This window comes from Hallella absiana (assembly GCF_025457485.1).
GTDB lineage: Bacteria > Bacteroidota > Bacteroidia > Bacteroidales > Bacteroidaceae > Prevotella > Prevotella absiana.
This window is the reverse complement of sequence record NZ_JAMXSP010000006.1, coordinates 1-115,343: the sequence shown is the minus strand read 5'-3', so window position 1 is coordinate 115,343 and position 115,343 is coordinate 1. Positions and strand designations below refer to the sequence as shown.

Genomic DNA, 115,343 nt, shown 5'->3' with positions numbered 1-115,343 from the left:
CTTTGTCCGCGGACTTCTTCTTTGTGATGGAGTCGTTGTGGACGGTAGAGTCCTTGCGCGTCACGCTGATGTGGCTGGCTTCGAAGCCGCCGCCGCTGTTATGAGCGCAGACCGGCAGGCCGAAGGCAAGCGCCAGGGCAGTGCTGAGCGTCAGTTGTCTGAAGTTGATGTTCATATTGTTGTGCTAATAAATCTATGAAAGGAAAATGGTAGTGTTGGAATTATATTGGTAGAATCTCAACTTTAGAAAGTTGAGATTGTTATGATGTGGTAGTATGATGCAGTCATCATCTTTCACCTAAGGCTCGCAAAGGTAAGCATAAAATCCGAGAAAACTGACATGAGAAAAGACTTTTTGCGTATCGGAATCGCGATAAGGGTCGACGGAAAAGGGTTATAGGACGCCATACGATGACAACCGCGATGGCTCATGAATTATTGAAGAGGGATTGCTTCCCTTGGGTTCATGGACGTTCTTGCTCGCCTAAACAAATACACATTAACCTTCAAGCCATCGTTGAAACAAACAAAAACCACAGCTATATCTTTGTGATGTCGATTATTTATCCTAAATTTGCAAGTAACTAAATACGCGGCAACATGAAGTATCCTATCGGTATTCAAACTTTTGAGCAGATCATAGAGGGCGGCTTTGTTTATGTGGACAAAACCGACTTGGTCTATAAACTGGCCAATGAGGGAAAGATCTATTTTCTCAGCCGTCCCCGCCGCTTTGGCAAGTCTCTGCTTCTGTCAACCTTGAAATGCTATTTCGAGGGCAGGAAAGAACTGTTCAAAGGATTGAAAATTGACACCAAGGAGAAAGACTGGAAGAAGTATCCGGTGTTTCATATAGACTTTAATGGCTATGACTTTCTCAACAGAGACAATCTTTATAAAGTCATTGAAGGATATATCACAGAATACGAACGTGTTTGGGGACGATATCCTTACAGTGAAACTATAGGAGACCGCTTTGCTTATGTGCTCAGCCAAGCCCACCGGCAAACAGGATTGCCATGCGTAGTTCTTGTGGACGAATATGACAAGCCTTTGTTAGACGTGCTTGACACGGGTGCGAAAGTGAAGGACAATACCCAAGAGATCCTCGTAGAAGATTTCAACCGTGACACATTGAAGGCTTTCTATTCTGTTTTCAAAAAGGCGGATGCCGATCTTCGATTCGTCATGCTTACCGGCGTGACCAAGTTCTCGCAAGTAAGCGTGTTCAGTGGATTCAACCAGCCCAATGATATCAGCATGTCTCGTGAATACGAGGCACTATGCGGTATCACGGAAAAGGAATTGTCTGAGGTCTTTGCATCTTCCATTCAGGATATGGCAGAGACATTGGAATATTCCTATGAGAAAACGTTGCAACTGTTGAAAGTGCACTATGACGGTTATCATTTTGGACCGAAACTCACGGACATCTATAATCCTTTTAGTATCTTGAATGCGCTCGCAAAACAGAATCTGGGCGATTATTGGTTTCAGAGTGGAACGCCGACCTATCTCATCCGATTGCTCAATCATTCCCATGAGAATCTCAATGAGATGGTAGGAAAGTACTATTTTCCAGCGCAGTTCATAGACTATAAGGCCGATGTGGAAATGCCATTACCAATGATCTACCAAAGTGGGTATCTTACTATTAAGGCAATACGCAAGAGCATCATCGGTAATGAGACCTACAAACTCGACTTTCCCAATGTAGAGGTTGCACAAGGTTTTCTCACGCTGGTGACCAACAGCTATTTACAATCCAAGGAGGACAGTTTCTCTTGGCTCTCTGAGACTACCGACGCTTTGGGACGTGGTGATTTGGAAACCTTTGAGCGGGCACTTACTGCTTTCCTTGCCAGCATCCCTTATTCAGCACGGCGTCACGAGAATGAGCGTGAGAAAGAACGCTATTTCCAGTACACCGTCTATCTGCTCATGCGCATGGTGGGCTGCTACACCGTTTATCACGAGAAGGAAACGTCGGAAGGACGTGCTGACTGCGTGGTGGAAACACCTGACTTTGTCTATATCTTTGAGTATAAACTCGACCGTCCCGCTGACGAGGCGCTTGCTCAGATCGATGCTATGGGATATGCCCGTGAGTATGCCAACGACCAAAGAAAAGTATACAAGATTGCTTGTTGCTTCTCGTCCAAGACAGGGACTGTCAGTGATTTCAAGGTTGTCGCAGATTGACACCAACTTCTTAAAACACAATCAAGGCCCCCCGTAATCACTACGGAGAGCCTCAGGAATCATTAAAATCATCTGTCTTACTGAAAAAAAGTAAGTACAGCGAACCTACATAACATCTTGTAACCTAACTTTACACTTTAAAAAAACCTAAACTTATAGCATTATTATGAAGCTATGCTAATCACATGTTAATCATAACAAAGTCATTTCGTTGTAATGCCTAAATCACATATATATCACTAATAAATCACATCTTGATCACATTGACCGACAGCGGCGCGAGCACCACCTTGAAGGTCTTGCCGGTCTTCTGTTTGGCGGTCACCGGCACGACATGCTTGGGGTTGTCGATGGAGTTGGTGTCCTCGGGCTTGGCAGCCTTGAGCGTGGTGATGGTACCCTTGCCGGCTACCTTGCCCCCGCTGACGGTGACGGTGAGCGTCTGTGCTGTCTTTCCGCCGTTGACAACCTTCAGGTATGTATGTCCCGACTGTGTGTCGGTCGTTGCCGAGTAGTACAGCTGCGGCAGCTTCTTACCCTCGTATTCCATTGTTGGCATGTCCTTGTCGGTCATCGGCACAATGCGGTTGCCCACATTCTGGGCGAACATACACTGAGCGTAGTAGGAAGGCGAGCCGTAGGCGTTGAGCGCGTCGTATCCGATGAGGTCGCTCTCCCATTGCATGCCGCCTTTGCTGACGTTGACGAAAAGCGGTGCGTAGCAGTGACCGATCAGCAGGTCAGCGTTGCGCTCCATGCCCGTCATCCAGGCAGCATCGCCAAGCGCCGCATTCATGTTTGTCGTCGGCTTGCCCTCGCGTGCAGCCCACTCACCGCAGAAGATCTTCGGTCCCTTGCGGTCGTATTTGTCGTATTGGTTGGCAGCCGCATACATGTCACCCGTACTGCGATAGTAGTGCTCATCGATGACATCGAACTTCAGTCCGGTCACACCTGTCTCCTGTGCCCAGCGCTCCACCATCTTCTGATCAGCGGTAGAGATAAGCTGCAGCTGAGGATACTTGGCTTTGATGGCCTCGTAGAACTTTTTATAGCGTCCGGCATAAGAGCCGCTCTCGTCGAAGAAGTCCTCATTGCCGATCTCCACATAGTGCAGAGGGAACGGCTCGGGATGACCGTCGCGCACACGCTGTGCGCCCCACTTGGTCTCAGGACCGCCCGTGACATACTCGATCTCGTCAAGGGCATCCTGAACGAAGCCGTCGATGTAGTCGGCAGTGAGGTGGTCGCCGCTGAGCGTGTAACCGGCGAAGACAGCGAGAATAGGCTCAGCGCCACAGTCCTCAGCCCACTCCAGAAACTCCAGCAAGCCGAGACCGTCGGTAGAGCGATAGCCCCAAGGACTCATGTGACCCGGTCGCTCATCGGGATCGCCGATGGTGCGCTTCCAGTCGAAGCGGTTGCGGAAGTCATTGCCCTCGACATAGTTGCCGCCGGGGAAGCGCAGGAACTTTGGCTTCATCTGGCACATCATCTCCATGAGATCCTTGCGGAGTCCGTTAGGCCGGTTGTTGAACGTCTCAGGGAAGAGCACCGTTTTGCTCAAGTCATACGTTCCCTCATTATCAGCGGTGATGACAAAGCGTGCGTCCTTCGTGGCCTTGACCTTCTCTGGAACCGTCAGCTCGAAGCTCTTCTTCTGCCAGTTCTCCCCGAGTCCGTCGATCTTTGTGGAGGCAAAGACCGTCTTGCCGTCGTTGCTGACGAGGCTCAGCGTGAGCGAAGCGCCGCTGCCTTTCTCAGCTTTGGCGATGACATATCCTTTATAATGTTCTTTCGCGCGGACGGGTACGCCCCAAAATCCGCCGTTGGCAATGCTTGCTCCAGCCTTCGCTTTCCATTTCAGCACCGCGGGGTTGGCACGGTTGTATCCGCCCTTCTGCGTGAGCGTGAGCTGTGAGGCCAGCGTGTCTGTTGCCAGCCAGTATTTCGGACCGCCCGAATGCCAGGGCGTCCATGGGTTGCGACGTTGTCCATTGGCATCCTCACGGAAAGAGGGGTCGCGCAGGATCTGAGCGTAGAGACCGCCTTCATAGGAGAAGTTGATCTCCTCGGTCATGATACCATATAGTGTCGGGCTTACCGCCTTCTGGGCTTTGTCGAGTTGCAAGGTCAGCTGCTGGGCGTTGGCACCGAGCGCTGCCATGAACATGAGAGTAGTTAAAGCAGTTTTTGTCGTTTTCATATTTGGGAGATTTGATTTCTGCTGCAAAATTACGACATTCATCTTAATACTACTTTGTTATTAGTCTCATAGAGTTTTGAAAATCGTTTCACAGTGTAACATTTACTTTGTGATACGTTTTTTCAGGCACTTTTTCGTGATAAAGCTATAGGGACTCACCATTTTTTACTATCTTTGTAACTATAAAACGAGGGGACGCGGCAGTTCCTACGTACATCCCGTACTCCGGCGTGTCGTACCTCTCAGAACCTGAATAACAAACAACTTGTTATCGACACAGATTAAAATCATCATGCGGAACCTTAAACAGACTCTTCTTTTCCTTATCCTATTACTGACTTCCGCCGTCGCGGAGGCTCAGACCGGAAAGCTCTACAACACCGAGAACGGCTTGTCGAGCAGTTTTGCCAATCAGGTGTTCCAAGACAGTCGTGGCTTCATCTGGATTGCTACGCGCAATGGCTTGAATCTTTTCGACGGCTATCACTTTGTTGTGATCAACCGCGACAATGCCGGAGCACGTGGTTTCGACAGTAACTATATTAATAAGGTGGAGCAGGACCGTCAGGGCAACATCCTTTTGGGCTCGAACAAAGGACTGTTGAGCTTCGACGGACAGCAGTTTCACGCATACAAAATCTACAACGATCAGCATAAGATCATCAAGACCTACGTCAACGACATCGTCGTGCGGCACAATGGTCAGGTGCTCATCGGTACGTCGGGCTACGGCATCCTTCAGCCCACGGGTAAGGCAGGGGACTATGTTTGCCGTCCGGTGAAAGGTGCTGTCAGCAAGTTGAAATACATCCGTCGGATGGCAGAGGACCGGCTGGGGCGTCTGTGGATCAACACCGAGGACGGGCACCTGTTGTGTCAGGATGCTCAGGGCCGGCTGACACAGCGGTTTCCGATGGGCGGCAATCAGTCTGTGTCGTCCATTGCCTGCGACGCTCAGGGCAACGTCTATGCCGGTACTACGGACGACGGTGTCTATTTCTCGCGCGGCGGTGTGGCTCCGTTCACGCAGATCAGCGCGTTGGGCAAGCTCTCGGTGTCGTGTGTCTTTGTCGCACCCTCGGGCAAAGTGTATGTAGGTTGCGACGGTTATGGCCTGTATTCCTATCAGCCTTCCATCGGCCTCGTGGTCAACAACCCGTTCTATTCCAACCGTATCGACCTCACCACGGGCAAAGTCAACTCCATCATCCAGGACCGGCAGGGTAACGTGTGGATGACAATGCTACAGAAAGGACTCTACATGCAGCCCTCGCTCGCCTTTGACTTTGGCTATGTCGGCTACCGGGCTGGCAACACCAACCCCATCGGCGGCAACTGTGTCACGCGTGTGCTCTTCGGCGAGGGCGGCACGATGTGGGTGGGAACTGACCGCGACGGCCTCTATCTTCTCGATGCCATGGGCAAGCAACTCCGGCACTATGCCTTCCCCAATACTGTTGAGGCGCTTTGTCTCGACAATCGCCACAGAGTCTGGATCGGCAGTTATCTCGAAGGCTGTGGCTATCTCGAAGGTGGCAACTACCATCCCGTGGACCTCGGACAAGGGGTGAGTGTCTTCGACATCAAATGCGACGCAAAGGGAAACATCTGGCTGGCAACACTTGGCAACGGCCTCGTGATGATCCGGCCTGACGGTACCCGGCGTCACTGTACGATGGCAAAAGGTGCCGACAACAACCTGAAAGTAAATAGCCTGCCCAACAACTTTCTCTTCAAGCTGGCTTTCTCACGCGACGGCAGCCGCCTCTTCGTGGCCAACTCGGTGGGCTTGGCCTGCCTCGACCTCAAGCGCGACAGTTGGGTGAGTACCTTCGGCGTGAACAGTGTCGACCAGGGATCGTTTGCCCACAGCCTCTATGTCGACAGCCGCGACCGCGTGTGGGTGGGCAGCAACGACGTGCTCTACTGCCACGACAAGGATCACTGGCGCAAGCCGCTCGTCTATACCGTACGGCAGGGACTGCCCGACAACAGCGTGGCCTTCATGCAGGAGGACCGTCAGGGACGGCTGTGGCTCGGTACGCTCCACGGCCTCTGCTGCATGGACATGCGCACGGGAAAGACCCAAAGCTTCTTTGTCGGCAATGGCCTGCAAAGCAATGAGTTCAGCGACGGTGCTGTCTCGCTCTCGACCGACGGACGTATGCTCGTCGGCGGACCGGGCGGCATCAACGTCTTCGACCCTTCGCGCATCGGCCGCACACCGTGGAAAGGCGTAGTGCAAATCTCACGCTTCATCGTAGGCAATGAGCCTGTGGCACCGGGAATGAAGTCGGGATGGTTTACCATCACCGAGAAGCCCTGCTACGATTCCCATCTCTTCTCCCTGGCACAGGACGACAACAGCTTCTCATTGGAGCTGACGACACTCACATATAATAATGTGGAGCAGGTGACCTACGCCTACAGCATCAACGACGAGGGATGGAAGACGTTGGCACAGGGACAGAATGTACTGTCCTTCGCCCATCTGCCTGCCGGTAAATATCAGTTCCGCATCAAAGCACTCTACAACGGGCAGTCGTCGTCCGTAGAGGAATTCACAGTCGAGATCCGTCCGGCGTGGTACGCTTCCTGGCCTGCCAAGTTCGTCTATCTGGTCTTGCTGGTCTGGGCCTTCTATGCTTATCTTGCCTATCGCAAGCGTAAGGAGCAGGAGCACCTCACCCTCCAGGAGCATATTCATGCCGAGGAGATGGGCGAGGCCAAGCTGCGCTTCTTCGTCAACATCAGCCACGACATCCGCACCCCGCTCACGCTGATCATCACACCGCTGCTCTCGCTCATCAAGACCGACCGCGACCCGCAGCGACAAAACACCTACTCGCTCATGCGCCGCAATGCAGAGCGTATCCTTCACCTCGTCAACCAAATGATGGACCTCCGCAAGATCGACAAGGGAAAGATGGTCATGCACATGCAGAAAACCAATATGGTCAGCTTTATCGACGACGAAGTCCAGCTCTTCCAGCAGCAGGCCAACATCAAGAAGATACACTTCGCCTTCCACCACGACAGCGATATGCTCCCCGTGTGGGTGGACCGCGACAACTTCGACAAGGTGATCATGAACCTGCTCTCCAACGCCTTTAAGTTTACGCCGACGGGTGGCGATGTAAATATCAGCCTGACACATACCGAGGCCGAGGCCATTATCACCGTGCGCGACACGGGCTGCGGTATTCCGAAAGATAAACTCGAGACGATCTTCCAGCGCTTCTATCAGAGTCCTACCAGCATGGGAGAGCGCAACACGGGTACGGGTATTGGTCTCGACCTCACCCGTTCGCTCGTGGAACTCCACTATGGCACGATCACCGCGCGCAACAACAGCGACGGGCCGGGCTCCTGTTTCATCGTCACCCTGCCCTTGGGCAACAGCCATCTCAAGCCCGAGGAGATGCTCGCCGACGACGGCAGCATGGCTGCAACGCAGCACGATAACAGTGAGGCCGACAAGCAGCTGGCTCAGGAACTCAAGGACATGGAGGCTGACCCACTCGTGCACCCGATAGCCTCACGCGACGACAATAGCAAGCCTACGATAGCCATCGTGGAGGACGACGACGAGATCGCCAGCTATCTGCAGACCGAGCTGAGCAATGAATACAACGTCCGCTACTATCCCAACGGCAAGGTGGCGCTCGCTGAAATCCTTAAGGACATGCCGAACCTGGTCATCAGCGACGTGATGATGCCTGAGATGGACGGCATCACGCTCTGCACAAAGCTCAAGTCAAACATCAACACCAACCACCTGCCCGTCATCCTGCTCACCGCCAAGAGCCGTGACGAGGACCGCATGGAGGGCTTGGAGACCGGTGCCGACGCTTATGTGGTGAAGCCGTTCAACATGGATATCCTGCGCCGCACCATCGCCAACCTCCTCGCCGTGCGCCGTACGCTGAAGAACAAGTTCACCGGCCAGGAGGACCAGGCTGACAGGGTCACCAAGGTAGACGTGCAGACACCCGACGACAAGTTCATGCAGCGCATCATGGATGTCATCAACGACAATCTCAGCAACTCTGACCTTGGCGTCGACGACATCGCGGATCGTGTGGGCATCAGCCGTGTGCACCTCTATAGAAAGATGAAGGAGCTCACCAACCAGACACCGCACAACTTCATCAAGAATCTGCGACTGAAGCAAGCTGCCCGCCTGCTCGAGGATCCGAAGCAGAGCATCACCGAGGTGATGTACGCCTGCGGCTTCTCCAACTCGGCCAGCTTCTCCACGATGTTCAAGAATATGTACGGCATGTCGCCGCGGGATTATCAGCGCTCGAGAATATAATCTCGTTTACTATATCCCAAAACATATATACATGATTATGCAAAGTCAACGGGAAGAAAGAGAAATACAAAACAAAGCAGCAACATTTATGTCGTCTGTTGCTTGCTTTTAGCCCTAAAAGATTCGCTTCTTATAACTTTATGTCACTGCCCACATCTTACCTTAATACAGATTGCTGTTTGTTGATGAAAAATGCATATTAGTTGAAAAATAGAATAATTCTGCACAAAACATTTGGGCAAATGAGATAAAATCTATACCTTTGCATGTGTAAAGAAATATATATCGTTCGTTAGTTACAACAGCTTTTTTATTCAACTATCCAGACCATCCTTTTCGTGAGAAAGGGATGGTTTTTTCTATGTATGTAGGCCAGCCTGCTCCTTCTCCTTTTCATATAACATATCAGCGAACACAATGTCATTGATATACCTATGATTTTCTTAACATAGGATATGTGCGAGCCTACCCTCTGAGTCTCTCTCTCAGCGCATTACTTCTTCTGAGATAAGCCATGAGAAGGAAGACGCTCAGGAAGGCGATGACCAGAGAGACGAGATAGAAGTTGCCGGCAAACAGGTCGTAGAGGCCGTGGAGCGTAGCGGGTATGGCCAGCGCCAGCACATAGAGCGATTTGCGATACTGTGGATAGAGTCCGGCCATGCCCACGAAGTAACCGCAGATACCTGCCCACACGGCATGGAGAAAAGGCAGAGACGTCAGTCGGGCGATGTTCAGCACAAAAGCCGTGGTGTAGTCGGCACGGATGTTGATCGACGTCTGATACTGCACGCCCTCGAAAACGCCGAAGGCTATACCCGCCATAAGACCATAGAACACCATCGTCTGCGGTAGCTGCGGCTCGCGAGCCCGTCGCTCCAAGACGAGCAGAGGGATCATCTTGGCGAACTCCTCGGTCAGTCCGATGCCGAGGATATAGCCTAAGATGCTCAGCGGGAAGGGCGCCGAGGTGAAGGCGTAGAAGAAATTCAACTCGTTGAGTCCCGAGAAGATGACGAATACGCCGAGCTGTGTGAGGAAGAATGTGGAGACGGCCTTGCTCTTGCTGATCTGTCGCGTGCGGAAGAAATAGGCGAAGAACAGTCCCCAAACGGTGGCGAAATAGAGGCTCACGGCATAGAAGACGAGATAACCGCCGATGGGCAACAACATGATAATGGACAGCGACAGCCCAACGATGGCAAGGATGAGCAACCGCTTGTCCTCCATGATATGGTGCCGCTCCATGTCGTCCTTGGGAAAGATAAACGCGTGCCCGATATATCTGAGCTGCTCCATGAGTGAGCCGCGGTTGCGCACACGCGGGCGGATGCCGCGCACGGCGAGCAGCTCCTCTACCGTGCCCTCGACCCCAGACTCCGCGTCGCGTGCCCGGTCGTTGAGCAGCAACCGTCCCTCTTCTACGTATCTTGCAATATCAGGCGCCTCGTAGGGTCCGTATTCATGTTGGTTCCTAATGATATAAATCATAACGCTCCCGTTCTAAAGATCTGCTAAATCTTATAGCTAACTTCAATCTTACTGATTGCGTATCGCCGCAATATGTCTCAGAGACTTATTTTCCGACACCAATCTGGTCCAGAGCCTGCTTGATGTCGTCGAGGATGTCGTCCACATCCTCGATTCCCACAGACAGACGGATGAGATCCGGGGCGATGCCGGCGGCCTTGAGTTGCTCGTCGGTCAGCTGGCGGTGGGTGTGACTGGCTGGATGCAGCACACAGCTGCGGGCGTCGGCCACGTGCGTGACAATGTTGATCATCTGCAGCGAGTCCATGAACTTCACGGCAGTGTCGCGGTCTCCCTTCAAGCCGAAGGCGATCACACCGCAACTGCCTTTAGGCATGTATTTCATGGCACGCTCGTGATAGCGGTCGTCTTTCAGTCCGGAGTAGTGCACCCAAGCCACGCGCGGGTCGTCATGCAGGAACTCTGCCACGGCCTGCGCGTTTTTGCAGTGCTGGGCCATGCGCAGGTGCAGCGTCTGTAGGCCGAGGTTCAAAATGAAAGAGTTCATCGGCGCCGGTATGCTGCCCAGGTCGCGCATGAGTTGAGCCACAAGCTTGGTGGTATATCCCATCTTGCCGAAGGCCTTGACATAGGTGAGCCCGTGGTAGCTCTCATCGGGTGTGCAGAGTCCCGGGAACTTCTCGGCATGTGCCATCCAGTCGAAGTTGCCGCTGTCCACCACAGCGCCACCGACCTGCGAAGCCGTTCCATCCATATATTTCGTGGTGGAGTGCGTCACGATGTCTGCGCCCCACTCAAAGGGACGGCAGTTGACCGGTGTGGCGAAAGTGTTGTCGACAATCAGAGGCACGCCGTTGCGGTGGGCCACACGAGCGAACTTCTCGATGTCGAGCACGGCGCAGTCAGGGTTGGAAATCGTTTCGCCGAAAAGTAACTTAGTGTTGGGACGGAAGGCAGCCTGCAGTTCTTCCTCCGAGGCATCGGGATTGACAAAGGTGCACTCGATGCCGAGTTTCTTCATCGTCACGCCAAAGAGGTTGAACGTGCCGCCATAGATCTCGTTGGAGGCCACAATGTGATCGCCGGCCTCACAGATGTTGAACACGGCATAGAAGTTTGCCGCCTGTCCGCTCGAAGTGAGCACGCAGCCCACGCCGCCTTCGAGCTGTGCGATTTTCTGCGCCACCGCGTCGTTGGTGGGGTTCTGCAGTCGTGTATAGAAGTATCCCTCTTTCTTCAAGTCAAACAACTGTGCCATCTCATTGGAGTCGTCGTACTTGAAGGTAGTGCTTTGGATGATAGGCACCTCAATAGGTTCACCGTTTTTGGGTTGGTAGCCACCTTGCACGCAGAGGGTTGCCGTCTTTAAGTTCTTTTTCATCGTGTCGTTTCTTTATGTCGATTAGAAGATAATTTGTTCCAATTCTTTTAATTTCAACCACAAAAGTACAAAAAAACTTAGAAATCAAAGCTCTTGCAAGCATAAATTACTGTCTTAGGGCGACAAAAAGAGCATAAGAAGCAAAGAGGCGACGAAGAATCACTCCCCGTCGCCCCCTGAATAGCCTTTCTATTCAAACAAGTTTGTATAACAGTATAACATTGCGTCTCAATAGCCGCGTTTTCAAAAGTTATTTATTGGCCGGATGGTCATAGCTGCTCTTGCGCACGTCCCAATACATCTTCGTGTAGTAGTTGTTCGTGCCGTCGGAGAGCTTGGCGACTGCCTCCTTGAAGTTCGTACCGTTGAGCGTACTCTCGTTGGTGGGGTACTTCACGCGTTCGATGATGTCGCCCTTGGTGTCGGACAGCGGTGTGAACTTCACAGGCTGATCCTTATAGATGCAAGCGATCTCGCCCGGACGCATGAGCTGTTCAGGATAGCCGGTGCGACGAATCTCCGTCCATGCCTCCGTGCCATTGGTGAAGAGGTCGAGGTATTTCTGGATAGCGCAGCTCTCGGCATCAACCTTCTTCGACACGGCGGCGACATAAGCATCCTCGTCGGCGGCGCTCAGCGTCTTGCCCGCCAGAGCGTACCAGTATGCGAGGCTGGCGCGCACGCCGTCCTCATAGTCCTGACGGTCATAACCGTTGTACTCACAGAGGATGAACTTCAGCTCAGCGTAGGTCATCAGTGGCACGCTGTAGGTTGGAGTCAGTGCCAGCGGCTGGCCGCTTTTCCAGTCGGGTGAGGAAGCGCGGAACTTGTCCTGGATGCCGGTGGGCGTGACAAACGGCATGCCCGTGTACTCGCCGTCGCCGTTAGGACAGGTGTAGATGCTCAGGCGCGGATCGACCGTTCCCGGCCACGGATGCGTCTTGTGGTTGAGCTCGTCGGCCTCGCCCTTGAGCAGGTAGAGCAGCGGACGGGCGATGGAGAAGTCGTTGCGGCCCTCGACATAGAAGCCCTCGTAGAACTGGCAGTAGTCCGACCCGGAAGCGGAATAGGTGAACTTTGCCGCGTCGTCGTTGCTCTGCATCACGCCGCTCTCCACGGCCTCCCGGATATAAGTCTTCCAGTTGGGATCCACCTTGGACAGATGGATGGCGAGGCGGCACTTGAGCGAGTTGCCGAAACGCTTCCATTTCTCTGCTTTGCCGCCGAAGATGACATCACCGGAGGAGAAGGCTGGCTGGCTGACGTCGATGGTGTTGACGGCGTCGGTGAGCTCCTTGATCATCTCGGTATAGATGTCCTTCTGCGAGTCATAGACCGCGTAGAGCATGCCCTCGCTCTCAAGTTTACCGGCCTGAGAGTACGGCACGTTGCCCCATGTGTCGGTGATGACATCCATGAGCCACACCTTCATGATCTTGGCAGCGGCAATCTGGTTGGCATTGGCGCCGTAGGCCGAGTTGGTGGCTTTGTACTTCTCGTCGGTGTTGAGGGTGATGACCTTGTCGAAGTTGGCCAGTCCCATGTAGAGATAGTTGAAATAGCTGTTGTTCACCGTCTCACGTATCTGGTAGCGGTCCTCCTCGGTGTAGTTGCGCTGCACCCACTGCTGACTGTAGGTCAGGCACTGGCGTCCGCTGAACCAGAGGTCGTAGATGTTGTCCATAGCCCACTTCTCGGCACCCTCCATGACCATGTTCGAGGGCACGTCAGCGGGCGAGTTGGGATTCTCGTTGACGCTGTCGATGTCGCTGCACGAAAAGGTTGTCAGGGCTACAGCCCCGATCGTCATATATCTGAGTATTTTGTTCATAGATTCATCCTCCGTAATTAGAATTTGACATTTACCGTAAAGCCATAGCTGGCCACCATCGGCGTGGCACCACCTTCGATACCTTGCACGTTGCCACTGCTGGTGACGATCATCTCCGGGTCGAAGTGCTTGCAGTCGGGTCCCCAAACGGCGAGGTTACGGCCGTAGGCACTCAGGCGCAGCCCCTTGACAAACCAGTTGGGGCGCATCTTGAAGGTATAGCCAATCGACACTTCACGCAGTTTGATATAGTCGCTGCGGAGCACGTTCTGTGCAGCCGGTCCCGTGTAGTAGTTCTCGTAGTAGTCGCGGGCACTGACCACCTTGGTGTTTTTCACCGGTTGGCCGTTGGCGTCGGTAGCCACTTTGTAAGATCCGTCGGCGTTCTTGATATAGTTGCCGTTGGCGTCTGTGGCAGCCACATAGCCGTCGGTGATCATACCCTTCTCACGCACGCCGTTGGCAGCGGTCTCCTCAAACATACCGGTGTAGCAGCCCCACAGACGGGTCGTGGAGAAATAGTGACCGCCATGCGAGAAGTCGAACTGAACGCTGGCGTCGAAGTTTTTCCAGCGGAAACTGTTGACCAGACCACCCGTGAAGTCAGGATAGATGCTGCCGATGTTGCGGTTGTCAGCCGTAGCCTTATAGAGTCCGGTCTCGGGATCTACGAGTTTGTGTCCGTACTCGTCATAGAGGTAGTCGGTGCCCTTGATGATGCCGTAGCCCTCACCTACCGAGGCTCCTACTTCCACCATGAAGGGGGCAGTGCCCAAGCGCAGGTAGTCGACACCGTCGGTGAGGCTCTTCACCTTGTTCTTATTGGAGGCGAGTGTCAGCGAGGCGTTCCATTCAAAGTCGTGTGTCTTGACCGGTGTGCCGTGGATAGCGAACTCGATACCGTGGTTCTGAATCTCACCGCTGTTGACAACTTTGTAGATATAGCCTGTCGTACCCGAGACAGACAGCGGAAGAATCTCGTCTTTTGTCGTCGTGGTGTAGTAGGTCAAATCGAAGCCGAGGCGCTCGTCGAGCATGCTGGCCTCCAGACCGAACTCCCATGAGTGGGTGCGCTCAGGCTTCAGGTCTTTGTTGTTGAGCGTGTTCTGCATACGGTAGCCCGGTGTGGAGGGGTCGATGTTGGTGTACTGCAAGAAGGTCTGCTCCACCTGATAGGGGTCGGTGTCGTTGCCCACCTCGGCATATCCGGCGCGCAGCTTACCATAGTTGAGCCAGGGCAGGTGCTTCTTGAGCAGTTCGGAGAACAGCCAGCTGGCGGTCACCGAAGGATAGGTATAGGTGTTGTTGCCGCTGGGCAGTGCCGAGCTCTTGTCGGTTCTGACGGTGCCCTCGAGGTAGAGCATGTTTTTCCAGCCGAGGGTGACATCGGCAAATACCGAGTTGATGGCCTTCTCCTGCTTGTAGTTGTAGGCATGAGGCGTGGAGATGGAGTTGGCAAGGTTGTAGAAGTCGGGAATAGCAAGTCCGCCGACGGTCTCGCCGTAGATGTACTCATAGTGGCGTTTCATGATGTTGGCACCGAGGTTGGCCGACACGCTGTAGTCGTCGTGGAAAGTCTGGTTGTACATCAGCATGAACTCATGGTTGATCTCGTACTGAGTGCGCGCCACCTCTCTGTATTTCGACAGCTCCTGGGAGTGCACGGCGTTGCGCTCATACTGCTTCATGGAGTAGTAGTCGAGGTTGGCCTTGTACTGTGCCTTGAGCTGTGGGAGGATCTGATAGCTGAAGCCTGCATTGCCGTAGACACGGTCGCGGGAGTCGTTCTCATAGTTTTTGTAGCGACTCCAGTAGGGGTTGTTATGGAACTGAATAGTAGGATCGTCAAAGCCACCCATGTTCCACGAGCCCTGTGTGCCGTCGGGTTGGATATAGAGTTCCTTGAGCTCGTTCATATTGAGCTGCCGCTGGCCCCACTGCGTGAACTTCACCATGATGTTGTTGTCGCCGTAACCAGTTTCCTGGCGTCCCTTGGTGCGGTTGTTGAAATAGTTGACCGTGGTGAAGACATTCAGTCGCTTGTCCTTGCTGGTGATGTTTCCGCTGACGTTGAAGATGTTTTTATACTGACTGCTGTTGGGCTCGTAGCCCTTGAGCGAGGAGTTGGTATAGGAGATGCGGTAGGCGCTGTTGTCGTAGACGTGCGAGATTGCCACATTATTCGTATAGCTGACACCGGTATTAAAGAAGTCGCGGACATCGCTTGTCGCCGGGCTCCATGCCGATGTGGTCGGGTCGCCCTGCTCGCCGCCGATGCGCCATTTGAGCAAGTCGTACCATGAAAGCACCTGACGCCCGTCGAGTTTCGGACCCCAGCTCTCGTCCATGCCGTAGTCAGGGATGGTGTAAGTCTTGCCGTTGATGGTCTGTGTGGAGAAGTCGTCGCCTTCGTCGCCGTGGGCATACTCGCCTGCGTAGCCATAGCCGCCACCATACTGGCTCTGGAGCTTTGGCAGTTTGGTGACACTCTCAAAGCCGATGGTAGAGGAGTATTCCACGCCGTAGCCAGCGTGCTGACGGGCGTGTTTGGTAGTGATCATCACCACGCCGTTGGAGGCGCGGCTGCCGTAGAGTGCCGAGGCGGCAGCTCCCTTCAATACAGAAACGCTCTCAATGTCGTCGGGGTTGATGTCCTGCACGAGGTTGCCGTAGTCGTAGCCCTCGGCACCTCGGGCTGTTTCCGAGCTGTTGTAGTCACGACCCTCGATGGGCACACCGTCGACGACGAAGAGCGGCTGGTTGTTGCCCGTGAGAGAGTTGGCGCCACGGATAAGCACCTTGGCACTACCGCCCATGCTACCTGCACCGGAGGAGATCTGTAGTCCGGCGATCTTTCCCTGCAAGGCGTTGACAGGGTTGCTCAGTCCGCCGCGGCTGAGGTTCAGGTCTTCGCCTTTCACCTCTGTGACGGCATAGCCGAGGGCTTTCTTCTGTCGCGACACGCCGAGGGCGGTGACCACCACGTCGTTGAGCGTAGTGTTGTCGGCTTCGAGATAGACGGTCTGGTTTTCCTTAGCCTTGACGGTCTTGGTTTTCAAGCCAAGGTAAGAGATGCGCAGCGTACTCCCCGCCGGGATGCTCATCTGGTAGTGTCCGTCGACATCGGTGACGGTTCCTGTCTTGGTTCCTACGACCAGTACCGAGGCGCCCACAACGGGATCGCCCTCAGCGGTGAGGATGGTGCCGCTGACTTTCGTCTGCGCCATCGCCATCGCTGTACTGAGTGCCATAGAGGCTAAAAGCATCGTGACTCTTTTTTCCATAAGCTCTCTCTAATTAATTAAGTTAACAATAATACGATTTGTTTTCTTTTTCTCTCTATTCCAGACAACAAGAGATTTTTAATTTTTTGCAAAGATAAGTAATTTTATCAAAACCGACAAGCAAAAACGACATAAATTTTCTTTTTCATGAGTTTTACTTATGTTTTTGACAGGCATTCGTTCGCTTGAACGACATTCCTCTATATATAATAGGTTATCCACGGCTTTCTGATATTAACATATCAACGATCTCAGAAACAAAAACGGGAGCAAGTCCACTCCCCGCGGCAGCGCTTTCACCACCCATCCACGCCGTCGGGCGCTGTCAGCGACGGACTTGCACGCACGTCCGACTCGCCGGAAGCCACAAGGACTTTTGCGACACATCTTGCCCGCAACACAATATTCCTTGACAAAAAGACGCCAAAATTCGCCGAATTCAGCGCCAAGGAGGACTTGACGCGAAAAAACGCAGCCACAAGGGCGGAAAATTGTCAGATTATCCAACAACGGATCGCCCACCGCCCTAAGCGCGCACGATCCACCGGGCCACAAACCTCGTCATTTAGTGACCGCACATCAGCAACCCACGGATAACGGATATACTATATATAATAGGTGTAATCCACTCCCCTTCCTGCCATGCCATGACTCCAAAATGTATGAATTATGGCTTATGCAGCTATACTTTGTTTTACATATCTCCACTTTTTAAGCAATAAGCGCCATTTTACTTACAATCTCGATTTTACACGCTCTTGTTTATAAGCAATCGTAACTTCACACACATATAGAAGAAATTCTTTATCCCCTTTTGTAGGTATATTCTTACATTTAGAAGTCTTTTTAGTAATTTTGTAGTCAATTTGATAGAGAAATAACCAAATACGTTAGCAAATGCAAAGAAATGGATTGTACAACAGCGCCTACGAGCACGATGCGTGCGGTGTAGGTATGGTGGTGAATATCCACGGCGGTAAGTCGCACCAGCTCGTCGACAACGCCCTGAAAGTGCTCGAGAACCTGCGCCATCGTGGCGCTGAGGGCGCTGACGGAAAGACAGGCGACGGTGCAGGCATCCTGCTGCAGATTCCCCACGAGTTTATATTGCTTCAGGGTATACCAGTTCCGGAGAAGGGCAAGTACGGTACAGGATTGATTTTCTTGCCCAAAGATGAGAAACGTCAGCAATCCATTCTTTCCATCATGATCGAGGAAATCGAGCGCGAGGGATTGCAGCTCATGCATCTGCGCTCGGTGCCTACGAACCCCGACTGCTTAGGCGAGGCCGCTCTGGAGTCGGAGCCTGACGTCAAGCAGGTGTTCATCACCGGCGTCAGCGACGACAAGGTGCCTGTCTTCGAGCGCATACTGTATATCATCAGAAAGAAGATCGAGCGCCGCGTCCACGACAAGGACTTCTATATCTGCTCGCTCTCGAGCAAGACCATCGTCTACAAGGGTATGCTCTCCAGCTTGCAACTGCGCCAGTACTATCCCGACCTGACGAACAACTATTTCACCAGCGGTCTGGCACTCGTCCACTCCCGCTTCTCTACCAATACCTTCCCCACATGGGCACTGGCACAGCCGTTCCGTCTGCTCTGCCACAATGGTGAGATCAACACCATCCGCGGCAACCGCTCGTGGATGAAAGCACGTGAGAGTGTGCTCTCTTCCGAAGCACTCGGCGACATCCGCGACATCTCACCGATCGTTCAGCCCGACATGAGTGACTCGGCTTCACTGGACAACGTCTTTGAGTTCTTTGTCATGAATGGCATGAGTCTGCCACATGCTCTGTCGGTGATGATTCCGGAGAGTTTCAACGACAAAAACCCGATCAGCGAGGATCTGAAAGCCTTCTATGAGTATCATTCCATCCTGATGGAGCCGTGGGACGGACCTGCCGCACTGATGTTCAGCGACGGCCGCTACGCCGGAGGTATGCTCGACCGCAACGGTCTGCGTCCGGCCCGCTACACGATCACCAAGAACGGCACAATGGTGGTGGCCTCTGAGGTCGGCGTGATGGACTTCGACCCCACCGAGATCGCCGAGAAAGGACGCCTGCAGCCAGGTAAGATCCTGCTCGTCGACACCGAAGAGGGCAAGATCTACTACGACGGAGAAATCAAGGAGCGTCTCGCTTCTCAGCATCCTTATCGCCAGTGGCTCAACACCAACCGCATCCAGCTCGAAAACATCCGCTCGGGCCGTAAGGTCAGCAACAGCGTAGAGCATCTCCATGCCAAAGAGGTGGAATTTGGTTTCGGCGAGGAAGACATCAAGGACACGCTCATCCCCATGTCCACCAAGGGACAGGAGCCTACGGCTTCCATGGGCAACGACACGCCGCTGGCTGTGCTCTCTCCCAAGCCGCAGATCTTCTTCAACTACTTCCGCCAGCAGTTCGCCCAGGTCACCAATCCTGCCATCGACTCCATCCGTGAGAACCTCGTGATGAGTCTGGCTGAGTATATCGGACGCGTCGGCACAGGCATTCTCAACCCCGACGAGACCAACTGCAAGATGGTGCGTCTGCCCCACCCTATTCTGACCAACGCACAACTCGACATTCTTTGCAACATCCGCTATAAAGGCTTCAACACCCGCAAGCTCAGCATGACCTTCGAGGCTCCCGCTGATCCGGCCATGGGCGGCGAACGTCTCCATGAGGCCATCGACCGCCTCTGCCACGACGCCGAGCAGAGTGTTGACGACGGATACAACTATATCATCCTCTCGGACCGCGACATCGACGACAAGCACATCGCCATCCCGTCACTGCTCGCCGTGAGTGCCGTACACCACTACCTGATCAATGTGGGCAAGCGTGTGCAGACCGCGCTGATCGTCGAAAGCGGTGAGATCCGCGAGGTAATGCACGCTGCCCTGCTCTTGGGCTACGGTGCTTCCGCACTCTGTCCTTACATGACCTACGCCGTCCTCGACGACTTGGTGAAGAAGGGCAAGATCCAGGAGAACTACCCGACTGCCGAGGCCAACTATATCAAGGCCGTGAAGAAAGGCTTGTTCAAGATCATGGCCAAGATGGGTATCTCTACGATCCGTTCTTACCGTGGTGCCCAGATCTTCGAGGCCATCGGTCTGTCACAGGGTTTGCTGAAGGCTTACTTCGGCACCGACACGAGCAGCATCGGCGGCATCGGACTCGACACCATCGCCCGCGACCAGCTCCGCTTCCACAGAGCTGCCGTGAACACTGAGAAAGAGGAGGAGACGCTCCACATCGAACTGCCACTGAAGAACCTCGGACAGTTCCACTGGCGCAAGGACGGTATCGACCACGCATGGAACCCAGAGACCATCGCTACCCTGCAGCTCGCTACGCGCACGGGCAACTATGAGCTCTTCAAGAAATTCTCCAATCTCGTCGACCACAAGAAGGAGCCGATCTTCGTCCGCGACTTCCTCGACTTCAAGCGCAACCCGATAGATATCAATAAGGTGGAGCCCGTCGAGAGCATCGTCAAGCACTTCGTCACCGGTGCCATGAGCTTCGGTGCACTGAGCAAAGAGGCTCACGAGGCGCTGGCTCTGGCCATGAACGCCCTCGGCGCACGCAGCAACACCGGTGAGGGCGGTGAGGACCGCGACCGCTATTCCGGCACTGTCGACGGCATCAGCCTGAGCAGTAAGACCAAGCAGGTGGCTTCCGGACGCTTCGGTGTCACCACAGAATACCTCGTCAACGCTGAGGAGATCCAGATCAAGGTAGCGCAGGGTGCCAAGCCTGGTGAGGGCGGACAGCTGCCCGGCTACAAGGTCAACGAGATCATCGCCAAGACACGCCACTCCATTCCGGGCATCTCACTCATCTCTCCACCGCCTCATCACGACATCTACTCCATCGAGGACCTCAAGCAGCTCATCTTCGACTTGAAGAATGTCAACCCGAAGGCTGCCATCTCCGTGAAGCTTGTCGCCGAGAGCGGCGTGGGCACCATCGCAGCCGGCGTAGTGAAAGCTAAAGCCGACCTCGTCGTCATCTCCGGTGCTGAAGGCGGTACAGGTGCCAGCCCTGCCAGCAGTATGCGCTTCGCCGGCATCTCGCCCGAGATCGGCATCGCCGAGACACAGCAGACGCTCGTACGCAACGGTCTGCGCTCACTGGCCCGTCTGCAAGTCGACGGTCAGCTGAAGACTGGTCTTGACGTCATCCTCATGGCACTGCTCGGTGCTGAGGAGTTCGGATTCGGTACTTCCGCACTGATCACCTTGGGCTGTGTGATGATGCGTAAGTGCTCGCAGAACACCTGCCCCATGGGTGTGGCCACACAGGACCCGAAACTGCGCGCACACTTCCGAGGCAGCTACCACAACGTGGTCAACTATATGAAGTTCATCGCTCAGGAGGTGCGTGAATACCTCGCCGAGATGGGCTATACCTCACTCAACGAGATTGTCGGTCACACCGAGCTCATCGTGCCGCGTGACATCAAGGCCGAGGAGGCCAATGTCAACGAGGAGACGGTGGCTAAATGGAAGAGCCTCGACTTCTCCAACCTGCTCCACCGCGAGACCGGCGACACCTCGCTCTACTGCACCAAGCTGCAGGATCACGAGATCCACGATCTTCTGGATCAGCAGATCATCGCCAGCGCACAAAACGCCATCGAGAAGAAAGAGGAGATCAACCTCGACTACGCCATCCGCAACACCAACCGTGCTGTAGGCACCATGCTCAGCGGCCTCATCGCTACGAAATACGGCGAGGAAGGCCTGCCCGACGACACAATCAACATCAAATTCAAAGGTTCTGCAGGTCAGAGCTTCGGCGCGTTCCTCGTTCACGGCGTGAGCTTCAAACTCGAGGGCGAGACCAACGACTACTTCGGCAAGGGGCTCTCCGGCGGCCGCATCTCTATCCTGCCACCGATCCGCAGTAACTTCGAAGCCGAGGACAACATCATCGCCGGCAACACCGGATTGTATGGTGCCACCTCAGGTGAGCTGTATATCAACGGTCAGGTCGGTGAGCGCTTCGCCGTGCGCAACTCGGGAGCCATCGCCGTCGTGGAGGGTGCCGGTGACCACTGCTGTGAGTACATGACAGGCGGACGCGTCGTCGTCCTCGGTCCTACAGGCCGCAACTTCGCCGCTGGTATGAGTGGTGGCGTGGCTTACGTCTGGGACAAGAACCACAACTTCGACTACTTCTGCAACATGGACATGGTGGAAATCAACCTCGTGGAGGAGACCACTTACCGCAAGGAGCTCCATGAGCTCATCCGCCAGCACTATCTCTACACTGGCTCGAAGCTCGCCCGCACGATGCTCGACGAATGGAACCACTACGTCGAGGAGTTCATTCAGGTTGTGCCTATCGAGTACAAGCGTGTGCTGCAGGAAGAGCAGGTCAAGAAGCTCCAGCAGAAGATCGCTGACATGCAGAGAGACTACTAAGAATGATGAGTGATGAATGATGAATGTTGACTTATTACAACATTCATCATTCAACATTCAACATTGAAAACAACTCAACATTCAACATTGAACATTCAACATTAAGCATATGGGTAATCCAAGAGGATTTTTAGAGGTGGAGCGCAAGGAAGCCGGCTACCGCCCTATACATGACCGCATCCACGATTTCGGCGAAGTGGAGCAGACACTCAACAGTAATGACCGCCGACTGCAGGCAAGCCGCTGCATGGACTGCGGCGTACCTTTCTGCCATTGGGCTTGCCCCCTTGGCAACAAACCGCCAGAGTGGAACGATGCCCTCTACCGTGGTGACTGGCAGCTGGCCTACGAGTTGCTCACCGAAACCAACGACTTCCCGGAGTTCACCGGACGCATCTGTCCGGCACTCTGCGAGAAAGCCTGTGTGCTCAACCTCATGGAGCACGAGCCGACCACCAACCGCGAGGACGAGGCCGCCATCATCGAGCACGCCTTCGGCGAGGATTATGTCAAGCCGCACGTGCCCGAGCGCAATGGCAAGAAGGTCGCTGTCGTCGGTGCAGGACCTGCCGGTCTGACTGCCGCCACACGCCTCAACCAGAAGGGCTACACAGTGACCGTCTACGACGCACGCGAGGATGCAGGCGGACTGCTCCGCTACGGCATTCCTAACTTCAAGCTCATCAAGTCGATCATCGACCGACGTCTCAACCTGCTGCGCGAAGAGGGCATCATCTTTGAGTTTGGCGTGAAGCTCGTGGACTCTAAGAAGAAGAGTGCTGACGACAAAGGCGAGATCGCTGCCAACATTCAGAACGACCCGACACTCGGCAAGGACAAGACGGTGACCATCGACAAGCTCAGCGCAGACTACGACGCTGTGGTCGTCGCCACCGGCACGCCGACAGCCCGCGACCTGAAGATTCCCGGACGCGACCTCAAGGGCGTGTACTTCGCACTGGAGATGCTCTCACAGCAAAACCGTAAGCTCGCCGGACAGGAGTTCAGCCGCGATGAACTCGTCAATGCCAAAGGTAAGAACGTTCTCGTCATCGGTGGTGGTGACACCGGTTCTGACTGCATCGGCACAGCTCACCGTCAGGGGGCCAAGAGCGTGACACAGATCGAGATCATGCCAAAGCCGCCGGTGGGTCCCGACGATCCTAAGAACCCGTGGCCCAACTGGCCACGTACGCTGAAGACGACATCTTCGCACGAAGAGGGTTGCGTGCGCCGTTGGAACATCAACTCATTGGAGTTCCTCGGCAAGAACGGCAAGCTCACCGGCGTGAAGGTGCAGGAGATCACATGGGTGCCCAATCCCGAAGGCGGCCGTCCGCTGATGAAGCCTGCCAAGGATCCGGAGATCATCCCCGCCGAGATGGTGCTCCTCGCCATGGGCTTCCTCCGTCCACAACAGCCACAGTTCCCTGCCAACGTCTTCGTGGCCGGTGACGCTGCCTCAGGTGCGAGCCTCGTGGTGCGTGCCATGGCCAGCGGTAAGGACGTGGCAGAGAAAGTCGACAAATTGCTGAAATAGTCTTAGCCTCACACAGAGGTCAAACCTATTCATTAGACTTATCGCTTTTAGCGAAGCCAAGCAGGGGATCAACTCGGAACAGCTATCAGTGTCCGAGTGGATCCCTTTTTCCTTTCATCCCACCATACGCTCTACCCGACCGTGCTCATAGGCTTAGACCTCGCGGAAACGTTTCTTCAGCAGCGTATATTCCTTTCTTACGTACATAACCTTCTTCTATTTTGACGTTACTCATCCAAACAACGTTGTTTCTAATAGACTGTTTAACAACATATTACTATTGCCTCTCAGATTTTACTCAATGCACTGAGTAATTTCCTGCCACTAAGAGAAAGATAGCCAGACGTTTCTCTTTGTAACCATAACATGGTGGACAAACCGACAGAAATGAGAGGACAAAATGATAGATGAAGAAAAATAGTATGGCCTGTCCCTTGCATGATTAACTCGATCCCATTAATTTTGCAACCAGCAGAAACTCCTGAGAAGGGAGAGCTAAAAGCCTACAAGCGATCAGCAAATTACTTAGCAACAATCCGTTTTACTAATCCATACAATCAAAAATGAACAAGCTATTACTTACAAACGTGATTTGGATGGGAGTCCTCGCCCTGTCCAGTTGCAGCAACCAAATGATCACAGACGATCCGTCGGAAGAAGCCTCACCCGTGTGCGACTCCACTTCACTGACCACCCGTGCGGGCAAGCTCTCTACCTATTCGGCTCCTACCTATGCCGATGACTACTCCCCCATCGCCGACTGGAGCCAACGGGACAATTGGAACCTTGCCAATGTGCACGATCCGTCAGTGATGAAGGCCGATGACGGATACTACTATATGTATCAGACCGACGCCTCTTACGGCAACGCTTTGGACGGGCAAGGACACTTCTTCTGTCGCCGGTCCAAAGACTTGGTACACTGGTCGTGGGTAGGATCCACCATGCACAGACAGCCGTCGTGGGTGGCTACAAAAACCAACGAATACCGCGCTGCCATGGGGCTGCCTCCCATCAAGAAGTTCCGCTACTGCTTCTGGGCGCCTTGCGCCCGCAAGGTGAGAAACGGACTCTACAGAATGTACTACTCCATAGTGGTGGACAACTACATCGGAAACGGGAAATACAACGATGCCGCCAACTGGTGTAACTCATGGACAGAGCGTGCCTTCATCGGCGTGATGGAGACATCTGACCCGGCATCGAACAACTGGACAGACAAAGGCATGGTCACCACATCGTCCACAGACAAGGGATTTAACTATTACCGTCCGTCAGGCAGTGACTGGAATGCTTACTTCAAATACAACGCCATCGATCCTACCTACATCATCTGTCCCGATGGCAAGCACTATCTGCTATACGGATCTTGGCATTCCGGTATCGTAGCCTTGCGCATCAACCCCAACACGGGTAAAGCTTATAGCCAACAAGGCAATCCTTGGGGAGACATCTCCAGCTATGGCCAGCTCGTCTACTCGCGCAACCTCAACAGCCGTTGGCAGGCCTCTGAGGGTCCGGAAGTGGTATACCATGATGGTTACTACTATCTGTTCCTGGCCTACGACGAACTCTCTGTGGCCTACAACACCCGTGTGCTGAGATCGAAGAACATCCTTGGCCCTTATTATGGAAAAGACGGCCGCAACTGTACAGCAAAAGGTGGAGAGGCCTATCCTATCGTCACGCATCCTTATCGATTCAACGGCCACAGCGGATGGGTCGGCGTGTCGCACTGCTGCGTATTCGACGATGGCAAGGGCAACTGGTTCTTTGCCTCTCAGGGACGTCTGCCGGCCAACACAAACGGCAACCCATACTCCAACGCCATCATGATGGGACAAGTGAGATCTCTGAGATGGACACAAGACGGATGGCCTGTCGTCATGCCGGAAAGATATGGCAACGTACCACAACTCACCATCCTTGAGAGTGAGCTCAAAGGCAAATGGGAACTGATACCTTTGTCGTACAAAGCAGGCCAGCAATGCACTTCTGTCTCTATGACATTGGGCTCCGGCCACAAGATCACGGCTGGCTTCAAGGCTGGATCAACATGGAAATACGACAAGGCTGCCGGTATACTTTATATTGCTGGCATACCAATGTATCTCAGTCGCGAGGTTGACTGGGAGTCGAGACCCAGAAAGGCAACGATCGTCTTCTCCGGACTCAGCAACTACAACAGCAAAAGCAATCTGTTTACCTATTGGGGTAAAAAGGTAAACTAATTCCCGTCTGACATGACGATATTAGCTCGTATGGCTGATGTCACGAAACTATCAACGCTTCAGGAATACGCAAACAAAGCACTGCCAAGTTTGCGTATTCCGCTCGTTTTCACTATCTTTGAATAAGATAGGATGCACTGGGAATAGAAAAATATATTCTCGATATTCGCTGATATTCTTAATGGCATCGAAGATGGCACGTTAAAAGAAAAAACAATGGCTGGGTGTACACTGCCCTTTGCGTTCTTGGCGGCTTCGCGAGATTAAACTTATCATGTTGTCTTTTTGGTAAACGCTCCGCTACGCGGAATATCGAATATCCACGAAAATAAAGCTCGGGCTTTATTTTCTTATTCCGCTCGTTTTCACTATCTTTGCAAGTAGAAACAAAAGATTGTCACTATGAGCGCAGATTACAAACTTGTTCCTTACGGCATCTCTGACTTTGAGCAGCTAAGGAAGGAAAATAAATACTTGGTCGACAAGACCATGTTCTTTGAAAAGATGGAGAGGGCGGGCAACTTCCTTTTCCTGGTGCGCCCGCGCCGCTTCGGCAAGAGTCTCTTCTTGGACATGCTGGAGTCGTATTACGACATCAACCAAAAAAACAACTTCCAAGAGTTGTTCAAGGGGCTGTATGTCGCTGAACATCCGACAAAAGAGCAGGGAGAGTTTCTTGTGTTGCACCTCGATTTCTCTATAGTGGGCAGTGACTTGGAGAATCTATACGAGAACTTCAACAAATATCTGAGTCAACGTTGTATGTTGTTTGCCCAGAAATACGCAGCATACTATCCCGACGACTTTATGAAATATATGCAGCGGGAGGATACAGGAATGGGTATGCTCAACTTGATTCATGGATATTCGCATGAATTGAGACTCAAGCTCTACCTCATCGTCGACGAATACGACAACTTCACCAACAACGTGCTCAACGTGAAGGGACAGCGGGCTTACCACGAGCTCACGCACGGCACCGGCTTCTACCGCGACATCTTCAAGCTCTTCAAGCCGATGTTCCACCGCATCATCATGCTTGGCGTCTCGCCCATTACGCTCGACGACCTCACCAGTGGCTACAACATCGCACTGAACATGAGTCTCGATGCCCGCTTCAATCAGATGCTCGGCTTCTCGGAGGAAGAGGTGCGCCAGATGATCCGCTACTATAAGGAGGTGGGAGCCATCAGCGAGGACAAGACCGAGGACGACATCATCGCCGACATGAAACCGTGGTACGACAACTACTGTTTCGCAAGAAGAAGTTTCGCAACAGATCCTAAGATGTTCAACTGCGACATGGTGTGCTATTATATGAGTACGCTCGTTGATACCGGAGATCGTCCCGAAGACCTTGTGGATCCCAACACGATGACGGACTATGGCAAGCTGAAGCGGCTCATCGAGATCGACAACATGGAGGAGAACCGTCTCCGCATCATCCACGAGATCATAGAGAAAGGTTATATCCAAGGCATTCTTGTCAGCCATTTTCCTGCCGAGCGCATCATGGACTATGACAATTTCGTCAGCCTGCTCTACTACTATGGCATGCTGACCATCGGCGGCGTAGAAGGTGAGTTGCTCACGCTGATCATTCCTAACAACAATGTCAGACTGCAATACTATCGCTACCTCCGTGACGAATATCGGGAGATTGCACCGATTAGTACCACACAACTGAGCATTTGTTATGTTCGTGCGGCTATCCACGGCGACTGGCGCCCGTTGATAGAGTTCATCTGCAAGGCTTATCACGACACCACTGCCATCCGCCAGCTCATCGAGGGCGAGCGCAACCTGCAGGGCTTCATGAATGCCTACCTCACGCTGACCAACTACTATCAGGTGGCGCCCGAGATGGAGTTCTCCCACGGCTATTGCGATTTCTTCCTCTTGCCCAACTATCTCACCTATCCGATGGTGGCTCACAGCTACATCCTGGAACTGAAATACTTGAAGTCCGACGCTACCGAGGCGGAGGCCGAAAAACAATGGTCCGAGGCCGTGGAGCAGATCAAGACCTACGCGGCCGACAAGAAGTTGCAGAGCATGCTCCACGGCACCACGCTCCACCCGATCGTGATACAGATCAAAGGCTACGACCTCGTGAAGTACGAGGAAATCACTCTTCCGTCATGCTGAAAGCTCGGGCTTTATTTTCATAAAAACTCGTTTTCACTATCTTTGAATAAGATAGGATGCACTGGGAATAGAAAAATATATTCTCGATATTCGCTGATATTCTTAATGGCATCGAAGATGGCACGTTAAAAGAAAAAACAATGGCTGGGTGTACACTGCCCTTTGCGTTCTTGGCGGCTTCGCGAGATTAAACTTATCATGTTGTCTTTTTGGTAAACGCTCCGCTACGCGGAATATCGAATATCCACGAAAATAAAGCTCGGGCTTTATTTTCTTATTCCACTCGTTTTCACTATCTTTGCAAGTAGAAACAAAAGACTGTCTCTATGAGCGCAAATTACAAACTTGTTCCTTACGGTATCTCTGACTTTGAGCAGTTAAGGAAGGAAAATAAATACTTGGTCGACAAGACCATGTTCTTTGAGAAAATGGAAAGGGCAGGCAACTTCCTTTTCCTGGTGCGCCCGCGACGCTTCGGCAAGAGTCTCTTCTTGGACATGCTGGAGTCGTATTACGACATCAACCAGAAGGACAACTTCCAAGAGCTGTTCAAGGGGCTGTATGTCGCTGACCATCCGACAAAAGAGCAGGGAGAGTTTCAGGTGTTGCATCTCGACTTCTCTATGGTGGGCAGCGACTTGGAGAATCTATACGAGAACTTCAACCGTTACTGCTGCAATGTGATGGATTCTTTCATCGACGACTACAAGAACTACTATAGCCCCCGTGTCGTGGAGTGGGTACATAGTGCAGAAACGGCTGCAAGCAAGCTCAACATTGTCAGAATGGAGGCAAAGAAAGCAAAAAATAAGCTCTACCTCATCGTCGACGAATACGACAACTTCACCAACAACGTGCTCAACGTGAAGGGACAGCGGGCTTACCACGAGCTTACCCACGGCACCGGCTTCTACCGCGACATCTTCAAGCTCTTCAAGCCGATGTTCCACCGCATCATCATGCTTGGCGTCTCGCCCATTACGCTCGACGACCTCACCAGTGGCTACAACATCGCACTGAACATGAGTCTCGATGCCCGCTTCAATCAGATGCTCGGCTTCTCGGAGGAAGAGGTGCGGCAGATGATCCGCTACTATAAGGAGGTGGGAGCCATCAGCGAGGACAAGACCGAGGACGACATCATCGCCGACATGAAGCCGTGGTACGACAACTACTGTTTCGCCAGAAAGAGTTTTGCCACTGATCCAAAGATGTTCAACTGCGACATGGTGTGCTATTATATGAGTACGCTCGTTGATACCGGAGATCGTCCCGAAGACCTTGTGGATCCCAACACGATGACGGACTATGGCAAGTTGAAGCGACTCATAGAGATAGACAGAATGGAAGAGACCCGCCTCAGCACCATTCATGAGATTGCAGAGAAGGGATATATCTTAGGCACTGTCGTCAGCCATTTCCCTGCCGAACGGATCATGGACTATGACAATTTCGTCAGCCTGCTCTACTACTATGGCATGCTGACCATAGGTGGCGTGCGCGGTGAGACGCTGAAACTGATCATCCCCAACAACAATGTGCGCATCCAGTACTATCAATACATGTTTGATGAATATCAGAATATCAACGCGCTTCCCACTGCCGCATTGCGAAGTGTCTATGACAGCGCAGCGCTTGACGGCGACTGGCGCCCGTTGATAGAGTTCATCTGCAAGGCTTATCACGACACCACTGCCATCCGCCAGCTCATCGAGGGCGAGCGCAACCTGCAGGGCTTCATGAATGCCTACCTCACGCTGACCAACTACTATCAGGTGGCGCCCGAGATGGAGTTCTCCCACGGCTATTGCGATTTCTTCCTGCTGCCCAACTACCTCACCTATCCGATGGTGGCTCACAGCTACATTCTGGAACTGAAATACTTGAAGTCCGACGCTACCGAGGCGGAGGCCGAGAAGCAATGGTCCGAGGCCGTGGAGCAGATCAAGACCTACGCGGCCGACAAGAAGTTGCAGAGCATGCTCCACGGCTCCACGCTCCACCCGATCGTGATACAGATCAAAGGCTACGACCTCGTGAAGTACGAGGAAATCCCTCTTCCGTCATGCTGAAAGCTCGGGCTTTATTTTCATAAAAACTCGTTTTCACTATCTTTGCAAATAGAAACAAAAGGCTGTCACTATGAGCGCAAATTACAAACTTGTTCCTTACGGCATCTCTGACTTTGAGCAGCTAAGGAAGGAAAATAAATACTTGGTCGACAAGACCATGTTCTTTGAGAAGATGGAGAGGGCGGGCAACTTCCTTTTCCTGGTGCGCCCGCGACGCTTCGGCAAGAGTCTCTTCTTGGACATGCTGGAGTCGTATTACGACATCAATCAAAAGGACAACTTCCAAGAGTTGTTCAAGGGGCTGTATGTCGCTGACCATCCGACAAAAGAGCAGGGAGAGTTTCAGGTGTTGCATCTCGACTTCTCTATGGTGGGCAGCGACTTGGAGAATCTATACGAGAACTTCAACCGTTACTGCTGCAATGTGATGGATTCTTTCATCGACGACTACAAGAACTACTATAGCCCCCGTGTCGTGGAGTGGGTACATAGTGCAGAAACGGCTGCAAGCAAGCTCAACATTGTCAGAATGGAGGCAAAGAAAGCAAAAAATAAGCTCTACCTCATCGTCGACGAATACGACAACTTCACCAACAACGTGCTCAACGTGAAGGGACAGCAGGCTTACCACGAGCTCACGCACGGCACCGGCTTCTACCGCGACATCTTCAAGCTTTTCAAGCCGATGTTCCACCGCATCATCATGCTTGGCGTCTCGCCCATTACGCTCGACGACCTCACCAGTGGCTACAACATTGCTTTGAACATGAGTCTCGATGCCCGCTTCAATCAGATGCTCGGCTTCTCGGAGGAAGAGGTGCGGCAGATGATCCGCTACTATAAGGAGGTGGGAGCCATCGGCGAGGACAAGACCGAGGACGACATCATCGCCGACATGAAACCGTGGTACGACAACTACTGCTTCGCCGACGACAGCTACGGTGTTGAGCCCAGCATGTTCAACTGCGACATGGTGTGCTATTACATGAGTCAACTCGTTGATACAGGCAAACGTCCGAAGGTGATGGTTGATCCCAACACGATGACGGACTATGGCAAGCTGAAGCGACTCATAGAGATCGACAACATGGAGGAGAACCGTCTCCGCATCATCCACGAGATCATAGAGAAAGGTTATATCCAAGGCATTCTTGTCAGCCATTTTCCTGCCGAGCGCATCATGGACTATGACAATTTCGTCAGTCTGCTCTACTACTATGGCATGCTGACCATCGGCGGCGTAGAAGGTGAGTTGCTCACGCTGATCATTCCTAACAACAATGTCAGACTGCAATACTATCGCTACCTCCGTGACGAATATCGGGAGATTGCACCGATTAGTACCACGCAACTGAGCATTTGTTATGTTCGTGCGGCTATCCACGGCGACTGGCGCCCGTTGATAGAGTTCATCTGCAAGGCTTATCACGACACCACAGCCATCCGCCAGCTCATCGAGGGCGAGCGCAACCTGCAGGGCTTCATGAATGCCTACCTCACGCTGACCAACTACTATCAGGTGGCACCGGAGATGGAGTTCTCCCACGGCTACTGCGATTTCTTCCTGCTGCCCAACTACCTCACCTATCCGATGGTGGCTCACAGCTACATCCTGGAACTGAAATACTTGAAGTCCGACGCTACCGAGGCGGAGGCCGAAAAGCAATGGTCCGAGGCCGTGGAGCAGATCAAGACCTACGCGGCCGACAAGAAGTTGCAGAGCATGCTCCACGGCTCCACGCTCCACCCGATCGTGATACAGATCAAAGGCTACGACCTCGTGAAGTACGAGGAAGTCAAGCTTTGAAGCATCATGGATTAACCACTATATTGCTTCAAGGATATTGGTTCATATTATTATATGTTGAATAAACTGACACTTTTCCGCCCTCGTGGCTGCGATTTTCTGAGCCGCCCCCTATGTTGCCCTCAATTTTGCGAATTTCGAGGGCTTTTTTATAATCGGTTGACACAGAAGCGATTACAAGTCCAGTATGTTTTCATCTCCAACGGCAACGGCTTTTTACGATGAAATCTCGCTGATTTTGCTGATCAAAGCGTCCTTTTGATGCTGTCATCTCGGTTGTTTGATCCGGTCATCTCGGTTGTTTGATCCGGTCATCTCGGTTGTTTGACAACATCAAACCAGTGTTTTGACTTCAAGAGGCTGCAGAAATGGACGGTTTCTCTCTGTCTTTTCTCATTTTCGAGTCCCCTTGCTCTCTATATTGTGGCTCCGCGGTGATGCACTTTTGTAAAGATAACACAGCCTCACCCCCTACCCCCCTCTCCGAAGGAGAGGGGAGTAGAATGTTTTGCGGGTGTTTGACACAGCGGAGACTGCTGTGGAGGCGGATCCTGCGAATTCTTCTATATGCTCAAAGGATTGTTTAACCAGCATTTCACTCCCCTCTCCTTCGGAGAGGGGTTGGGGGTGAGGCTGTGTATTCTTCTATATGCTCAAAGGATTGTTTAACCAGCATTTCACTCCCCTCTCCTTCGGAGAGGGGTTGGGGGGTGAGGCTAGAAGAACAGCATCATGCGGCTTGCCTTGTGCTTCTGTCCAAGGTCGTCTTCCATCTGCTTGACCGCCTTTTCAAAGAAGAAGGAGACGAGAAACTCGTCCGTATTCTCAGTTCTGATCTGCCTTAATGCCCCAATATATTGCTGTCGGTCCTCCTTGCGGATGATGAGTTCGGGAAGCCCGGACTGCAGCAGGATGAAGTTTGAAAGCAACCGGCCCGTGCGCCCGTTGCCGTCGCGGAAGGGATGCAGATACTCGTAGAAACCGTGGAAGCGAGCGGCAAGTATCATCGGATGAACCTTTTGTGCTTCCATGGCCCGGGCTGTTGAGTCCATGAGTCTCGGCACTTGCGCGATAAGTTTTTCGTGCTCCCCAAAGACGGTATCTCCAGCTGCCATGTCAACGGTGGTGAACTCGCCGGGAACGGCATCGGGAACTTTATAAGGAAGCGTACGCAGGGTAACAAGACGGTTGACGGCTTTCAGCAGTTCCACATCAAACGCATGGTCAAGGTGCTCATGCATCCACTCGTAAGCAGCGAAGTGGTCAGCCATCTCCTGGCATTCCAGCAACGTCTTGCCAACGGGATAATAGCCCAGTCCCTGCTCGAAGAGGTCGCGCGTGTCGTCAACGGTAAACGAGCTGCCCTCGATACCGCAACTATGGCATGAGAACAACACCTCATTGCGCTCCCGGTATTGTTCCTTACCCATTGGCTCGACGATCAGTTTCTGATATTCGGCTACGGTCTCGTCATAACGTCTTATCTCGTTCTCATACATATATGTGGGATATGAAGGTCTTTGTGCAAAGATAATAAATGTTTCTGTATTGCGCAACAAATATAGAGTAGAATGTTTTGCGGATGCTTCTATATGCTCAATAGATTGTTTAACCAGCATTTCACTCCCCTCTTCCTTCGGAGAGGGGCTTAGGGGGTGAGGCTGAAACATGGCGGCCGCCATTCTCGCGAATAGCGGCCGCCCTCATTAATCTGTAAAATTAAACATGTGGGGAGGCGCCGGAATCACTTCCATCCATTCCCCTGATTTGCGATTATAATAAAAGTTGAATGTATAATACTCTGACACAAACTACCAAAACTAAGTTCCTTGCCGCCCGCACGAGTCAAAGTACCTGCCCACCTCGTACAGCCACTGGCTCTTCAGGCAGATATACTTCCGGTACTCCTTGTCGAAATAGCCATAGCGGGCGAACACGCTGTCGGCGAAAAGGGCACGTCTGATATGCCAGCAACTGTAATGGCCCAGCACTCCGAGAAACGAGTTGATGGAGTCCTCCGCCTTTCTGGGGCTCACCTCACCACGCTCAAGCCTCTTGCCCAAGACACATAGTTTACGCTTCATGCGCAGCAGTGTCTCGTTGGAGACATACTGGCGGTGAGGCTTCAGGTAAGCGCCAAGGAACAGCACGCCCCGGCGCGCCTCCACGATACCGGTCTTGCCCTCATGCAAACTCAGATGCAGATTGGTCCCCAGATACTCTGCCGCACGGTCCTTGACCCACAACAGGAACTCACGGTCACGGCTGACCACATAGCTGTCGTCGACATACCGGCCATAGTGCCGGCAGTGAAGGACACGCTTCATGTAGTCGTCATAGCCGCTCAGATACACGTTGCTGAACAGCTGTGACGTGAGATTGCCTATCGGCAGCCCACGTCCCTCACCGCTGTAGAAGAGACTCTTGTCATGGGGCAGCACCGACCAGTCGTCCCAGCTGCCACGCATGCGGCAAAACAGCGTAGGGTCGAGCAAGACGATCTCGCGCGTAAGATACAGCACGAAGTCCATGTCGACCACTTCGCGCCAGCGACGGACGTCGCCCATGCCTAGGCGGTGAGAGGACATCTCCCTTAGCCGACGCTCCGTGATGTCGAGCAGTACCTTTCGGTCTATGTGCGTAAAATATCCCCTGATGTCAAGTTTGAGGACGAAGCATCGCTGCGTCCACTCCCTGCTCTCCTGTCTGATGTGCTTCTCCAGCCGCTGTATGCCATAATGTGTGCCGCGCCCACGGATGCAGCTATAGCTATCGGCGATGAAGGTGCGCTCCAGCATCTCGTGGACATAGTTGAAATAGAGATGATGCACGATGCGGTCACGAAACTGGGCCGCGAACACCTCACGGCATTTCGGGTCGGTGACCATGAAGCAGGTAGAGGGCTGAGCCACATACTGCCGCGTCCACAGGTCATCGGCCAGCCGCCGCAGGTTCTCGTCGAGATGGCGCGAGAAAGCCACCACATAGGGCTTCTTGCCTTTATGCCGTCGCGCGTCATCGAAGGCGACATGCAGGTCGGCCAGCAGCTCGCTGTATGTCAGACGCTTTTCCCCTCTTTTTTCCATCTTGTCGTAATAATCATCATTTCCGACCGAAACCGAATGCTCGGCAGACCGGCCTGACGGAGAACCCGTTGTAACGGTTGTTGTTGTTGTCGGGATTGCGGTTGCCCGAATTGAAGTTCATGTTCCACGCGTTGTTGACGTTGCTCGAGTTGACCTGGCTCGACCAGTAGTTGCCGTTGGAGCCAACGTTGTTGGAACTCGTACCGTTCCTGTAGCCGGCCGCCGGCAGGAAAATCGGTCCACAATGCTTCAGTCGCCACTTGATACTCGCGCCGCACGGAATCCGCAAACACGACTGCCGGGGAAGCCGCGGGGCGCATACGCGTTTATCCACAATGGGAGGACGACCTATGAATTCACTTTCTGTTGTCGGGATGATATAAGTTGTCGGGATGATACTATGATGATTTCAAAGCACTCAATAGAGAAAGCTGAGCTCCTCCTTTAGTTTGACGAGGAAAAACATGCAGTCCAGTGGCGTGTGGCTCTCCACCTGAAACCTCAGGATGTCGTGCATGATGACCGACACCGGGCGCACGCTCTTGGCACCATGATTGTCGCTGCTCACTGTCGCGAGAGCCTGACTGCCCGAGGAGTCTTTATTTTCTTCCTTTTTTGTTTTCTCCTTTAGCTTCTCCACGGGCACCGACTCCTTCCATTGCGCGTATACCTTGGCAAGGTATTCCGGTGTGGCACCCTCGCCGAGTTTCTCCACGGGCACCATCACGTCGAAAGCATTCTCGGTCAACGTCTCCGTGCGGGCATCCGCCGGCAGGAATTTCTCACGGCTGCTCTCCGGGAAGCCCACCATCAGCAGCGTGCCGTCGAGATTCTTTATCTCTTTGTGCGTCACCTTCAGGTCCATCTTCTCCACGATGACGAGCAGCCAGGCACTCCACTCATACAGATGGAAGAAGTTTCCCTCCCGGAACACGTGCATCTTCACGCACTCCTCCATCGTGCTGCGCTTTCCTTCTATTTCATACACCTCTTTCAGTTTTGCCATGATATCTCTTTTTTTGCTTCCGCCGTCTCCGCTTTTCTCTTTGGCGCGTGCCCTGTTTCCGCCTTTCAGGCGGGGCACGACCGCAGAGAAAAGCGGTGACGGCTCAGCGATGTAACATCGTTTCTTTGCTTTGTTCTTTTTGTTGTTTTTGTTCTTGTCTGTGAAAGTGAATTCAACGGCAGACCGGCCTGACGGAGAACCCGCCGTAACGGTAGGAGTTGTTGCCGGGATTGCGGTAGCCCGAATAGAAGTACATGTACCACGCGTTGCTGACGTAGCTCGAGTTGACCTGGCTCGACCAGTAGAGGCCGAAGGAGCCAACGCCGCCGGAACTCGTACCGTACCTGTAGCCGGCCGCCGGCAGGAAAATCCAATTGCCGTTCGAGGCGGAAACCTTATAACCGTTTATTCCATTCTGCGAAGTCCATGTCCATGTGCACTTAGACGACAACTCCTGCCACTCGGCATGGGTCGGCATGCGCCAAGAACCGCCAAGGTTGACTGTGGCAGCATCATCAGTGGACTCAAGCTTTGCATCACCGGAATTATATTTGCTCCAACTACGACCATTACTACTATCATTGCAATACGGTGTATTCGCCCACGAGAAGTCATGCGACTCAGAACTCGCATATCCTGTCGTGCCCGCCCACGCATAGTACTTGCCATACTCCTCGGGCTTTGACGCTCCGAGGTTGCAGCTTGCCCACTTCACGCTCAGTCCGAGGTCTACCGCACCGGGCACTGGCTCCTTGGCGTCGCTTTGGCTGACGCGTGTGCCATTGGCATTATAACCAAACGTGCGGGAGCCATCGCTCTGCTTGGTACCGAAGACAAGATTGACGGTTGTCGCCCTGCCGGCTGTAAGCGCCTGCGAAAGCGGGTAGTAGACGGTGCCATCGGCGGAGGCCGAGCCCACCACATAGGAGCCGTTGGCATTTACCTTGCAACTCACGGCAAGGTAGCTGCCCGACGATGAGGTGAAGGCACCGCTTGTCCATGGTGACGTGGCCTGCGGGGCAACCATCATCAGCCCGGAGGTGCCGAGGTCGGAGGAGATGTTGCTGCCGCCAGCCGTCATGCCGCTGCCGAACGACAGGGTTCCGGTCCGCTTCACATTGCATACCTTCACGTTGCTCACGCTCACCGTGGTGGTCGACGGCAGGTCGCTGGCTCTGGACCACGACACCGACAAGGCGGCGGTGGCGTGCTTGAAGGCCAGCGCAACCTTGCCATCGGTGGGCCGGGACTTCGTGGCCGTGGCATAGATGACATCCTGTTGCGAGCCTTGCGCAGCAGGTGCCGTGTAGGTCAGCGTCTTGCTCGACGTGTTGAACACCACGCTGCCGTTACTGGCCGGGGCAAAAGCATAGAAGGTCACGTTGCCGGTCTTCGGCCAATAATAGGCTGTTCCGTCCTTGCTCATGCCGTTGGCCGTGAAGACCTTACCATTGATGACGGCCGTTCCCGAGGCATTGTAGGCATAGACCTTGAAGTCGGGCAAGGACGTCAGCTTCGAGGCACGGGTGAAGGCGCCCCGTAAGCCCTCTGCGGTATCAGGACACGCTACATCAAAACGGATGATGTCGCTGTCGCCACCGCCGTCGGACACCAGGTTCTCCATGCCGCAGGACGACAGCAGCAAGAGGGACATGAAGATGAAGAGAGAGATATAGTGTTTCATGATGCTAATTACATATTGATATTTGCACTACCGCTTGTCCACCCCTGCAGCGTATTCCCCGTCATCAGCACGCGTGCGTCGTAGTCCACACGATAGCCATCCTCCGCCGATCCGCCGCCGCTGAGCGTCACCGTGACCTTGTAGTCGGTGTTGCGGTAGATGGTATAGTCGGTGTAGTCGTAGGACGTGTTTGTGGCGGACGAGAGCGTCTTGCCGCCGAGATAGACATAATAGGTGGACTTCCACGATGCGGTATGCGCCGTGATGACAAGATAGGTGGCGTTGGCAGGGGCCTTGGCCTTATAGCGGCCTTTCCAACCGTCACTATTGGTATTTTTGCCTTTTCCCACAAGCGACTCATAGAGATAGTACGTAGCATTCACGGTAGTTGCCGTCGCTGAGGGAGACTCCACAGGAAAATCGCCATAGCCTTTTGGCGAGGCAGTGCCGGTGGGCTTGTCGTCGACATAGTATGCCGAGAGCGGGGCGTGGCAGAGCTGATAGCTGTCGAGGGTGATGCCGGAGCCGACCACGATGCTGAGCTCGGTCTTGGCGGACAGGCGGTTGAGGGTCACAGTGCCCGACTTCGACGTGTCGTAACCGCTCCGCGACCCAAACATCAGCAGGGAACTGCCATTGCCCAAGTCGGCAGGCGACGAGAGCTGGGCATAGAGGGCGTCGAAGTCTGACTTGGTGCGCACGGACGCGAAATTGCCCATGCCCGACGTGGTTCCGGCGTTGGCCACCACATAGACCGTGCACCCCGTGGCCTTGCGTGTGTTCACATTCACCGACACCTTGCCGTCACTGCCCAGCGAGTAGCTGCCGTAGGTGTACCCGATGATCTCGTCCTTGTCGTTGAAGATAAGGACCAGCAAGTCCTGTATCTTACCCTCGTCGGCGGCAGTGATGGCGCGCGTGAGTGCTCCTGACTTAGCCGCCGAGACGGTAGGAGAGGCGGCAGAGGGAGGCGCGGCCACGGTGATCGTCACCATGGTGTCGCCGCCGGCCTCATCGGCAGAGCACGACAACAGCGCGACGACGGCAGCCATCACGAGCAGGCCGCTCACAGCGGTCTTGCGGATGTCATGGACGGCGCGCCGAAAGGCGTGGAATATATAGTGAATGTGTTGTGTCATGATTCTTATTGGAAAGAAGAGCTTTGGAATACTTCGTCATAGGGCAGCACCTTTACGGTGAACGTGCCGGTCATGCTGGCAATGACGACAAAGACATCGTTGCCGCCCTCGCGCGCCACCAGGGGATTGCCGTCCTCGTCGGCGTCGCGGTGGAAGAGCTGTGTGCCGTCCTGCTTGTAGACGCGCACGCTGACCCCGCTGCCCACGGTAGGCAAGACGGTTATGGGCTCGGTGAGCCAGTCGCCGGTTCCGGACATGAAGGCTCCGGGCAGCTCAAAACTTGTGGTGGCAGACGTGGCGGAACCGCCGTCAAAGTCGAGCTGGCTGTGCAGGCCCTCGACGACGACACGATAGCTGCCGTCGCCGAAACGGTCGAGCAAGCCCTTGACAAGGACGCGCACATGGCCCCGCACATCGTGCAGCGTGATGGGCACCTCGGAGCCGGCTTTGGCAAAGTCGGCTCCCGTGCCCTTCCACGAGCCGTAGTACACGGCGGAGGGCTGCGGCGACATGTTGCCCGAGCCCGTGCCGTTGAGGCTGAGCCACACATTGTGGATGGACTCGCCCTCGCGGGGCTCGGCAAGGCTGTACTCCGAGGGCGCGCTGCCGGCCAGCGAGACCAGGCATACACTGTCCTCGCTGTTGAAGACATAGCGGTAGGTGCCGTCGGCCTCGGGCGTGAGCATGCGGCTGTAGAGCCCGTTGACGAAACAATAGAGCGGCGCCAGCGTCACCTCGGACGAGGGCACCCCCGCCCCCGTGCTGTCCACAACGTTGAGCCGGAATGTGGCCTGCGTGCGCCCCTCGTAGCCGTCGTAGACCGAACAGCCGACGAGCGACAGCAGCGCCCATGTCACGAAGACAACGAAGATACCTCGTCTTTGATTAAACATGATAGAGAATATTACTCGAAGGTTGTGGTCTGAGTGACAGGAGTCCAGTTTTCCACACTAACGGTGATGGTGGCCTGCTGCGGCTTCAACTCATCATTGCCATTAGTGCCGTCGGGCTGAGTCTTACCACCTTCACCGATACCGGGCAGACCCTTGGTCTTGATGACGATCGAGCAGGTGTAGTTCCTGTTAGGATAGACCTTGTACTCATCTGTGCCTGTCTCAACAGCAGAAGGAGCGCCGGCAGCATCGTACTTCACATTCAGCAGGACAGGGTAGAACACCGTCGTGGCACCAGTATTGCCTTTTGGTCCATCAGGATCAAACTCACCCTTGATCCAGACACGGACAGCATTGGCGTTTGTGCCGCTCGGAGTGATGTTGCTGCTCGGAGTGACATAGAAATAATAATGATGATCATTAGGCATCTTTGCGGTAGTAGCATCCTTAGCACCGGAGAGCGTAACACCGGAGATGGTGCCGGTCGTGAGATAGCTCTTGGCACCCGCCACACCGGTAGCACCAGTAAGCAGAGGTGTCTTGGAAAGATCAGCAGGGGTAAACCAATGGCCTGCCTCGGGGTTGAAGTTCAAGCTATCGACCACATGCTCGATATAGATCTCTGTAGGAGAGAACGTGGCATTCTGGTAAGAACCATTCGGGTCGAAAGCCACCTCGATGTCTGTAAGAGAGATCTTGGCGGTAAGGTGAGAAACGTTCACGCTTGCGGTGTAGGCAGTAGCACCACTTGCAGGTTTTTCCAACTTAGCAGAGCCGAACATAGGAGCATTGTTTGCCACCTGGTCTGTCTGAACCGTTTTCTCGTCGGAGGCATTAGTGGCCAGCGCACGACCGGCATCCACGCTCTTGCTTTGAAAACCACTCACGGTCTGCGCACCATGGAACAATCCGGAAGGAGCGTTGACAGCGACAAGCACCTGGTCGCCCTCCTCAAGCTTATTGGTGACAATGTTCATCTTGGTTGAACCATTATCGGTCTTAAAGGTGTTGCTTCCGACAGTGCCATCATCACTCTTAAATTCCTGGATGGTGCGCACGTTGCCGGACGCATCAAAGATACCCACCGTGACACGGTTGATGGTCTTCTCGTCGGTCGGATCTGATGTCATAGCGGCACGTGTGCCCATTGTGTTGATGGTCAGCGTGAGCTGACTCTTACCATTGACCGTCTGGCCGTCGGTCACGCCGTCGTTGTCAGTTGAGCTACAAGCGGTGAAGCCTGCGAGGGTCATGACCGTCAGCAGGCAAGCATAGAAACGATGTCTTTTCATCTTCATGCAATTTTAAAATGTTGGTGTTATGATTTGATTGTAAATGTTGCAAATGTTACAAGGGATAGCAAACCTGCAAGCAGGGGGCGGCCTCCCGCAAGACAATGGCCCGCAGGATGCTTATATGGAAGCACTAAAGAAAAACAAGGGAGAGTGCCCGACAAAATTTTGGGCATGAGTAATTGGCTCTGGGCGCAAGCGGCACAGAGAGACAGAAAAATTTTATTTACAACAGCTCTTACTCTCTTGCTTAAATAAGCGTCAGTAGAGAGAGAGAGAGAGAGAGTGTGTGTGTGTGTGTGTGTGTGTGTGTGTGTTACACAAATATTTGGCTTTGCCAAACGTTTGGTGTTAAAATTTACATCACAGACCGTTAAAATTGCAGTATACATTCGTTTGAGCGCTATGCGCCGTTTTATGTTCAAATACCCTTTACGGCTGCAAAGATATGTGTTTTCACTGAAACCTCCAAATATTCTGGCAGGAAAATTACAACAGAAGGCAAAATAAAAGCCGTGAACCCATAACGGGTCCACGGCCTCTATGATGATAGACTGTGTGTGATTGATTAATTCTCCGGCGTCACCTTGTCGGCATAGTCGAGCACATTCTTGCGATTAGCCTCCATGCGCTCATACTCTTCCTTGGAGCCGACGATGATCTTATCCCACTGACGCATACCGGTACCGGCAGGAATCAGGTGACCGCAGATCACGTTCTCCTTCATACCCTCGAGGTTGTCGACCTTGCCACGGATGGCAGCCTCGTTGAGCACCTTGGTAGTCTCCTGGAAAGAGGCGGCACTCATGAAGCTCTTCGTACCCAAAGCTGCGCGGGTGATACCCTGCAGCACCTGAGTAGACGTTGCGGGCACAGCGTCACGGACGGTGACGGTCTTCAAGTCACGACGCTTCAGGCTGGAGTTCTCGTCACGCAACTTGCGCACAGTGACGATCTGACCCTTATGCAGATTCTCTGAGTCGCCCTCATCGATGACCACCTTCTTACCCCAGATGCGGTCGTTCTCGTCAGCGAAGTCGAGCTTGTCGACAAGATCCTGCTCAAGGAATGTGGTGTCGCCCGGATCGTCGATGCGTACCTTGCGCATCATCTGACGGACGATGATCTCGAAGTGCTTGTCGTTGATCTTCACACCCTGAAGGCGATAGACGTTCTGTACCTCATTGACGATGTACTCCTGCACAGCGGTGGGACCCTTGATGGCAAGGATGTCGCCCGGAGTGATCTCACCGTCGGAGAGAGCCGTACCGGCACGCACGGCATCGTGCTCCTGTACCAGAATCTGACGTGACAGTGGTACGAGGTACTTGCGCTGGTCACCTGTCTTGGAGGTGATGATGATCTCCTGGTTACCACGCTTCAGCTTGCCCATGGTCACCTCACCGTCGATCTCAGAGACCACAGCGGGGTTCGTCGGGTTACGGGCCTCGAAGAGCTCTGTGACACGGGGCAGACCACCAGTGATACCACCGGCGTTGAACACGGCACGAGGGATGCGCACCAGTGTGGTACCGGTCTCAATAACCTGACCATCCTCGATGTTGGCGATATGACCGCCTACAGGGAAGTTGTAGGTACCGAGCACCTGACCGTTCTCGTCAACGACGTGAACCGTCGGGATGACATTGTGATCCTTGGACTCTGTGATGATGCGCTCGGTCATACCTGAGGTCTCATCGGTCTCAGTCTTGAAGGTAGCACCCTCAATGACATTGTCGAACTGCAGCTTACCTGCATACTCACTGACGATCACGGCATTGAACGGATCCCACTTGCAGACCACGTCGCCCTTCTTCACCAAGTCACCATCCTTGAAGAACAGCGAGCTACCATAAGGAACGGTCAGCGTTGCCATGTTGATATCAGTATCCGGGTCAACGAACTGCACTTCGGCCAAACGGCTTACTACCATTTGACACTCGACAGGATTGCTCTCGTCGCTCTTGTCAACGAATGGTACGGTACGCAAGCCCTCGAACTTGAGCTTAGCGGCATACTTAGAGGTGATGGATGCGTTGGCGGCAGCGTTCTCAGCGATACCACCGGAGTGGAAGGTACGAAGCGTCAGCTGTGTACCCGGCTCACCGATAGCCTGTGCGGCGATGACACCGACAGCCTCACCGAGCTGAACCATCTTGGAGGTAGCCAAGTTGCGGCCATAGCACTTGCGGCAGACGCCCTTCTTGCTCTCGCAGGTCAGCACCGAACGGATCTCTACCATCTCGATACCGGCATCCTCGACAGCCTGTGCCTTGGCCTCTGTGATCTCCTCACCGGCCTTGACAATGATCTCACTGGTATGAGGATTGATGACATCGTGAACGGAGACACGTCCCAAGATACGCTCTGCAAGCGTGGAGACGACCTCGTCGCCCTCTTTCAGAGCACGGCACTCCAGACCACGCAGCGTACCGCAGTCGTCCTCAGTGATGATGACATCATGCGACACGTCGACGAGTCGACGCGTCAGGTATCCGGCATCGGCCGTCTTCATAGCCGTGTCGGCAAGACCCTTACGGGCACCGTGTGAAGCAATGAAGTACTCCTGCACGGACATACCCTCCTTCAGGTTGTTCAGAATAGGGTTCTCAATGATGGAGTTACCCTCAGCACCGGCTTTCTGCGGCTTGGCCATCAGACCACGCATACCAGCAAGCTGTGCAATCTGGTCAGCAGAACCACGGGCACCGGAGTCAAGCATCATGAACACAGCGTTGAAGCCTTGGTCTGCCTCGGTCATGTGCTTCATCACAGCCTTCTTCAGGTCGTTGTTGACGTGTGTCCAAGCGTTGATGACCTCATTGTAGCGCTCCTTATCGGTGATAAGACCCATATCGAAGTTAGCCTTGACCTCATCGACCTCGTCCTGACCACGCTTGACGATCTCTGCTTTCTCCTCCGGCACGATGATGTCGTCGAGGTTGAAGGAAAGACCGGCGAGGTAAGACATGCGATAACCGAGGTTCTTCACACCGTCGAGGAACGTGCAAGCACGGTCCATACCTACGTGCTTGATCACGTCGGCGATGAGCTTACGCAGAGTCTTCTTAGAGATGACACCGTTGAAGAAGCCAATCTCCTTCGGGATGATCTCGTTGACGATGATACGTCCCACGGTGGTCTCTACGATATGGCGGATAGGATTGCCCTTCTCATCGATGTCGTCAACGAGGCACTTCACCTGTGCGTGCTCGTCGACACGCTTCTCGTTGAGTGCGATGATAGCCTCTTCAGGACCATAGAAGGTCTGACCCTCACCCTTTGCACCCGGACGGATCTTGGTGATATAGTAAAGACCGAGCACCATATCCTGCGACGGCACGGTGACAGGAGCACCATTGGCCGGGTTGAGGATGTTGTGGCTCTGGAGCATCAGAATCTGAGCTTCCAGCACGGCCTCATTGCTCAGCGGCAAGTGAACAGCCATCTGGTCACCATCGAAGTCGGCGTTGAACGGTGTACAAGCCAACGGGTGGAGCTGGATAGCCTTGCCCTCGATCATCTTTGGCTGGAATGCCATCACAGACAGACGGTGAAGCGTAGGAGCACGGTTCAGCAGCACAGGGTGACCTTTCATCACGTTCTCAAGAATATCCCAAATCACCGGCTCACGGCGGTCCACGATCTTCTTGGCACTCTTGACTGTCTTCACGATGCCGCGCTCGATGAGCTTGCGGATGATAAACGGCTTGTAGAGCTCAGCAGCCATCAACTTCGGCAGACCGCACTCGCCCATCTTCAACTCAGGACCGACGACGATCACTGAACGGGCAGAGTAGTCGACACGCTTACCGAGCAGGTTCTGACGGAAGCGGCCCTGCTTACCTTTCAGAGAGTCAGAGAGAGACTTCAACGGACGGTTGCTCTCGCTCTTCACGGCACTGGCCTTGCGGCTGTTGTCGAAGAGAGAGTCGACAGCTTCCTGGAGCATACGCTTCTCGTTACGGAGAATCACCTCAGGAGCCTTGATCTCGATGAGTCGCTTCAGACGGTTGTTACGGATGATGACACGACGATAGAGGTCGTTGAGGTCGGAAGTGGCGAAACGGCCACCATCCAACGGTACCAACGGACGCAGCTCTGGCGGGATGACCGGAATGATCTTCATGATCATCCACTCCGGCTTGTTAACCTCTTTGGAGCCACGGAAAGCCTCCACGACCTGCAGACGCTTCAAGGCCTCGGTCTTGCGCATCTGGCTGGAGTCGCTGTTGGCACGGTCACGCAGCTCATAGCTGAGCTTGTCGAGGTCGATCTGCTTGAGCAAGTCGAGGATAGCCTCTGCACCCATCTTAGCGATGAACTTCGAAGGATCAGCGTCGTCGAGCATGTCGTTGTTCTCAGGGATCTTGTTGTCGATGATATCGAGATACTCATCCTCTGACAGCAGATCGAGCTTATGAGAACCATTGAGATCCTCCACGCCCTCAGCGTCCTTCTGTCCTTCGAGGATACCGGGCTGGATGACGATATACTTCTCGTAGTAGATCACCTGGTCGAGCTTCTTGGTAGGCAGTCCGAGCAAGTAGCCGATCTTGTTTGGCAGAGAGCGGAAGTACCAGATATGAGCTACAGGAACGACGAGCTCGATATGTCCGGCACGCTCACGACGTACCTTCTTCTCAGTTACCTCAACACCGCAACGGTCACAGACGATACCTTTGTAGCGGATGCGCTTGTACTTACCGCAGGCGCACTCATAGTCTTTCGTCGGACCGAAGATTCTCTCGCAGAACAAGCCGTCGCGCTCAGGCTTGTAGGTGCGGTAGTTGATGGTCTCGGGCTTGGTCACCTCACCATAGGAGTTCTCCTTGATCGTCTCAGGAGAGGCCAGGCTAATGGTAATCTTGGTAAAATTGTTCTTTACCTTTGTATCTTTTTTGAAAGCCATACTTCTAACTTTTCAATATTCCAAACTTAATCCAACTTAATGTTCAGTCCCAGACCGCGAAGCTCATGCAGCAACACATTGAGCGACTCGGGGATTCCCGGCGTCGGCATTGGGTCGCCCTTGACGATAGCCTCGTAAGCCTTGGAACGACCGGTGACATCGTCACTCTTGATGGTGAGCATCTCTTGCAGGACATGGCTGGCACCGAAGCCCTCAAGAGCCCAGACCTCCATCTCTCCGAAACGCTGTCCACCGAACTGAGCCTTACCACCAAGTGGCTGCTGAGTGATGAGAGAGTACGGACCGATAGAACGGGCGTGCATCTTATCCTCAACCATGTGACCGAGCTTCAAGAAGTAGGTGATACCCACAGTAGCCTTCTGGTCGAAAGGCTCACCGGTCTCACCATCGTAAACTGTCGTTGAGCAGAGGTTAGGCAGACCGGCCTTCTCTGTCCACTCACGCAGGTCGTCAAGCTTGGCACCGTCGAAAATAGGAGTAGCGAACTTCACACCAAGCTTCTTACCGGCTGCACCGAGGATGGCCTCGAAGATCTGTCCCAGGTTCATACGAGAAGGCACACCCATCGGGTTCAGTACCAAGTCGACAGGACGACCATCAGCCAAGAACGGCATATCCTCCTGACGCACGATCTTAGAGACGATACCCTTGTTACCGTGACGACCGGCAAGCTTATCACCGACCTGGATCTTACGCTTCTTGGCAATATAGACCTTAGCCATCTTCAAGATGCCTGAAGGCAGCTCATCACCAATCGTGATGGCGAACTTGCGGCGATTCTGCTCTGCGGCGAGCTGCTTGTCCTTGCGGATATAGTTCATGATCAGCTTCTGGATGAGTCCGTTGACATGCTCATCATCGGTCCAGCCATTGCTCTGGATGCCGTCGTACTCAAGGTTCTTCAGTGCAGGCACCGTGAACTTGCTGCCCTTGGTGAGCACCTCTGCCTCTGTGTAGTCTTTCACACCCTGGCAAGCCTTTCCGTCGGTGAGCGTCATCAGCTTGTCAACGAGCATGTTCTTCAGCTCGTCGCTCTTTGCCTCATACTCCTCATCGATCTTCTGAAGCTTGACCTTATCTTGTTTCTTCGACTCACGTGTTTTCTCAGCACGCTGGAAGAGTTTCTTGTCGATCACAACACCGCTCAAAGAAGGATTGGCCTTGAGTGAAGAATCCTTTACGTCACCAGCCTTGTCACCGAAGATAGCACGGAGCAACTTCTCCTCAGGCGAAGGATCGCTCTCACCCTTAGGCGAGATCTTACCGATCATGATGTCACCCGGCTCTACACGTGCACCGACACGGATGATACCGTTGTCGTCGAGATCCTTGGTAGCTTCCTCACTGACGTTAGGAATATCGCTGGTAAACACCTCCATGCCGCGCTTGGTCTCACGCACATCGAGAGAATACTCATCGACATGAACGGATGTCAGCACATCATCGCGAACCATACGCTCTGAGATGACGACCGCATCCTCATAGTTGTAACCCTTCCAAGGCATATAAGCAACCAAAAGGTTACGACCCAGAGCCAGCTCACCATTCTCTGTGGCATAGCCCTCTGTCAGGATGTCGCCCTTCTTCACACGCTGTCCCTTGTTGCAGATAGGACGCAGGTCGATGGTCATGTTCTGGTTGGTACGGCGGAACTTAGGAATGCGGTATTCCTTGAGAGCCGGCTCGAAGCTGACAAACTCCTCGTCTTCCGTACGGTCATAGAGAATGCGGATGGTAGTTGCGTCGACATACTCGATGACACCTTCGCCTTCGGCTGTGATCATCGTACGGCTGTCCTCGCAGACCTGCTTCTCCAAACCAGTACCTACGATAGGCGCATCGTTGTGAAGCAATGGCACTGCCTGACGCATCATGTTACATCCCATCAGAGCGCGGTGACCATCGTCATGCTCCAAGAATGGGATCAAGCAGGCACTCACAGAAGCAATCTGCTGCGGTGACACATCCATCAGGCTCACCTCACCCGGCTCCACAACAGGGAAGTCGGCTGCCAAACGACAGTGAACGAAGTCTCGCTTGAAAGAACCATCCTCATTCAGCGGAGCATTACCCTGAGCGATCAGCTGTCCGTCCTCTTCCTCAGCAGTAAGATACTCTACATCTTTATTGTCCAAGTCTACCTTTCCGTCTTTCACTACACGATACGGTGTCTCAATGAAACCAAGCTCGTTGATGGTAGCATAGACGCAAAGAGAAGAGATCAGACCGATGTTAGGACCTTCAGGAGACTCGATAGGACAGAGACGGCCATAGTGAGTATAGTGTACGTCACGGACCTCGAAGCCTGCACGCTCACGTGACAGACCGCCAGGACCCAGAGCGGAGAGACGACGCTTATGAGTAACCTCAGCCAACGGGTTGGTCTGATCCATGAACTGGCTCAACGGGTTGGTACCGAAGAACGAGTTGATGACGCTGGAAATAGTCTTTGCGTTGATCAAGTCAGTCGGCGTGAATACCTCGTTGTCACGTACGTTCATGCGCTCGCGGATGGTACGGCTCATACGAGCCAAGCCGATAGAGAACTGGTTGGCCAGCTGTTCACCGACTGTACGCACACGACGGTTGCTCAAGTGGTCGATATCGTCAACCGTAGCATTGGAGTTGACGAGCTTGATCAGATATTTGATGATCTCGATGATGTCTTCCTTGGTGAGCACACGCACATCAGGATCGATGTCGAGATTCAGTTTCTTGTTGATACGATAGCGACCGACATCGCCCAAGTCGTAACGCTTGTCAGAGAAGAACAGGTTCTGGAATACCTCGCGTGCACTTGCATCATCAGCAGGATCTGCATTACGCAGCTGCTTGTAGATGTAGCGGACGGCCTCGATCTCAGAGTTGCTCTGGTCTTTCTCCAAAGTCTTAAAGATGATATCGTATTTAGAAGCTGCCTCATTATTCTTATGTACAAGAACAGTAGAGACACCACTGTCGATGATCGTATCGAAGTTATCCTCGGTGATCTCAGTCTCACGCTCAAGCACCATCTCGTTGCGCTCAGCGGTAACGACCTCACCGGTGTCCTCATCGACGAAGTCCTCTGTCCATGTTCTCAGCACACGGGCAGCGAGCTTGCGGCCAATCAGCTCAGACTTGTTCTTTTCAGAAACCTTCACCTCTTCAGCGAGGTCGAAGATCTGAAGGATGTCTTTATCGCTTTCGTAACCGATGGCACGAAGAAGAGTAGTAACAGGCAACTTCTTCTTACGGTCGATGTATGCGTACATGACATTGTTGATATCCGTAGCGAACTCAATCCAAGAGCCCTTGAAAGGAATGACACGTGCGCTGTAGAGCACAGTACCATTGGCATGAACGCCCTGACCGAAGAACACACCAGGTGAACGATGAAGCTGTGCCACGACAACACGCTCAGCACCATTGATCACAAAGGTGCCGTTATCTGTCATATAGGGAATGGTACCCAAGAAGACATCCTGGATGAAAGTACCGAAGTCCTCATGATCAGGATCGGTACAATAAAGTTTCATCTTAGCCTTCAAAGGCACACTGTAGGTCAGACCGCGCTCCAAGCATTCGTCAATGGTATAGCGGGGCGGGTCGATATAATAATCGAGGAACTCAAGCACGAAGTTGTTGCGCGTATCGGTGATCGGGAAGTTCTCAGCGAACACCTTATACAAGCCATCGTTCTTGCGCTCCTCTGGTGGAGTGTCAAGTTGGAGGAAATCACGGAAGGATTTCAGTTGCACGTCGAGGAAATCCGGAAAAGGATAAGGATTCTGGACGCTGGCAAAATTTACTCTGTTATCAATAACGTTTGACATAAGAAATCAATTGTAGTCTAATACCAGTCTTAGCCGAAGCTGAAAGAAGAGGAAAACAAAGAGATGATCGAAAGCTATGATCAAGCAGCTCTAAAGCAACGATTGAAGCAATGATCAACGGTGATAAAGACACAAAAAGGTTAGGACTCACCGACTGGGCAAATCCTAACCCTTAAGTATGTAACTGTCGTCATGTCACTTTTGAAGTGACCTAACGGCTAAAAGAGACTAAATTACTTCAGCTCAACCTTAGCGCCAGCTTCCTCGATAGCCTTCTTCAGGTTCTCAGCCTCGTCCTTAGACAGGCCTTCCTTCAGAGTAGCAGGAACAGACTCAACGAGAGTCTTAGCGTCCTTCAGACCGAGACCACAAGCCTCCTTAACGGCCTTAACGACCTGGAGCTTTGTAGCACCGACATCAGTCAGCACAACATCGAAAGAGCTCTTCTCCTCAGCTGCAGGAGCTGCGCCAGCAGCAGGACCAGCAACTGCAACAGCTGCAGCAGCGGGCTCGATACCATACTCGTCCTTCAGGACTGTTGCCAATTCATTTACCTCTTTAACAGTAAGATTTACTAATTCTTCTGCAATAGCTTTAACGTCTGCCATTTTAGTATTTATTTAAATTTTATTCTTTATAAATGTAGTGACTTAATTGATTACTCAGGACGCTCGCCTAAAGTCTTCAGCACACCATGGATAGTGTTTGCGCCTGACTGAAGAGCAGAAACCACGTTCTTTGCGGGGCTCTGCAACAGAGCAACGATGTCTGCGATGACCTCGTTCTTGCTCTTGATGGAAGCCAGCTCGTCGAGCTTGTCTGCACCAACATAGAAACCTTCCTCAGCATAAGCGGCCTTCAAAGAAGGAACGCCTGCCTTGGCAATGTCTTTATCCTTGAGCAGCTTGGCAGGTACATTGGCAGTGTTGGTGAACAGCACAGCAGTGTTACCCTTCAAAGCACCATAAAGCTCAGAATAGTCGATGTCAGCAGCCTCGAAAGCCTTGTGAAGAAGCTTGTTCTTCACCACGACCATCTTGATCTCCTGCTTGAAACACTTGCGACGAAGAGAAGATGTAGCCTCAGCATTCATACCGGTGACATCCACCAGGTAGAAATGAGGATATTCCTTCAGCATCTCGCCAAGGTCAACAATGATAGTATCTTTTACTTCTTTCTTCATTTTTCCAAACTTTTAGAGTGATTCAACTGATTTAGGATCAATCTTGATACCCTTACTCATTGTACTTGAAATAAAGATACTCTTGAGGTATGTACCTTTAGCAGCAGCAGGCTTCAAACGGACCACAGTGTTGATAAACTCTTTGGCATTGCCATAGATCTGATCAGCAGTCATAGAGATCTTGCCGATAGAAGTATGAATAATACCAGCCTTGTCAACCTTGAAGTCGATCTTACCTTGCTTCACTTCCTTGACAGCCTTAGCGACATCCATTGTCACCGTACCAGACTTCGGGTTAGGCATCAAACCACGGGGACCGAGGAAACGGCCCAGAGGACCTACCTTACCCATGCAGGAAGGCATGGTGATGATGACATCGACATCTGTCCAGCCACCTTTGATCTTCTCAATATACTCATCAAGACCAGCGTAGTCAGCACCAGCTGCCTTAGCAGCCTCTTCCTGATCAGGTGTACACAGAGCAAGCACGCGAACTGTCTTACCAGTTCCGTTAGGCAGAGACACCACGCCGCGAACCATCTGGTTAGCCTTGCGAGGATCAACGCCCAAGCGAACATCCACATCTACAGAAGCATCAAACTTTGTTGTTGTGATCTCTTTAACGAGCTCTGCAGCCTCTTTCAATGTGTATGCCTTCCCTGCTTCAACCTTCTCAGCTACTGATTTCTGATTTTTTGTCAGTTTACTCATTTTACTTGCTTAAATTGAAGTTTAATTATTTACCAGGGAAGTCACCTTTAACAGTGATGCCCATGCTGCGTGCAGTACCTGCAATCAGTCTCATGGCACTCTCGACAGTGAAGCAGTTCAAGTCAGCCATCTTGTCCTCAGCGATCGCTTTAACCTGATCCCAAGTCACGCTAGCCACTTTCTTACGGTTAGGCTGGCCGGAACCAGACTTCACCTTGGCAGCTTCCTTGAGCTGGACAGCAGCAGGAGGAGTCTTGATGACGAAGCTGAACGACTTATCTGTGTAGTAAGTGATGACGACAGGCAGAACCTTACCAGCCTTATCCTGGGTACGAGCATTGAACTCTTTGCAGAAGCCCATGATGTTAATACCCTTGGAACCCAAAGCCGGTCCTACTGGAGGGGAGGGGTTTGCAGCGCCACCTTTAATCTGTAACTTGATTAATCCAGCAACTTCTTTAGCCATTTCTAATTGAAATTAAAATAAATGTAACGTATAAGGCGCGCGTAGCCCGTAACAACTACTCAGCAACCTTCTCAACTTGCATAAAACCAAGCTCCAAGGGAGTCTTACGCCCAAAGATCTTGACCATCACCTTCAGCTTGCGCTTCTCAGTGTTGATCTCTTCGATCACACCTTCGAAACCAGCAAAAGGACCGTCGGTGACTTTCACAGTCTCATCAAGCAGATAAGGAACCTCCACATCGTTGTCGATCTGTGTTTCCTCAGCCTGTCCAATCATACGATTGATCTGAGACTCTGGAACAGGAGCCGGATGATCCAAACCGCCGAGAATGCCTAAACAGTTAGGCATGTTTCTTAAGTCCACAGGAACATCACCGATCATATCAGCCTGTACAAACACGTAACCAGGGAGAGCGATTTTCTCTTTCTCCACACGTTTACCATCTTTAATGCTTGCATGTTTCTCCATCGGAATGAGAATCTGATAGACATGATCAGCCAGACGCTGGTTATGACGCAGCTCAGCTTCGATGTACTCTTTCAGTTTTGCCTCTTTGCCGCTGGACGCACGCAAAACATACCAATTCTTAGTATTTGCCATTGCCTTAATGATTAGCCTGGGTATACAATACCCATCAGGTTCTTGAACACCAAGTCCATAGCGAAGACGATCAGTGCAATGATAAGGGAAGCAGATAATACAATCACTGCACTGTGAGTCAACTCCTTCTGTGTTGGCCAAGTGGTTTTATGTGCAAGCTCGTCATAACAAGCCTTGCAATAATTCACTATCTTATTAAACATATTATCTTCTATTTAGCACGGGTTGAAAGACTCGAACTCTCGACACCTGGTTTTGGAGACCAGTGCTCTACCAACTGAGCTAAACCCGTAGGAAAGTCTCCACATCCGCAGATGCGGAGACTTACGTATCTTGGAATCAGATAATCTTGATTATCCCTCCTCTGCTACGTCAGGCAGAATCTGTGTGATCTGGCCAGAACCTACCGTACGACCACCCTCACGGATAGCGAAACGGAGACCCTCATTCAGAGCAACCTTGTAGATCAGGCGAACCTCGATCTCAACGTTGTCACCAGGCATCACCATGTCTACACCTTCAGGGAGAGTGATCTCACCGGTGCAGTCCATTGTGCGGAGGTAGAACTGAGGACGATAGCGGTTACCGAATGGAGTGTGACGGCCACCCTCTTCCTTCTTCAGCACGTAGATAGAAGCCTTGAAGTGATCGTGCGGAGTGATAGCACCCGGGTGCACGACAACCATACCACGCTTCACCTCGTCCTTGTCGATACCACGGAGGAGCAGACCGACGTTGTCACCAGCCTCACCCTCATCCAGGGTCTTACGGAACATCTCGACACCAGTGATGACAGACTTCTTGTCCTCACCAAGACCGAGCAGCTGAACCTCATCACCAACCTTGCACTTACCAGTCTCGATACGACCAGTAGCAACAGTACCACGACCAGTGATAGAGAAGACATCCTCAACAGGCATCAAGAAAGGCTTATCAACCTCACGGACAGGCTCCTGAATCCAGCTGTCAACAGTGTCCATCAGCTCCATGATCTTGTCCTCCCACTTAGCAACACCGTTCAGTGCACCCAGAGCAGAACCACAAATGATAGGAGTATCCTCTTCATAACCGTAAGAAGTCAGAAGATCCTGGACGTCCATCTTCACGAGGTCGATCATCTCGTCGTCAACTTCAGGATCGTCGCACTTGTTGAGGAAAACAACCAAACGAGGCACGTTTACCTGACGAGCGAGCAGCACGTGCTCACGAGTCTGAGGCATAGGACCATCGGTAGCAGCAACCACGAGGATAGCACCATCCATCTGAGCAGCACCAGTTACCATGTTCTTCACATAGTCGGCGTGTCCCGGGCAGTCCACGTGAGCGTAGTGACGCTTTGCAGTCTCATACTCGATGTGGGCGGTGTTGATGGTGATACCACGCTCTTTCTCCTCAGGAGCGTTGTCGATCTGATCGAAGGACTTAACATCCTCACCTGTACCCAGACGCTCGTGCAGCACCTTAGAGATAGCTGCGGTCAGAGTAGTCTTACCGTGGTCGACGTGACCAATTGTACCAATGTTAACATGCGGTTTGGTACGCACATAAACCTCTTTAGCCATAGCTTTACTTTTTTATTGTATTAATTAAATAATCAAATAGATGATTCTCTTGACAACCTTGACTTGTCACACTGATATTTAGTTAGACTTCGTTTAGGCATCAAAGTGGAGCTGTAACTGAGAGTTGAACTCAGGACCTCTTCCTTACCAAGGAAGTGCTCTACCACTGAGCTATTACAGCAAAATAAGAGAGCGGAAAACGGGGCTCAAACCCGCGACCCCCAGCTTGGAAGGCTAGTGCTCTATCAACTGAGCTATTTCCGCATTACGCTCCAAGGAGGAGTCGTCTCATGCTTACGCATTGTGGGTGGTGATGGATTCGAACCACCGAAGGCAAGAGCCAGCAGATTTACAGTCTGCCCCATTTGGCCACTCTGGTAACCACCCAGTCAATGTTTAAAAGATCTCTGTCCTCATAAAGAGGAGCCTCTTGTCGGATTCGAACCAACGACCCCGAGATTACAAATCACGTGCTCTGGCCAACTGAGCTAAAGAGGCATATCCTGCAGCCGCCTTGCACGACTTTCAAAGGACTCGTTGTAAAACGGCTGCAAAGATACTACTTATTTTTCAATCTCCAAAACTTTTCGGGGAAATTTTTCAATGCTTGCGTATTTTTTCTTTGAATTTCTCCAGTTGCACCCGCAAAGAGTCTACACACTGGTCGACTCCCTCCTCAAAAGTGTCGCAGGTCTTGGCCACGTAAAGTGGGCTTCCACCGGGCACGGTCACCGTGATACTGGTTTCCTTATTGAGAGCGGTAGCGGGCTTGACAACTTTTAATTGCACCTCTACTTTCTGAATGTCTTCGAATGATTTTTCCAACTTGGCGGTCTTCTTCTCGATGAACGCCTGCAGCTTCTCGGTAGCGTCGAAGTGAATCGACTGAATCTTTACTTCCATAGTTACCTCCGTTTTTTGTTAAAGGTTAAACTCACGCCCGCGGATGGGCATCTTGATACACTCGCTTGAGTTGCTCGAACGTCGTATGCGTATAGATCTCCGTGGTGGAGGCCGACGCATGTCCCAACAACCGTCTCACACTTTCTATGCCGGCACCATGGTTGAGCATGGCTGTGGCAAACGTGTGACGCAAGACGTGCGGCGAAAGCTTTTTCATAGAGCTGACCAGTCGCAGATGGCTCTTCACCATCGTTTCCACCTGGGAGCCACCCAACCGACATCCTTTCTCTGACAGGAAGAAAGCATTCTCCTGTTTGGGAACCACTTCGTCTCTCACCGACATGTAATGCCGCAGGGTCTCCGCGAGTTCCTCTCCGAAAGGTATGATACGCTGCTTATTGCCTTTACCGGTCACCTTGAGTTGCCGGTTGACAAAGTCCACATCCGCATCGCGCAGTCCTATCAGCTCTGCGCGCCGTATCCCTGTTTCATAGAAAGTCATAATAATAGTACGCGCGCACGTACTCTTATAATCGTCTCCCCAGTGATCGCTGTCCAAGAGTCTGTCCATCTGATCTTCCTGAAGGAAGCTGGGCAGAGGCTTTTTCAGCTTCGGCGCACGAATGCTGACCGTCGGGTCTTTCTCGACCAGATGATGCGACAAGGCGAACCTGTACAACGACTTGAGTGCGGACAATCGTCGGGCAACAGTTGTTGTGCTATTGCCCTCATCGACCATCTGCTCCATCCAGTTGCGGATGATGTCGCCGTCTATGGTCTCCCATGTCGGCTGGCCATCCAATGCCTGAAAGTACTCCTCAAACATTTTAAAGTCCTCGGAATAGCTCGCTACCGTCAAGGGCGAGCGGTTAAGCTCGTACTTGAGATAGTCCAGGAATCGGTCTTTTATCTCCATCATTATAGCCTCCAAACGCTACTCTTGCGTTTTCAGCAACGAATGTACGAAGAAAAATTCAAACTACCAAACTTTTTTGAGTATTTTTACTCTTGAAGCAGTTTTTTACTCCTCTTCCTGACGAAGCTTCTGTACGTAGATAGCGTGCTCCATCTTGAGACGTTTCTTAACAGAGGGCTTGTCAAACTGCTGACGAGCGCGAAGCTCCTTCACCACACCTGTCTTTTCAAACTTTCTCTTGAACTTCTTGAGAGCTCTTTCGATGTTCTCGCCATCCTTTACTGGTACAATAATCATTTTGTTTTGGTTTTATTATTTTAAATGTGAAACATACGCAACCGGGCGCCATCAATACATGGTACCACAATTTGCGGTTGCAAAATTACATCTAATTTTCCAAATACGCAAATAATTAACTAATTTTCTGCAAGTTGTGTTGTTTGACAGAAGGGACAGACAAGACAAAAGACCCTTTATATTAAGACAGAAAGACATAAAAGACATATTTGCTCTCCCACAACAGCCCCATATATATAATAGGTGTGCGTTAGTTGATCATAGCGAAACAAAAACTTTTTTCCTTTCAAGCACCACACATTCTCTAATTCTTAAGAACAAAAAAGCCCGCCCTAAGCACATCGTCTGATCATCACATGACCTTGTGCTTAGGGTGGGCTCATTGAGGGTGTATCATAATTAAGTTTTATGGTGCATCCTGCTTTCTGTATTTGGCAAGACGGTGGTTGAACTCGATGATCCTGTTGCCCTTGATTGAGTGGGCTTGAAGCTGCATTCTTGCGGGGTCGAAGCTATGTTCTTGCGGGGTCGAAGCTATGTTCCCAATGTTGTAACGCTATAGAAAAAGATCGTTCGCTACGCAGGGAATGATTAAAATCTACGCAGCGAACCATCATTTGTAAGGCAGTAAAAACAAGCGTTGAAAATCTTGCTAAATTTCTGTATAAACGTTTGTTGCAATATCTTTGTCAAGACGTTGAGGAAAAAGGATAATTTGTTTGGGATTGTAATCCCGAAAGTGTACCTTTGCCATGTAATTCGTTTATACCACAAAGATACTAAATTTTTGTGATATGACAAAGCCCCGGCTTGTGAAAGTCGAGGCTTTGTTTTAAAAAATAATACGAAAAAGAGGATGAACCAGAATTTTGATACACCCTCTTAGAGAGAGTCTTTTATATCTCCTTCGTCTTTTCCTTCAGCCACTCTTTCTCCTCGTCGTCGAGATGCGGAGCGAGTTTCTCGTAGACATATTTGTGGTAGCTGTTGAGCCAGGCGATCTCTTCGGGCGCGAGCTCGTCAAGGATGATGGGCTCCGTGTCGATGGGGCACAGCGTGAGCGGCTCAAACTGGAGGAAGGTGCCGAAGTCCGTGGTCTTGTAAGGACGGATGAGCAGCGTGTTCTCGATGCGCACACCGAACTTACCCGCGAGGTAGAGGCCGGGTTCGTCGGTGACTGTCATACCGTCGACAAGCGGAGAAGGCATATACTCCATACGTATCTGGTGGGGACCTTCATGCACGTTGAGGTATGAGCCCACGCCGTGACCGGTACCGTGGAGATAGTTCAGTCCCTCACGCCACATGGCCTCGCGGGCAAGGATGTCGAGCTGCGTGCCGCTGGCACCCTCGGGGAACTTACAGAGTTCGAGTTGGATATGTCCCTTGAGCACAAGCGTATAGACATGCCGCTCCTCGTCGGTGATCGGTCCGAGCGGAATGGTGCGTGTGATGTCGGTGGTGCCGTCCTGATACTGCGCACCACTGTCGAGGAGCAGGAAGCCACGGGGCTCAAGCGGAATGTCGGTCTCAGGTGTGGCCTCGTAGTGGACGATGGCACCATGGGCACCGTATCCGGCAATAGTATCAAAGCTGATGTCGCGGAAGAGCGGCTGATCGGCACGCAGGGCAGTGAGCTTGCGGTCGATGCTCATCTCGGTCTGGCCACCGGCTTCCACGGCAGGCTTCAGCCATCTGAGGAACTTCACCAGGGCGATGCCGTCACGCAGCATGGCACGGTGATAGCCCGCGATCTCGGTCTCGTTCTTGACCGCTTTCATGGCAGGCACCGGCGAGACATGGCTGACCACAGGCCGACAACTGGCTACACGATAGAGCGAATAGCAGGTTTCGTTGGGGTCGAGAAGGATGTTGTACTCGGGATATTGTTTCAACCCCTTTGCCACATCAGCGTAAGGAGCCACGCCGACGCCCTCCCCGGCAAGATAGTCACGCACCTCGTCGGTGATCTTCTCCTTATTTATATATAAGGTGGCGTGTGTGGTATCGATGAGCAGATAAGCCACAAAGACAGGATTGCAGTGCACGTCAGTGCCACGGAGGTTGAGTGTCCACGCCACATCGTCGAGGGCAGAGACGAGCATACCGTCGGCATGAAGCGCGCGCAAAGCCTTGCGGATGCGCGCGAGCTTGTCGGCAGCGCGCTCACCGGCATATTCCAGCGGCTGTATCTCCACGCGGTGGTCGGGGATCGCCGGACGGTCACGCCATACGACAGTCAGCGGGTCGAAGTTGTGGCGTACGGTGATTCCACCTTCATTTCGCAGGTCTGCAATCATCGCTTCTACGCTACTGCAGTTGTTGACCATGCCGTCCATGCCGACGACAGCACCGTCGACATCCTTAAGTTCCTGACCGAGCCATTGCGCAATGGTCGGCGTACCCTTCACCTTGAGTTTCATCAACTGATACTCGGTACCGCTCAGCTGATCAGCGGCGGCAAGGAAATAGCGGCTGTCGGTCCACAGCGCGGCACTGTGCATCGTGACCACTGCCGTACCCGCCGAGCCGTTGAAGCCGCTCACCCACTCGCGGCCCTTCCACCGGTCGGGCACATACTCGCTGTTGTGGGGATCGGTACTGGGAAAGATAAACGCATCGAGATGCTCACGGCGCATCACCTCGCGCAAGTTGCGCAGCCGCTGATTGATTTCTTCCTTCATAGCATATAACGATTATTGGTTTGGTATAATCCCTGAAATGCCAAACAGACATAACAAAAGACGTAACAAAGATAATACTTTTAAGAATAAACAACAAATAAAAGCGAAAAGAAATCACTCAATGAATAGATTTTTTAGTAACTTTGCATGGCTGCAAGGAAGAAAGCCTTCGGGCACACTTCTTGCAGTCGGAAAACACAGAAAAGTATTTCTGAACTAAATAATTAGTGTTATGAACTATTTAACAAATGACAAGCTGGTCATCGTCGGTGCAGGCGGTATGATCGGTTCCAACATGGTGCAGAGCGTTCTGATGCTCGGCCTTACTCCTAACGTATGTCTCTACGATATCTATGAGCCGGGTGTTCATGGTGTCTTCGATGAGATCCAGCAGTGCGCATTTCCCGGTGCCAACGTCACCTACTATGCTCCTGCCGTTGAGGACATGGGCAATCCCGAGAAGGTTGCCGAGGCTGCCAAGAAGGCTTTCACCGGCGCTAAATACATCATCTCCTCTGGTGGTGCTCCCCGTAAGGCTGGCATGACACGTGAGGATCTGCTGAAGGGCAACTGCAAGATCGCTGCTGACTTCGGTGACAACATCAAGAAGTACTGCCCGGACGTTGAGCACGTGGTTGTCATCTTCAACCCCGCTGACGTGACCGCTCTGACTACTCTGATCCACTCTGGTCTGAAACCCAACCAGCTGACCTCTCTGGCTGCCCTCGACTCTACTCGTCTGCAGCAGGCCCTGGCACTGGAGTTCGGTGTTCAGCAGGACAAGGTGACAGGCGCTCACACATACGGTGGCCACGGCGAGCAGATGGCTGTCTTCGCTTCTCAGGTGAAGGTCGACGGCAAGCCGCTGGCTGAGATGGGCCTGAGCGACGAGCGTTGGCAGGAGATCAAGCACATCACCGTACAGGGTGGTTCCAACATCATCAAGCTGCGTGGCCGTAGCTCTTTCCAGAGCCCTGCCTACAACGCCGTGAAGATGATCGAGGCTGCCATGGGTGGCGAGAAGTTCACTCTGCCTGCCGGTTGCTATGCCGACATCCCCGAGCTGGGCTTCAAGGACGTGATGATGGCTCTGCCTACTACCATCGACAAGAGCGGCGTCCACTACACTGTTCCTACAGGTACGAAGGAAGAGATGGCTGACCTGCAGAAGAGCTACGAGCACCTCTGCAACATGCGTCAGGAGGTTATCGACCTCGGCATCATTCCTCCTATCAATGAGTGGAACAAGATGAATCCGAATTTGAAGTAAGGTAAGACCGGGCCCACCTAACGGCCCACCCCTAGCCCCTCCCAAGGGAGGGGAATAGCGAGTACAGCCCTCCCCTAGCCCCTCCCAAGGGAGGGGAATAGCGAGTCCTCCTCCAACCCCGTTCCGAGATCGGAAACTGCAAATCCAAGGTATGGGTTTTGCGGTCCTCCCCCCTCGGGGGGAGTTAGAGGAGGGCTCTTCTTTTCCCCTCAAGGGAGTTAGAGGAGGGCTCTTCTTGTTTTATATATATGCTTTCCATCGAAACCGCTTTCCAGAAATACTACCGTCCGCTCTGCCTCTATGCCATGCACTATCTCTGTGGTGATGTCGACGCCGCCGAGGATGTGGTGCAGGACTGCTTCGTCAGGCTGTGGCAACGCGAGGCCAACAACGACCGGGCGTTTCTCTATACCGCCGTGCGCAATGCGTGTATCGACCGGCTGCGCCGCAACGATCCGCTCTGCCACGAGGTTGAACCGAAAGACTTGGAAGGCACCATCACCGACGAAGAGGCGCAAGACCGATCTTTTCTCGAAGCACGTCTATGGAAAGCGATTGACGCCCTACCCCACCGCCAGCGCGAGGCCCTGCTGTTATGCAAGCGCGACGGACTGTCCTACCGCGAGACTGCCGAGAAGATGGGCATCAGCGAGAAGACCGTCGAGCATCTTCTCTCCAATGCCATGAAAGCACTTCGCGACCATCGTGCCGACATCTACCGCATCGTACTCACCGCTTACTGATCTATATCACCGCTCGACGATTATTTCTCACACAGAGACACGGAGAAGGCTTCTCACTAATTATTTATTAGACTTTCTCATCACTTTTAATTCATGAATAATTCGTGGGCGATTCCTGGGCATTCGTGTTGGCTTGGGGGGTGAGGCCGGAGTTTGGGCCGGTGAGTCTCCTCTTTACTCTAACGTATGTATTTTCCCGTCTTTGTCCACTTGCAGCTCTGCCACCTTCACGCTGCGCAGCCAGGTCGTGTCGTGGCTCGGCACACAGTCGTGGTGGAAGAGATACCAGTGGCCATGATACTCCAGGATGCTGTGGTGCGTAGTCCAGCCAACAACCGGGTTGAGGATCACACCCTGATAGGTGAACGGGCCATAGGGGTTGTCGCCGACAGCATAGCAGAGCAGGTGACTGTCACCGGTGGAGTAAGAGAAATAGTACTTGCCGTACATCTTATGCATCCAGCTCGCCTCGAAGAAGCGGTGCGGGTCGTCGGCGGTGAGCGGCTGTCCCTGCTCGTCCACGACGACAACAGGACGCGGCATCTCGCTGAACTGCATGCCGTCGGGCGTCATACGCGCCACACGTGCGGGGATGGCAGGCTCCTTGCCGGTAGGCAGGTACTCGTCTTTCAGTGCTTTATTGTCGCGGTACCACTGCAACTGTCCGCCCCAGATGCCACCGAAGTAGACATAGATCGCACCGTCGTCGTCCTTGAAGACGCACGGGTCGATGCTGTAGGACTTGCGGATCGGGTCGGCCTGCGGGATGAACGGACCTTCGGGACGGTCGGCGATGGCTACGCCAAGGCGGAAGACGCCATTGTAGTCCTTTGCCGCGAAGATCAGGTGATACTTGCCATTGACTTCCACGACATCGTTGTCCCACATCTGCTTCTCAGCCCAAGGCACATCCTCGACGTCGAGGATCTTGCCGCAGTCGGTGACGTCGGCTTCCATCGGGTTGCCGTCGATGCGCAGCACGTGGTAGTCCTTCATCTGGAAGTGACCGCCATCGTCGTCGAAGGCCTCTCCGCTGTCCCAGTCGTGGGAAGGGTAGACATAGATCTTGTCATTAAACACATGGGCTGACGGGTCAGCCATATAGTCTTGAGGAAAAAGATATCTGCTCATAGCTTTTGATGATTAGTTGCTGATTAATAAAGGAAGGAGGGGGAGGGCAGCGGGGCTGCCCAGCGGGACGGTGCACAGCACCGTCTTACCGAACCGAGCACAACCTACAGAGGAACGGCACGGTACCCAACGCAGTGCTGCCCTTTAAACGGTGTTGCCCTCCGATGCAGTGCTCCCGACCCCTTGAAGCATTTTACTCCCCTCTCCTTTGGAGAGGGGTAAGGGGGTGAGGCTGTTGGAGAGGGGTAAGGGGGTGAGGCTGATACATCTTCACGATCTCCTTCACCACCTTCTTTGCCTTTCCCGCTCTGTCGAATAGCAGGGGATAGTTGGTGCGGCCGGGGATGGGCCAGTCATTGAGCCATGACGTGCCGTCGGTGACACCCCACAGCGTGACGCGCTCGATCTGAGCCGCATGACGGCGGTAGATGTCGAAGAGAGCGAGGTAGCGGCTGTCGAAGACTTTCTGCGCCTTCTTGTCGAGACCTTTGACATAAGGGTTGTACTCCTTATTATATTGATAGCGCTGGCTGATCTCCGCACCGCCGAAGCTCTTCGGGTTGGGCAGCATGTTGAGATCCAGCTCCGTCATCTGCACCTTCACACCACAGGCAGCGAACGAGTCGATGCTTGCCTCGTAGTTGTTCAAGTCGGGATAGTTATAACCGTTGTGGCTCTGCATGCCCACGGCGTCGATGCGTATGCCTTTGGCTTTCAGCGCACGCACGAGCTTGCAGACACCGTCACGCTTTGCCGGGGTAGAGAGGTTATAGTCGTTGTAGTAAAGCTCAGCGTCAGGGTCAGCGGCATGGGCAAAGCGAAAAGCCAGCTCGATGTAGTCCGGACCTATTATATTATAATAAGGCGTATGCCGCAGCGTGCCATCGTCGTTGAAGGCCTCGTTGACCACATCCCATCCTTTGATGCGTCCGCGATAATGGCTCACCACCGTAGTGATGTGGTGATACATGCGGTCGATGAGCACCTCACGCGTGACCGGCTTACCCTTGTCGTCGGTGAACATCCAGCGTGGCGGCTGGGAATGCCACACGAGGCAATGACCGAAGACCGTGAGACCGTACTTCTCAGCAAAGGCCACCGTCTGGTCAGCGTCGCGCCAGTCATAGCGGTTCTCTTCGGGGTGGATGACCTCACCTTTCATGCAGTTCTCGGCCACGATGGAGTTGAAGTTATCCTTTACGATGTTTGCCTCCACCTTGTTTTGCTCCCATACGCAGGGTGTGTTCACGGCGGCTCCGATGTAGAAGTACTTGCCGACGGTCTCCTTGAGCGTGGGCGTGTTGTCCTTAGCACCGGCAGCCATCGTGGCGACGAGACTGAGAGCAACCAGCAGGTTGCGTTTGATGTTGTTCATGTTGGATTAGTTTTGTTGTTTTGGGAATCTTTTCGACTTACTGTATATTGGTATCAATCCTATGATACGTTTCCTTTATTCCTCTTCCAAGTGTCTGCGCTCGATCTCCTCGTTGATCTCGTCGACCTTCTCGTCGGTGAGCTCATACTTCGAGATGATGAACATAGCGAGTAGGAGCAGCATGGCGGGGATAACGCAGACGAGCCAGCGGATGCCTTCCTGAGCCTCAGGCGTCTGCAGTTCCAGGTCGTTCATGAAGTAAGCGCCGGCGGCGTTGCCCACCGACATCATGGCGAAGGCCGTGATGAAGAACAGGGCCAGGACACGCAACGGGCGGTTGCGGAGAAACTCTTTCCACAGGTCGCTGACCTTGACGTTGGCGGTCTCCTTCTGATCCATGACCACGCGCTCCTTGGTCTGGCTGAAGCAGAAGAGCAGGAGCGCACAGCCTACGAGGGCATAGATGAGCATGGCGTAGAACCAGGCACTCGGGTCCTTGGGCAGCGTGTTGGCCTGTGCCGTCACATGATAGCCCGTCACAGCCAGTACGATGCCGGGAACGACACCGCCGAGCGCCATGCCGGCTTTGAAGAAGATGCCCGTCAGCGCATTGACGATACCCGAGATGCGACGGCCCGTCTTGTACTCCGCAAAGGAGATCACCTCAGGCACGAGAGCCCACATATAGCCAGTGGCTACGATGACGCCCGTAGACTTGATGAACTGAGCGATGTAGATAGCCGTCATATTCGTCTTCATGTCGAAGAACTTGCTGATGACATAGAGCGCTGCCATGCCGACGATGGCAATGGAGAGGAAGACATAGAACATGTTCTTCTTGCCGATCTTGCGCTTGATGGCAGGTACCATCGGCATGAAGATGAACGAGGGCAACGAGCCCAAGCCCATGAAGAGTGCCATCTGCAACGGCAGTTTCTGTGCCGCCATGACGGCTACGAGAATGGGCACACCGGCCGAGACAGCGAGTCCGCCGACGTTGGCCATAAACATACGCACGGAGGTGAGAATGGTGATCTCGTTGGTGTCGCGCGTCAGCGAGCTGTTGAGCGCGCCGTAGGGTACGTTGACGAAAGTATAGCACATCGACATGCCGACATAGGTAATATAGGCATAGAGCAGTGAACCGCTGAAACCGTCCCAGAAACACAGGATGGCAAACGCCGTCAGCGGGAGACCCGCAAAGACAAGATAGGCACGGTACTTACCCAACCGCGGGTTGTGCTTGTCGACATAAGTGCCCACGATGGGATCCCAGAGCACATCCACGAGACGCACCACAAGGAACATCGTCGCTGCCGCTCCGGCATCGAGACCATAGATATCGGTATAGAAGAACAGCAGGTACATGCAGATGGTCTGGTAGATGAGGTTCTGTGCCAAATCACCGGAGCCAAAGCCGATACGCTGCAGCCAGTTGAGCTTGTAGAATCCGCGCGCTGTCTGAGTGTCCTGTGCAGCGGCGGTCGAATTGTTTACGTTTTCTTTCATCAGATATTAGGTTCTTTTGTCTGCAAAGTTAATTATTAGTGTTGGATTGATCTTGTTGTAGTGTTACAAATACATTCTTATTTGTTTCATCAGGCAAAAAAGAGACTTATTATCTTGCTTTTACCTTGTTTTCACCGTATCTTTGTACTTAATCAAATCAACCATCATCATGCACCAACACCTATTTATATTACAACACCTCGTCGTCGTGCTTCTCGCTATGATAGCGACACCTGTTTATAGCATGTCACCCGAACCACCCGTCGACAACGATGGCGTAGGCGCTACGCTGTGGCTGCCGCGCAAGACCTCGACACCCGCCCATGTCGTCTGTCCCAAAGTCGCTGACCGCAACGCTGCGGCCACCATCGCCATCGCCGGCCGTGAGTTGCAGGAGAGCTGGCAGGGCGGTCAGGTGACGCTGCGCCTTGTCTCTGAAGGCTGTGACAACGACGGATACCATATTAAATATAAGGCCGCCGACCACAGTGCCGTGGTTTCCGCGCGCCGTCCCCTCGGTCTGCTCTACGGCGCCTACGCCCTGCTGCGCTGGCAAGCGACAAAAGAGGGCAATGACCGGGATGCCGACTGGACATCAGCGCCCGCCCTGCAGCGACGCATGCTCAACCATTGGGACAACCCCGACGGCAGTGTGGAACGTGGCTATGCGGGAAAGAGCATCTGGAAATGGGAGCAGATCACGAAAAACGGCATGACCGACTCGTTGCGCCAACGCCTGACCATCTACGCGCGCGCCAACGCCTCGGTGGGCATCAACGCCATGGTGGTGAACAATGTCAACGCCAGTCCCAAGATGGTCACGCGTCCTTATCTCGAAAAACTCAAGGTCATCGCGGACCTGCTCCGCCCTTACGGCATCCAGGTGTGGCTGAGCATCAACTTCGGATCGCCGTTGGCTTTGCATGAGACCAAGACAGCCGATCCCCTCGACGCTTCCGTGCAGCGATGGTGGCAGCGCAAGGCACGGGAGATCTACAAACTGATACCGGACTTCGGTGGTTTCCTTGTCAAGGCCAACAGTGAGGGACAGCCCGGACCGGGAGACTATCACCGCAGTCATGCCGACGGCGCAAACATGCTCGCCGACGCGCTGAAGCCCTACGGCGGTACGGTCATCTGGCGCTCCTTTGTCTATGGTGCCAACCACAAAGGCGAGGACCGCGTGATGCAGGCCGTGTCGGAGTTCAAACCCATGGACGGGCTGTTTCATGACAATGTCATCTTGCAGTCGAAAAACGGACCGCTCGACTTCCAGCCGCGCGAGCCTTACGCGCCCATCTTCGACAACATGACGAAGACACCACAGATGGCTGAACTGCAGATTACGCAGGAATACACCGGGCAGTCGCTCCACTTGGTCTATCTCGCTCCGATGTGGAAAGAGTTCTTCAGCTACGTCGATCCTGTGGCCCGCGGACTGAAAGGCATCGCGGGAGTCGCCAACACGGGCGACGATACCAACTGGTGCGGACATCCCTTCTCGCAGTCCAACTGGTATGCTTTCGGCCGTCTGGCCTGGGATCCGTCACTGACCTCTCAGCAGATTGCCCATGAGTGGCTGCTACAGACCTTCGGTCGTGGCGACTCGGTGACGGTGGCTGCGCTGGAGGATATGATGCTCAGCTCGCGTGAGGCGTGCGTGGACTATATGATGCCGCTGGGCCTGCACCATATCTTTGCCTTTGATCATCACTATGGACCGGAGCCCGATGGCTACAAGGCGGAATATCCTTTGGAGTGGTGCCCCGTCTATTATCATAAGGCTGACAAGCAAGGACTGGGGTTCGACCGCACGGTCGCCACGGGGTCAGGAGCCACGGCACAGTATCGTGAGCCTTATCGTTCGCTCTATGAAAACGTGAAGACCTGCCCTGAGCAGTATCTGTTGTGGTTCCATCATGTGGCTTGGGACTATCGTCTCGCCAACGGACGCACGCTGTGGCAAAGCCTTTGCGACCACTACGACGCCGGGGTGCGACGCGTTGCCGCCTACCGTGTGCTGTGGCAGAGTCCGGCCGTGCGCAGCTATGTCGACAAAGTACAATGGCAACAAGTCGACAAGCTCCTCGGCACGCAACTCAACAATGCACGGCTGTGGCAACATACCTGTCTCGACTATTTCAATGGGGTTAGGGGTTATTGATGTTTCGGAGACTGACTATGATAGGTATTCAGATTACCTTCTTCCGATTTATAAATAATGGTATCGATGAAATATAGGTTTCCGTCAATACCAACAAGGACGTTGTTGGGACTTGCATCGAAAATGTCGTGGATGCCATTAGAATAGTATTCATTGTCCATCAAAGGTTGAAAGCCTAAGCGTTGGAGTTCTTTTGAAATCTCCTCTTCCGTAGCCTCGCGAGCGGTAATTATATAGGGTTGGCTGAGTACAGCGCATACTTTACCATCCCTATTTTCAGCCATGCCAATCATAGTGTAGGCACAATCCGGGAAATACTCGTTATGTGCCTTTATACGTTCAAAGAAGGGAGAAAGGTTATCGTCGGAGTAGCGAAAGTCGTTGAGTTTATAGACAATGTTCTCCTTAGGGGACAGGTAGACTTCATTCTCGGAGCCTCTGTCAGCATAGTCTCCGAGAATAAGTCCGTTGTCTATCCAATACCCATTTTTCTTTGCCCAGTCTGCTAACCGAGCGATTTGGACTCCCTTGCAAGCCGTTGTTCCCGCAATCGCTTGAACTGATTCAAGCACTCTTCGTGCGACAGATTCAGCTTGCTCCAAGATGCTACGGACTGGAGTTTGATGGCATTGATCTTCTTGTGATAGTTGTTGAGAACTGCTTTCATTCATTATTCCTTTCTTCTGTGATACGTTTGCAAATATAGCAAATCCATTTCATTCTTACAAGTATTCGGGCAAATTATTATGCCGGAAAGCTGTAAGTTACTTTCAAGCTGGTTAGGGCGGCCACAGAGGGCCGCCCCTACATCAATACCGTCTTAAACCCTTGACGGTAATTACTCCCCTCTCCCCTTGGAGAGGGGTATGGGGGTGAGGCTACGTTTGTAAAAGTACTTCCACAGCGGTGCGACCATCATGGCCTGATGGATCTTGCCGTCCTTGAGCATAGCGAAGAGCTCGTCTTCCGTGACAAAGAAATAGCGGAGATCCTCCGTGGCATCGAGGTGCTGCGTGGTGGTCTGCTCCACACCGCGTGCCACAAACGTATAGCAGTGGTTCGTCGCCGTGCTGCTGTTTGGCGTGGTGACGAGCAGCTGCTCCCACGTGCCGCCGGTGAATCCCGTCTCTTCTGCCAACTCGCGCCGGGCCGCCTGCAGAGGCGACTCGCCTTTCTCCACCACGCCGGCGGGGATCTCCAGCGACACCTCGCCGACAGCCTGCCGCCATTGCTGCTCCATGATGATGCGGCCGTCGGTGGTGATGGCGATGACGTTGATGAAGTCGGGATATTCCAGAACGTAGTATTCCGGCTGCACACGACCGTCGGGATGCACGACCACGTCTTTTCTTACTGTCATCCACGGCCGGCGAATGAGGTATTCGCTCGACCGTGTGGTGCACTTCATGTCTTTTTCTTCCATGATGATATACCTTATTATATTATAGGTATAACGTCAGCTTCGCTGTGATATTGCGTCCTATGTCAAACAGTCCCATTCGACCGTTGTCAGGATTCACGCCACCGATATACTTCAGTCGGCTGAGATGGTTCTGATAGATGCGGTCGAAGAGGTTTGTCGCCGAGAGCGACAGCGTGGCCAGACGCTTGCCGCTGTGCTTGAAGTCCGTACCGGCAGCCAGGCCGAAGAGTGTGTAGCTGGGCGTTGCCGTCTCCGTGCCGCCGAGCATGTAGTAGTGGTTTTGTCGCAGGTTGCACTCCATGTTGGCAGCCAAAAAGGTGTGGTCGAGTGTCTTGCCGTCGCGGATGAGCGTGTAGCGCAGTTCTCCATTCCAACGGGGAGCGGGCGTGAAGGGCAGATAGCGCGACTCACGCGGCTGATGGCGCTGTACGCTGTTGACATAGGAGAAACTGTTTTGCCAGTGCAGACGCTCCACGGGGTGGAAGTCGATCATCGCCTCGCCACCGAGCAGGCGCGCGTCGCCCTGAGTATATTGGTAGAGAGGCACATCCTCGCGCTGCTGGTCACCCTGACGGGCGGTGAAGATATAGTTGTCGATGTAGTTGGCGAAGAGCGAAAGCAGTGCCGTCACCCACCGCGAGGTGTAGTCCCATCCGGCATCCACCTGCCAGCTTTGTTCAGCCTTGAGCTGTCCGTTGCCGAGGACATACTGTTGTGTGCCCTCATGCACGCCGTTGGCCGAGAGCTCGCTGATGCCCGGCGCACGGAAACCTTTCGCCGCGTTGAGCCGCAGGTTCATGTTGTCGCTGACGTGATAGACCGCCCCGACAGATCCCGACACACTCGTGAAGTTGCGGGAGAGACGGTCGAAATGGTCATCTAAGGCGTAAGCATGAACATGACGGTGGTCTACGCGCAAACCACCCGACCACGACCAGGAACCTCTCTCGTAGGAAGTTGTGGCGAAGGTGCCGAGGTCGAAGAGCTGATAACCCGGGATGAGATATTCCGAGCCCTTGTTCATGTTGCGCTGCCACATGCCGTTGGCACCTACGGTAGCCTTCCATCCGCTCTTCTCCGGCAGGATGTAGCGGATGTCGTAGTTCAGCGTGTGAAGCATCATGTCCAGTCCCGGCTCGTCAGCGCTCTCCTCGTATTCCTGCCTGCGGTTTTGCTGATAGCCGACGATGGCGTGCAGTGTGCTGTTGCCGAGATAGTAGGCGTTGTCGCTCACCACCTTGTAGTGGTGGATCTGCTGGAAAGGCAGTGTCTTGCTGTAGCTCTTGCTGTCGTCGGCGCGCTCGCCCTCGGCGATACCTGGCGTGAGGTGGTAGATGCTGACCGTGAGATGGCTGTAACCCCATCCGCCGTTGTATCCGCCCATTGCCTCGACGTCCTGCTCGCGGAAGCGTGAGCCTACGACATAGTTGTCGGCGCGGTTGTGGTAGTCGTGCGCACGCTTGTCAGTCCACCGTCCGTTCCATACCCATCCGTTTTGGTTGCCGCGGAAATTGAGCGAGTAGTTGATGAGTCCCGTGTTGCTTTGGTATTCTGTGGTAGCCTCTCCGCCGATGGTGTTGTGAGCCATGACGGGATCGCCGTGGAAGATGATGACGCCGGCGAGGGCATCCGAACCGTACATCAGCGAGGCCGGACCTTTGATGATCTCGGCAGAGGAGACACCTTGCGCGTCGACCTCCACGCCGTGCTCGGCACCCCACTGGTTGCCCTCCTGGCGTATGCCGTCGTTGACGACCACGAGACGGTTGAAGCCAAGACCACGGATCACGGGTTTGGAGATGCCGCCGCCCGTGGTCACCTGCGCCACGCCGGGCTGATGGCTCAGCGCGTCGATGATGTTGGTGGCGGGAGTCGTGCGCAGCATGTCGGCGTTGACAAGGGAGATTGGCGTTGGTGAGTCTTTCATCAGCGACTTACCCGTCAGTCCCGTGACGACAACTTCGCCGAGCATGGCATTTTGCTCCTTCATGACGAAGTCGAGTTGCGTGGTTTTCTTCAGGTCGATCTTCTTCACCTGATTCTGATGCCCCAGGTAGCTGGCCTGCACGCTGACCGTGCGCTGCGGCAGCGCAGAGAAGACATAGTTGCCGTCGGCGTCTGTTGTGGTACTTTCCTGAAGTTCAGGTATAGAAACGATGACACCTACGAGCGGTTCGCCGTCTGTGGCGTCAGTGATATGACCCTTGAGCGTAGTGGTGATCAACGCAGGGTCTGCTGTTGCTGTCAGGCTCAGTATGAGTCCTAACAGCAAAAGATATAATGATTTCATAATGAAAATGAAGCCCTAACCTAACCAAGCCCAGCCTCACCCCCTACAGCCTCACCCCCAACCCCTCTCCAAAGGGAGAGGGGAGTGATTACATTCAAGGGGTGTTGGGGTAGTATTGCAATTTCCTCACCAAGTGGGAGGGAAAGGCAGTACACACAAGAGAATGGTTATGAGAGCTTTGTTGTTGTTTTGTTGTTTTATGTTTTTGGTGTAGGGGCGGCCCTCTGTGGCCGACCTAACTTCAATCCCCAGCCTTTAGCACTTCTGGCCTCACCATCAGTACTTCCAGCCTCAATCACCAGAGCTAACACTATCCCTGTCTATTTGTGAGAAGGATATTGTTTATCACTCATTTCCTGTCTATTTATGAGAAGGATATTGTTTATCACTCATTTTACTCCCCTCTCCTTTGGAGAGGGGTTGGGGGTGAGGCTGTAGGTTGGGGCTGTGGGGGAAAGCTATATAGTTGGAGGCCCTCTTAGTGTAGGAACGCCATGACGGTACGATGATAGGCGCGAGACTGTGGCCGTCGTGGCGGTGAGTATAATATAATAAGGTGTGGCGATGGCTAACGCGGCAGTCGCCAGGAAAGGCAGTGAGAGAAAATGGCAGAGCACACAGTCGCCCGCATGATGCGCCATCGTGGTGAGATGCGCGTCGTGGTGGATGTGGTGGAGACAGGCATAGCATACCCCTGCCTGACTTTGCTCCACAGGTATGTGGCGGTGGAGCGAAGCCAGGAAAAGCATAGGGATGAATACCGCCATGAGTATCCATGCCGCCGTCTGTCTCTTGTGGCTATTCCTCATTGCCGTTTGTTAGTCGCAACCATGTACAATCAGCGATGTACTTTTTGCGGCATTTTCTTTATGCAAAGTTAAAGATAATAATCCCAAACGACGTGGTTCTTGTCTTAAAAGAGATTTATCGGGTGTTAGAAAATTCTAAGCGGTCTACCTCTTGCCGAGAGCTCTGTCATTGACATATTCGAAGAGCTTGTCGCGATACACGTCGCCGATGGGCAGCGAGATGTCTTTGCCGAGGAACACCCTGTTTTTGTTCATCTCCGTGATGCAGTGCAGGTTGATGAGGTATGACCGGTGGATGCGCATGAAGTTTCCCGGCAGTTGATCTTCCATTGTCTTCATGCTCATGAGGATGACCACGGGCTTTTGCTCGTCGCGGAAGTGTATCTTCAGATATTCGCTCATGCCCTCGACATAGGCCACGTCGGCTACGGGTATCTTGATGATTTTGTGGTCCGAGCGCACAAAGAAGTCGCCTTTCCGACCGATACCCTCCGTTGTCGGGTCCGTGTCGTTGGGTTGTCGTGTGCCGTTGGCTCCGTTTTTCATGTCACAGAGTTTCTTCACTTTTGTCGCTACTCTCTGGAAGTCGTCCAGAGAGAACGGCTTGAGCAGGTAGTCAAGCGCGTTGACCTGATAGCCCTCAACGGCGTATTCGCTGTAGGCTGTCGTGAAAACGATGACAGGCGGGCTGACCAGCGTCTTCACGAAGTCCAGTCCGTTGATGTCCGGCATGTTGATGTCGCAAAACATCACGTCGACCTTTTGCTCTTCCAGCACTTTCCACGCCTCTTTGGCACTCAGACAGCTGGCCACAAGATGGAAGAAAGGTATCTTCCGGATATAAACTTCGAGCTGCCGCAGAGCCAGGGGCTCGTCATCGACCGTTAGTACTTCTATCATTAGCTTGAGTCTTTATTTAGTGCTATTGTCAGCACAACGTTATAAATTTCGTTTTCGTCGTTTATTTCTAAATGGTAGTTCTCTCCATAGATGAGTTGCAGTCGCTTCCTGACGTTGGCCAGCCCGATGCCTCCGGGGATCGGCATGCGCTTCGCGTGTTTGGAGTTGGCACACTTGAAGACAAGCCGCCCACCGATGACCTGCAGGCTGACGTGGATGAAGCTTGGCGCATCGTAGCTCACGCCATGCTTGAAGGCGTTCTCCACAAAGACGGACAGGATGAGCGGTGGCATCTGATAGCCGTCGGGCAGGTCGCCCACCTCAAAGCGGATGTCCACCCGGTCGGCATAGCGCAGCCGCAGCAGATGGATGTAGCTGCGGATAAACTCAGCCTCCTTGGTCAGCGGTATGGTGGTGTGGCCTCCGTCGTAGAGTAAGAATCGCAGCAAACGGCTCAGCTCCATGATGCTCGTCTGTGCCTTGGCAGCGTCCAGCCCGATGAGCGCGTGGATGTTGTTGAGCGTGTTCATCAGGAAATGGGGATTGATCTGGAGTCGCAGATGTTGCAGTTGGTCGTTGAGTTTCTCCTGGGTGAGTTGTGCCAATTGCTTGTCGCGCCGCTCACTTTGGAAATAGAACTTCACGCCGGTGTTGGCTCCCATGATGAGCAGCATCATGGCCACGCTGAGGATGTCGCTCTCGGTGGTGTCGATGGAGGGATGCTCCGGTGTCTTAAATTCGGCCGTGGCGTGCTGCCCGCCGCTTCGCTCCTCCCTCTGTATGGCCTGTTGCCCGCCGAGCTCAAAGTGTTTCCACTCATACTGCTTGAATTTGGCTTGCAGTATGGAGAAAACACAGATCAGCACCAGCGAGGCAAAGACATACAGATGTACTCTCTTCCTGTAGATCAGCATGGGTGCCAACGCAAAGTTGTGGATGATGAATAATATCAAATAGACACAAAACAACATCCACACATGGAAAACTGGCCACCAGTGGAAGGTCAGGTCGCTCTCTACTTGGCTGCGTATATAGAAGGCAAGGAAAGGCGCAAGCAGGAAAGTGGTCCAGACCATGCTGTAGATCAGCCATTCCGACCGGCAGTTGGTCCGTTTAATCACATATTTGATGGTCTTCCATAGTCTCATCTTCCGCTGTTTTTATGTCTTCCACCTTATTTGGGCAACTTGGCGTCGCCGATACACTCATTTGGCATCTGTATGTGGAGCAGCTCACAGATCGTCGGTGCGATGTCGACGATATGGGTCGGCTCAGCAGTCTGTCCGTGGGGGATCTGCCAGCCAAAGAGCACGAAGGGGATATGTGCGTCGGTGGGGTTCCACAGTCCGTGGCTCGTGCCGCGGTAGTCGACGGCGTTGCTGACATCCTCCCAGTCGGGGCGTGGCACGTAGAAGAGGTCGCCGCTGCGCTTCTTGTTATATCCGTTGACGATCATCTCGCGCAGGCGGGAGGGCAGCGACGTGGTGAGCACCTTGTCATAGTCCACGACATAGAAGATATTGGAGTCCTGCTCCAGCGTCTCGATCATCTGCTGCTTCACGTCGGCGAGCTTCTTTCCGCTCTTGGCGATGGCCTCGCGGTTGAGATAGATACGTCCGGCATCGACACCGGTCACCAGTGGGCTGATGCCAGTTTCCTTCTCGAGTTGTGGCAGCCGGCTGTTGAGCCAAGAGTCCTTGCCCCAGGTGTCGAGGCCGCCCGACGGCAGGTTGTGAGCCTTGAGGAAGTTGGGGTTGTGGGCAGCGCCGTGGTCGGCGGTGAGGAAGAGCAGGTAGTTGCCGCGTCCCACCTTCTCGTCGAGGAACTTCAGAAACAGTCCCACCTGGCGGTCGAGTTCCATATACACGTCGTGGTTCTCCTGTCCGCGCGTGCCGTACTGGTGTCCGATGGCGTCTGTCGACGACACGCTCATGGCGAGCAGATCGGTGATGCTGTCCTGTCCGAGCTGTTCCCCGTCGATGGCGGCTTCGGCCATCTGGAAAGTCTTGGTCACACCGGGCACAGATGTCTTGACGTTGGTGCCGGGTTTGGTCTGTATCTTCTTGTTGATATCCTTCACCCATTGTGGCAACTCCTTCATGTAGTAGGTCGAAGAGATGAAGTGTCCGGCACTCTGGTCCCACCAGTAGGCAGCGTTGGCAGCATGTCCGGCCGGCAGGATGGCGGCGCGGTCCTTGAGAGCGATGCCGATGACCTTGCCTTTGAAGTCGGTGGCGATGCGCAGCTGGTCGCCGATGCCAGAGGCCAGGAGATTGCGTGGCGACATCTTGCCCTCCTTGGAGTTGGAGCCCACGGAACGAACGTTGTCGTCGTCGCAGCAATAGACTTGCTTGCCGTCTTTGACAAAGTTGTTGCCGGCAATACCGGTCAACGCGGGCACGGAGCCGGTGTAGACGCTGGAGTGGCCGATGGCGGTGACCGTCGGCACGTAGTTGATCAGCGTGTTCTCGTAGCTGTAGCCCTCGTCGACAAGGCGGCGCAGGCCGTCAGGCCCAAACTGTGGGTAATAATAATAAAGATAGTCCCAGCGCATCTGGTCTACCATCAGACCGACGACGAGCTTTGGCCGCTGGACGTTGCTGCCGGCCAGCATGGGCGCTGCCAACAGGATGGCAGCCAAGAGCGTGAAAATCTTTTTCATCTTTTACGTATAGGGTTTTATGGAATTCATAGGATCTATAGGATCTATAGGATCTATAGCTTCTATAGCCTCTATAGGATCTATAGTCTCTATAGGCGCTAATAGCCTCTATAGAGAAGCTATAGGTGCCGTCTACCACAGTTCCAGGTCGGCTTCTTTCTCTACCTTGTCCTGCACCTTTTTGTTCAGTCCGTGGAAGAAGTCATAGCCGGTGATGCGCTCCACCTCGTCGATGCTGTTGACATAGTCGCCTTTGGGTCGGTTGCCGTCGGTGTTGCGATAGATGAAGCCGATGGCCTTGGGCGTTCCTTTCAGGCAGAGCACCACCTTGAAGAAGGCTTCCGGCACGGTGACGCGGTGCTTCTGCCCGATGGTGGCATGCTTGCCGCGGTAGAGGATGGGGCCGGCGACGATATACACCTCGCCGTATTCCTTGGCCCAACGGCGGCACTGCATCTCCATCTCGTTCCAGTCGCCGGCGTTGAGGCCGTGGTCCTGTGGACACATATTGGTCATCAGGAAGCACTCGTCCATGGCCCGGCGGTCCCAACGGTTATCAGCGGCGGGGCACATGTGGCCACGGTCGTAGCCCGACTGCATGTAGTCGTAGGTCGTCACGCGGTAAGGCTCCGGCACGTCGTCGTCGGGATGGAACTTCACGCCCTTGCGCTGGATGTCGCCGTCGGTATGTGCCGCGGTGAGTTTCCATGCTACCCAGTTGGGCATGAGCGTGGTGCGGTTGAACGAGCTGACGTAAGCCTTGCGCCTGAGCAGTTGCTCCGGCACTCCTTTCCTGGTGAGAGGCAGGAGTGAGTCGGGTACGGTGTAGGAGGCGTCGCCTGCTGACGGGCCCTCGTCAGCGAGATTGCTGCCGGCGTTGTCGCCATCAATGCTGTTGTCCGTTGCGTTGCTGGTGCTTTCCTCAGCGGATTCGGTTGGACTGCTGGCGGCTGCAAGCGCACTCCGCTGTCGTGGCGAGAGACCGCAGGAGAGCAGTGTCAGCGCCACGGCGAGAAGCGCAATATGTTGCTTGTTTCTGTTCATGATGTCAGCTTTTCGTTTCTTCTTTGTAGAAGAGGACAGAAAAGAGAACTATAGTCAGGCTTCCTCCAGACACTTGTCGAGTTCGGCCTCGATGGCCTTGCGGTCGAGGTTCTGGCCGATGAAGACGATCTTCTCCATGCGGTCGCCGAACTTCTCGTCCCAGTCCTTCTTCACGCCGGGGTTCTGCTCCATGAAGTCCTTGAGCTGGTCCTCGGGCATCGTGGCGTACCACTGTCCGGCGTTGGTGATGTTGAACTGCTTGCCGCTTTGCTCAAAGAGGTAGCAGGTCTCCGGCTCGTCGCGGAACCAGCAGATGCCTTTCGCTCTGACCACGCCCTTGGGCCACTTCGTGGAGACAAACTCGTCGAAGCTGCCGAGGTTGAAGGGCAGGCGGCGGCGGTAGACAAAGGTCTGAATGCCATACTCCAGCGCCTCACCGCTCTCCTCGTTTTCCAGACTCTCGTCATCGTCGTCCTCCATGGCCTCAATCCACCGTGCCGACGTGGCTACCTTGTCGAAGTCGAAGAGATGGGTGTTGAGGATCTTGTCGAGGTCGATGTCACCGTAGTCGCAGGGCATGATGAGTGCCTGCGGCTGTATCTCTTTGATGACTGCCGTGAGGTGGGCGAGGTCGTCGGGCGAGATCTCCGATGCCTTGTTGAGCAGGATGATGTTGCAGAACTCGATCTGCTGGATCACGAGGCTGGCGAGATCCTCCTCGCCGTGCTCCTGCTGCAGGTGGTCGCCGAGTCCGAACTCGTCTCTCATGCGCAGGGCGTCGACGACGGTGACGATGGCGTCGAGGCGCGCGGCACCGTTCTTCATCGCTGCGGGAGCCACGAGCTGGGGATAGGTGCTGATGGTCTGTGCGATCGGCGCGGGCTCACAGATGCCGCTGGCCTCGATGACGATATAGTCGAAGCGCTTGGTGTTGATGATGTCGTTGAGCTGTTTGACGAGGTCCATCTTCAGCGTGCAGCAGATACATCCGTTTTGCAGTGCCACGAGGCTGTCGTCGCCCTGCCCTACCACGCCGCCTTGCTGGATGAGGCTTGCGTCGATGTTCACCTCGCCGATGTCGTTGACGATGACGGCGAAGCGGATGCCCTTCTCGTTTTTCAGAATGCGGTTCAGAAGAGTGGTCTTGCCGCTTCCTAAGTAGCCCGTAAGCAGCAGAACGGGAGTTGTCTTTATCTCTTTGTCCATTGTTTGTTATTGTGCTGAATATACTACAATCTTGTTTTGTAGGGCAAAGATACAAAAAAGCGCTTAAACATCATAGAAGCGCAACGTTTTTTAAGGCTTGACATCAAAATGAGATATTGGGGAGACTCACCCATACTTCCCTCAACACTCTCCGGCCTCACCACCAAATAAACTACCGTAAAGCCGCAATGGCCGCAAAGAAGGTGGTGATAAGCGCTCGCAAAGGCACAAATGGAGTAAAGAATGTGGTGATAAAATCCTTGCAAAGCTTTGGTGAAGTCGCGGAATAGTGCTATATTTGCAAATGGTAATGGCCATTACCGTAATGGCGGTTACCGTTTAAGCAAGAAACAGAGGCAGACCATGAAGTTCTACGATCGTAAAGAAGAGATAGCGTCGTTGGAGCGCATCGTGAAGCAAAGTCGTGAGCAGTCGCGCATGACGGTGCTTGTAGGGCGCCGGCGTATTGGCAAGACCGAACTGGCCAAGCGCTGCGGCGACTCGCTCGTCCTTTATTTCTTTGTTGCCAGGAAGGCTGAGAGCCTGTTGTGCGACGACTTTGTGCGGGAAGCAGAGGCGAAGCTCGGCATTCCCATCGGGCATTTCACCTCGGTGGCAACGCTTTTCGGCTATTTGCTGCAGCTGTCGGCGCAGCGACCTTTTACGATCATCATGGACGAGTTCCAGGATTTCTATCGTGTCAATCCGGCTGTGTTCAGTGAAATTCAGAACCAATGGGACAGGTATAAAGACCAAGGTCATCTCAATCTCATCATCAGCGGCAGCATCTTCACGATGATGAAGCATATCTTTGAGGATTCCAAGGAACCGCTTTTCTCGCGTGCTCAGAAGAAGATCACCGTTCTGCCTTTCAAGACCGTGGTCCTTAAGACGATTCTCAAAGATTACAATCCTCACTACACGCCCGACGATCTCCTGACGCTCTATGCCATCACCGGCGGTGTGGCATGGTATGTCACGCTGCTCATGGACGACGGCTATTGCGACCGTGAATCGATGCTCGCCGCACTCACAGCGCGCGACTCGCTGTTCATCAATGAGGGGCAGAATATGTTGGTCGAAGAGTTCGGCAAGGAATATACCACCTATTTCTCGATTCTGAGTTGCATTGCCGATGGACTTTATAGTCGGGGGGAGATAGAGAATCGGCTGAACATGACAAATCTTGGCAGCTATCTGAAGCGGTTGGAGAACGACTTCCTGCTGATCAAGCGTCACGTGCCTGTCTTCGAGAGCGCCAGCTCCAAGAAGACGCGCTATGAGCTGAACGACAACTTCCTGATCCTATGGTTTCGCTTCTTCTATAAATACCAGGCGATGGTGGAGAACGATGCGCTCGGCCAACTGGCTCGTATCGTCGTTCGTGACTTTGACCAGTTCTCGGGGCTGTGCCTTGAACGTTATTTCCGTCAGAAGCTGCGTGAGTCCGGGCGCTATACGCGCATTGGCGGCTACTGGAACCGAAGTGGTGAGAACGAGATCGACATTGTCGCTGTCAATGAGATCGACGGCGTTGCTGACATCTTCGAGGTAAAGCGCCATAGGAGTCGCTACGACGAAAAGTTGTTGCAAGACAAAGTCGCCGAAATGCTGAAGACCTGCAAGCCGTTGCAAGGAATGAAGATCACGCTTGGTTGCCTCGCGTTGGAAGATATGTAGGAGCAAAGGGAGTATGCCTCTGTTTTTTCTTTAACTTAAAAGATGGCTGCTTATACTCGTCAGCAAGGCATCTGTCCCAAGTGCGGCAAGCATTTCGAGTTTGAAGAGATGGAGGGGGATCATATCACGCCGTGGAGCCAGGGCGGTCATACGACTCCGGACAACCTGCAGATGCTCTGCAAGAATTGCAACAGGCTGAAGAGTGATAAATAATTAGAATGTTTATGGCAGAGAACAAAGACGTGCGCTGGCTGCAGCGTTATGATAGTTTCAAGAAGGCACTGAAGAAATTAGAGAGTGTCACGCTTTCGGGACGTTGCCCGTCCGACTTGTCAGAACTGGAGCAAAGCGGACTGGTACAGTGGTTTGAGTTCACCTACGAGTTGGCTTGGAAGGTGATGCAAGACTTATTGGAGTATAAGGGTTATGAGTTTATGCGTGGTCCTAACGGCACCTTGCGTGAAGCTTTCACGGATGGACTGATAGACGACCACGATGCCTGGCGACAGATGGCTAAAGACCGGACGCTGATGTCGCATACCTATGACGAGCAGGATGCGCAGCGTGTGGTGGAACTTATCTTCAATACCTACACGCCGTTGCTGCAAAAACTCAGCGAGACGCTGGCTTCGCAGCAACAACAGTTTGGTGAGTAATATGTTGTTATCAATGTTTCTATGACCACACTGAATGAATTCGGACTGAGCGACTGGACGATGAACGACCTGCGCTCGGTGTTTCGGCGGCATCCCAAAGTGCGCAAGGTGATACTCTTCGGGTCGCGCGCGAAAGGCAACTTCCGCATGGGCTCTGACATCGACCTGGCATTGGTGGGCGAGGACATCGACCACGAGGAGCTGCTGCGTATTTATAACGACATCGACGACCTCGGACTGCTCTACAAGGTGGATCTGCTGCACTATGAGGAGAAGCGGGGAACGCCCATAGGCGAGCATATCGACAGGGCTGGAAAGGTGTTTTACCAGCAGAAGCCTCATTATTAGTGAGGAGTGAGACGCAAGGTTCCTGACTTCGTCACTTTTTTGTTGAGGCCCAATGCTGCCCTTGACTATCAGACTTTTCACGCAGAGCCGCAGAGATGATACGTGTGAGAGGCTGAGATCGCTGAGAGGCCTTCGGCCGTGTGAGCAGACGGAAGGACAGAGGCCTCTGTTTTTTCTTTAACTTAAAAAACGTTGGGCGGGATGTTCTGTTTGGCTCTATTTGTGTAATTTTGCAGCCACAAAAACAATATCAGATAAAAGAAAGACAAAGATGAAGACCAAGATGATGATTGCCGCAGTGGCTGTCGCCACACTCGTCAGCGGCGCCGCGCTGGCTGCCGGTAAAGGTGATAACGTGATGACAAAGCTCAAGGACGGCACCTATGTGGTCAACACCACGACGCTCGCCCCGAACGTGCGCGGCTACCTCGGTGCCACACCCTTGGAGGTATATATCAAGAAGAATAAGGTGGTGAAGGTGGTGGCGCTGCCCAACAAGGAGACGCCGAAGATCTTCGCTAAGGTGAAGTCTGCCATGCTGCCCAAGTACGCAGGCAAGAAGACCTCTGCTGTGAGCAGCGTTGACGGCGTGACGGGCGCTACCTATTCCTCCAAGGCTGTCAAGGCCAACGTCGAGGCTGCTGTGAAATACTACAAAGCACATAAATAATCTTCATGCTTATAGGTAAGGCTTTGCCCACCAGTTAGATAAAGGCTTATCTGTCAGCATGCATATAGAAGTCCCATGACAAGTGCTCTCTGGCGCTTGGGGGCATCGACAGAAGAAAGGACGGAAAGAGAATTCCCGCCCTTTCTTCGTTTCTGTCATCCTTTTGCCCCTTTTTACCCGCGAACGGCAAAAAAAGCGTAAATTCCTTTGTCGTTACGTCCTTTTCGCTTAACTTTGCATGGGACAAGTGACGTTTTTATAGAGTTATTCGTAAAGATTTAGGCTATGGAAGAAGAGAAGTTTGCGTTTACACCGGAAGAATTAACAGAAACCAAGGAACTCCACCACGATCTCAAGGAGAAGCTCGCCGACAGCCTGATGCCCGGCGACGAGGAGCGCCTGACGGCTTTCATCGAGCAGACAATCCAGCAAGGAACTGTCCATCGTGATGTCTTCGGACTGAATCCTATTCTCACTTCCTTGCAGACAGCACGTATCACTGTCGACGAGATAGGACTGCGCCGCGACGGTGTCATCGCTACGATGCTCTATGGCTGTCTCGGCGATCACCTTGAGGCTGTGGAAGAGATTCGCAAGGCTTTCGGCGACAACGTGGCGCGTATCGTCCATGGACTCATCCGCATCCAAAAGCTCTATGAGAAAAACCCCGTCATCGAGAGCGAGAACTTCCGCAACCTGCTCCTGAGCTTCGCCGAGGACATGCGCGTGATCCTTATTATGATCGCCGACCGGGTGAATATCATGCGGCAGATTCGCGACACGCCCAACAGGCAGGCACAGCACGAGGTGTCGGAAGAGGCCAGCTATCTCTATGCGCCGCTGGCCCATAAGCTCGGACTCTACACGCTCAAGAGTGAGCTCGAGGACCTCTCGCTCAAATACCTCGAGCACGATGCCTACTATATGATCAAGGAAAAGCTCAACGCCACCAAAAAGGCGCGCGACGCTTACATCGACCGCTTCATCGGACCTGTCAAGGCACGACTCGAAGAGGCTGGACTGAAATTTCATATCAAGGGGCGCACCAAGAGCATCCACTCCATCTGGCAGAAGATGAAGAAGCAGCAGTGCGGCTTCGAGGGCATCTACGACCTCTTTGCCATACGCATCATCCTCGACTCGCCTCTGGAAAAGGAGAAACAACAGTGCTGGCAGGTCTACTCCATCATCACCGACATGTATCAGCCCAACCCAAAACGACTGCGTGACTGGCTCAGCGTGCCGAAAAGCAATGGCTACGAGAGCCTCCACATCACTGTGCTCGGACCGGAGAATAAATGGGTGGAGGTGCAGATACGCACCGAGCGCATGGACGATATTGCCGAGCACGGACTCGCTGCGCACTGGCGCTACAAGGGCATCAAGAGCGGCGGACAGATGGACGAGTGGCTCGCCAACATTCGCTCGGCCCTCGAAGCCGGTGACGGCCTCCAGGTCATGGACCAGTTCCGCATGGACCTGACACCCGACGAGATCTATGCCTTCACGCCCAAGGGCGACCTCTTTAAGTTCCCCGCCGGCGCTACAGTACTTGACTTTGCCTACCGCATCCATTCCAAGATCGGCAACAGCTGTGTGGGAGGACGCGTCAACGGCAAGGTGGTCTCCATGCGGCAGGAGCTCCACTCGGGCGACAGCGTGGAGATTATCACGCAGAGCAACCAAAGCCCTAAGCACGACTGGCTCAACATCGTGAAAACCTCTAAGGCTAAATCCAAGATCCGCCTTGCCTTGAAAGAGACGCAGGCCAAGGAAGGACTCTATGCCAAGGAACTGCTCGAGCGGCGCTTTAAGAATAAAAAGGTGGAGATGGAGGAGAGCGTCATGGGCCATCTCATCAAGAAGATGGGCTTCAAGGAGACCTCTGACTTCTACCGCCAGATCGCTGATGGCAAACTCGATGCCAATGAGGTCATCGACCGCTACGTGGCTGTGCGCGACCATCTGCAAAACGCTGCCAGGGAGCACGAGACGGTTTCGGCAGAGAACTTCGCCTATGAGAGCCCCGATGAGGAACTCACGCGCAGCGACGACGACGTGCTCACCATCGACCAGAACCTCAAGGGCATCGACTATCAACTCGCGCCCTGCTGCCATCCTATCTATGGTGACCGGATCTTCGGCTTCGTCACGGCCGGTGGCGGCATCAAGATCCACCGCACCGACTGCCCCAACGCCGCCGAGATGCGACGCCGCTTTGGCTACCGCATCGTCAAGGCACGCTGGAGCGGCAAGGGACAATCGAAATACGCCATTACCCTCCGCGTCATCGGCAACGATGATATCGGCGTGGTGAGCAACCTGACCAATGTCATCTCCAAAGACGAGAAGATCGTCATGCGCTCCATCAACATCGACAGCCACGACGGACTCTTCTCCGGCAACCTTGTCGTGCAACTCGAGGACACCACACGACTGCAGAGTCTTATCAAGAAACTCAAAGCCGTCAAGGGCGTCAGAGATGTGAGCAGAATATAAAAGCCTCAAGACCTTCCCTTGAAACAACGATATTGGTTCATATCATTATTACCGCCAAGAGATGAGCGTGTAGGGAGTGACGCGTGTCTCTATGACGAATACAGAAGAATATGTTTTTTATGTCTTTCTGTCTGTATATTATTACCGCCAAGAGATGAGCGTGTAGGGGGGGACGCGTGTCTCTATGACGAATACAGAAGAATATGTTTTTTATGTCTTTCTGTCTGTATATTATTACCGCCAAGAGATGAGCGTGTAGAGGGTGACGCGTGTCTCTATGACGAATACAGAAGAATATGTTTTTTATGTCTTTCTGTCTGTATATTATTACCGCCAAGAGATGAGCGTGTAGGGGGGGACGCGTGTCTCTATGACGAATACAGAAGAATATGTTTTTTATGTCTTTCTGTCTGTATATTATTACCGCCAAGAGATGAGCGTGTAGGGGGGGGACGCGTGTCTCTATGACGAATACAGAAGAATATGTTTTTTATGTCTTTCTGTCTGTATACCAACTGCTATTCTGTCTTTGTAACTTTGTCTTTAAACTGGCAGCCATCAGCAAGAGCGATGTATCCACTGCTATATCTGCTGTCGGCGTGACACGCGCTCAGGCTCACGATGGTGTCACGTAATCAGACTTTACAAAACCTTGTCTGAATTCTGTCGCAAAATAGAGAGCCGAAGGCCATGAAAAAGAGAAAAAACAGGGATGATTCGGCTCTCTTTCAAGTGTTCTGCGACAAAAGTACTGTTCTGATGCGGTCAAAACGCTGAGATGACTGGGTCAAATCGCCGAGATGACAGCATCAAATCGCCGAGATGACTGGGTCAAATCGCCGAGATGACAGCGTCAGAAAGGCGCTATCCATGAACAGAAAACGACGTGCGACTGTATGTTGCTGTCTGTCAGCACTTTACAAAAAGTGCGTAAAAATCGCGTCGTTGCGGGCAACCGACCACTTGCTGGCGAAAATCGCCGTCTCGTGGCCGTTTTTTTGTCAGTTTTCCCAACAATAATGCTTCACCTCGCTGCCGTGAGCAATTGCTGTATTCTTTTATATGGATTGTCTATGCTCTCTTGAAAGAAAACTCTTGGGTATGGCTTGTTCAAATAGTAATATCAGGTATCATTTGCCAGCCATCGTCACCTCTTTGAAAAGTCGTTCCGACAACTCATCAAAAGATGTTCCTTCTGGTATCTTTCCTCCTGCCAACTCATTGGCTACCTCTGACATGCATACCGCTCCGACAGCAGCCATAGTCGACAAATGCAGCTTATTGGCAATGTAAGTTGTAAGCCTTGTCAGCAATCTCTCTATTTCAAGTTTATCTGTTATTGTTTGCATCTGAAGTAGATAAATCCATCAAATCCAAATCGTTATTCCCGCAATAAAATGGCTTACTGGCAGTAATTTTCTCGTCAGTAAGCTCATGAAACAAACAGTGCTCGTCAAGAAATCCCATTATTTTGTCATTCCTGATTTACGCAGAATGCTCTGCATTGCCTTAAATGCAGGTGAGTTCTCTATGCCGTCAAAGCCCTTGAACTTGCGTTCTGCTTCATCAGCACGCTCTATGAATCTTTCTGCATCCTTACCTTCCAAGGTAGGTATTGCCTTAATTTCTATTGCCATAATCTTCCTTTCTTTTTTGCAAAGGTAACTATTTGTTTTGAAATAGCAAGGATATAGGGTCATTTTCTTGATCATGGGAAGCGATTAACGCTCAGCGGGGTGACATATATATAATAATGAGTCCACTTTAGAAAGACATGGTTATGTCCTTCTAAGGTGGGCTCAACAAATCTCTGTTATTCTGTTACTCTGTCTTATATGATATATGTTATTCTGTTACTCTGTCTTATATGATATATGTTATTCTGTTACTCTGTCTTATATGATATATGTTATTCTGTTACTCTGTCTTATATGATATATGTTTTTTATGTCTTTCTGTCTGTATACCAACTGCTATTCTGTCTTTGTTACTTTGTCTTTATCGTCAGCGACGCTGGTTGCAGGTCGGTGGCCCGGGCATGCACGACGACGGGCTTGGTCTTGTCCTTGACGCGCACCACGACGAGGCACTTGCCGAAGAAGGCAAGACGGTCGCTGGCCTTGAAGTGCTCGGTAGAGAACTGCGAGCCGTTGTCCACGCCGACGATGTCGGCATTGTCGGCCGTGAAGTAGATGTGGTTGCGTGCGTCGGGGCAGAGCGTGCCGTCCTTGTCGATGACCTCGGCATTGACAAACGTGGTCGTCTCGCCACGGTAGTCGCAAGTCAGACGTATCGACGTGGCGGGACCTGCCGTGCGGATCGTCTGTCGGCGCACCTCCTTGCCGTGCTGGCGTGCCACGGCGGTGATCTCGCCGGGCTCGAACGCCACGCGCCACATCACATGATACTGGTGGCTGTCGGCCTTGCGGCGTATGCCCTGGCTCTTGCCGTTGACGTAGAGTTCCACCTCGTCGGCGTTGTTGTAGTAGCACCACAGGTCGACGCTCTGTCCCGGCAGCCAGTTCCAGTGAGGGAACAGATGGAGCACGGGCTTGGCGGTCCACTCACTCTGATACATATAATAGGCGTCCTTCGGAAAACCCGCCAGGTCGATGATGCCGAAGTAGCTGCTGCGGGCCGGATAGCCGTAGGGCGTGGGCTCGCCGATATAGTCCCAACCGGTCCAGATAAACTGTCCGGCGCAATAGGGCGTGTGCTTGACGATGTCCCAGGTACCTTCGTGAGTAGTACCCCATGGCACGTGGCTGTTGTCATAGGCCGAGCACATCATCGAGGCGTTGGTGTAGGACTTGTCCCATCGCTCCGGTGCCACATAGTCGCTGTCGGAGGGCATACGGTAGTAGCCGCGCGTCTGCAGGGCCGAGACGCTCTCGGTCATGAGGAAAGGCTTGCCGGGGAAGTTCTTCGGCACGTCCTTGATATACTGCTCGTGATAGTTGAAGCCGATGAGGTCCAGGGCACCCGACTTGAAGAGATGGTTGTCGGGCGAGGGCTCGTTGCAGCCCGCCGTGATCGGACGGCTCTTGTCGAGACTTCTGACGATGTCGGCGAGATGGATGGTGAGCAGCGCGTTGGGCGAGAGCACTTTGCCGTGGGCGAGTGTCGAGGCGTCGTGGCCCGCGTTGAGGATCAGGTTGGCTTGCTCCAAGGTCAAGGCGTCGGCACTGGCCGACGACCACTGTTCGAGCACCTCGTTGCCGATGCTCCAGATGAGTATCGAGGGGTGGTTGCGGTCGCGGAGCAGCATGTCGGTGAGGTCGCGCTGGTGCCATTTCTCGAAGAAGCGGGCGTAGTCGTTCTTCGTCTTGCGGCGCATCCACATGTCGAAAGCCTCGTCCATGACGATGAAGCCCATCGTGTCGGCCATGTTCAGCAGTTCCGGTGCGGGAGGGTTATGGCTGCATCGGATGGCGTTGACGCCCATGTCTTTCAGTTTCACCAGTTGGCGCCGGAGCGCGTCATTGTCGAGGGCCGCACCCAAACAGCCGAGGTCGTGGTGGTCGCAGACACCGTTGAGCTTCATGTTCTTGCCGTTGAGCCAGAAGCCCGTCTTGGTGTCGAAGCGGAACGATCGGAAGGCTGTCGTCGTGCGCACGGCGTCTATGGTCTTACCGGCGATGACGATCTCGGTGAGCAAAGAGTAGACATTTGGTGCGTCGGGACACCACAGGCGTGGGTTGCGCACGGTCATCTGCTGCCTGGTGCTGCCGTTGGCAACCTGTGCGACAACCTTGCCGTTGCTGTCAAAGAGCGTGTTGCGCACCATCGGGTGCTGTCCCTCGTGGTTGTCGTCGGCGAGGGTGACGGACACGGGCACCGTCCACGTACGTCCGTTCTTTGTTGTCGGCATGACGCAGATGCCCCAGTTGGCGATGTGCAGCGGTGAGGTGGTGGTGAGCCATACGTGGCGGTAGATGCCGCAGCCCGAATACCAGCGCGAGTTGGGCTGGTCGCTGTTGTCGACGCGTACGGCGATGACATTGTCACTGCCGCGGCGGAGATAGGGCGTGAGGTCGTACTGAAACGAGATGTAGCCATAGGGCCGTGTGCCGAGCAGGTGGCCGTTGATATACACCGAGCTGTTCATATACACGCCGTCGAAGGTGATGAAGAGACGGTCGGCGGCGGTGAGTGAGGCGGGTACGGTGAAGTGCTTGCGGTACCAGCCGATGCCGCCGGGCAGTGCGCCGCCACCGGCGCCACTTGGGTTGTCGACGCTGAAGTCACCCTCTATCGCCCAGTCGTGCGGCAGGGTGAGCTGTCGCCACGACGTGTCGGCATAGTCGGTGCGCGCCATGGCGGAGCTGTCGCCAAGACAGAACAGCCAGCCGCGGTCGAAGTTAAGCGTCTCGCGGGCAGATGAGGGGAGAGACGCGAGAAGGGAAAGGAGGAGTGTGAAAAGCAGGGAGGAGATGTGGTGAGTCATGGAGGGTTGTTTTTTTTGTTTATGAGAGACGGGGCGCTCGGTATGACCGTTGAGTGCGCCTGGTTATAACCAGGCGAACAGAACGGAGCGCCGACGCAGGCGGTTGCCGAAGGCCCACCCCTTGGCGGTAATTACTCCCCTCTCCTTTGGAGAGGGGTTGGGGGTGAGGCTGTGTTTAGTTCCCAAGCATCTTTGCCGCATACTGTCCCATTGCCTCATATCCTTTCGGGTTGAGGTGGAGCCAGTCGTCGGAGAAGGCGGGGAGCAGGCGCTGGGGATCGGCAGGGTCGCGGACGAGGGCGTCGAAGTCGATCAGCCCGTCGAAGTGCCCGGGCTTGCGGATCCACTCGTTGACAGTCTGCCGCATGGCCTCATGGAAAAACGAGTACCAGCCGTTGCCTTTCGTCGGCGTGATCGTAGCACCATATACTTTGATGCCTTTGGCGTGGGCTTTGTCGATCAGCGTCTGATAGGCGTTGATGATCTCTTGCGTCATCTTCTCGTAGTTGCCGCCGCAGCAGCCGATGTCGTTGGTGCCCTCGAAGATGATGAGCTTCGAGACATTTGGCTGGGAGAGGATGTCGCGGTCGAAGCGCTTGAGCGCCGGTTCGCTCAGTCCCCCACGCACGACGCAGTTGCCGCCGATGCCGAGGTTGAGCACGCCGACGCCGTTGAGCGCATCGGAGAAGAAGTCGGTCCAGCGGTTTTGCAGGTTTGTCGTCGAGCCGCGTCCGTCGGTGATGGAGTTGCCGAGCACGGCGATGACCTCGTGCGGGGTGTTGCTGAGCACTTCCAGTCGCGTGATGTTGTACCAGTGGTCAGCCTTTTCGCCCTGGCTGAAGTCAGCCTTTGGCGCGCCTTTCCCGGCGAGGATATACGTGGTGGTGCGGCTGCCGCGGTGAGAAGTGGCGTGCTCAGGCGTGCGCTTGCCGTAGACCACGGTGACGGCGAGACGCTGTCCGGGGCGCAGCTGATAGCTGAACGGGTCGGAGTAGATGTCCCGTCCGGCGTCGAGGGTGAGGCTCCGCCGATGGTTGAAGGTCAGATAGCGCACGGTCTTAGTGTTGATGCGGGCGTTGCAGGGCAGGATGTTGGTTTCCCGTTTCACGGTCTTGCCCTGTGGCGTGTCGGCAGGGTCGGCGACATATACGGCGGTGATGTCCACGGGTCCGTTGCCGAAATGGTTGCTGAGCTGCATGCGCAGCGTGGTGCCGCCCATTGACACGTGGATGATCTGGCGCGCTGCACGGTTGGAGAGACTTGCCTTGGGCATGTCGCTCGGACCGGTAAACTCCGGTGCCGTAGCCCATGTTCCTTCCCATCGCTGGTCAGCGAGGAGAGGAGTGGTCACCAATAATAATAAGGTGACAATACTGAAGAATAGTTTGTTGATCATGGATTTTGGTAGTTAAAGGCTCGTGAGATACAGCACGCGGCTGGCCCAGCTGGTGCGGTCGTTCCAGTCGACGTTGTGAGAATACGGCACGTCGAGGCCGTGCTCCATGAGGTAAGCGCCGGAGTAGCTCTTGCCCTCACAGTCGAGCGGCGTGTTGTCGATGCGGTCGAGCTCGTGTACTTTGTAGCGCTTGGCAGGGTCGAGACCGGCCATGCGCACGCGCGGCAGATGCTGGTTCATAAACGTCTCGGTCTTCCACCAGTACCACACAGCCTTGTCCTTGCTGTCGCTGACATACATCAGGCTGGCCACTCCCTGCTTGTCAAACGGACTCTGCAGGCGGTAGAGGTTGCCCATCTGCACGACAGGACGGATCTGCTTGTACTCCGCGATGGCGTTGCGGCAGAGTGTCTTCTCGGCCTCGGTCATGTTCTTTGGCTGGATCTCCATGCCCAGTCGTCCGCTCATGGCCACGTCGATGCGGTATTTCAGCGGGATGATACGCCCCGTCTGGTGGTTCGGCGATGCCGAGATGTGACAAGCCATGGCCATTGCCGGGAAGAAGTAGCTCGTGCCCCACTGCATGTAGATGCGCTGCAGGGCATCGGTGTCGTCGCTTGTCCAGAACTCGTCAAACCAAGGCAGCGTGCCCCAGTTGACGCGTCCGCCACCGCTGGCGCAGTCCTGGATGATCAGGTCGGGATATTTCGCACGGATGCGGTCCAGCGTCTTGGCGAAGCCACGGTAGTAGTCGATATAGAGATGGCTCTGGTCGTTCATCGAGAGATACTGCGAGCCGTGGTTCATGATGTCCATGTTGGCGTCCCACTTGATATAGGCGATGTCGGGATGTTTTGTCATCAGGTTGTCGACGACAGAGAAGACAAAGTCCTGCACCTTCGGGTTGCTCATGTCGAGCACGAGCTGCGTGCCGCCACGTCCGAGGACAGGATCGCGTCCCGGCGCCTTGATGATCCAGTCGGGATGCTTCTCATAGAGCACGCTCTTGGTGTTGGTCATCTCGGGTTCAATCCATATTCCGAACTTCACGCCGTGCTTCTTGGCGTCGGCAAGGAGGCCGTCGATGCCGTTGGGCAGTTTGTTTTTGTCCACCACCCAGTCGCCGAGCGCGGCGTTGTCGGTCTTGCGCGGATACTTCTCACCAAACCATCCGTCGTCCATGACAAAGAGCTCGCCGCCCATGCTGGCGATGTCGCCCATCATCTGGTCCATGCCTTTCTCGTTGATGTCCATGTAGACACCTTCCCAACTGTTGAGCAGGATCATGCGCTCCTTGTTGCCGTGGGCGAGCATATACTCGCGGCCCCAGCGGTGGTAGTTGCGGCTGACGCCCGACTTTCCTTCCTTGGAGAAGGTGAACGCCACGGGCGGGGTGACAAAGGTCTCGCCGCGGCGCAGGTGATATTCCGAGTTCTGCTCGTCGATGCCCGCAAAGAAATAGTGGTACTCGCTGTGGTCGGTGACCGTCTTGAGCTTGTAGCAGCCACTGTAGCAGAGAGCCGCGCCGATGACGTCGCCACTGTTTTCCTTGCCCTTGCCGTCGAGGGAAAACATCACCTCGGCGTGCTGGCTCTGCGAGTTGTGCACGCCGTAGTGGTTGCGCAGCGTCAGTTCGCCGGGAGTCAGCGGCTCGTCGGTGACGTTGGCCTCATTGGCCCAGGCACCGCTGAGATGGCTGATCCACACATTGCCGCGGCGGATGGGAAGCATGGCGGAGGCGAAAGAAGTGAGTGTCACCGTGCCTTTCTCCTTGTTTGTGATCTCTGTCCAGGCCTCGATCATGTCCACATCGTTGTAGGTGCGGTACTTCAAGTCGACGAAGATATTGTAAACGGGATCCTTGAGATGGATGGTCGTGATGTTGCCTTTCACGTCGGAACCCGTGACAACGAGCTGTGTCGACAGGTTGCCGTCGGCGTGGCGGCAGGCAAAGGCTGCCGGGTCGGGACAATCCAGCCCATAAGCCGGATAGGCATCCATGCGCCCGTCCATCGGCTTTTGCAGCGTCTGCAGGTCGGCGCCGGAGAGCTTGGAACCGAAGTAGACATATTCCGGTTGCTTGCCCTCGTCGGCGTTGAGCACGAGAGAGAGATGAGGCGACTGCACGAGGATCTGTCTGGCCAATGCCGACAGCGGCAGGCACAGCGCCAAAGAGAGCATTAGTTTTCGATAGTTCATATATAATAATAGATTTAAATGATTGGCTTGGTGATAGGCAACGCATAGGCCGCCATGCAAAGATAAGAAAAAAAACAGTATGATGCCGCGCTTCTTTAGAAAAAATACAAGAAAGTAGGCGATTTGGCCATAATTGTATCAAAGTAAAAGGAAAAACAAAAGTAGCGGCCGCCCTTCTCACGAAGAGCGGCCGCCATGCAATTTTAACGGATTGACACGGGTGCCAGGATCACTCCCACCCCGCGCCAACGGTCTACCACGAAGGCAGACCTATGTAATTAATATTAAAGGGTATTGAATAAATATATGTAATTGAATTATATAAAAAAGTCCATTGCGTCGCATCACTGCTTCGCCCACAGCCTTTCCCACTGCGACAGCTCTTGCAGGACATGGTCACGGCGCGTATGACCCCGCCTGACCGCCACCTTGCGCAGCGTGGCCGGCAGGGAGAGCACCTCCCACCATGCCGGGTCCACACTGTCGAGCAACCGCCGCCGTACGTTGTAGGCAGCGAAGTGGCGCAGGTGACCGAGATAAGAGTTCAGCGTGCTTGCCATGCGCTCGGCGTGCTCCTCGACAAACGCGGGACCGTTCATCGCCAGCCTGTTCCATGTCTCCACACCATCAAAGGCAAAGCCGATGCTCCGGCGCGTGGCATAGATGCGGCCCGGCAGGATGAAACCGCCCACAAAGTTCACGCCCTTGTGGCAGGGCTGGAGATAAAGCTTGCGGGGATGAAGGGTGAGCCCTTCCTGTCGCAAAGCATCACTGAGCCTCTCGCGCACCGCCATCAGATGCTCTTTGCTTTCGTGCACCATCACGATGTCATCGACATACCGTCCACAGAGCGGCGTGTCCCACTCCTCTTTCAACTTCTTGTCGATCTCGTCCAAGTAGAGCGAAGCAGCCAGCTGGCTCGTCAACCTGCCTATGGGCAGTCCGTGGATCGGATCGGTGTGGAAGAGGCTCTTCTTCGGCGGAAGATTCTTCCATGCCTTCAGAGGACACCGCCTAATGCAGTGCGTCTCCGGCCGGTCCATCAGGATAGCCCATAAGAGGTAGATGATCTCCATCTTGTCGTCACCATGATAATACATCTCGGCGAACCATGCCATCTTGTTGTAGGCCCGCTCTTTGTCGATCGCCATAAAATATCCCTCGATGTCGGTCTTCATCACCCACGCTTCCCGCGTGTAGTTGTCCGTGCACTGCCGGATATACTCCGCGATGCGCTGCACACCGAAGAGCGTTCCCCGCCCCGGTCTGGTCGCATAGTTATCATCCGAGAGAAAGTCCTCCATCAGCGGTTGCAGTTTGTCCGACACCACGTGGTCGGCCACACGGCTCTCGAACGACGGGGCAAAGACCTCGCGTGTCACCGGTTTGTTGACGATAAACACCACGCTGTTGCCCGGCTGGTAAGTGTGTCTGTTGATGCGGTCGCACAGGTCGAAGCAGTTTCGCTCAAAGTGCTTGGCGAATTTCAGTGTGTTGAACGTGTTTTCCTTTCCGCTCTTACACTCATAGTAAGCCTCGAAGACATCCTCATTTCTCAGCTTCCCCATCGGCAGCTGTCTCCACTGTTCCCTCGTCAGGATGGGGTACGGCTTGTCGGGTATTGGGTATGTCATCTTCTTCTTTTTTCTTATTACGGTTGATCAGAAACATTCTGATCTCATTGAGAAACATCATAGCCTCCAGGGGAGTGCTGTTGCCAATGTCGTAATCCACGATCATCTGCTCCACATCCGCCTTAGAGCCTTTCAGTCGTCGGGGCTTTCTTCGCGACATCAACAGACTGGGGTCGTCGGTGTCGATGAGATTCTCGTCGTACGAAGTGTCGAGCCCTGCAATCTTGATGATGGACGCGTCGTCGTTTTGTTCCACGATCGAGCCACCGCTCTGTGTCATGCTGTCCTTCACGCGTCCCAGCGACGAGGGCGGGAAGCCAAGCTTATAGTACACCGTCCCGTCTGCCATCGACTTCTTGCGGACACGGTAGTGACAGATCCGCCCGAAGGCAAACGCGCCCTCGTTGAAGGCGTTATAGAAATTACCCCGTCGGATAAGGAAAATCAGTTTTCCTTCCTCCTTTTTCTGTTGCTGTATGATCTGAAGTAGCTCCAAAATAGAGTAATGAGTAATGAGTAATAAGCAAAGAGACATGTCGGCAGGGTGGTTGCCATGCGTCCCGAAAGTGGCGTATATATATAATAAGGTGTAATAAGCCAAATGGAAAGGCGAGAACCGGCCTCACGCCGCGGTTATTCGTGTTCGAGTTGGACTTAGCGTTGTCAGAGTTCAAGTTGAAGTTGCCGTTGTTGTTCCAGTTCACGTTGAACGCGCGGCCAGCGCTAAACTCGGTGACACCAACAGATGTTATCCGTTCCGTACATTACTTGCTTCGTCGGTCTGATACACCTCCACAAGTCGATAACCCTTTTCCATTTTGTCTTGCTCGCTCGCCGCAGCCTTAGCCACGACGATTCCGGCTTAAGTATGTATTCTCCCTTCGTCCGCCGCTTTGTCAAGGCTTCGGTGCTTGATGGCGTAGTTCTTCCATCCGGTGATCTGCTTACCGATCTGGTCGAGCAGAGCAGCGTAGGCCGCGTATTGCTTGGGCGTGAGCACTTTGTTGTTCACGCAGCTGCGGAAGAGCGTCGTCAGCACCACAGTCTTGTCGGCGAGTGTCGTCAGCGCGGGCACCTTGTCCTCCTGGCGGTTGGCAAAGGTGATGAGCTCCAGCATGTCTAACGTGAGGGTTACCATGCGTTCACCTACGGTGTATCGGTAAAAGCGTTCCACGCTTTTCAGCATCCGAAACAGCGAATCGAGCAACCTCGACACGTCGCGGTATATTTTCAAGTCCTGGGAGTTTGCCATCTTTTCGATGCAGGCAGCAACATCACTGCCGGCATTGTCTCTGTTGCTAAATTTTTAAATTCTTAAAATTCTAAATCTACCCGCCGCCTGAGGGGCGGCGGGAAATAGATAAAGTACTAAATAATTAAATAGGTCAGAAAGCGAGAACCGGCCTCACGCCGCGGTTATTCGGGCTCGAGTCGGACTTAGCGTCGCCAGAGTGCAAGTAGAAGTTGCCGTCGTTGCTCCAGCCCACGTTGAACGCGCGGCCAGCGCTAAACTCGGTTGACGTCCAGTACCAAGTATCATAGGTATTTGCCTTCCAAACCATCGGCACAACGGTCGCATAGTCGCTGGCACCGGCATTGAAGAGCGTGTTGAGCTGGTTGAGGTTGGCCTCAGAGACACCCGTGATGTAGTTCCACTGAGCCTGAGCATTGTTGTCATCAGTATCAAGGTTGGCATTATCGTGATGCCACGTCATGTCGGACGTGATGTTGCCACCGAGGTTGAGAGCGACCAGATAATACTGACCGGCGGAGCCGAGGTACCAGCCACTGGTGCCGGCAGGAGCCTTATAGGCTGTGGATGGGGTTGATCCCTCGATGCCCTTTGTCGGATCAGTGTTGTCCGTGAGGTTAACCTGATCCGTACCGAAGTTGAGTGCATACCAGGCAGAAGGATAGTTCTCCTTGGTGAAGTTGTCACCGGCAGCGGTCTTGAGCGCATCGGTCTCCGTGCGTCCGTCATAGTCTTTCAGCACAGCGTTGAAGTCGGTAGCCACCTCACTGCGGATGCGATGGTTAACATACTGTGTGCCTGTAGCAGCCCATGTGAGCTGAGCACCGGCGGAAGCCAGGGCGATGGCATAGCCGTGCCTATATCCTGCAGCGATGTCCGTAGCAGAAGGCTTGGTGGAGAAGATCACGGCGATAGGATAGTGCTTATCTGTAATCTCTTCCTTCACGATAGGTCCCCATTTGCCGTCGCTGAAGACATAGTCGCCGATGCGGGTGCCGTTGACGTTGGTGGTCTGGTTAGCGTCGACGAAGTTCTGAGCGGAGATGTTTACCGTGGCAGCGCTGTTGTCAACCGGTGTGGTAGGACTGTTAGAACCCTTGCTGTTGATCACGACGTTGACCTTGTAGTTGTAGTTCGGGCTGAGCACCTTCTCTGTGCCGCCGTCAGGCACGGTGTTGCTGTTGGTGTTGTAGTTGAGGTACACCGGATAGTAGCACACGTCGCTCGATCCGCCGTTTGTGAACTTGCCCTTGATGACGAGGAAGGTAGCGCCGTCTTTGGCACCAGCTGTCTTGTTGTTTGGCATGGTGTAGAACACAGGCTTGCTCTCGGTGTAGGTCTTGGCGGAACCGGCAGTGTTGGCATCCCAGGTGAGAGCACCTGTGCTGAGGTAAGGATAATCCGTAGCCTTCACCGTCGTGCTGGCAGGACCGTCGGTGGTCTGCTCGCCGCTCTCGTAGGTCACGCCGTCAGTAGGATAGGTGTAAGAGCTGGTGGTGTTGGCCATGGAGAAGCCGAGCACGCTGGGCACGTTGGACATGAAGATCTCGGTGGGCTGGAAGGTAGCGTTGGAATAAGCGCCCTTCAGGTCGACCTTGATGCTCTGCAGGGATACCTTCGACACGAGGTGATAGACATTGACGTTGGCCGTGAAGTTCTGGGTACCGGCACTGCTGATGGCACCCTCGCCATACATCGGGATGTGGTTGTTGTCCGCCATAGCGTCGGCGTTGGCTGTCCCCTCGTGCGCGCCCCAGAGTGCCTGGGCGATGGTCAGCGTCTTGGCCTTGAATTCGTCGGCTGTTGTCACGCCTTCGAAGGTTTTCTCCGGTGCGTTGACAGCCACGAGCACCTTCTCACCGTCCTGCAGATCGCTGGCGGTGAGCTCGATGCCATTGCTCGTCGTAGCCTGGTCGACGATCTTCACCACCTTGCCATCGCTATCGAACACACCGACGGCGATGCGGTTGACGGTGTTCTCAGTAGCGTTCGTGATTTCGCCCGTAGCGGCAGCACGGGTGTTGGTGTTCACAGCATTGGACGGTGTGACGCTCACGGTGAGCACTCCACCCTGTCCGCCCTGCGAGAGGGTGTCGTCGGAGCTACAAGAGGCAAAAAGCCCCATGGTAGCGAGGGCCATGGTCATCGCCATGGAACCCAAGCGGAAAATGTTTCCTTTCATAACTGTGTTGTGTTTAAGGATTAAAAAAAATAATGTATCGTTGTTGTTAATGTTATGTTGTGAGTATATATAACCTCATGCTCATGGCACCACATATTCCGAACTGGCGTCCTGCCAGGAGCCGACGGAGATGGTGGTGGTGGCGGTGAGGGCGTTGACCTCAATGGTCTTGCTCTCGCCCCCGCTGAGGGTGATGGGCTTGCCGTCCTTGCCCGCGGAGACGGTGAGGGCGACCTGCCCGTCGCGGATGACCTCGACGGTGATGCCCTTGGCGCCGGCGGGCAGCGAGGTCACGGCGGTGGTGGTGAGCTTGTCGTCGGCGACGGTGTATGCCGGCCGATAGTCGAGGATGTCGCCGAGGGCGGTGCCGTCGTAGGCGATGGAACGCGAGAACCCGGTCACCCTCACGCTGTAGTCGCCTTCGCCGTAGCGCTGCTTGAGATGGTCGACGACGACGGTCACGCGTGCGGCACGGTTGGTCATCGGCAGCGCGATGACGCCCTTGGGTCGCTCGCCCGAGGGATAGACCCAGCTGCCATACCACACACGCCCGGAGGCCACCTGCAGATGGCCCTGCGTGGTGGACATCAGCGAGGCCCACACGTCGGAGAGGCGTGTGCCCTCCTCGGGTGCCTGCATGTTGAAGTCGTCGGAGAGATGAGTGGCCAGGGCCACCACCTCGATGTTGTCGCAGTCGTTGACGGGCAGGGCGTAGGTGCCGTCGGCACGGCGCGTGAGCGCCTGACGGAAATAGCCGTTGACAAATTCATAGACACCGGCCACGCGGGCCAGCGTGTCCTGGACTTCGGCGCCGCCGGCATCGTAGCAGGTGGGGCGCAGGCCGTCGGCGAGCACACCGTGGTAGCAGTTCTCCTCAGTGATGCAGCTCTGCGCCAGCAGCGCCGCAAAGAGGAGCGAGAGGGTGATGGTAAGAGTTTTCTGCATTGTTTTGTTTACGTTATTTTTATGACTCACCCACGAAATGCCTGCTCATGGATATTCTTGTTGCACATGATCTGTGACATCTGTGAGATCTGTGAGATCTGTGTGACATCTCATGCGGTTGTCTCATTCTCACAGATTAAACAGATTTCACGGATGCGATACCCGAGCAGTGGGATGTCAATTCAAGGTGACCTCCGAGGGTGCATCGACAAATCCCTGAGGCGTCACCGTGACGGCGACCGTGCGGGGCACGAGCGGCGTGATGACGGGGTTGCCATTCTTGTCGTAGGCCGGCTTCTCGCCAAAGCCCTGGACTTTGACCGTCATTCTGTAGTTAAAGTTGGGATATACCTTCTTCGCGTCACCTACATTCTTGCCACCGGTCGTGTTGCTGTAGTTGATGTAGAGCGGATACCACACCTCGGTGCCCGCGTCACCAGTCTTGTAGTGGAACTTGCCCTTGACGACCAGGAAGGTGGCCTTGTCATCGTCGGTCTGGCTGTTGGGCATGGTGTAGGCCACCAGGCCATTGACGCTCGAGGTCTGGCTACCTTCTGCTTTGGTGGCGTCCATGCCGAGATAAGCCTTGCCGAGGAAGCCGTCCTGGTTGTCAGCAGGCTTCTGGGTCATGTCGCCATGATAGTAACTGTTGTATTTCAGCGGTGTCGTTAAGAAATAGGCTGCCTCGCTGGTCGTTGCCGTGACATTCTGGAAGTCGAGCACGTCGGGCACATGCGCCAGGAAGATGCCCTCGGGATCAAAGCTGGCATCGGCCATGGCACCCTGCTTGTCGAGCGTGAAGCTCTCAAGGGTGATCTTAGCCACGAGGTGGTAGACACTCACATTGGCGGTAAACTGCGTGCCGTCGTCGCTACTCTGTGTCAGTGCCTCGACATGGCCGAACATCGGCAGGTTGGTGAAGTCGACGGCATCAGTGGTCGTGTGTGTGGACGCGCCATAGAGCGCCTCGTCGGTGGTGATGGTCTTGGCACGGAAGGCGTCCTCGTTAGCGATGGCACCGGTGAAGACATTGGCGGGGGCGTTGCAGGCCACCAGCACGTGGTCGGTGGTGGCGAGCGCCGTGGTCGTGGTCAGCGTCACGGTGCCCGACTTGATTTCGCTGCTCTCAAAGGTCTTTACCATCTTGACGTTGTGGTCGGAGTCGAAGATGCCCACGGCGACGCGGTTGATGGTGTTCTCGCCCGCGGTGGTGATGTTTGTGGCGGCAGCACGGGTGTCGACAGGTTTCAGCGCGATGGTCAGCGCACTCTCCTTGGCGGCGGGCGGGACAACGGTGGTCACGATGTCGGGCGAGCCGGAGCAGGCGGTGAGTCCGGCAACGGCGAGAACGGCCGTGGCCAGGAGCGCCATGGTGATGAGTCTGGTTGGTTTCATGTTATTTGTGTTTTATGTGTTGTTAATAAAGAGGATATATATCGTTCGTCTGTTACTGTCAGTCCTTGGCGCGGGCATGCTCCTCGGCCAGTCGGAAGTAGACCTCGGCGCGGTCTCGCCGGCCGAGCAGCGTGTAGAGCACGCCGAGATCGTCGTAGGCACGCGGGTCTGAGGCGTAGGGCTCGAGGAGTCGTCGGGCGTCGTCGGCGCGTCCTTCGACGAGGGCGGCGGCACCGGCGTTGATGTTGGCCTCAGCGCTGTTGGGGAAGAGGCGGGCGCCCATGGCCATGAGTTCCCGGAATGTCGAGGAGCCGCGTCCGTAGCCCTCGGCCACGCCGAAGAGGTTGGCGTAGGTGAGCTGCGAGCGGTCGTTGTCGGGCGTCACCGCGCCGGTGATGCTGTCGGCGTCGGGCACGGCGAAGTCGAGTGTGTAGGCCATGCGGTATACCTTGTCAAAGACGTGGTGCTCGAGATAGTTGTAGGGCTGCCCCTTGGCGAGCGTCTTGAGGTTGCTCTCCCGGCCGTCGGCGACGTCGGTGGCGCGGATGATGTCGAGCACGGCGTTGCGGTAGCGCATGGAGGAGCCGCGGACGATGGTGACGATGCTGTCCCAGTCCTCGGGTGTCCAGTCGACGCGGCATCGTGCGGCGGCGGTGCCTTTCTGTCGGAGCAGGTAGTCGCGGAGCCAGAGCTGTCGGTCCATGCCCATGCGCGCCGTGGCGTGGTAGTTGCCCTCGGGGGCGCCGAAGCCGTGGAGTCTCACGGCGACGAGGGGCCTTCCGCCGCCCTGCTTGCCGGCCACGGACATGATATGCTGGTAGACCTCGCTGTTGAACTTCGTGCTGTGCACTTCCTCACGGGTGAGCGGCATGACGCCCGTCACGGTGGCTATCTTGCTGGCCTCGGTGGCGGGAGAGAGATAGCGCACGCGGGCGAGGATGCCCTCGGCGAGGACTTCGACACGGGGGGCGGCGGTGAGCGTGGTGTCGGTGGTGACGGCGACGCTGCTGAGCACGTTGTCCTCAAAGGTGTGGCGGTTGCCCTGTCCCTTGTCGCGCTGGCTCTCGAAGTAGAGGGCGGCACCGTTCATCCACGCGGCGTAGGGCACGGTGGTGTCGTAGTCAAAGGAGTGGCGCAGTGCGGCGCGGCCCTTGGCCTTGCCGCGGGCGGCGACGGGATAGTTGCCCTGCAAGCGGCTCCCGGGTCGCAGGTCGTCGCCCTTGACGACGACGGCGGAGAGCGTCTGCTGCACGGTGTCGTTTTTGAGCACCGGGGTGAGCGTGAGCGTCTCGCCCGGCGAGGCGACATCGTCGCCGTAGGCCACATGGAAGCGCACGCGCAGCAGACGACCCTGGCGGGTGAACTGCTCCTGGCTGACAGAGACCTTGCCGTTGTAGGCCGTCTGGCCCAGCGCGGGCGCGGCGCTCAGCAGGGCGAGCAGGGATAGTGTGAGAATCTTGGATTTCTTCATGGTCTTATCGATAGGAAACCTTATGTGTGTGTTTTATGTTTTTTGTCGGGAAAAGTGTCGGCCGCGGAGTCTAAGGCAGGAAGTAGACCAGCGAGAGGTCGAGGTGGGTGGGGCCGACGAGTGTGCGCGTCTTCGTGCCGAGAGGCTCGCCGCACTTGCCCCGGCGGTACTCGTCGAAGTGTGCCACGGTGGCACCGATGCCGATGCCGGCCTCTATGCCGAAGTGCACGCTGATCTGCCGCAGATAGCCGCCGTTGAGTCCGGCGCCAAGCAGGTAGCCTTGCTTTCGTCGGTCTTTGAGGCCGAGGAGCGGCAGGCCGGCGGCGTTGAACTGTCCGCCATAGCCCTGTGCGCCGACATACCAGCCGGTGTGTGTGAAGGAGGGCCACCAGCGCACGCCGGCGGCTGCTGTCCAGTGCTTGTATTTATGGTCTTGGGAAAATGCCACGGGGGCATAGCAACCATCGAGCGAGAGGCTGTAATGGCTGCTGAGGATGATGTCGGCACCGAGCTGCGGTGCCAACGTGATGTCGTCTAAAAAGTTGGTGCGAAGGGATACCTGTGCGGAGGCTCTTGCACAAAGGAGCAAGAACAGCACACCGGCGAGGGCACGTAGCCTATATATTATAGGTGTGTGTGTGTGTGTGTGTGTGTGTTACACAATTTTTCGGATTAACCAAAAGAATTGTGTTAAACATTGTTGCACATGATGTATTATGCATATCAAACATCAGCTTTTCTTTTAATACCCTTGTGTAAAGGTGTTACGCTATTATTGGTGCAAAGATAGGAAGTATTTTCGAAACGTGCAAGAGAAAAGCCAAAAAAATGTGAGACAGTGCTAAAAAAGACTGAGAGAGACATCAAGGACAAGTGATTCTTACTGATGCCCAACCACTTCCTTTCCCTAAGAAAAGTGTGGCAACACGCGGAATATTCGCTAAGAAAAGTGGGAATATCCTTGGTCTTTCACTCATAAAAGTGTAACTTTGCGGAAAAGCAAAGGACTATGGAGAGACAGATGCTGGAGCAACTGATATAACCACACTATACTTGCAAGGCAAGATTAAAAACAAAAATCAAAGACTATGATGAAACCAACCATTCAGATACGCTGCAAGAACAATGGGCAGACGCTCACCGCACCCATTGGCAGCACGCTTTCAGAAGTGTTTCGCAACGCAGGTATTGACATGAAGTACGGACCGATCTGCGCCAAGGTCAACAACAAGGTGGAGGGAATGCACTACCGCATCTACCACAACAAGGACGTGGAATTCCTCGACATGACCTCCGGCTCGGGCTCGCGCAACTACACCCGCTCGCTCTTCTTCGTACTCTGCAAGGCTGTCCACGACCTCTATCCACAAAGCAAGGTGGTCATCGACATTCCCGTGAGCAAGGGCTACTACGTCGATCTGACCATCGGCCACGAGGTCACTGACGACGATGTGGCGCGCATCCGCCAGCGCATGCAGCAGATCATCGACGCCAAGATGCCGATCCGCCGCTTCGAGGTGCCCACCGAGGATGCCGTCAGGATGTTTGAGGAGAAAGGCGACAAGGCCAAGTCGAAGCTCTTGCGCAGCGCTGGCTCACTCTACACGACCTATTATCAGATCGACGACTACGTCGACTACTACTATGGCTCGCTGTTGACCAACACGTCGAAGATCTATCTCTTCGGACTGGAGAAATATTTCAACGGACTGCTCCTGCGCATTCCCGACCTCAAAGACCCGGGCGTGCTGCCGCAGATGACGCGACAGGACAAGATGTTTGAGATCTTCCGTGAGCACCACCGTTGGCAGGAGATCATGGGACTGCGCACTGTCGGCGACTTCAACGAGATGGTGCGCAAGGGTCAGGCAACCAACCTCATCAATGTCTCGGAGGCTCTGCAAGAGAAGAAGCTCACCGAGATCGCCGACGAGATTGCCAGCCGCAAGGACGTGAAACTCGTGCTCCTCGCCGGTCCGTCTTCTTCCGGAAAGACCACCACCTGCAAGCGTCTGAGCATACAGTTGCTGGCCAACGGCATCAAACCGCTGCAGATCTCGCTCGACGACTACTTCGTCGACCGCGAGCATACGCCCAAGGACGACAAGGGCGAATATGACTACGAGAGCATCTATGCCCTTAATCTCAAGCTCATCAACGACCAGTTCAACGCGCTCTTCCGTGGCGAGGAGATAGAGTTGCCGAAATATAACTTCCAGACGGGACGCAGCGAGAAGAGCGGCAAGAAGCTGCGCATGGAGCCCAACAACGTTCTCGTCGTCGAGGGCATCCACGCCCTGAACCCTGAGCTCACCGCGCAGATCCCCGAAGCACAGAAGTTCCGCGTCTATGTCTCGGCGCTGACAACCATCCTGCTCGATGACCACAACTACATCCCCACGACGGACAACCGCCTTCTGCGCCGCATCATCCGCGACTACAAATACCGTGGTGTCAACGCTCAGGAGACGATCCACCGCTGGCCGTCGGTGCGTGCCGGTGAGAACAAATGGATCTTCCCCTATCAGGAGAATGCCGACGTGATGTTCAACTCGGCCATGCTCTTCGAGCTCGCCGTCATCAAGCAGCAGGCCGAACCGCTCTTGGAGCAGGTGCCGGAGAACTGTGAGGAGTACAGCGAGGCTTACCGCCTGCGCAAGTTCCTGAAGTATTTCCAGCCGGTCCCCAACCGCGACATCCCGCCGACGAGCCTGCTCCGCGAATTCCTGGGTGGCAGCTCGTTTAAATACTAACCGTCTGCTCGAATCCCCTTACACCATGCGCTCAGCACGCTGGTGTAAGGGGATCTTTTATTTTGTTCTCTCCTTAGCCCTAACCTTATGCTCTATTCTGTCGGCTTGTCGCATAAGAGCATGACAGGCTTGTGCTCGATGTTGAGGAAGGCGTCGCGGGCAAAGATATCATGCGCGGTGGTGATCGCGATCACGTCGTAGTCCCGATTGCGCGGCACACTGTGTACAACATTAATGCCATACTCCGCCTTGGCCTTTTCCACATCAATGAGCGGATCACACACGGTAATATCACTGACGGTCTTCGCCAGTTCATGATACACATCCGCGACACGTGTATTACGAATATCATCGCAGTTGGGCTTAAAGGCAAATCCGAGGAGCAGCACACTCGATCCACCAGTCTTTTTGAGTCTGGCGGCTATGCGTCGGGCATAGCTGATGGCCATCTCGTTGTTGATAGCTCTTGCCGTCTTCAGCAGTCGTGCGTCGACATCCGCTGTGGCGGCCTTATCAATAAGGTAGTAGGGATCCACGGAGATACAGTGTCCGCCAACAAGTCCCGGGTGCAAAGGCACGAAGTTCCATTTGGTGGAGGCGGCAGCGATGACATCCTCCGTGTTGATGCCCAAGGCCGAGAAAATCGTGTGCATCTCGTTGGCAAAGGCGATGAGCACGTCACGCTGGCAGTTTTCCATGACCTTACTGGCCTCAGCCACGCGGATGCAGGGAGCCTTGTAAGTACCGTTGAGCAGGATGGAACCGTAGAGCTTCTCTAAAGCGGCCGCCGTATCCGGAGTGGATCCGGAGACAATCTTTCTGATGCGCTCCACGGGGTGCTCACTGTCTCCGGGGTTGATACGCTCGGGGGAATAGCCGACAAAGAAGTCAGTGTTGAGTTTCAATCCTGATGTCTTTTCCAAGATGGGCACGCACGTCTCTTCCGTCATCCCCGGCCACACGGTAGACTCTATGACGACGGTGTCGCCCTTGCTGATGACCTGTCCCACCATCTCGCAGGCCTTTTCGAGCAATGTAGGGTCGGCATGATAGTCTTTAGAGATCGGCGTAGGCACAGCGATGATGAAGACATTGCATTCTGCCGTGTCCCTGAGGTTGTCGGTGATAAGGAAGTTTCCTTTGTTCAAGGCATTATGCAACTTAGCCGGGTCGCATTGATCACGGCTGACAAGTCCTCTGCGCAGGTTTTTGCATTTCTTGCTGTCAACGTCGAAGCCCACGACATCATAATGCTTTGCGAAAGCCAGGGCAAGGGGCAGACCAACATAGCCAAGGCCTATCAATGCTACTTTTGTTTGTCTCATATAATATATTTACATTCGTTCCAATTGTGCAGACCGTGAGGTCTTATAAGGATTCCAGTTGTCTTTGTATGACTGGAAGAAGAACAGCTCGCTTAACTGAGCCACCGTGCGGGCCATACGCAGGAACCATCCCGAATATGCCGGCATAAGCGGCAGGTAGCGCAAATACCAGTAAGTGTCGCGCGGCCGTTCGCTGACGACTCTTACCAGTCCCCACCCTATATAGTTCAGCACGATTCGCAAGAGATAGCCGAGCACAAAGACCTGCAGGAAGGCTGTCTGAAAGGTGAAGACGAGGTTGATGATATAAAACCACCATACGAAGTTGAGGATGCAGTCATAAAAGATGCTCTCCATGTTGCTCACGAAGTTCAGAAAGTTCCAGTTGCGGTTGGGCAGCAGAATGTCGAGATGCTTTCTCAATCTGAACCTGACGAGTGAGCGGCTCCATCTGACGCGCTGATGATAGAGCTTATACCATTTTGTAGGCACGTTGGTGAGGCAGACAGCGTCGTGGGCAAAGGCCACGCGATGCCCGGCCTTACGCACCTTTTGTGTAATGTCTCCGTCGAGTCCCGGCCCGATGTCCCAGTAACCAATTTCCTTGAGTGTTTCCGCATCGAAAGCGCCGAAGGCACCGGAGATGATATGATAGATACCAAGCTGACTGGTCACCAGTCGTCCCACCTGAATGCGTTTAAGGTATTCATAGCCTTGCAGTGACGAGCAAATCGTGTCTTTGAAATTGCGCACGAGCACGCAGCCGCCAACAGCCTTCACGCGGTTGTCCATATAGAAGGGCAGCAGGATGTTCTCCACAGCCTCGCGGTCAAGAGAAGAGTCAGCGTCGAGATGGATGATATACTTCCCCGTGGCGGCGTTAGCGCCGAAGTTTGCGGCAGAAGCCTTGCCGCCCCTGACATCACAACGCAGATATTTCGAGATATACTTTGCCCGTTCAAGGTCGTGACAGATGAGCGGAGTGTCATCGTCTGATCCGTCATCGACGACGATGATCTCGAAGTTGTTGTAGGTCTGTTCCCGCAGCGTGGTGACAAGCTTATAGATATTTTTGCCCTCGTTTTTTCCCGGCACGAGGATAGACACCAGTGGACGGTCGTGGTGCAGCAGCCACTTGGCGACCGCTCGCTGCCGACGCCGCTTACCTCCTGTGAAGAAGCAATAGATCATCACTCCGTACTCCAGCAGGTAGTAACGCGGAAACTCCACGAAGAAAAGAAACCAATAGGTCCTCACCACGTTGTCCACGTTCAAGCCACGCAGGAAGTCGACAAATCGACTTATGTAGTACAGTATTTGATCTATCATAACGTTAGTCCTTTCTCAGTCTGCCTTGTTTATCTCAACCAGAACCACCATCCTGCGATAATGGCGGCGATAGCCACTATGAGCAGCACGATATAGCCCCATCTCAGGTAAGAGATGAGTTTGGAGACGGACGGGCGGTCCTGCAGCTTGTCGATTTCCCGTATCATCCTTTCCTTTTCCTTCTCTCTTCTGTCCTGATCGGTCTCCACTTTGTCGAAGTCGGGGTTGAGTTTACGGCTGATAAACATCATCGTACTCATGTCCTTAGGATGAGGAACATCCTCATAGTGTATGGTGACGTCTGATGTGCTGGGGATGAGCGACCACTCTCTCAGGAAGCGCTGATCGTCCTGCACATTTCCTCCCATGACCTTGAAGGCGATATGCAATGTCATCTCCGGTTTAAGAAACATTGCCAGATAAGAAGCATTATCGGTGATCACCTTGCGGAAGTTTTCCTCTTCTCTGTCGCTGTCACCATCGAGCACGGTATCCTGGATATAGATTGCCGTGACCATTGCCGTGATTTTATAGTTCAGGAAGAGCCGGCTGGCAGCCTCAACAACCTTTTCGGTACGTGTCATCACGCCGCCTTTTCTGTCCGTGGCCCACACGACGGCGATCATCAGTCCGCGGATGACGCCCTCGGCGGCGAGTGCGCGACGTGAGATCAGCGACAGACGGTTTTCAAAAGCCTGGACAGACATGTAGTTGTTGAAATAGTCATCGTACGGTGAGAACGAGTGCAGTCCCCGGCAGATGTCACTGATTCCTCTTGCTGTAATCTCCACGACATGTATGCTCCGCGGGAAGAGGTCCTGTACTTTTGAGACGGTACCGCAGTAAGTGCACGTTGCCGTGGTGTCAGGAGTCAGGAAGCTTTGGTTGCAGTTGTGGCAGATATAGAGTGACGCCGGCCGGTCATAGTCGATGCCGATATGTCGCAAGGGCTTGTGACACTTCGGACAAATGAGCTGCCCACCAGCCATATAGGTGTGTTCCGGCGAGATGTTGGCACAAGGGAAATGGTGGATGACCGGTTCGTTGGTCAGCTCATTGCTGCCGCAGTGGGGGCAGGTCTCCTGATAGATGAGATGCGAGTGCTGACACTTCGGACAGACATGCATGCGGTACACCGTCTTGCGGTAAGCCAGCGAGCCCTTTGCCACGCCCATGTCCACCCACGAGAAGTATTCATTGATGTGGAACAGTCCCCAGTCGTGCAGGCACTCTGCCAGGGGGAAGGCGCATCCCATGGCACTTTTCTCCATAACCTTTGGCTCCAGGACAAGGTGGTTGCGGGAAATAAAGTACCTGAAGATGCGCAGGATAAGCAGATAGTGGTTGGTGACGACACCTTTCTCTTGCGGCACGCCGTACTGCAGGCGATAGTTTTCCAGCGTTTTGAAAGTGCTCAACACGAGTTCCTCGTCAACCCCGTCGATGAAAGCGTCTATCATCTCCTCATAGTTTCCGATCTTGCCCTCCAACGTTCTTGCCGCGAAGAACGGCTTGTATGCCGCCTTGTTGCAGGTGATGGGATTCAAGCCTTTAAGGATAAGCTCCACATCGTTGGGATAGGGTATGTTAATAAATACCGCGTCAAAGTCATCGGCCTTGTATTCAGGCCTGAACTCCACCCACACAGGCTCGTCACAGACGAGGATGCGGTAGCCATATTTATTGGTGACAATATTTCTCATGATGGCTTGACTCTATACTCCTTTAATCTTTAGTTACGTTCTACTTTCTTATCATTCCCTTTTTTGTACCGAGTGGAGGGGGTAGCGACCTTATAGTGTTTCTCCACATATTCGAGTTTTTTCCTCACGCCCACCGAGCTGACTCGTATCTTCACGGGCAAGTGGTCGTTGAGAACCCATACGGGAATCTGCTGATCCTTGTCGATGTTCAGCGCGGCCATGATGACCATAGCGTCTCGCGAGAAGTTGTTCATCAGGTAATCGGGAAGCTCGTCGACACCCAGTCCCATACGCACGAGGTGTGCACCGAAGCGGGTTTTATTGTCTACGATGACCTCGATGGAGTCAGCGCGCATGAGGCTACGCGCCTTGTCAACAGGCACGTATGTCATCACGTGCAGGTGAGCCTTGTCGATGTCGCGCAGTTTCAGACTCATGATCTCGTCGCCTCTGATGGCTATGGAGTAGTTGGTGAAGTCAATGTTGGTAATATAGCCATCGTCTGGCGCGCAAGCATATTTAAGGAACTCAGACGTGTAGTTGTTGCCGTAGGGAGAATACGGCATGCTGTTGACCCTGGGACTTTCCAGTCCGGCCCGGATCAGTTGCATGCGATCCCTGCCCACCTGTGCCAGATAGATGCGCACCTTGCTTTCGGCCTGCCTTATCTTAGCCTCCGTCTCGGCAATCTGTGCTTTGAGATCGTTTTGCTTGGTGTTGTTGGTCAGTCCGTAGAAGATATCGTTTCGCTCAGAATAGAGTTGCTTTTGCAGTTGTCTCAGCTGTTCTCGCAGCACGGGTATTTCCTGGCGTGCGAGCATAGCCTGCGTTTTCATATCGTTGGCCCGTTGCACGAAAGGTGGCTCCGTGTTGACATTGTTGAGGTCGCCGATATGATTGATGATGACATACGAGAAGAGCGTGTCGCCCCTTTGCACCGAGTCACCGACGCTGGCTCTCATGTCGAGGATATAGATGTCTTCCGCAGCCCGGATATTGTTTTTGTCCAAAGCGATATATCCGTCGTAATAGGTATACACCGACCGGCTGACGACATACAGGATCAGGAAGATAAGCGCCACGAGAAAGACAGAGGCAAAGACGACCTGCTGCTTGGCGAGTCTTCTTGTCTGCTTCTTGAGCAGGGCGAGCGCATCCTGCTCGGTCGTGCTTTGTTCAAATTTGAAGTCTTTCATAGTTTGCTTTTATCTTTACTTATTGCAACGCTGCCGTCGAGACGAAGCTGTTGACATTCGGCACGTTGGCCAGTCGCTGTATCTGTATGATGCTCAGCGAGCGGTCTTTCATCTGCGTGTAGAGGCGTTCCATGCTCTTGAGATATTGGTTGTATTCCAGCAGTCGGTCGATATAGCTGTATCGGCCTTGGTTCTTGGCATAGGTATTCTGCCGCATGGCGAGATATTTCTTGAGCTGCGTGAGATGATGATACTCCACGGCGATGGCCTGGTTGAGCCTTCTGATGGCATCGATGGACATGCGACAGTGCGTCATCACGTTGTCGGTGTAGTTGCTGTTCTCGTTGCGGAGTATGTCTTTCTGCACTTCTATCGACTCTTTCCGCCGTCGCGTGTCGTTCCACAGCGGAAAGGTGAAGCGCACACCGAAGTCGGCATTGTTGGACAATCTGTCGCGGCTGGTGAGATAAGTCGACCATCGGGCGAAGGGTGTCAGACGCATCGTAGCCACATAAGACAGCAGTTTGGCATCGTTGTCGAGTTTCTGTATTCTCAGCATGTTGAGTTTGTTCTGCGGATTGGCGGCAGCAATCTGCGCACGCAGCGCGAGGGTATCCACGACGACAGCCCTGGGCTGCAACCAGACGAGCTGCTCACGGGGAGCCACAGAGTCCTTGGCAAAGAACTGAGCAAGCTGAAACTCGAGCTGCATCTTCTCGTTCATCACGTCGAGGAGCTGTCCGCTGGTGATGCGGTCTTGCTCGAGCATCATCTGGTATGCCTCGTTGAGCACGTCGAGGTTGCGCACGTGACAGAGCATGACCCCGGCGATGACATGGTTCCAGTGCTGCTCCATGGTGTCGGCCCAGGCATCCATGTCGGCGCGTCCCATGTCGAGGCGCTGCCGTGCCTTGGCGATGTCGGCGGAGAGACGTATTCCCCACTCCTTGTCGTGGCGGTGATAGTACTTGCTGTTGATCCAGTCCCATCCCACTTCGGCCTGCACCTTAGCCTTGTAGACCGAGACGGGGTCGTCCTCGTCAGAGCTCAGGAAGTTTGTGAGCTTCTTGGAGAGCCGGCCGTAGACCTGCCCGGTGACCTCCAGTCCAGTGTTGCGCTCCAGGGCGAGCACGTCCGTGGCAGCCTTTACGCGGTAGAGGCTGTCTGTGAGGTCGTCGTCGTCGGGAAAGCCAAAGACAGGAGCCTGCGGCATGGTATACGGAACGGGATGAAAGACGACACGCTCCATGAGGCGAAAGCGCCGGTGGAAGTCGCGCAGCACGCTATCGTTCTTGAGGTTCTCGAATACAAGCATCTTTGGCCTGTAACCATAGTTCTGATCATTCTGTGCGTAGGTGCGCACTGATCCTAAGGCCAAGGTCAGAGTCATCAGTAAGAATATTCGCCAAAAGTCTCTTTGCATAGGCATAGACATGCTGGCGTCTCCTGCCCCGGAGGGCGAGAGGCGCGCAGCGTGAAATCCATTATTCCACGAGCTTAAACACTTGCAGGCTGTTGCGTCCGTAGGCCACATAGATGTAGCCGCCGGCCAGCGTGACATAGTTGGCCGAGCGTGAGCGTACGAAGCTTGTCACCTTTTTCAGTGTATTGCGGTCAAGGACCACGAGGCCACGTGTACCGTAGGCCACATATACATATTTATTATCCACCGCCACGCCGTTGGCGCAGATCATCAGGTCTTTCTCCAATTTGTCGGAGTAGATGTTCTCCTTGTAGTGGCCCACCTGAGCACCGGTGTTGGCGTCGTAGACATAGAGTCCGTTCATGCTTTGGCAGACATAGACCTTGCCGTCGTAGACACAGATGGCGTTCTTGCCGTTGTTGGGCTTCACCTTGTTGGCATCGACGGAGAAGAGAGGCTTCTGCATCGTGACATCGCTCTTGTCGAACTTCTCCAGCTTCAGACCCACCTCGGTCAAGGAGTCCGAAATATGTGTGCCGTCGTAGTGGATGGCATAGAACGTGTTGCCGTCGGGCGCGTAAGCGAGGTGCTTGGCGCGACCTTCCTTCTTGGTGATGCGTACGGGATTGAGGCCGTTGTCATACACTTCATAGCCGTAGGTGGAAGCCACGTCGAGCTTGTCGCCGTTGACGATCACGCAGTTGCCGTCACCGCCTTTCTTCGTGCCGTTACCGGCTGCAGACTGTTGGGCCTGATAGAGTTTAACAAGCTGCAGAGGCTCATAGGTCTTGGCATTGATGTCAGTACTATCGAGCTCACCCATCTTCTGAGCGGCGCAGTTGATGGTGCCGTCGTCCTTGAGATTCATAAAGGCGAGCATGCCACCATTTTTGTTGTTGCCTACGGCATAGAGTCGCTTGCCAGCCTTGTCAAGGCAGATATGGTTGAAATCAATGGACTTGTTGTGGTCGCGGACGAACTGCTTGAGTGTTGTGGTATTGCCGGTAGTACGGAAGACCTCGATACATCCACTGCGTCCTTCGCCTTTCTGATGGTACGACACATATACATTGCCGTTGCCGTCGTGCTGCACACAAGTTGCCGAGATGTCGTGGGTATGACTTTCCGCAACCACCACGGGGATGACAGGATCGGGGTCGGGCTTGGCGTTGGGTACATAGCCATTGCCGCTGCAGTCGCCAGCGGGAATGGAGAAGGTTACCTTTCCGTCGACGGGCTCACCGTCTTTGTCAATGACCTTGCCATCATGGATACGTTGCACCTCAGCGTTCTTGAAGTCTAACGTATTGTAGTCCACCGTCTCGTAATTTCCATTATTCTTGTTGTACATGATATTGTCGCAGTCGATGCCAGCCCGCTGCTTCCCCTCATCAGGGTTTGTCTTCACGAAGAAGATTTCGGAAGGATTACTGCCATTGAACTTGATGGTGGCGGCCTTGATCACGCCCATGGCATCCTTGCCCTCCATGACGATGGCGGCATCGTTGCCATTATTGAGGACCTCGTATGTGCCGTCGACATCAATGAGTCCCTTGTCCCCAAGGAATATCTTTGAGTCGGCACAATGGGTGAGGTTGACACACTTGATGTATTTAGTATGTATCTCTGCACCGTTGGAGTTGACGTCTATCGTTTTGGCCTTGACACCACAGTCTACAATAAGTTTAGTACCATTCTGGAATTTGATGGTGTTGTCTCCGGCTTCAATGCCATTGCCCACACGGATGTAACCGTCGGTCCATAAATCAGCACCCGTGGAGGTCAGCTTACCTGCCACATACAGACGGGTGTCGGCGTTCATAATATCACCAGAATAATACTGATTGGGTGCTGTGTTTCCGTAGAAATCCTCTGCTGTTAAGTCGCCGTCTACATAAAGTGTTCCTTGAATGCATGCCTTCTTACAGCTGAAGTCACCTTTGATATATATTTCCTCATTATTAGCGATCTGAAGCTCCCCAGATGGTGTTTCGAGCGTTCCACCTTCTTCGACGATGAGTGTGCCTCCATTACCAGTTATTCGATTACCACCTAAAATGAGTTTGCCACCTTTCTTGACGATGATCGTAGCTTTGCCCGAATTAATGTCAGGTTTCTCTAAGGTACCTTCTACATAGATAGTTGTACCATTGCCTCCACGGATATTTTTGTGTGATGCTGTCTTCTCCTTAGGCACCAGCCATGTGCCGCCATCATTCCAAATGGGAGGAGTACCTTCTGTGATATCCACGGCATTATTAGGCACGGTGGTATCCAGTTTAGGCCAAGTAGGTATCTCTTTGTTGATGGCATCGATGTCACTTTTGGCGCGTGTCCGCGTCACTCCGCCGTTGCAGTTGTACACCGTGCCTTGCATTTCCGCGGTGAGATTGTCGAGAGCCTCGCCCACAGCGTCCTTGCTGACCGGAGAGGCGATGTCCACATCGTCGCTTGACGAGCATGCCGTCAGTCCTCCCAAGAGGAGAACGGCGGATGCCAGTAGATATATTTTAGTTTTCATAATAGTTTTTTGATCGATTAAACGGAAGAGGCAGAGACCTGCCGCCCGAGAAAAGACAAAAGGGCAGGGCTTCCGGCCCTGCCCCACCTTATGCTTTAAAGTTTATGAGCCTCGAGTTTGAGCACCATCAGATGGTTTTGACCGTAAGCCACAAAGATGTTGTCGTTGCCGTCGACAGCCACGAAGTTGGCAGACTTGCCGGCGGTGTAGCGGGCCACCTCAGGTGTTTGCTTGGCCTCCTTCTCAGAGGTTGCAGTCATATCTTTCTTGTTGATAACGATCAGACCGAGAGAACCGTAAGCAATGTAAATCTTATCGCCCTTGACGCACACGCCATTGCAGTAGCCGCGGGTCACGACTTTGCCCTCTTCATACTTTGTGTTTTCGGCATCGGCGGTGTAGGTAGCGTCCTTCGGGATGAAGAGTCCCGTGAGTGTGCCATTGGTGTACTTGGCCAGTCCGTTGGCGCCGCGGCAGACATAGATGTCGTTGCCGTCGACAGCGAGTACGCTCTTGCCCTTGACAGGATCGAGGGTGCCTACGTTCCATGTGTTCGTCACGTTTTCGAGACGATAGTTAGTGGCTCCGTAGGTGTTCACCTTCAGCGCATTGTTGTCGAGATAGCTGACATAGACATTCTTGCTGTCAGCAGCGATATACTTAGCTCGTCCGAGCTTGTTGACATACGTGCCAGAGAGGTCACTGCGGTTGAAGATCTCGGTACCATAGAGTGTGGCGACCTGATAGAACTGTCCGTTGACGATGACGGCGTTGCCGTCGCCGGTGTTATGCTTGCCGTCGCCGGTGTTGTCGCCACCCGCTACTTTCTGCAGAATCGTGTATTTCAGAGGTTCGAGGCTCTTGTTGCCCGTTGTGGATGTAGCGTCGGTGTCGAAAGCGCCGTCAGCTTTCAGTGCCAGGCTGGTGATGACACCACCCTTGACGCCGTTGCCCACTCCGATGAGTTTATGCTGTTCCTTGTCGAGCGCGATATTGTTCCAGTCGATGACGTTCTTTTTGCTTTCATCGACAGCCGAGACAGACTGTCTGAGCGTCACGTTTCCGTTGTTGTCGGTGGTGAGATAGTCGAGCATACCGGCCTGTGCGGTGCCGTTGGTGTGGTAGCAGACATAAACGTTGTTGCCGTCGACGACGACGCCCGTGGCGGAGCGTCCCTTGCGCTCATCGTCGTTGACGCCGTAGGTCACGGCAGCCGCCACGCGAAGCACCTGATAGTCTGTGGCTGTCTTAGTACCTTCCTTGTTGGGATTGAAGCCGAGGCACTTGATGCTCTCGTCGGCGGGGATAGAGATGTCGGCGAAGTCGTTCTCCTTGTTCAGCTTGCGCACATTGCCGCCCACGAAGGCGAAGTTGTCCCAGTCGAGCAGGTTGCCGTCAGCCACGCTGCCCTTGTAGGCTCTCTTGAAGTAGACGCCGAAGAGACCACCGTCGGCAGTGTTGATGAAGGTGGCGTCGTCGCTGCCGGTGACAATCTGCTTGGTCTCCAGGACAGCCAGCTTGCCGTCGGCGAGGTTCAGCTTCGAGCCCTTGCCGTCGGTATTATAATAGGTGTAGGTGTTGATCAGTCCGTTGTTGCCCACGTAGATATTGGAACCATTCTCCTGACGGATGAACGTGGCAGCCTTCTCCTTGGAGTCGTCATACTGCCCGGCCTTGATATAGTTGCCGTAGACTTTAGCCTCGGCACCATTCACGATGAGGCTGTTGGCGAGCGAGAAGAGCTTGCTGGCTACGACAGTACCCGTGACGGAGGCATCTTTAGCGGTGATAATCTGAGCCGAGAGCTTACCGGCAGCAGTCAGCGTCTCATCGGCAGTGACGTTGGTACCCACCTGTGTCTTCGAGTCTGCACCAAGCGTGATAGTCTTAGCGTGGAGCTCATTGGTGGTGAGGATATTACCGTTGTTGGTCAGGCTGATGCCGAGGAAGGTCTGATCCTTGGGGTCGCTATTCTCCTTGTTGCCGTCGCCGGACTTATAGAATGTGGTCTGAGCCATGAGACTGGCGCCTTTCTCTACAGTGAAGGCTGTGGTATTGTCAAACTTCAGCTTGCCACCTTTGTAGACAATGATGCTTGTCCCGGTACTGCTTACACCATCGAGTGTAAGGGTAACGTTGCCCGACACATAGATCGTGCCGCCACCCTTGAGGCCTTTCAGCGTGAGGTTGTGCTTCAAAAACAGCTCCTTGCCGTTCATGTCGAGCGTACCGGGAGCGTAGTCCGCGAACTTATACTGATAGACACTGTTAGCCTCCAGCTTAGCGTCGCCCTGATAAGGATCCCAACCGTCACCGGTGGGCTTAGCGGGAAGGGTGAGCCCGATCGTGGGGACCGTTGTCGGCATGGCACGAGTGAATGCCTTGGCGCCGGAAACAGCGTTGAAGTTAGTTACACGTCCTGCAGTCTCGTTAAGCAGAATGCCAATCCCCTCTGCCTGTGAGTTGATCTGTGTTCCTCCATTGCTGGGGTCGTCACTTGAGCAAGCTGTCATGCCCATCACTATCAGCGATGAGATGGCGAAATTAGAAATCTTATTAACTCAAGTTTCGCAAGTAGATGATTATACTTAAAATTTAACAATTATTGCCAATAAAAAAGGCTTTAAGATTTGCCCAATTCGTTAAGAATTAGTAACTTAGTAATCGCCAAACAACTAAGT

Annotated in this window: 78 protein-coding genes and 5 tRNA genes (1 of these 83 running past the window's edge); 19 read left to right on the top strand and 64 right to left on the bottom strand. The window is 53.8% G+C overall.

All coding sequences use genetic code 11. The features are described from left to right. Window positions 1-175 carry the beginning of a zinc-dependent metalloprotease gene (locus NG346_RS04685; protein WP_262279232.1) on the bottom strand. 2,363 nt of this gene lie to the left of the window's left edge, so only the first 175 of its 2,538 coding nucleotides appear in the window; its start codon is at window positions 173-175; its stop codon lies beyond the left edge, outside the window. Window positions 176-600: 425 nt separating this feature from the next. Between NG346_RS04685 and NG346_RS04680 the strand changes: the two genes are divergently transcribed. Beyond that, a complete protein-coding gene (locus NG346_RS04680; protein ID WP_262279231.1) occupies window positions 601-2,202 on the top strand; it encodes an ATP-binding protein in 1,602 nt (533 codons plus the stop codon). Between the two features lie 247 nt (window positions 2,203-2,449). Here NG346_RS04680 and NG346_RS04675 read toward each other — a convergent pair whose 3' ends face one another. Further along, window positions 2,450-4,408, bottom strand: a complete 1,959-nt coding sequence (locus NG346_RS04675; RefSeq protein ID WP_262279230.1) for an alpha-L-arabinofuranosidase C-terminal domain-containing protein — start codon at window positions 4,406-4,408, stop codon at window positions 2,450-2,452. Between the two features lie 292 nt (window positions 4,409-4,700). On the opposite strand from NG346_RS04675, the gene NG346_RS04670 reads away from it, so the two are divergent. Continuing rightward, on the top strand, window positions 4,701-8,726 hold the full coding sequence (locus NG346_RS04670) for a two-component regulator propeller domain-containing protein (protein WP_262279229.1): 4,026 nt from the start codon (window positions 4,701-4,703) through the stop codon (window positions 8,724-8,726). A gap of 465 nt (window positions 8,727-9,191) precedes the next feature. On the opposite strand, the gene NG346_RS04665 is transcribed toward NG346_RS04670, so the two are convergent. The 4 genes from NG346_RS04665 to NG346_RS04650 form a co-directional block, all read right to left on the bottom strand. Next, on the bottom strand, window positions 9,192-10,217 hold the full coding sequence (locus NG346_RS04665) for a PrsW family intramembrane metalloprotease (protein ID WP_262279228.1): 1,026 nt from the start codon (window positions 10,215-10,217) through the stop codon (window positions 9,192-9,194). 85 nt (window positions 10,218-10,302) lie between these two features. Then, a complete protein-coding gene (locus NG346_RS04660; protein WP_262279227.1) occupies window positions 10,303-11,598 on the bottom strand; it encodes an O-acetylhomoserine aminocarboxypropyltransferase/cysteine synthase family protein in 1,296 nt (431 codons plus the stop codon). Window positions 11,599-11,848: 250 nt separating this feature from the next. Then, window positions 11,849-13,429: a SusD/RagB family nutrient-binding outer membrane lipoprotein gene (locus tag NG346_RS04655; protein ID WP_262279226.1), complete on the bottom strand. Its 1,581-nt coding sequence runs from the start codon at window positions 13,427-13,429 to the stop codon at window positions 11,849-11,851. 17 nt (window positions 13,430-13,446) lie between these two features. Beyond that, a complete protein-coding gene (locus NG346_RS04650) occupies window positions 13,447-16,713 on the bottom strand; it encodes a SusC/RagA family TonB-linked outer membrane protein (protein WP_262279225.1) in 3,267 nt (1,088 codons plus the stop codon). A gap of 897 nt (window positions 16,714-17,610) precedes the next feature. Here NG346_RS04650 and gltB point away from each other — a divergent pair. The 6 genes from gltB to NG346_RS04620 all read left to right on the top strand — a co-directional run bounded on the left by gltB (window position 17,611) and on the right by NG346_RS04620 (window position 31,941). Then, entirely contained in the window at window positions 17,611-22,143 is a 4,533-nt protein-coding gene (gene gltB, locus NG346_RS04645; protein WP_262279224.1) for a glutamate synthase large subunit, read from the top strand. A gap of 109 nt (window positions 22,144-22,252) precedes the next feature. Further along, window positions 22,253-23,683, top strand: a complete 1,431-nt coding sequence (locus tag NG346_RS04640) for a glutamate synthase subunit beta (RefSeq protein WP_262279223.1) — start codon at window positions 22,253-22,255, stop codon at window positions 23,681-23,683. A 632-nt stretch (window positions 23,684-24,315) separates the two neighbouring features. Then, a complete protein-coding gene (locus NG346_RS04635) occupies window positions 24,316-25,914 on the top strand; it encodes an arabinan endo-1,5-alpha-L-arabinosidase (RefSeq protein WP_396266727.1) in 1,599 nt (532 codons plus the stop codon). Window positions 25,915-26,316: 402 nt separating this feature from the next. Further along, window positions 26,317-28,062 carry an ATP-binding protein gene (locus NG346_RS04630; RefSeq protein ID WP_262288406.1) on the top strand — a complete coding sequence of 582 codons (1,746 nt, stop codon included), beginning with the start codon at window positions 26,317-26,319 and terminating at the stop codon, window positions 28,060-28,062. A 326-nt stretch (window positions 28,063-28,388) separates the two neighbouring features. Further along, a complete protein-coding gene (locus NG346_RS04625; RefSeq protein ID WP_262288405.1) occupies window positions 28,389-30,134 on the top strand; it encodes an ATP-binding protein in 1,746 nt (581 codons plus the stop codon). A 70-nt stretch (window positions 30,135-30,204) separates the two neighbouring features. Continuing rightward, window positions 30,205-31,941, top strand: a complete 1,737-nt coding sequence (locus NG346_RS04620) for an ATP-binding protein (protein ID WP_262288404.1) — start codon at window positions 30,205-30,207, stop codon at window positions 31,939-31,941. A gap of 716 nt (window positions 31,942-32,657) precedes the next feature. Here the strand turns inward: NG346_RS04620 and NG346_RS04615 are convergent. The 26 genes from NG346_RS04615 to NG346_RS04490 all read right to left on the bottom strand — a co-directional run bounded on the left by NG346_RS04615 (window position 32,658) and on the right by NG346_RS04490 (window position 59,112). Further along, on the bottom strand, window positions 32,658-33,440 hold the full coding sequence (locus tag NG346_RS04615; RefSeq protein ID WP_262288403.1) for a Fic family protein: 783 nt from the start codon (window positions 33,438-33,440) through the stop codon (window positions 32,658-32,660). Window positions 33,441-33,761: 321 nt separating this feature from the next. After that, a complete protein-coding gene (locus NG346_RS04610) occupies window positions 33,762-35,027 on the bottom strand; it encodes an RNA-directed DNA polymerase (RefSeq protein ID WP_262288402.1) in 1,266 nt (421 codons plus the stop codon). A gap of 16 nt (window positions 35,028-35,043) precedes the next feature. Continuing rightward, window positions 35,044-35,316, bottom strand: coding sequence for a DUF1566 domain-containing protein (locus tag NG346_RS04605; RefSeq protein WP_262288401.1), 273 nt, complete (start codon window positions 35,314-35,316; stop codon window positions 35,044-35,046). Window positions 35,317-35,445: 129 nt separating this feature from the next. Continuing rightward, the gene (locus NG346_RS04600; protein WP_262288400.1) at window positions 35,446-36,033 is read right to left on the bottom strand and encodes a hypothetical protein; all 588 of its coding nucleotides are present in this window, start codon (window positions 36,031-36,033) and stop codon (window positions 35,446-35,448) included. 172 nt (window positions 36,034-36,205) lie between these two features. After that, window positions 36,206-37,717: a fimbrillin family protein gene (locus NG346_RS04595; protein WP_262288399.1), complete on the bottom strand. Its 1,512-nt coding sequence runs from the start codon at window positions 37,715-37,717 to the stop codon at window positions 36,206-36,208. A gap of 8 nt (window positions 37,718-37,725) precedes the next feature. Next, entirely contained in the window at window positions 37,726-38,856 is a 1,131-nt protein-coding gene (locus tag NG346_RS04590) for a DUF4906 domain-containing protein (protein ID WP_262288398.1), read from the bottom strand. Window positions 38,857-38,861: 5 nt separating this feature from the next. Further along, window positions 38,862-39,749, bottom strand: coding sequence for a FimB/Mfa2 family fimbrial subunit (locus NG346_RS04585; protein ID WP_262288397.1), 888 nt, complete (start codon window positions 39,747-39,749; stop codon window positions 38,862-38,864). A gap of 11 nt (window positions 39,750-39,760) precedes the next feature. Further along, a complete protein-coding gene (locus NG346_RS04580; RefSeq protein ID WP_262288396.1) occupies window positions 39,761-41,041 on the bottom strand; it encodes a fimbrial protein in 1,281 nt (426 codons plus the stop codon). Window positions 41,042-41,609: 568 nt separating this feature from the next. Further along, window positions 41,610-45,953 carry a DNA-directed RNA polymerase subunit beta' gene (gene rpoC / locus NG346_RS04575; RefSeq protein WP_262288395.1) on the bottom strand — a complete coding sequence of 1,448 codons (4,344 nt, stop codon included), beginning with the start codon at window positions 45,951-45,953 and terminating at the stop codon, window positions 41,610-41,612. A gap of 26 nt (window positions 45,954-45,979) precedes the next feature. After that, window positions 45,980-49,789 (bottom strand): DNA-directed RNA polymerase subunit beta, encoded by a 3,810-nt coding sequence (gene rpoB / locus NG346_RS04570; RefSeq protein ID WP_262288394.1) that lies wholly within the window; start codon window positions 49,787-49,789, stop codon window positions 45,980-45,982. A 233-nt stretch (window positions 49,790-50,022) separates the two neighbouring features. Further along, window positions 50,023-50,397, bottom strand: a complete 375-nt coding sequence (rplL, locus tag NG346_RS04565; protein ID WP_154534621.1) for a 50S ribosomal protein L7/L12 — start codon at window positions 50,395-50,397, stop codon at window positions 50,023-50,025. Window positions 50,398-50,447: 50 nt separating this feature from the next. Beyond that, window positions 50,448-50,972: a 50S ribosomal protein L10 gene (gene rplJ / locus NG346_RS04560; protein WP_262288393.1), complete on the bottom strand. Its 525-nt coding sequence runs from the start codon at window positions 50,970-50,972 to the stop codon at window positions 50,448-50,450. A 12-nt stretch (window positions 50,973-50,984) separates the two neighbouring features. After that, entirely contained in the window at window positions 50,985-51,683 is a 699-nt protein-coding gene (gene rplA / locus NG346_RS04555) for a 50S ribosomal protein L1 (protein WP_262288392.1), read from the bottom strand. Between the two features lie 25 nt (window positions 51,684-51,708). Further along, complete coding sequence (rplK, locus tag NG346_RS04550) at window positions 51,709-52,149, bottom strand: 50S ribosomal protein L11 (protein ID WP_154534618.1); 441 nt, start codon at window positions 52,147-52,149, stop codon at window positions 51,709-51,711. 55 nt (window positions 52,150-52,204) lie between these two features. Next, window positions 52,205-52,750 (bottom strand): transcription termination/antitermination protein NusG, encoded by a 546-nt coding sequence (gene nusG / locus NG346_RS04545; protein WP_262279208.1) that lies wholly within the window; start codon window positions 52,748-52,750, stop codon window positions 52,205-52,207. 11 nt (window positions 52,751-52,761) lie between these two features. Next, the gene (gene secE, locus NG346_RS04540) at window positions 52,762-52,953 is read right to left on the bottom strand and encodes a preprotein translocase subunit SecE (RefSeq protein WP_154534616.1); all 192 of its coding nucleotides are present in this window, start codon (window positions 52,951-52,953) and stop codon (window positions 52,762-52,764) included. A 16-nt stretch (window positions 52,954-52,969) separates the two neighbouring features. Continuing rightward, a tRNA-Trp gene (locus NG346_RS04535) sits at window positions 52,970-53,042 on the bottom strand. 61 nt (window positions 53,043-53,103) lie between these two features. Then, the gene (tuf, locus tag NG346_RS04530; RefSeq protein ID WP_262279207.1) at window positions 53,104-54,312 is read right to left on the bottom strand and encodes an elongation factor Tu; all 1,209 of its coding nucleotides are present in this window, start codon (window positions 54,310-54,312) and stop codon (window positions 53,104-53,106) included. 106 nt (window positions 54,313-54,418) lie between these two features. After that, window positions 54,419-54,493, bottom strand: a tRNA-Thr gene (locus NG346_RS04525). A gap of 10 nt (window positions 54,494-54,503) precedes the next feature. Then, a tRNA-Gly gene (locus NG346_RS04520) sits at window positions 54,504-54,576 on the bottom strand. A 40-nt stretch (window positions 54,577-54,616) separates the two neighbouring features. Then, a tRNA-Tyr gene (locus tag NG346_RS04515) sits at window positions 54,617-54,699 on the bottom strand. Between the two features lie 37 nt (window positions 54,700-54,736). Then, window positions 54,737-54,810: transfer RNA gene (locus NG346_RS04510), tRNA-Thr, on the bottom strand. 102 nt (window positions 54,811-54,912) lie between these two features. After that, window positions 54,913-55,215: a ribosome hibernation-promoting factor, HPF/YfiA family gene (hpf, locus tag NG346_RS04505; protein ID WP_154534614.1), complete on the bottom strand. Its 303-nt coding sequence runs from the start codon at window positions 55,213-55,215 to the stop codon at window positions 54,913-54,915. Window positions 55,216-55,246: 31 nt separating this feature from the next. Beyond that, complete coding sequence (locus NG346_RS04500) at window positions 55,247-56,131, bottom strand: tyrosine-type recombinase/integrase (protein WP_262288408.1); 885 nt, start codon at window positions 56,129-56,131, stop codon at window positions 55,247-55,249. A gap of 105 nt (window positions 56,132-56,236) precedes the next feature. Beyond that, on the bottom strand, window positions 56,237-56,428 hold the full coding sequence (gene rpsU / locus NG346_RS04495) for a 30S ribosomal protein S21 (protein WP_154534613.1): 192 nt from the start codon (window positions 56,426-56,428) through the stop codon (window positions 56,237-56,239). An 896-nt stretch (window positions 56,429-57,324) separates the two neighbouring features. Then, a complete protein-coding gene (locus NG346_RS04490) occupies window positions 57,325-59,112 on the bottom strand; it encodes an aminopeptidase P family protein (protein ID WP_262279206.1) in 1,788 nt (595 codons plus the stop codon). Window positions 59,113-59,344: 232 nt separating this feature from the next. Between NG346_RS04490 and NG346_RS04485 the strand changes: the two genes are divergently transcribed. Next, window positions 59,345-60,382, top strand: a complete 1,038-nt coding sequence (locus NG346_RS04485) for a malate dehydrogenase (protein WP_154534611.1) — start codon at window positions 59,345-59,347, stop codon at window positions 60,380-60,382. A gap of 248 nt (window positions 60,383-60,630) precedes the next feature. Next, a complete protein-coding gene (locus tag NG346_RS04480; RefSeq protein WP_262279205.1) occupies window positions 60,631-61,125 on the top strand; it encodes a sigma-70 family RNA polymerase sigma factor in 495 nt (164 codons plus the stop codon). Window positions 61,126-61,299: 174 nt separating this feature from the next. Here NG346_RS04480 and NG346_RS04475 read toward each other — a convergent pair whose 3' ends face one another. The 3 genes from NG346_RS04475 to NG346_RS04465 all read right to left on the bottom strand — a co-directional run bounded on the left by NG346_RS04475 (window position 61,300) and on the right by NG346_RS04465 (window position 65,140). Beyond that, entirely contained in the window at window positions 61,300-62,256 is a 957-nt protein-coding gene (locus NG346_RS04475) for a glycoside hydrolase family 43 protein (protein ID WP_262279204.1), read from the bottom strand. Window positions 62,257-62,449: 193 nt separating this feature from the next. After that, window positions 62,450-63,622 carry an endo-1,4-beta-xylanase gene (locus tag NG346_RS04470; protein WP_262279300.1) on the bottom strand — a complete coding sequence of 391 codons (1,173 nt, stop codon included), beginning with the start codon at window positions 63,620-63,622 and terminating at the stop codon, window positions 62,450-62,452. Window positions 63,623-63,706: 84 nt separating this feature from the next. Continuing rightward, the gene (locus tag NG346_RS04465; RefSeq protein WP_262279203.1) at window positions 63,707-65,140 is read right to left on the bottom strand and encodes an MFS transporter; all 1,434 of its coding nucleotides are present in this window, start codon (window positions 65,138-65,140) and stop codon (window positions 63,707-63,709) included. A 244-nt stretch (window positions 65,141-65,384) separates the two neighbouring features. On the opposite strand from NG346_RS04465, the gene NG346_RS04460 reads away from it, so the two are divergent. Further along, window positions 65,385-67,304: an alpha-glucuronidase gene (locus tag NG346_RS04460; protein ID WP_262279202.1), complete on the top strand. Its 1,920-nt coding sequence runs from the start codon at window positions 65,385-65,387 to the stop codon at window positions 67,302-67,304. On the opposite strand, the gene NG346_RS04455 is transcribed toward NG346_RS04460, so the two are convergent. The 9 genes from NG346_RS04455 to NG346_RS04415 all read right to left on the bottom strand — a co-directional run bounded on the left by NG346_RS04455 (window position 67,298) and on the right by NG346_RS04415 (window position 77,638). Continuing rightward, on the bottom strand, window positions 67,298-67,975 hold the full coding sequence (locus NG346_RS04455; RefSeq protein WP_262279201.1) for a putative polyvalent protein kinase domain-containing protein: 678 nt from the start codon (window positions 67,973-67,975) through the stop codon (window positions 67,298-67,300). The two genes, NG346_RS04460 and NG346_RS04455, sit on opposite strands and share 7 nt — an antisense overlap. Window positions 67,976-68,142: 167 nt before the next feature. Continuing rightward, window positions 68,143-68,727 carry an NUDIX hydrolase gene (locus NG346_RS04450; protein WP_262279200.1) on the bottom strand — a complete coding sequence of 195 codons (585 nt, stop codon included), beginning with the start codon at window positions 68,725-68,727 and terminating at the stop codon, window positions 68,143-68,145. 19 nt (window positions 68,728-68,746) lie between these two features. Next, on the bottom strand, window positions 68,747-71,017 hold the full coding sequence (locus NG346_RS04445; protein WP_262288391.1) for a TonB-dependent receptor: 2,271 nt from the start codon (window positions 71,015-71,017) through the stop codon (window positions 68,747-68,749). A gap of 458 nt (window positions 71,018-71,475) precedes the next feature. Next, window positions 71,476-71,826 carry a hypothetical protein gene (locus NG346_RS04440; RefSeq protein WP_262288390.1) on the bottom strand — a complete coding sequence of 117 codons (351 nt, stop codon included), beginning with the start codon at window positions 71,824-71,826 and terminating at the stop codon, window positions 71,476-71,478. A gap of 144 nt (window positions 71,827-71,970) precedes the next feature. Then, complete coding sequence (locus NG346_RS04435) at window positions 71,971-72,726, bottom strand: LytR/AlgR family response regulator transcription factor (protein WP_262288389.1); 756 nt, start codon at window positions 72,724-72,726, stop codon at window positions 71,971-71,973. Beyond that, a complete protein-coding gene (locus NG346_RS04430; RefSeq protein WP_262288388.1) occupies window positions 72,726-73,874 on the bottom strand; it encodes a sensor histidine kinase in 1,149 nt (382 codons plus the stop codon). Before NG346_RS04430 ends, NG346_RS04435 begins: the two co-directional genes overlap by 1 nt. Window positions 73,875-73,900: 26 nt before the next feature. Then, entirely contained in the window at window positions 73,901-75,388 is a 1,488-nt protein-coding gene (locus tag NG346_RS04425; protein WP_262288387.1) for an alkaline phosphatase family protein, read from the bottom strand. A gap of 132 nt (window positions 75,389-75,520) precedes the next feature. After that, window positions 75,521-76,432, bottom strand: coding sequence for a DNA/RNA non-specific endonuclease (locus NG346_RS04420; protein WP_262288386.1), 912 nt, complete (start codon window positions 76,430-76,432; stop codon window positions 75,521-75,523). A gap of 54 nt (window positions 76,433-76,486) precedes the next feature. Next, window positions 76,487-77,638 (bottom strand): CobW family GTP-binding protein, encoded by a 1,152-nt coding sequence (locus tag NG346_RS04415; RefSeq protein WP_262279193.1) that lies wholly within the window; start codon window positions 77,636-77,638, stop codon window positions 76,487-76,489. A gap of 363 nt (window positions 77,639-78,001) precedes the next feature. Between NG346_RS04415 and NG346_RS04410 the strand changes: the two genes are divergently transcribed. The 7 genes from NG346_RS04410 to NG346_RS04380 all read left to right on the top strand — a co-directional run bounded on the left by NG346_RS04410 (window position 78,002) and on the right by NG346_RS04380 (window position 84,126). Then, on the top strand, window positions 78,002-79,318 hold the full coding sequence (locus NG346_RS04410; protein ID WP_262288385.1) for an ATP-binding protein: 1,317 nt from the start codon (window positions 78,002-78,004) through the stop codon (window positions 79,316-79,318). Window positions 79,319-79,360: 42 nt separating this feature from the next. Further along, window positions 79,361-79,531 (top strand): HNH endonuclease, encoded by a 171-nt coding sequence (locus tag NG346_RS04405; protein ID WP_262288384.1) that lies wholly within the window; start codon window positions 79,361-79,363, stop codon window positions 79,529-79,531. An 11-nt stretch (window positions 79,532-79,542) separates the two neighbouring features. Further along, complete coding sequence (locus tag NG346_RS04400; protein WP_262279191.1) at window positions 79,543-79,974, top strand: nucleotidyltransferase substrate binding protein; 432 nt, start codon at window positions 79,543-79,545, stop codon at window positions 79,972-79,974. A gap of 21 nt (window positions 79,975-79,995) precedes the next feature. Further along, window positions 79,996-80,322: a nucleotidyltransferase domain-containing protein gene (locus tag NG346_RS04395; RefSeq protein ID WP_262288383.1), complete on the top strand. Its 327-nt coding sequence runs from the start codon at window positions 79,996-79,998 to the stop codon at window positions 80,320-80,322. Window positions 80,323-80,593: 271 nt separating this feature from the next. After that, a complete protein-coding gene (locus NG346_RS04390) occupies window positions 80,594-80,992 on the top strand; it encodes an FMN-binding protein (protein WP_262288382.1) in 399 nt (132 codons plus the stop codon). Between the two features lie 285 nt (window positions 80,993-81,277). Beyond that, window positions 81,278-83,491, top strand: a complete 2,214-nt coding sequence (locus NG346_RS04385) for a RelA/SpoT family protein (RefSeq protein WP_262288381.1) — start codon at window positions 81,278-81,280, stop codon at window positions 83,489-83,491. A gap of 464 nt (window positions 83,492-83,955) precedes the next feature. After that, window positions 83,956-84,126 carry a hypothetical protein gene (locus NG346_RS04380; protein ID WP_262288380.1) on the top strand — a complete coding sequence of 57 codons (171 nt, stop codon included), beginning with the start codon at window positions 83,956-83,958 and terminating at the stop codon, window positions 84,124-84,126. Window positions 84,127-84,621: 495 nt separating this feature from the next. On the opposite strand, the gene NG346_RS04375 is transcribed toward NG346_RS04380, so the two are convergent. The 13 genes from NG346_RS04375 to NG346_RS04315 all read right to left on the bottom strand — a co-directional run bounded on the left by NG346_RS04375 (window position 84,622) and on the right by NG346_RS04315 (window position 101,010). Continuing rightward, a complete protein-coding gene (locus NG346_RS04375; RefSeq protein ID WP_262288379.1) occupies window positions 84,622-84,753 on the bottom strand; it encodes a hypothetical protein in 132 nt (43 codons plus the stop codon). 204 nt (window positions 84,754-84,957) lie between these two features. After that, window positions 84,958-85,128 (bottom strand): hypothetical protein, encoded by a 171-nt coding sequence (locus tag NG346_RS04370; RefSeq protein WP_262288378.1) that lies wholly within the window; start codon window positions 85,126-85,128, stop codon window positions 84,958-84,960. Between the two features lie 350 nt (window positions 85,129-85,478). Continuing rightward, window positions 85,479-87,938 carry a glycoside hydrolase family 2 TIM barrel-domain containing protein gene (locus tag NG346_RS04365; RefSeq protein ID WP_262288377.1) on the bottom strand — a complete coding sequence of 820 codons (2,460 nt, stop codon included), beginning with the start codon at window positions 87,936-87,938 and terminating at the stop codon, window positions 85,479-85,481. A 175-nt stretch (window positions 87,939-88,113) separates the two neighbouring features. Continuing rightward, window positions 88,114-89,334: an SGNH/GDSL hydrolase family protein gene (locus NG346_RS04360; protein ID WP_262288376.1), complete on the bottom strand. Its 1,221-nt coding sequence runs from the start codon at window positions 89,332-89,334 to the stop codon at window positions 88,114-88,116. A gap of 12 nt (window positions 89,335-89,346) precedes the next feature. After that, the gene (locus tag NG346_RS04355; protein WP_262288375.1) at window positions 89,347-91,533 is read right to left on the bottom strand and encodes an alpha-galactosidase; all 2,187 of its coding nucleotides are present in this window, start codon (window positions 91,531-91,533) and stop codon (window positions 89,347-89,349) included. Between the two features lie 344 nt (window positions 91,534-91,877). After that, a complete protein-coding gene (locus NG346_RS04350) occupies window positions 91,878-93,167 on the bottom strand; it encodes an RNA-directed DNA polymerase (protein WP_262288374.1) in 1,290 nt (429 codons plus the stop codon). Then, window positions 93,082-93,663: a hypothetical protein gene (locus NG346_RS04345; protein ID WP_262288373.1), complete on the bottom strand. Its 582-nt coding sequence runs from the start codon at window positions 93,661-93,663 to the stop codon at window positions 93,082-93,084. The genes NG346_RS04350 and NG346_RS04345 overlap by 86 nt, the downstream gene beginning before the upstream one ends. Before the next feature lie 366 nt (window positions 93,664-94,029). Beyond that, complete coding sequence (locus NG346_RS04340; RefSeq protein WP_262288372.1) at window positions 94,030-94,419, bottom strand: four helix bundle protein; 390 nt, start codon at window positions 94,417-94,419, stop codon at window positions 94,030-94,032. A gap of 133 nt (window positions 94,420-94,552) precedes the next feature. Then, window positions 94,553-96,601: a fimbrial protein gene (locus tag NG346_RS04335; RefSeq protein WP_262288371.1), complete on the bottom strand. Its 2,049-nt coding sequence runs from the start codon at window positions 96,599-96,601 to the stop codon at window positions 94,553-94,555. 81 nt (window positions 96,602-96,682) lie between these two features. Then, the gene (locus NG346_RS04330) at window positions 96,683-97,546 is read right to left on the bottom strand and encodes a FimB/Mfa2 family fimbrial subunit (protein ID WP_262288370.1); all 864 of its coding nucleotides are present in this window, start codon (window positions 97,544-97,546) and stop codon (window positions 96,683-96,685) included. Window positions 97,547-97,723: 177 nt separating this feature from the next. Then, window positions 97,724-98,941 carry a fimbrial protein gene (locus NG346_RS04325; RefSeq protein WP_262288369.1) on the bottom strand — a complete coding sequence of 406 codons (1,218 nt, stop codon included), beginning with the start codon at window positions 98,939-98,941 and terminating at the stop codon, window positions 97,724-97,726. Between the two features lie 58 nt (window positions 98,942-98,999). Then, window positions 99,000-100,412, bottom strand: coding sequence for a tetratricopeptide repeat protein (locus tag NG346_RS04320; protein ID WP_262288368.1), 1,413 nt, complete (start codon window positions 100,410-100,412; stop codon window positions 99,000-99,002). 70 nt (window positions 100,413-100,482) lie between these two features. Beyond that, window positions 100,483-101,010 (bottom strand): DUF3575 domain-containing protein, encoded by a 528-nt coding sequence (locus tag NG346_RS04315; protein WP_262279178.1) that lies wholly within the window; start codon window positions 101,008-101,010, stop codon window positions 100,483-100,485. A 493-nt stretch (window positions 101,011-101,503) separates the two neighbouring features. Between NG346_RS04315 and NG346_RS04310 the strand changes: the two genes are divergently transcribed. After that, window positions 101,504-103,165 carry a nucleoside kinase gene (locus NG346_RS04310; RefSeq protein ID WP_262279298.1) on the top strand — a complete coding sequence of 554 codons (1,662 nt, stop codon included), beginning with the start codon at window positions 101,504-101,506 and terminating at the stop codon, window positions 103,163-103,165. A 92-nt stretch (window positions 103,166-103,257) separates the two neighbouring features. On the opposite strand, the gene NG346_RS04305 is transcribed toward NG346_RS04310, so the two are convergent. The 7 genes from NG346_RS04305 to NG346_RS04275 form a co-directional block, all read right to left on the bottom strand. Beyond that, entirely contained in the window at window positions 103,258-104,490 is a 1,233-nt protein-coding gene (locus NG346_RS04305) for a nucleotide sugar dehydrogenase (protein ID WP_262279177.1), read from the bottom strand. A 9-nt stretch (window positions 104,491-104,499) separates the two neighbouring features. Then, the gene (locus NG346_RS04300) at window positions 104,500-105,819 is read right to left on the bottom strand and encodes a glycosyltransferase family 2 protein (RefSeq protein ID WP_262279176.1); all 1,320 of its coding nucleotides are present in this window, start codon (window positions 105,817-105,819) and stop codon (window positions 104,500-104,502) included. 29 nt (window positions 105,820-105,848) lie between these two features. Further along, window positions 105,849-107,522: a TackOD1 domain-containing metal-binding protein gene (locus NG346_RS04295; protein WP_262279175.1), complete on the bottom strand. Its 1,674-nt coding sequence runs from the start codon at window positions 107,520-107,522 to the stop codon at window positions 105,849-105,851. A gap of 29 nt (window positions 107,523-107,551) precedes the next feature. Further along, window positions 107,552-108,718: an HlyD family secretion protein gene (locus tag NG346_RS04290; RefSeq protein WP_262288367.1), complete on the bottom strand. Its 1,167-nt coding sequence runs from the start codon at window positions 108,716-108,718 to the stop codon at window positions 107,552-107,554. Window positions 108,719-108,737: 19 nt separating this feature from the next. Beyond that, window positions 108,738-110,108, bottom strand: a complete 1,371-nt coding sequence (locus NG346_RS04285) for a hypothetical protein (protein WP_262288366.1) — start codon at window positions 110,106-110,108, stop codon at window positions 108,738-108,740. A 94-nt stretch (window positions 110,109-110,202) separates the two neighbouring features. Further along, window positions 110,203-112,662, bottom strand: a complete 2,460-nt coding sequence (locus tag NG346_RS04280) for a collagen-binding domain-containing protein (protein WP_262288365.1) — start codon at window positions 112,660-112,662, stop codon at window positions 110,203-110,205. A 95-nt stretch (window positions 112,663-112,757) separates the two neighbouring features. Then, on the bottom strand, window positions 112,758-115,175 hold the full coding sequence (locus NG346_RS04275) for a hypothetical protein (RefSeq protein WP_262288364.1): 2,418 nt from the start codon (window positions 115,173-115,175) through the stop codon (window positions 112,758-112,760). Window positions 115,176-115,343 lie beyond the last annotated feature (168 nt).

Excerpts from the sequence above, each read along its gene's own strand:
- NG346_RS04680 (WP_262279231.1), top strand. The coding sequence starts at position 601 with ATGAAGTATCCTATCGGTATTCAAACTTTTGAGCAGATCATAGAGGGC.
- NG346_RS04675 (WP_262279230.1), bottom strand. The coding sequence starts at position 4,408 with ATGAAAACGACAAAAACTGCTTTAACTACTCTCATGTTCATGGCAGCG.
- NG346_RS04670 (WP_262279229.1), top strand. The coding sequence starts at position 4,701 with ATGCGGAACCTTAAACAGACTCTTCTTTTCCTTATCCTATTACTGACT.
- NG346_RS04665 (WP_262279228.1), bottom strand. The coding sequence starts at position 10,217 with ATGATTTATATCATTAGGAACCAACATGAATACGGACCCTACGAGGCG.
- NG346_RS04660 (WP_262279227.1), bottom strand. The coding sequence starts at position 11,598 with ATGAAAAAGAACTTAAAGACGGCAACCCTCTGCGTGCAAGGTGGCTAC.
- NG346_RS04655 (WP_262279226.1), bottom strand. The coding sequence starts at position 13,429 with ATGAACAAAATACTCAGATATATGACGATCGGGGCTGTAGCCCTGACA.
- NG346_RS04650 (WP_262279225.1), bottom strand. The coding sequence starts at position 16,713 with ATGGAAAAAAGAGTCACGATGCTTTTAGCCTCTATGGCACTCAGTACA.
- gltB (WP_262279224.1), top strand. The coding sequence starts at position 17,611 with ATGCAAAGAAATGGATTGTACAACAGCGCCTACGAGCACGATGCGTGC.
- NG346_RS04640 (WP_262279223.1), top strand. The coding sequence starts at position 22,253 with ATGGGTAATCCAAGAGGATTTTTAGAGGTGGAGCGCAAGGAAGCCGGC.
- NG346_RS04635 (WP_396266727.1), top strand. The coding sequence starts at position 24,316 with ATGATCACAGACGATCCGTCGGAAGAAGCCTCACCCGTGTGCGACTCC.
- NG346_RS04630 (WP_262288406.1), top strand. The coding sequence starts at position 26,317 with ATGAGCGCAGATTACAAACTTGTTCCTTACGGCATCTCTGACTTTGAG.
- NG346_RS04625 (WP_262288405.1), top strand. The coding sequence starts at position 28,389 with ATGAGCGCAAATTACAAACTTGTTCCTTACGGTATCTCTGACTTTGAG.
- NG346_RS04620 (WP_262288404.1), top strand. The coding sequence starts at position 30,205 with ATGAGCGCAAATTACAAACTTGTTCCTTACGGCATCTCTGACTTTGAG.
- NG346_RS04615 (WP_262288403.1), bottom strand. The coding sequence starts at position 33,440 with ATGTATGAGAACGAGATAAGACGTTATGACGAGACCGTAGCCGAATAT.
- NG346_RS04610 (WP_262288402.1), bottom strand. The coding sequence starts at position 35,027 with ATGGAAAAAAGAGGGGAAAAGCGTCTGACATACAGCGAGCTGCTGGCC.
- NG346_RS04600 (WP_262288400.1), bottom strand. The coding sequence starts at position 36,033 with ATGGCAAAACTGAAAGAGGTGTATGAAATAGAAGGAAAGCGCAGCACG.
- NG346_RS04595 (WP_262288399.1), bottom strand. The coding sequence starts at position 37,717 with ATGAAACACTATATCTCTCTCTTCATCTTCATGTCCCTCTTGCTGCTG.
- NG346_RS04590 (WP_262288398.1), bottom strand. The coding sequence starts at position 38,856 with ATGACACAACACATTCACTATATATTCCACGCCTTTCGGCGCGCCGTC.
- NG346_RS04585 (WP_262288397.1), bottom strand. The coding sequence starts at position 39,749 with ATGTTTAATCAAAGACGAGGTATCTTCGTTGTCTTCGTGACATGGGCG.
- NG346_RS04580 (WP_262288396.1), bottom strand. The coding sequence starts at position 41,041 with ATGAAAAGACATCGTTTCTATGCTTGCCTGCTGACGGTCATGACCCTC.
- rpoC (WP_262288395.1), bottom strand. The coding sequence starts at position 45,953 with ATGGCTTTCAAAAAAGATACAAAGGTAAAGAACAATTTTACCAAGATT.
- rpoB (WP_262288394.1), bottom strand. The coding sequence starts at position 49,789 with ATGTCAAACGTTATTGATAACAGAGTAAATTTTGCCAGCGTCCAGAAT.
- rplL (WP_154534621.1), bottom strand. The coding sequence starts at position 50,397 with ATGGCAGACGTTAAAGCTATTGCAGAAGAATTAGTAAATCTTACTGTT.
- rplJ (WP_262288393.1), bottom strand. The coding sequence starts at position 50,972 with ATGAAGAAAGAAGTAAAAGATACTATCATTGTTGACCTTGGCGAGATG.
- rplA (WP_262288392.1), bottom strand. The coding sequence starts at position 51,683 with ATGAGTAAACTGACAAAAAATCAGAAATCAGTAGCTGAGAAGGTTGAA.
- rplK (WP_154534618.1), bottom strand. The coding sequence starts at position 52,149 with ATGGCTAAAGAAGTTGCTGGATTAATCAAGTTACAGATTAAAGGTGGC.
- nusG (WP_262279208.1), bottom strand. The coding sequence starts at position 52,750 with ATGGCAAATACTAAGAATTGGTATGTTTTGCGTGCGTCCAGCGGCAAA.
- secE (WP_154534616.1), bottom strand. The coding sequence starts at position 52,953 with ATGTTTAATAAGATAGTGAATTATTGCAAGGCTTGTTATGACGAGCTT.
- tuf (WP_262279207.1), bottom strand. The coding sequence starts at position 54,312 with ATGGCTAAAGAGGTTTATGTGCGTACCAAACCGCATGTTAACATTGGT.
- hpf (WP_154534614.1), bottom strand. The coding sequence starts at position 55,215 with ATGGAAGTAAAGATTCAGTCGATTCACTTCGACGCTACCGAGAAGCTG.
- NG346_RS04500 (WP_262288408.1), bottom strand. The coding sequence starts at position 56,131 with ATGGAGATAAAAGACCGATTCCTGGACTATCTCAAGTACGAGCTTAAC.
- rpsU (WP_154534613.1), bottom strand. The coding sequence starts at position 56,428 with ATGATTATTGTACCAGTAAAGGATGGCGAGAACATCGAAAGAGCTCTC.
- NG346_RS04490 (WP_262279206.1), bottom strand. The coding sequence starts at position 59,112 with ATGAAGGAAGAAATCAATCAGCGGCTGCGCAACTTGCGCGAGGTGATG.
- NG346_RS04485 (WP_154534611.1), top strand. The coding sequence starts at position 59,345 with ATGAACTATTTAACAAATGACAAGCTGGTCATCGTCGGTGCAGGCGGT.
- NG346_RS04480 (WP_262279205.1), top strand. The coding sequence starts at position 60,631 with ATGCTTTCCATCGAAACCGCTTTCCAGAAATACTACCGTCCGCTCTGC.
- NG346_RS04475 (WP_262279204.1), bottom strand. The coding sequence starts at position 62,256 with ATGAGCAGATATCTTTTTCCTCAAGACTATATGGCTGACCCGTCAGCC.
- NG346_RS04465 (WP_262279203.1), bottom strand. The coding sequence starts at position 65,140 with ATGAAAGAAAACGTAAACAATTCGACCGCCGCTGCACAGGACACTCAG.
- NG346_RS04460 (WP_262279202.1), top strand. The coding sequence starts at position 65,385 with ATGTCACCCGAACCACCCGTCGACAACGATGGCGTAGGCGCTACGCTG.
- NG346_RS04455 (WP_262279201.1), bottom strand. The coding sequence starts at position 67,975 with ATGAATGAAAGCAGTTCTCAACAACTATCACAAGAAGATCAATGCCAT.
- NG346_RS04450 (WP_262279200.1), bottom strand. The coding sequence starts at position 68,727 with ATGGAAGAAAAAGACATGAAGTGCACCACACGGTCGAGCGAATACCTC.
- NG346_RS04445 (WP_262288391.1), bottom strand. The coding sequence starts at position 71,017 with ATGAAATCATTATATCTTTTGCTGTTAGGACTCATACTGAGCCTGACA.
- NG346_RS04440 (WP_262288390.1), bottom strand. The coding sequence starts at position 71,826 with ATGAGGAATAGCCACAAGAGACAGACGGCGGCATGGATACTCATGGCG.
- NG346_RS04435 (WP_262288389.1), bottom strand. The coding sequence starts at position 72,726 with ATGATAGAAGTACTAACGGTCGATGACGAGCCCCTGGCTCTGCGGCAG.
- NG346_RS04430 (WP_262288388.1), bottom strand. The coding sequence starts at position 73,874 with ATGAGACTATGGAAGACCATCAAATATGTGATTAAACGGACCAACTGC.
- NG346_RS04425 (WP_262288387.1), bottom strand. The coding sequence starts at position 75,388 with ATGAAAAAGATTTTCACGCTCTTGGCTGCCATCCTGTTGGCAGCGCCC.
- NG346_RS04420 (WP_262288386.1), bottom strand. The coding sequence starts at position 76,432 with ATGAACAGAAACAAGCAACATATTGCGCTTCTCGCCGTGGCGCTGACA.
- NG346_RS04415 (WP_262279193.1), bottom strand. The coding sequence starts at position 77,638 with ATGGACAAAGAGATAAAGACAACTCCCGTTCTGCTGCTTACGGGCTAC.
- NG346_RS04410 (WP_262288385.1), top strand. The coding sequence starts at position 78,002 with ATGAAGTTCTACGATCGTAAAGAAGAGATAGCGTCGTTGGAGCGCATC.
- NG346_RS04405 (WP_262288384.1), top strand. The coding sequence starts at position 79,361 with ATGGCTGCTTATACTCGTCAGCAAGGCATCTGTCCCAAGTGCGGCAAG.
- NG346_RS04400 (WP_262279191.1), top strand. The coding sequence starts at position 79,543 with ATGGCAGAGAACAAAGACGTGCGCTGGCTGCAGCGTTATGATAGTTTC.
- NG346_RS04395 (WP_262288383.1), top strand. The coding sequence starts at position 79,996 with ATGACCACACTGAATGAATTCGGACTGAGCGACTGGACGATGAACGAC.
- NG346_RS04390 (WP_262288382.1), top strand. The coding sequence starts at position 80,594 with ATGAAGACCAAGATGATGATTGCCGCAGTGGCTGTCGCCACACTCGTC.
- NG346_RS04385 (WP_262288381.1), top strand. The coding sequence starts at position 81,278 with ATGGAAGAAGAGAAGTTTGCGTTTACACCGGAAGAATTAACAGAAACC.
- NG346_RS04380 (WP_262288380.1), top strand. The coding sequence starts at position 83,956 with ATGACGAATACAGAAGAATATGTTTTTTATGTCTTTCTGTCTGTATAC.
- NG346_RS04375 (WP_262288379.1), bottom strand. The coding sequence starts at position 84,753 with ATGGCTGCTGTCGGAGCGGTATGCATGTCAGAGGTAGCCAATGAGTTG.
- NG346_RS04370 (WP_262288378.1), bottom strand. The coding sequence starts at position 85,128 with ATGGCAATAGAAATTAAGGCAATACCTACCTTGGAAGGTAAGGATGCA.
- NG346_RS04365 (WP_262288377.1), bottom strand. The coding sequence starts at position 87,938 with ATGACTCACCACATCTCCTCCCTGCTTTTCACACTCCTCCTTTCCCTT.
- NG346_RS04360 (WP_262288376.1), bottom strand. The coding sequence starts at position 89,334 with ATGATCAACAAACTATTCTTCAGTATTGTCACCTTATTATTATTGGTG.
- NG346_RS04355 (WP_262288375.1), bottom strand. The coding sequence starts at position 91,533 with ATGAACTATCGAAAACTAATGCTCTCTTTGGCGCTGTGCCTGCCGCTG.
- NG346_RS04350 (WP_262288374.1), bottom strand. The coding sequence starts at position 93,167 with ATGACATACCCAATACCCGACAAGCCGTACCCCATCCTGACGAGGGAA.
- NG346_RS04340 (WP_262288372.1), bottom strand. The coding sequence starts at position 94,419 with ATGGCAAACTCCCAGGACTTGAAAATATACCGCGACGTGTCGAGGTTG.
- NG346_RS04335 (WP_262288371.1), bottom strand. The coding sequence starts at position 96,601 with ATGAAAGGAAACATTTTCCGCTTGGGTTCCATGGCGATGACCATGGCC.
- NG346_RS04330 (WP_262288370.1), bottom strand. The coding sequence starts at position 97,546 with ATGCAGAAAACTCTTACCATCACCCTCTCGCTCCTCTTTGCGGCGCTG.
- NG346_RS04325 (WP_262288369.1), bottom strand. The coding sequence starts at position 98,941 with ATGAAACCAACCAGACTCATCACCATGGCGCTCCTGGCCACGGCCGTT.
- NG346_RS04320 (WP_262288368.1), bottom strand. The coding sequence starts at position 100,412 with ATGAAGAAATCCAAGATTCTCACACTATCCCTGCTCGCCCTGCTGAGC.
- NG346_RS04310 (WP_262279298.1), top strand. The coding sequence starts at position 101,504 with ATGAAACCAACCATTCAGATACGCTGCAAGAACAATGGGCAGACGCTC.
- NG346_RS04305 (WP_262279177.1), bottom strand. The coding sequence starts at position 104,490 with ATGAGACAAACAAAAGTAGCATTGATAGGCCTTGGCTATGTTGGTCTG.
- NG346_RS04300 (WP_262279176.1), bottom strand. The coding sequence starts at position 105,819 with ATGATAGATCAAATACTGTACTACATAAGTCGATTTGTCGACTTCCTG.
- NG346_RS04295 (WP_262279175.1), bottom strand. The coding sequence starts at position 107,522 with ATGAGAAATATTGTCACCAATAAATATGGCTACCGCATCCTCGTCTGT.
- NG346_RS04290 (WP_262288367.1), bottom strand. The coding sequence starts at position 108,718 with ATGAAAGACTTCAAATTTGAACAAAGCACGACCGAGCAGGATGCGCTC.
- NG346_RS04285 (WP_262288366.1), bottom strand. The coding sequence starts at position 110,108 with ATGACTCTGACCTTGGCCTTAGGATCAGTGCGCACCTACGCACAGAAT.
- NG346_RS04280 (WP_262288365.1), bottom strand. The coding sequence starts at position 112,662 with ATGAAAACTAAAATATATCTACTGGCATCCGCCGTTCTCCTCTTGGGA.
- NG346_RS04275 (WP_262288364.1), bottom strand. The coding sequence starts at position 115,175 with ATGACAGCTTGCTCAAGTGACGACCCCAGCAATGGAGGAACACAGATC.